The 111729-nt window shown below is 73.8% G+C and carries 111 protein-coding genes and 2 pseudogenes (2 of these 113 cut by a window edge); 47 read left to right on the plus strand and 66 right to left on the minus strand.

Features of this window, described 5'->3' with window-relative positions; genetic code table 11:
- From CFP65_RS30895 to CFP65_RS30905, 3 genes are all read right to left on the minus strand, one after another.
- On the minus strand, positions 1-1309 hold the 5' portion of the coding sequence (locus CFP65_RS30895; protein ID WP_104819268.1) for a DUF4190 domain-containing protein. It extends 83 nt beyond the left edge of the window; only the first 1309 of its 1392 coding nucleotides appear in the window; it begins with the start codon at positions 1307-1309; its stop codon lies off the left edge, out of view.
- Between the two features lie 121 nt (positions 1310-1430).
- On the minus strand, positions 1431-1796 hold the full coding sequence (locus CFP65_RS30900) for a YrdB family protein (protein WP_254552653.1): 366 nt from the start codon (positions 1794-1796) through the stop codon (positions 1431-1433).
- Between the two features lie 107 nt (positions 1797-1903).
- Positions 1904-2608 carry a carbon-nitrogen hydrolase family protein gene (locus CFP65_RS30905; RefSeq protein WP_104819270.1) on the minus strand — a complete coding sequence of 235 codons (705 nt, stop codon included), beginning with the start codon at positions 2606-2608 and terminating at the stop codon, positions 1904-1906.
- Positions 2609-2795: 187 nt separating this feature from the next.
- Between CFP65_RS30905 and CFP65_RS30910 the strand changes: the two genes are divergently transcribed.
- Positions 2796-3119: a hypothetical protein gene (locus tag CFP65_RS30910; RefSeq protein WP_104819271.1), complete on the plus strand. Its 324-nt coding sequence runs from the start codon at positions 2796-2798 to the stop codon at positions 3117-3119.
- A gap of 19 nt (positions 3120-3138) precedes the next feature.
- Here the strand turns inward: CFP65_RS30910 and CFP65_RS30915 are convergent, their stop codons facing one another.
- Together CFP65_RS30915 and CFP65_RS41385 are read right to left on the minus strand one after the other, a co-directional pair.
- Positions 3139-3960, minus strand: a complete 822-nt coding sequence (locus CFP65_RS30915) for a chitinase (RefSeq protein ID WP_254552654.1) — start codon at positions 3958-3960, stop codon at positions 3139-3141.
- Between the two features lie 36 nt (positions 3961-3996).
- The gene (locus CFP65_RS41385; RefSeq protein ID WP_254552655.1) at positions 3997-4134 is read right to left on the minus strand and encodes a hypothetical protein; all 138 of its coding nucleotides are present in this window, start codon (positions 4132-4134) and stop codon (positions 3997-3999) included.
- Between the two features lie 233 nt (positions 4135-4367).
- Here CFP65_RS41385 and CFP65_RS30920 point away from each other — a divergent pair, with 233 nt between their 5' ends.
- Together CFP65_RS30920 and CFP65_RS30925 are read left to right on the plus strand one after the other, a co-directional pair.
- Positions 4368-5549 carry an acyl-CoA dehydrogenase family protein gene (locus CFP65_RS30920; protein ID WP_104819272.1) on the plus strand — a complete coding sequence of 394 codons (1182 nt, stop codon included), beginning with the start codon at positions 4368-4370 and terminating at the stop codon, positions 5547-5549.
- A gap of 68 nt (positions 5550-5617) precedes the next feature.
- Positions 5618-5935: a hypothetical protein gene (locus tag CFP65_RS30925; protein WP_104819273.1), complete on the plus strand. Its 318-nt coding sequence runs from the start codon at positions 5618-5620 to the stop codon at positions 5933-5935.
- Here the strand turns inward: CFP65_RS30925 and CFP65_RS30930 are convergent.
- Positions 5898-6392, minus strand: coding sequence for a GNAT family N-acetyltransferase (locus CFP65_RS30930; RefSeq protein ID WP_104819274.1), 495 nt, complete (start codon positions 6390-6392; stop codon positions 5898-5900). The two genes, CFP65_RS30925 and CFP65_RS30930, sit on opposite strands and share 38 nt — an antisense overlap.
- Positions 6393-6605: 213 nt before the next feature.
- Between CFP65_RS30930 and CFP65_RS30935 the strand changes: the two genes are divergently transcribed.
- Positions 6606-7058 (plus strand): hypothetical protein, encoded by a 453-nt coding sequence (locus CFP65_RS30935; protein ID WP_104819275.1) that lies wholly within the window; start codon positions 6606-6608, stop codon positions 7056-7058.
- A gap of 56 nt (positions 7059-7114) precedes the next feature.
- Here the strand turns inward: CFP65_RS30935 and CFP65_RS30940 are convergent, their stop codons facing one another.
- Together CFP65_RS30940 and CFP65_RS30945 are read right to left on the minus strand one after the other, a co-directional pair.
- A complete protein-coding gene (locus tag CFP65_RS30940) occupies positions 7115-7624 on the minus strand; it encodes a DinB family protein (protein ID WP_104819276.1) in 510 nt (169 codons plus the stop codon).
- Between the two features lie 136 nt (positions 7625-7760).
- Entirely contained in the window at positions 7761-8345 is a 585-nt protein-coding gene (locus CFP65_RS30945; protein ID WP_104819277.1) for an NADPH-dependent FMN reductase, read from the minus strand.
- Between the two features lie 256 nt (positions 8346-8601).
- Between CFP65_RS30945 and CFP65_RS30950 the strand changes: the two genes are divergently transcribed.
- Together CFP65_RS30950 and CFP65_RS30955 are read left to right on the plus strand one after the other, a co-directional pair.
- Positions 8602-9846 (plus strand): multidrug effflux MFS transporter, encoded by a 1245-nt coding sequence (locus tag CFP65_RS30950; protein WP_104819278.1) that lies wholly within the window; start codon positions 8602-8604, stop codon positions 9844-9846.
- Between the two features lie 69 nt (positions 9847-9915).
- Entirely contained in the window at positions 9916-10335 is a 420-nt protein-coding gene (locus CFP65_RS30955; protein ID WP_104819279.1) for a hypothetical protein, read from the plus strand.
- Positions 10336-10407: 72 nt separating this feature from the next.
- Here CFP65_RS30955 and CFP65_RS30960 read toward each other — a convergent pair whose 3' ends face one another.
- From CFP65_RS30960 to CFP65_RS30970, 3 genes are all read right to left on the minus strand, one after another.
- The gene (locus CFP65_RS30960; RefSeq protein WP_104819280.1) at positions 10408-11313 is read right to left on the minus strand and encodes a hypothetical protein; all 906 of its coding nucleotides are present in this window, start codon (positions 11311-11313) and stop codon (positions 10408-10410) included.
- Positions 11314-11398: 85 nt separating this feature from the next.
- Positions 11399-13450, minus strand: a complete 2052-nt coding sequence (locus CFP65_RS30965; RefSeq protein ID WP_104819281.1) for a glycosyl hydrolase family 18 protein — start codon at positions 13448-13450, stop codon at positions 11399-11401.
- 412 nt (positions 13451-13862) lie between these two features.
- A complete protein-coding gene (locus CFP65_RS30970; RefSeq protein WP_104819282.1) occupies positions 13863-14660 on the minus strand; it encodes a hypothetical protein in 798 nt (265 codons plus the stop codon).
- 581 nt (positions 14661-15241) lie between these two features.
- On the opposite strand from CFP65_RS30970, the gene CFP65_RS40040 reads away from it, so the two are divergent.
- Entirely contained in the window at positions 15242-15856 is a 615-nt protein-coding gene (locus tag CFP65_RS40040; protein ID WP_104819283.1) for a transglycosylase SLT domain-containing protein, read from the plus strand.
- A gap of 84 nt (positions 15857-15940) precedes the next feature.
- Here CFP65_RS40040 and CFP65_RS30980 read toward each other — a convergent pair whose 3' ends face one another.
- The 10 genes from CFP65_RS30980 to CFP65_RS31025 all read right to left on the minus strand — a co-directional run bounded on the left by CFP65_RS30980 (position 15941) and on the right by CFP65_RS31025 (position 23767).
- The gene (locus tag CFP65_RS30980; protein ID WP_104819284.1) at positions 15941-16858 is read right to left on the minus strand and encodes an ABC transporter substrate-binding protein; all 918 of its coding nucleotides are present in this window, start codon (positions 16856-16858) and stop codon (positions 15941-15943) included.
- A 42-nt stretch (positions 16859-16900) separates the two neighbouring features.
- Positions 16901-17587 (minus strand): ABC transporter permease, encoded by a 687-nt coding sequence (locus CFP65_RS30985; protein WP_104819285.1) that lies wholly within the window; start codon positions 17585-17587, stop codon positions 16901-16903.
- Positions 17584-18252, minus strand: a complete 669-nt coding sequence (locus CFP65_RS30990) for an ABC transporter permease (protein ID WP_104819286.1) — start codon at positions 18250-18252, stop codon at positions 17584-17586. The genes CFP65_RS30985 and CFP65_RS30990 overlap by 4 nt, the downstream gene beginning before the upstream one ends.
- A complete protein-coding gene (locus CFP65_RS30995) occupies positions 18242-19387 on the minus strand; it encodes an ABC transporter ATP-binding protein (protein ID WP_104819287.1) in 1146 nt (381 codons plus the stop codon). The genes CFP65_RS30990 and CFP65_RS30995 overlap by 11 nt, the downstream gene beginning before the upstream one ends.
- Positions 19388-19521: 134 nt before the next feature.
- Positions 19522-19899, minus strand: coding sequence for a rhodanese-like domain-containing protein (locus CFP65_RS31000; protein ID WP_104819288.1), 378 nt, complete (start codon positions 19897-19899; stop codon positions 19522-19524).
- Positions 19893-20411, minus strand: a complete 519-nt coding sequence (locus tag CFP65_RS31005) for a cysteine dioxygenase family protein (protein ID WP_104819289.1) — start codon at positions 20409-20411, stop codon at positions 19893-19895. Before CFP65_RS31005 ends, CFP65_RS31000 begins: the two co-directional genes overlap by 7 nt.
- Positions 20412-20840: 429 nt before the next feature.
- Positions 20841-21092, minus strand: a complete 252-nt coding sequence (locus CFP65_RS31010) for a hypothetical protein (protein ID WP_104819290.1) — start codon at positions 21090-21092, stop codon at positions 20841-20843.
- Positions 21089-21487, minus strand: a complete 399-nt coding sequence (locus CFP65_RS31015) for a hypothetical protein (RefSeq protein WP_174805582.1) — start codon at positions 21485-21487, stop codon at positions 21089-21091. Before CFP65_RS31015 ends, CFP65_RS31010 begins: the two co-directional genes overlap by 4 nt.
- A 106-nt stretch (positions 21488-21593) precedes the next feature.
- A complete protein-coding gene (locus CFP65_RS31020) occupies positions 21594-23048 on the minus strand; it encodes a sensor histidine kinase KdpD (protein WP_104819291.1) in 1455 nt (484 codons plus the stop codon).
- Positions 23045-23767: a response regulator transcription factor gene (locus CFP65_RS31025; protein WP_104819292.1), complete on the minus strand. Its 723-nt coding sequence runs from the start codon at positions 23765-23767 to the stop codon at positions 23045-23047. The genes CFP65_RS31020 and CFP65_RS31025 overlap by 4 nt, the downstream gene beginning before the upstream one ends.
- Positions 23768-24020: 253 nt before the next feature.
- On the opposite strand from CFP65_RS31025, the gene CFP65_RS31030 reads away from it, so the two are divergent.
- Entirely contained in the window at positions 24021-24287 is a 267-nt protein-coding gene (locus CFP65_RS31030) for a GlsB/YeaQ/YmgE family stress response membrane protein (RefSeq protein WP_104819293.1), read from the plus strand.
- Positions 24288-24371: 84 nt separating this feature from the next.
- On the opposite strand, the gene CFP65_RS31035 is transcribed toward CFP65_RS31030, so the two are convergent.
- From CFP65_RS31035 to CFP65_RS31060, 6 genes are all read right to left on the minus strand, one after another.
- A complete protein-coding gene (locus CFP65_RS31035; RefSeq protein WP_174805668.1) occupies positions 24372-26294 on the minus strand; it encodes a putative Ig domain-containing protein in 1923 nt (640 codons plus the stop codon).
- A gap of 555 nt (positions 26295-26849) precedes the next feature.
- Positions 26850-27752, minus strand: coding sequence for a hypothetical protein (locus tag CFP65_RS31040; protein ID WP_104819294.1), 903 nt, complete (start codon positions 27750-27752; stop codon positions 26850-26852).
- A 114-nt stretch (positions 27753-27866) separates the two neighbouring features.
- Positions 27867-28454: a TetR family transcriptional regulator gene (locus CFP65_RS31045; protein ID WP_104819295.1), complete on the minus strand. Its 588-nt coding sequence runs from the start codon at positions 28452-28454 to the stop codon at positions 27867-27869.
- Positions 28455-28690: 236 nt separating this feature from the next.
- Entirely contained in the window at positions 28691-29707 is a 1017-nt protein-coding gene (locus tag CFP65_RS31050) for an aldo/keto reductase (protein ID WP_104819296.1), read from the minus strand.
- 264 nt (positions 29708-29971) lie between these two features.
- Positions 29972-30412 (minus strand): (4Fe-4S)-binding protein, encoded by a 441-nt coding sequence (locus CFP65_RS31055; RefSeq protein WP_104819297.1) that lies wholly within the window; start codon positions 30410-30412, stop codon positions 29972-29974.
- Between the two features lie 82 nt (positions 30413-30494).
- Entirely contained in the window at positions 30495-30800 is a 306-nt protein-coding gene (locus tag CFP65_RS31060) for a GNAT family N-acetyltransferase (protein WP_104819298.1), read from the minus strand.
- Between the two features lie 611 nt (positions 30801-31411).
- On the opposite strand from CFP65_RS31060, the gene CFP65_RS31065 reads away from it, so the two are divergent.
- Positions 31412-32764, plus strand: a complete 1353-nt coding sequence (locus CFP65_RS31065; protein WP_217368204.1) for a M20/M25/M40 family metallo-hydrolase — start codon at positions 31412-31414, stop codon at positions 32762-32764.
- A gap of 102 nt (positions 32765-32866) precedes the next feature.
- Here the strand turns inward: CFP65_RS31065 and CFP65_RS31070 are convergent, their stop codons facing one another.
- On the minus strand, positions 32867-33460 hold the full coding sequence (locus CFP65_RS31070; RefSeq protein WP_158702445.1) for a DUF4328 domain-containing protein: 594 nt from the start codon (positions 33458-33460) through the stop codon (positions 32867-32869).
- Between the two features lie 94 nt (positions 33461-33554).
- A complete protein-coding gene (locus CFP65_RS31075; protein WP_104819300.1) occupies positions 33555-34103 on the minus strand; it encodes a phosphoribosyltransferase in 549 nt (182 codons plus the stop codon).
- Positions 34104-34592: 489 nt separating this feature from the next.
- Here CFP65_RS31075 and paaA point away from each other — a divergent pair, with 489 nt between their 5' ends.
- From paaA to paaE, 5 genes are all read left to right on the plus strand, one after another.
- Positions 34593-35561, plus strand: coding sequence for a 1,2-phenylacetyl-CoA epoxidase subunit PaaA (gene paaA, locus CFP65_RS31080; RefSeq protein WP_254553165.1), 969 nt, complete (start codon positions 34593-34595; stop codon positions 35559-35561).
- Complete coding sequence (paaB, locus tag CFP65_RS31085) at positions 35558-35863, plus strand: 1,2-phenylacetyl-CoA epoxidase subunit PaaB (RefSeq protein WP_104819301.1); 306 nt, start codon at positions 35558-35560, stop codon at positions 35861-35863. Before paaA ends, paaB begins: the two co-directional genes overlap by 4 nt.
- 37 nt (positions 35864-35900) lie before the next feature.
- Entirely contained in the window at positions 35901-36782 is an 882-nt protein-coding gene (gene paaC / locus CFP65_RS40295; protein WP_104819302.1) for a 1,2-phenylacetyl-CoA epoxidase subunit PaaC, read from the plus strand.
- Between the two features lie 116 nt (positions 36783-36898).
- Positions 36899-37360 carry a 1,2-phenylacetyl-CoA epoxidase subunit PaaD gene (gene paaD, locus CFP65_RS40300; RefSeq protein WP_254553167.1) on the plus strand — a complete coding sequence of 154 codons (462 nt, stop codon included), beginning with the start codon at positions 36899-36901 and terminating at the stop codon, positions 37358-37360.
- Entirely contained in the window at positions 37361-38434 is a 1074-nt protein-coding gene (paaE, locus tag CFP65_RS31100; RefSeq protein ID WP_104819303.1) for a 1,2-phenylacetyl-CoA epoxidase subunit PaaE, read from the plus strand. It begins immediately after the preceding gene.
- A 24-nt stretch (positions 38435-38458) separates the two neighbouring features.
- Here the strand turns inward: paaE and CFP65_RS31105 are convergent, their stop codons facing one another.
- Positions 38459-39172, minus strand: coding sequence for a TetR/AcrR family transcriptional regulator C-terminal domain-containing protein (locus tag CFP65_RS31105; RefSeq protein ID WP_104821251.1), 714 nt, complete (start codon positions 39170-39172; stop codon positions 38459-38461).
- 185 nt (positions 39173-39357) lie between these two features.
- Between CFP65_RS31105 and CFP65_RS31110 the strand changes: the two genes are divergently transcribed.
- Positions 39358-40953: a CocE/NonD family hydrolase gene (locus tag CFP65_RS31110; RefSeq protein ID WP_104819304.1), complete on the plus strand. Its 1596-nt coding sequence runs from the start codon at positions 39358-39360 to the stop codon at positions 40951-40953.
- 1 nt (position 40954) lies between these two features.
- Here the strand turns inward: CFP65_RS31110 and CFP65_RS31115 are convergent, their stop codons facing one another.
- From CFP65_RS31115 to CFP65_RS41390, 3 genes are all read right to left on the minus strand, one after another.
- Complete coding sequence (locus CFP65_RS31115) at positions 40955-41866, minus strand: hypothetical protein (RefSeq protein WP_104819305.1); 912 nt, start codon at positions 41864-41866, stop codon at positions 40955-40957.
- Positions 41863-42156 (minus strand): hypothetical protein, encoded by a 294-nt coding sequence (locus CFP65_RS31120; protein WP_104819306.1) that lies wholly within the window; start codon positions 42154-42156, stop codon positions 41863-41865. The genes CFP65_RS31115 and CFP65_RS31120 overlap by 4 nt, the downstream gene beginning before the upstream one ends.
- A gap of 136 nt (positions 42157-42292) precedes the next feature.
- Complete coding sequence (locus CFP65_RS41390) at positions 42293-43159, minus strand: GNAT family N-acetyltransferase (RefSeq protein ID WP_254552656.1); 867 nt, start codon at positions 43157-43159, stop codon at positions 42293-42295.
- A 118-nt stretch (positions 43160-43277) separates the two neighbouring features.
- On the opposite strand from CFP65_RS41390, the gene CFP65_RS31130 reads away from it, so the two are divergent.
- The gene (locus CFP65_RS31130) at positions 43278-43664 is read left to right on the plus strand and encodes a VOC family protein (protein WP_104819307.1); all 387 of its coding nucleotides are present in this window, start codon (positions 43278-43280) and stop codon (positions 43662-43664) included.
- Positions 43665-43694: 30 nt separating this feature from the next.
- Here CFP65_RS31130 and CFP65_RS31135 read toward each other — a convergent pair whose 3' ends face one another.
- Complete coding sequence (locus CFP65_RS31135; protein ID WP_104819308.1) at positions 43695-44612, minus strand: alpha/beta fold hydrolase; 918 nt, start codon at positions 44610-44612, stop codon at positions 43695-43697.
- A 175-nt stretch (positions 44613-44787) separates the two neighbouring features.
- On the opposite strand from CFP65_RS31135, the gene CFP65_RS31140 reads away from it, so the two are divergent.
- Positions 44788-45243, plus strand: coding sequence for a MarR family winged helix-turn-helix transcriptional regulator (locus CFP65_RS31140; RefSeq protein ID WP_104819309.1), 456 nt, complete (start codon positions 44788-44790; stop codon positions 45241-45243).
- A 21-nt stretch (positions 45244-45264) separates the two neighbouring features.
- Here CFP65_RS31140 and CFP65_RS31145 read toward each other — a convergent pair whose 3' ends face one another.
- Together CFP65_RS31145 and CFP65_RS31150 are read right to left on the minus strand one after the other, a co-directional pair.
- Positions 45265-46362 (minus strand): FAD-dependent oxidoreductase, encoded by a 1098-nt coding sequence (locus CFP65_RS31145; RefSeq protein ID WP_104819310.1) that lies wholly within the window; start codon positions 46360-46362, stop codon positions 45265-45267.
- A gap of 53 nt (positions 46363-46415) precedes the next feature.
- Complete coding sequence (locus tag CFP65_RS31150) at positions 46416-46790, minus strand: YbjQ family protein (protein ID WP_104819311.1); 375 nt, start codon at positions 46788-46790, stop codon at positions 46416-46418.
- A gap of 113 nt (positions 46791-46903) precedes the next feature.
- On the opposite strand from CFP65_RS31150, the gene CFP65_RS31155 reads away from it, so the two are divergent.
- From CFP65_RS31155 to CFP65_RS41885, 3 genes are all read left to right on the plus strand, one after another.
- Complete coding sequence (locus CFP65_RS31155; protein WP_104819312.1) at positions 46904-47833, plus strand: hypothetical protein; 930 nt, start codon at positions 46904-46906, stop codon at positions 47831-47833.
- Positions 47834-48015: 182 nt separating this feature from the next.
- The gene (locus CFP65_RS31160) at positions 48016-48774 is read left to right on the plus strand and encodes a peptidyl-tRNA hydrolase (protein WP_104819313.1); all 759 of its coding nucleotides are present in this window, start codon (positions 48016-48018) and stop codon (positions 48772-48774) included.
- A gap of 309 nt (positions 48775-49083) precedes the next feature.
- Positions 49084-51402, plus strand: coding sequence for a hypothetical protein (locus CFP65_RS41885; RefSeq protein ID WP_158702446.1), 2319 nt, complete (start codon positions 49084-49086; stop codon positions 51400-51402).
- Positions 51403-51703: 301 nt separating this feature from the next.
- On the opposite strand, the gene CFP65_RS31175 is transcribed toward CFP65_RS41885, so the two are convergent.
- Complete coding sequence (locus tag CFP65_RS31175) at positions 51704-52057, minus strand: hypothetical protein (RefSeq protein WP_104819316.1); 354 nt, start codon at positions 52055-52057, stop codon at positions 51704-51706.
- Positions 52047-52658 (minus strand): hypothetical protein, encoded by a 612-nt coding sequence (locus CFP65_RS31180; RefSeq protein ID WP_158702447.1) that lies wholly within the window; start codon positions 52656-52658, stop codon positions 52047-52049. The genes CFP65_RS31175 and CFP65_RS31180 overlap by 11 nt, the downstream gene beginning before the upstream one ends.
- Positions 52659-53049: 391 nt before the next feature.
- Between CFP65_RS31180 and CFP65_RS41890 the strand changes: the two genes are divergently transcribed.
- Positions 53050-53178 carry a hypothetical protein gene (locus CFP65_RS41890; protein WP_256387287.1) on the plus strand — a complete coding sequence of 43 codons (129 nt, stop codon included), beginning with the start codon at positions 53050-53052 and terminating at the stop codon, positions 53176-53178.
- Positions 53175-53297 (plus strand): hypothetical protein, encoded by a 123-nt coding sequence (locus CFP65_RS41895; RefSeq protein ID WP_256387288.1) that lies wholly within the window; start codon positions 53175-53177, stop codon positions 53295-53297. Before CFP65_RS41890 ends, CFP65_RS41895 begins: the two co-directional genes overlap by 4 nt.
- 63 nt (positions 53298-53360) lie before the next feature.
- On the opposite strand, the gene CFP65_RS31185 is transcribed toward CFP65_RS41895, so the two are convergent.
- The 8 genes from CFP65_RS31185 to CFP65_RS31220 form a co-directional block, all read right to left on the minus strand.
- Entirely contained in the window at positions 53361-53888 is a 528-nt protein-coding gene (locus CFP65_RS31185) for a barstar family protein (RefSeq protein ID WP_104819318.1), read from the minus strand.
- A gap of 27 nt (positions 53889-53915) precedes the next feature.
- Complete coding sequence (locus tag CFP65_RS31190) at positions 53916-55013, minus strand: ABC transporter ATP-binding protein (RefSeq protein ID WP_104819319.1); 1098 nt, start codon at positions 55011-55013, stop codon at positions 53916-53918.
- Positions 55014-55051: 38 nt separating this feature from the next.
- Positions 55052-55912, minus strand: coding sequence for an ABC transporter permease (locus CFP65_RS31195; protein WP_104819320.1), 861 nt, complete (start codon positions 55910-55912; stop codon positions 55052-55054).
- On the minus strand, positions 55909-56739 hold the full coding sequence (modA, locus tag CFP65_RS31200; protein WP_104819321.1) for a molybdate ABC transporter substrate-binding protein: 831 nt from the start codon (positions 56737-56739) through the stop codon (positions 55909-55911). Before modA ends, CFP65_RS31195 begins: the two co-directional genes overlap by 4 nt.
- 181 nt (positions 56740-56920) lie before the next feature.
- On the minus strand, positions 56921-57295 hold the full coding sequence (locus CFP65_RS31205; RefSeq protein ID WP_104819322.1) for a hypothetical protein: 375 nt from the start codon (positions 57293-57295) through the stop codon (positions 56921-56923).
- 116 nt (positions 57296-57411) lie between these two features.
- Positions 57412-57888, minus strand: a complete 477-nt coding sequence (locus CFP65_RS31210; RefSeq protein ID WP_104821253.1) for a roadblock/LC7 domain-containing protein — start codon at positions 57886-57888, stop codon at positions 57412-57414.
- A gap of 34 nt (positions 57889-57922) precedes the next feature.
- On the minus strand, positions 57923-59101 hold the full coding sequence (locus CFP65_RS40050; protein ID WP_174805583.1) for a hypothetical protein: 1179 nt from the start codon (positions 59099-59101) through the stop codon (positions 57923-57925).
- Positions 59102-59199: 98 nt separating this feature from the next.
- On the minus strand, positions 59200-59583 hold the full coding sequence (locus CFP65_RS31220) for a hypothetical protein (protein WP_104819323.1): 384 nt from the start codon (positions 59581-59583) through the stop codon (positions 59200-59202).
- A gap of 360 nt (positions 59584-59943) precedes the next feature.
- On the opposite strand from CFP65_RS31220, the pseudogene CFP65_RS31225 reads away from it, so the two are divergent.
- A pseudogene (locus tag CFP65_RS31225) lies at positions 59944-60654 on the plus strand (cytochrome P450); the annotation flags it as partial.
- A gap of 130 nt (positions 60655-60784) precedes the next feature.
- Here CFP65_RS31225 and CFP65_RS42640 read toward each other — a convergent pair.
- Positions 60785-60941: pseudogene (locus CFP65_RS42640) on the minus strand (transposase); the annotation flags it as partial.
- Between the two features lie 378 nt (positions 60942-61319).
- Between CFP65_RS42640 and CFP65_RS31235 the strand changes: the two are divergent.
- From CFP65_RS31235 to CFP65_RS31265, 7 genes are all read left to right on the plus strand, one after another.
- A complete protein-coding gene (locus tag CFP65_RS31235; RefSeq protein WP_104819324.1) occupies positions 61320-62102 on the plus strand; it encodes an MHYT domain-containing protein in 783 nt (260 codons plus the stop codon).
- Positions 62103-62157: 55 nt separating this feature from the next.
- Positions 62158-64785, plus strand: a complete 2628-nt coding sequence (locus tag CFP65_RS31240) for a nitrate- and nitrite sensing domain-containing protein (protein WP_104819325.1) — start codon at positions 62158-62160, stop codon at positions 64783-64785.
- Positions 64782-65273, plus strand: coding sequence for a roadblock/LC7 domain-containing protein (locus tag CFP65_RS31245; protein ID WP_104819326.1), 492 nt, complete (start codon positions 64782-64784; stop codon positions 65271-65273). Before CFP65_RS31240 ends, CFP65_RS31245 begins: the two co-directional genes overlap by 4 nt.
- Before the next feature lie 5 nt (positions 65274-65278).
- Positions 65279-65707 carry a DUF742 domain-containing protein gene (locus CFP65_RS31250; RefSeq protein WP_104821254.1) on the plus strand — a complete coding sequence of 143 codons (429 nt, stop codon included), beginning with the start codon at positions 65279-65281 and terminating at the stop codon, positions 65705-65707.
- On the plus strand, positions 65688-66290 hold the full coding sequence (locus tag CFP65_RS31255; RefSeq protein WP_104819327.1) for an ATP/GTP-binding protein: 603 nt from the start codon (positions 65688-65690) through the stop codon (positions 66288-66290). The genes CFP65_RS31250 and CFP65_RS31255 overlap by 20 nt, the downstream gene beginning before the upstream one ends.
- A gap of 216 nt (positions 66291-66506) precedes the next feature.
- Complete coding sequence (locus tag CFP65_RS31260; protein ID WP_158702448.1) at positions 66507-67802, plus strand: ABC transporter substrate-binding protein; 1296 nt, start codon at positions 66507-66509, stop codon at positions 67800-67802.
- 137 nt (positions 67803-67939) lie between these two features.
- Positions 67940-68884: a hypothetical protein gene (locus CFP65_RS31265; protein WP_158702449.1), complete on the plus strand. Its 945-nt coding sequence runs from the start codon at positions 67940-67942 to the stop codon at positions 68882-68884.
- 58 nt (positions 68885-68942) lie between these two features.
- On the opposite strand, the gene CFP65_RS31270 is transcribed toward CFP65_RS31265, so the two are convergent.
- Complete coding sequence (locus tag CFP65_RS31270) at positions 68943-71201, minus strand: ATP-binding domain-containing protein (RefSeq protein ID WP_104819330.1); 2259 nt, start codon at positions 71199-71201, stop codon at positions 68943-68945.
- 118 nt (positions 71202-71319) lie between these two features.
- Complete coding sequence (locus tag CFP65_RS31275; protein WP_104819331.1) at positions 71320-71973, minus strand: class I SAM-dependent methyltransferase; 654 nt, start codon at positions 71971-71973, stop codon at positions 71320-71322.
- Between the two features lie 169 nt (positions 71974-72142).
- Between CFP65_RS31275 and CFP65_RS31280 the strand changes: the two genes are divergently transcribed.
- The 4 genes from CFP65_RS31280 (at position 72143) to CFP65_RS31295 (ending at position 77583) form a co-directional block, all read left to right on the plus strand.
- Positions 72143-73534, plus strand: coding sequence for a diaminobutyrate--2-oxoglutarate transaminase family protein (locus CFP65_RS31280; RefSeq protein ID WP_174805584.1), 1392 nt, complete (start codon positions 72143-72145; stop codon positions 73532-73534).
- Positions 73531-75114 carry a pyridoxal-dependent decarboxylase gene (locus CFP65_RS31285; protein ID WP_104819332.1) on the plus strand — a complete coding sequence of 528 codons (1584 nt, stop codon included), beginning with the start codon at positions 73531-73533 and terminating at the stop codon, positions 75112-75114. Before CFP65_RS31280 ends, CFP65_RS31285 begins: the two co-directional genes overlap by 4 nt.
- 489 nt (positions 75115-75603) lie before the next feature.
- Positions 75604-76350, plus strand: coding sequence for a tRNA-dependent cyclodipeptide synthase (locus CFP65_RS31290; RefSeq protein ID WP_104819333.1), 747 nt, complete (start codon positions 75604-75606; stop codon positions 76348-76350).
- A gap of 39 nt (positions 76351-76389) precedes the next feature.
- On the plus strand, positions 76390-77583 hold the full coding sequence (locus CFP65_RS31295; protein WP_104819334.1) for a cytochrome P450: 1194 nt from the start codon (positions 76390-76392) through the stop codon (positions 77581-77583).
- Between the two features lie 133 nt (positions 77584-77716).
- Here CFP65_RS31295 and CFP65_RS31300 read toward each other — a convergent pair whose 3' ends face one another.
- The 10 genes from CFP65_RS31300 to CFP65_RS31345 all read right to left on the minus strand — a co-directional run bounded on the left by CFP65_RS31300 (position 77717) and on the right by CFP65_RS31345 (position 89857).
- Complete coding sequence (locus CFP65_RS31300; protein WP_104819335.1) at positions 77717-78517, minus strand: inositol monophosphatase; 801 nt, start codon at positions 78515-78517, stop codon at positions 77717-77719.
- Between the two features lie 88 nt (positions 78518-78605).
- Complete coding sequence (locus tag CFP65_RS31305) at positions 78606-79796, minus strand: type III PLP-dependent enzyme (protein WP_104819336.1); 1191 nt, start codon at positions 79794-79796, stop codon at positions 78606-78608.
- Positions 79793-81520 carry an IucA/IucC family siderophore biosynthesis protein gene (locus CFP65_RS31310; RefSeq protein ID WP_104819337.1) on the minus strand — a complete coding sequence of 576 codons (1728 nt, stop codon included), beginning with the start codon at positions 81518-81520 and terminating at the stop codon, positions 79793-79795. The genes CFP65_RS31305 and CFP65_RS31310 overlap by 4 nt, the downstream gene beginning before the upstream one ends.
- On the minus strand, positions 81520-82758 hold the full coding sequence (locus CFP65_RS31315; protein ID WP_371682483.1) for an MFS transporter: 1239 nt from the start codon (positions 82756-82758) through the stop codon (positions 81520-81522). Before CFP65_RS31315 ends, CFP65_RS31310 begins: the two co-directional genes overlap by 1 nt.
- Positions 82752-84554, minus strand: a complete 1803-nt coding sequence (locus CFP65_RS31320) for an IucA/IucC family protein (RefSeq protein WP_254552658.1) — start codon at positions 84552-84554, stop codon at positions 82752-82754. The genes CFP65_RS31315 and CFP65_RS31320 overlap by 7 nt, the downstream gene beginning before the upstream one ends.
- Positions 84551-85750 (minus strand): acetyl-CoA carboxylase biotin carboxylase subunit family protein, encoded by a 1200-nt coding sequence (locus CFP65_RS31325; protein WP_104819338.1) that lies wholly within the window; start codon positions 85748-85750, stop codon positions 84551-84553. The genes CFP65_RS31320 and CFP65_RS31325 overlap by 4 nt, the downstream gene beginning before the upstream one ends.
- Positions 85751-85822: 72 nt before the next feature.
- Positions 85823-86824 carry an ABC transporter substrate-binding protein gene (locus tag CFP65_RS31330; RefSeq protein ID WP_104819339.1) on the minus strand — a complete coding sequence of 334 codons (1002 nt, stop codon included), beginning with the start codon at positions 86822-86824 and terminating at the stop codon, positions 85823-85825.
- Positions 86825-86916: 92 nt separating this feature from the next.
- The gene (locus tag CFP65_RS31335; RefSeq protein WP_254553176.1) at positions 86917-87681 is read right to left on the minus strand and encodes an ABC transporter ATP-binding protein; all 765 of its coding nucleotides are present in this window, start codon (positions 87679-87681) and stop codon (positions 86917-86919) included.
- Positions 87682-87818: 137 nt separating this feature from the next.
- Positions 87819-88883, minus strand: a complete 1065-nt coding sequence (locus CFP65_RS31340) for an iron chelate uptake ABC transporter family permease subunit (RefSeq protein WP_104819340.1) — start codon at positions 88881-88883, stop codon at positions 87819-87821.
- Entirely contained in the window at positions 88880-89857 is a 978-nt protein-coding gene (locus CFP65_RS31345; protein ID WP_254552659.1) for an iron ABC transporter permease, read from the minus strand. The genes CFP65_RS31340 and CFP65_RS31345 overlap by 4 nt, the downstream gene beginning before the upstream one ends.
- 175 nt (positions 89858-90032) lie before the next feature.
- Between CFP65_RS31345 and CFP65_RS31350 the strand changes: the two genes are divergently transcribed.
- The 3 genes from CFP65_RS31350 to CFP65_RS31360 all read left to right on the plus strand — a co-directional run bounded on the left by CFP65_RS31350 (position 90033) and on the right by CFP65_RS31360 (position 92421).
- Complete coding sequence (locus CFP65_RS31350) at positions 90033-90815, plus strand: (2Fe-2S)-binding protein (protein WP_104819342.1); 783 nt, start codon at positions 90033-90035, stop codon at positions 90813-90815.
- 43 nt (positions 90816-90858) lie between these two features.
- Positions 90859-91695, plus strand: a complete 837-nt coding sequence (locus CFP65_RS31355) for a DUF2278 family protein (protein ID WP_104819343.1) — start codon at positions 90859-90861, stop codon at positions 91693-91695.
- A 117-nt stretch (positions 91696-91812) separates the two neighbouring features.
- Positions 91813-92421, plus strand: a complete 609-nt coding sequence (locus CFP65_RS31360; RefSeq protein ID WP_104819344.1) for a GNAT family N-acetyltransferase — start codon at positions 91813-91815, stop codon at positions 92419-92421.
- Between the two features lie 48 nt (positions 92422-92469).
- On the opposite strand, the gene CFP65_RS31365 is transcribed toward CFP65_RS31360, so the two are convergent.
- The 3 genes from CFP65_RS31365 to CFP65_RS31375 all read right to left on the minus strand — a co-directional run bounded on the left by CFP65_RS31365 (position 92470) and on the right by CFP65_RS31375 (position 95027).
- Positions 92470-93342, minus strand: a complete 873-nt coding sequence (locus tag CFP65_RS31365) for an MFS transporter (protein ID WP_104819345.1) — start codon at positions 93340-93342, stop codon at positions 92470-92472.
- A gap of 471 nt (positions 93343-93813) precedes the next feature.
- Entirely contained in the window at positions 93814-94275 is a 462-nt protein-coding gene (locus CFP65_RS31370; RefSeq protein WP_104819346.1) for a hypothetical protein, read from the minus strand.
- Entirely contained in the window at positions 94272-95027 is a 756-nt protein-coding gene (locus tag CFP65_RS31375; protein WP_254552660.1) for a MerR family transcriptional regulator, read from the minus strand. The genes CFP65_RS31370 and CFP65_RS31375 overlap by 4 nt, the downstream gene beginning before the upstream one ends.
- Before the next feature lie 183 nt (positions 95028-95210).
- Here CFP65_RS31375 and CFP65_RS31380 point away from each other — a divergent pair, with 183 nt between their 5' ends.
- The 3 genes from CFP65_RS31380 to CFP65_RS31390 are packed head-to-tail and all read left to right on the plus strand — an operon-like array spanning position 95211 to position 98631.
- Complete coding sequence (locus CFP65_RS31380; RefSeq protein WP_104819348.1) at positions 95211-96758, plus strand: NAD(P)/FAD-dependent oxidoreductase; 1548 nt, start codon at positions 95211-95213, stop codon at positions 96756-96758.
- A complete protein-coding gene (locus CFP65_RS31385) occupies positions 96755-97744 on the plus strand; it encodes an alpha/beta fold hydrolase (protein ID WP_174805585.1) in 990 nt (329 codons plus the stop codon). The genes CFP65_RS31380 and CFP65_RS31385 overlap by 4 nt, the downstream gene beginning before the upstream one ends.
- The gene (locus CFP65_RS31390; RefSeq protein WP_104819349.1) at positions 97741-98631 is read left to right on the plus strand and encodes an SDR family oxidoreductase; all 891 of its coding nucleotides are present in this window, start codon (positions 97741-97743) and stop codon (positions 98629-98631) included. The genes CFP65_RS31385 and CFP65_RS31390 overlap by 4 nt, the downstream gene beginning before the upstream one ends.
- Positions 98632-98690: 59 nt before the next feature.
- Here CFP65_RS31390 and CFP65_RS31395 read toward each other — a convergent pair whose 3' ends face one another.
- The gene (locus CFP65_RS31395; protein ID WP_104819350.1) at positions 98691-99314 is read right to left on the minus strand and encodes a hypothetical protein; all 624 of its coding nucleotides are present in this window, start codon (positions 99312-99314) and stop codon (positions 98691-98693) included.
- Between the two features lie 88 nt (positions 99315-99402).
- Complete coding sequence (locus CFP65_RS31400; RefSeq protein ID WP_104819351.1) at positions 99403-100629, minus strand: nitrate/nitrite transporter; 1227 nt, start codon at positions 100627-100629, stop codon at positions 99403-99405.
- 231 nt (positions 100630-100860) lie between these two features.
- Between CFP65_RS31400 and CFP65_RS31405 the strand changes: the two genes are divergently transcribed.
- Both CFP65_RS31405 and CFP65_RS31410 read left to right on the plus strand, forming a co-directional pair.
- Positions 100861-101631, plus strand: coding sequence for an SDR family oxidoreductase (locus CFP65_RS31405; protein WP_104819352.1), 771 nt, complete (start codon positions 100861-100863; stop codon positions 101629-101631).
- Positions 101632-101880: 249 nt separating this feature from the next.
- Positions 101881-103725 carry an ABC transporter ATP-binding protein gene (locus CFP65_RS31410; protein ID WP_104819353.1) on the plus strand — a complete coding sequence of 615 codons (1845 nt, stop codon included), beginning with the start codon at positions 101881-101883 and terminating at the stop codon, positions 103723-103725.
- Here the strand turns inward: CFP65_RS31410 and CFP65_RS31415 are convergent.
- Positions 103698-104366: a 1-acyl-sn-glycerol-3-phosphate acyltransferase gene (locus CFP65_RS31415; protein ID WP_104819354.1), complete on the minus strand. Its 669-nt coding sequence runs from the start codon at positions 104364-104366 to the stop codon at positions 103698-103700. The genes CFP65_RS31410 and CFP65_RS31415 overlap by 28 nt on opposite strands.
- 238 nt (positions 104367-104604) lie before the next feature.
- On the opposite strand from CFP65_RS31415, the gene CFP65_RS31420 reads away from it, so the two are divergent.
- On the plus strand, positions 104605-105138 hold the full coding sequence (locus CFP65_RS31420) for a SigE family RNA polymerase sigma factor (RefSeq protein WP_104819355.1): 534 nt from the start codon (positions 104605-104607) through the stop codon (positions 105136-105138).
- Positions 105139-105176: 38 nt separating this feature from the next.
- Positions 105177-106397, plus strand: coding sequence for a hypothetical protein (locus tag CFP65_RS31425; RefSeq protein ID WP_104819356.1), 1221 nt, complete (start codon positions 105177-105179; stop codon positions 106395-106397).
- Here the strand turns inward: CFP65_RS31425 and CFP65_RS31430 are convergent.
- On the minus strand, positions 106366-108600 hold the full coding sequence (locus CFP65_RS31430) for a bifunctional glycosyltransferase family 2 protein/CDP-glycerol:glycerophosphate glycerophosphotransferase (protein ID WP_217368205.1): 2235 nt from the start codon (positions 108598-108600) through the stop codon (positions 106366-106368). The two genes, CFP65_RS31425 and CFP65_RS31430, sit on opposite strands and share 32 nt — an antisense overlap.
- 677 nt (positions 108601-109277) lie before the next feature.
- Between CFP65_RS31430 and CFP65_RS31435 the strand changes: the two genes are divergently transcribed.
- The 3 genes from CFP65_RS31435 to CFP65_RS31445 all read left to right on the plus strand — a co-directional run.
- Positions 109278-109544, plus strand: a complete 267-nt coding sequence (locus tag CFP65_RS31435) for a hypothetical protein (protein ID WP_104819358.1) — start codon at positions 109278-109280, stop codon at positions 109542-109544.
- A 165-nt stretch (positions 109545-109709) separates the two neighbouring features.
- Positions 109710-110132: a YjbQ family protein gene (locus CFP65_RS31440; RefSeq protein WP_104819359.1), complete on the plus strand. Its 423-nt coding sequence runs from the start codon at positions 109710-109712 to the stop codon at positions 110130-110132.
- A 148-nt stretch (positions 110133-110280) separates the two neighbouring features.
- Positions 110281-111729, plus strand: partial view of a LodA/GoxA family CTQ-dependent oxidase gene (locus tag CFP65_RS31445; RefSeq protein WP_104819360.1) — the 5' portion only. Its footprint extends 477 nt past the window's final position; only the first 1449 of its 1926 coding nucleotides appear in the window; its start codon is at positions 110281-110283; the stop codon falls past the right edge of the window.

The following is a 111729-nucleotide window of genomic DNA, read 5'->3' on the forward strand; positions in this document are numbered from 1 at the left end:
CGGTGCGGAGCTTGTCGGTGAGGGCGTCGTCCGGGTAGGCGTAGCCCTTGTGGATCTCGGCGGCCAGCACGGCGGTGTCGGTGGAGCGGGCCGCGGCCTGCCAGTGCGCCTGGCCGCGCTTGAGGTCGGCGATCAGGGCGGCCACGGCCGGGGCGGCCTCGCTGCTCCAGGTGGTGCCGTTGAGCGCGGTGACCTCCTGGTCGACGGCCTGGTCCATCTGGCCGGCCCAGACCCGGTAGTCCGCCGGGTGGTCGGTCGCCTTGCCGGCGGGCGCGGCGTCGTAGGCCACGTTCAGCGCCTGGGCCGCGTTGAGGTAGACGATCTGCGGGCTGGTGTACTCGCTGCTGTTCTTGCGCACGGAACCGGAGCTCGGGTGGTCGCCGGTGACGAAGAAGCAGGTGGCCAGGTGCGAGGAGGAGGACCGCCAGGCCGCCGTGTCCGGGTAGAAGAAGTGCACCTTGACCTCGGCGGGCAGGGCGTCCCGGTCCAGCACGTACGTGGAGGAGTCGCTCAGGCAGGCCCGCTCGGCGCCCTTGACGATCTCGTCCTTGGCGGGGGAGGCGCCGAGGCCGGTGATGGCGGGCCGGCCGAAGACCTCGGCGTCGTGCATCTCCTCGCAGGGCACCACGGTGACGGTGTGCTGGTCCGCGCGGTCCTCGGAGTCGCGGTTGAAGCAGCTGCCGGTGGATACGTCGAAGACGCTCACGTGGCCGTCGGTCGGCCGGTACGAGTCGAAGGAGCCGGCCGGGTGCCGGGAGCCGACCGTGAGGCCGAAGATGACGGCGGCCACCAGGACGACCGGCCAGAGCGAGCCCGCCACGATGCCGGTGATGGCCATGCCCCGGCCCTTCTGGTTGCGGGCCTTGATCTGGCGCAGGGCGACCGCGCCCAGGATGATCCCGAGCAGCCAGAGGAAGCAGAACGCGCCCAGGACGCCGGTGATCGCCGCGGCGACGGCCAGGCCGTTGGTCTCGGTGGGCGGACCGGGCGGCGGCCCCCAGCCGGCCGGGCCCTGCGGCCAGCCGGCCGGCGGCGGCCCCCACGGCCCGACCGGCTGCCCGCCCTGCGGCGGGTAGGGCTGGTACGGCGGCGGGACGGCGTCGTAGGGCGAGGCGGGAGTGGGGGGAGCGGCCGGAGCCGGCGGTGTGTCGCTGGGAGCGGCCCAGGGATCGGCGGGGGCCGCAGCCGCGGCGGGCTTCTCGAAGGAGACCTGGGGAGCGGGCTTTTCGAAGGAGACCGGCGCCGGGGGGACGATCGGCCCCGACGATATGGGCTCGTCCGGCTGGCTCGGCTCGTCGACCGGTGACATGTGAGTTCCCCTCCAGGGTGCCTGCCCCACCTCACACGGCTGTTCGGTGGCCGCGCGACTCTAACCGAAAGCGGCCGGAGCGCGCCTCACCGTTTCGTCGTCGTCCCGCCCGCCCGTGCGGTCAGAACCGCTGGTTGACCAGGGCCTGCCGGTCCTTGGTGGCCACGGTGGTGTTGACCAGGGCGACGATGCCGAAGACGATCGCCAGGGTGTGCCGGTCGATCGCCCAGAGCGCGACGGTGGCGGCGGCGAAGACCAGGAACTTCACCAGCAGGACGTAGGGCAGCGAGACCTGGATCCGGGCCTTGGGTGCCGCGAAGGTGCCCCAGAGCACGGCCGCCAGCAGGGGCGCGCCCAGCCCTAGCAGGAGGTGGACGCCGATGTTGCTGCCGGTGCTGAAGCCCCACCAGCAGAGCGCGGCCAGGGCGGCCACTTCGATGATGAAGGCGAGGCCCTCGTTGAAGACGTGCAGCGGCTGTGGGAGCACGGGGCACCTTCCGGCGGGTACGAGTCCAGCTGTCAGACCCATGGTTCCCGTCGGGGGCCCCGTGACACCACTGATTTGTGCGGGGTTGACGGACCGTCAGGTACGGGTCAGATGGTGTGCCGCAGGATCGCGCCGGTCTCTGGGCCGGCCTGGGTGACCAGCGCGCCGCCGGGGGCCCAGAAGCCGGAGCCGCCGCTGGTGGCCGGGTACTCGCCGCTGGGGCCGGCGGTGTTGACCATCAGCCCCCACACGCCGTGCTCGGCGGCTGCCGAGGCCACGTGGCTGTCGCGGCGCTGGACGGCCACCTCGTCGTCCCCGTACAGCGTGCTGCCGAGGTAGGCGTCGATGCCGAGGGCGGCGGTCTTGGCGGCGTGCTCGGGGAAGGAGACGTCGGCGCAGATGGCCAGGCCGATCCGGCGGCCGTCCAGCTCCAGCACGTTGGGCTGCGCGCCCGGGACGAAGCGGTCGTTCTCCAGGCCGTGCAGGTGCATCTTGCGGTGCACGACGGAGACCTCCGAGCCGTCGAAGGCGAGCAGCGCGAGCGCCTCGGTGCCGTCCGGCTCGGCCAGGGCCACGCAGACCAGCGCCACGCTGCCGGTCTCGCGGCAGGCCTCGGTGATCGGCGCCAGCCGCTCGTCGTCCAGGGCGACGGCCGGGGCGGTGAGGTCGTAGCCGGTCAGCGACAGCTCGGGGAAGACCACCAGCCGGGCCTCGGCCGCGCGGATCAGCCGGGCGTGCTCGGCGACGTTGGCGGGGAGGTCGAGGTCGACGCAGGCGGGCTGGGCGAGGGCGACGGTCAGCTGTCCGGGCACGGGGGCGACTCCATGGCTGAGCACCGGGGGTCGTCAGGGGCTGGGTGAGAGCCCGGTCGCGGCCACCGGCGGGGACGGTCTGGATTGATCACCAACCTATCCGGCGCCGTTCGGGCGGGGCAAGGGGATTCGGACGGGGTGAGCGGGCACCATGGACGGGCGGGGCCCGAGGAGGACGGAGAGTGGGATGACGGAACCGGTCGACGCGGCGGGCCGCTACGAGGAGATCGCCGAGGAGTTGGCCCCGCGCGGGGCGCGGCGCTCGCAGATGTTCGGGATGCCCTGTCTGAAGGACCAGGCGGGCAAGGCCTTCGCCGGGCTGCACCAGGGCGAGCTGGTCTGCCGGTTGGGGCGCGACACCCCGGCCTTCGCCGAGGCGATGCGGCTGCCGGGGGCGCACCTCTTCGACCCGGCCGGCGGACGCCCGATGAAGGACTGGGTCTGCGTGCCGGCGGCCTCCGCGGGCCACTGGGACAACCTGGCGGAGGCCGCACTGCTGGCCAAACGGTGAGCCGGACCGAACCGGCCGGTCAGCCGTGGTACTTGGCGATGATCTTCGAGAAGGCGTAGGGGGACTGGGCGATCCCGCTGCAGGTGTCCCCGGCGCTCTCGCCGCTGCCGCACTGCCGGTCCCGATTGACGGCCCAGAAGGTGAACCGGGCCAGGTGGTGCGCGGTGGCGTAGTTGAACATCGTGGTGAAGTCGCCGGTGGAGACGGATTCGTCGCTCTCGTCGGTGTGCCCGTTCATCGAGGAGATGCCGATGTGCTTGTAGGCGGTGGCCGAGTCGTAGCCGTAGGCGCCCGCCACCACGGACTTCAGGCCGTCGGCCGCCTTGGTGGTCACCGAGCCCATCGAGCCGCTGTGCGAGCCGAAGTCGAACGGCATGATCGTCCAGCCGTCCACGGCGGTGCCGGTGGCCGCGCCCTTCTTCACCAGGTCGGCGCCGTCCGCGTCCGGCCCGGTCGGGGTGGTGCCGAAGGTGACGTACACCTTGATGCCCGGGTTGTTCGTCTTGACGGTCTTGAGCGCGCTGACCACCCGCTGGCGCACCGTGGCGCTGGCCACCTCGGTGTTCTCGATGTCGATGTCGATCGCCTTGAGCCTGTAGGCGTCGATCACCTTCTGGTAGGCCCCGGCCAGCGCGGTGGCCGAGGAACACTTCTCGCCCAGCTTGTTGCCGCTCCAGCCGCCGAAGGAGACCACCACGTCGCCGCCGGCCGCCCGGATCGAGTTGATCGCGCTCTGGTCGCTGCCGCCGGCCAGTGCCCGGGTGCCGTCCCACTTCGGGTTGCAGGTGCCGTCGCTGAGCATGAAGGCCAGGGTGAGCTGCTTGACCCCGCTGGCCGCCATCACGTCGGTGGGCTTCTGCGGGCTGCCCCAACCCAGTTACTCGTACGGGGCGTTGAGGCCCACCGGGTCACTGGTGAGCGCGGTGGCGGGGGTGGCGCACTGGGCGACCCCGAGGGTGGTGGCGAGGGCGAGCAGCAGGGCGCCGGAGGAGCGCAGCAGGGTACGAGCGGTCATGGTTCACCTGTCCGTGGGCAGTTGGGGTGTACGGAGGTGGTGCGCATGGCGTCGAGTTAGGAAAGTTTCCTAACGGGGTGAGGCATGCCGGAAGGGAACCAGTTCACCGTGCTCGCGTCAAGAGGTTGCGCAGCACCCGGACACGGCCGGGCGTGTGGGCTGCGTCGTACCCGTGGTACTCGCCGGTAGGCGATACTCGCGGCACCACAGCACACCCACTGAGGAGCATCCAGATGGCGTCCACCCCCTCCCGCCTCGACCCGGCCGACCTGCTGGCCGTCGGCGACCTGCTGACCGACGAGGAGCGGCTGATCCGCGACACCGTGCGGAAGTTCGCCGACGAGAAGATCCGGCCGTACGTCGGCGAGTGGTTCGAGCAGGGCGTCTTCCCGGCGCGCGAACTCGCGCCCGAGTTGGGCGCGTTGGGCGTGCTCGGGATGCACCTGGAGGGCTACGGCTGCACCGGATCCACCGCCGTGGAGTACGGGGTGGCCTGCATGGAGCTGGAGGCTGCCGACTCCGGGCTGCGCAGCTTCGTCTCGGTGCAGGGCTCGCTGGCCATGCGGTCGATCCACGCCTACGGCTCCGAGGAGCAGAAGCAGCGCTGGCTCCCGGAGTTGGCGGCCGGCCGGGCGATCGGCTGCTTCGCGCTCACCGAGCCGGACTTCGGCTCCGACCCGGCCAACATGCTGACCCGGGCCCGCCGCAAGGGCACCGACTGGGTGCTCTCCGGCACCAAGATGTGGATCACCAACGGCTCGATCTCCGACGTGGCGGTGGTCTGGGCGCAGACCGAGACCGGCGTGCGCGGCTTCGTGGTGCCCACCGACATCCCCGGGCTGACCGCCCGGGACGTGCACGGCAAGCTCTCGCTGCGAGCCTCGGTGACCAGCGAACTCTCCTTCGACGAGGTGCTGTTGCCCGCCGACGCGGTGCTCCCCGGGGTGGAGGGCCTGCGCGGCCCGCTGGCCTCGCTCGGCGAGGCCCGGTACGGCATCCTCTGGGGCACCGTCGGTGCGGCCCGCGAGTGCTACACCACGGCCCTGGAGTACGCCAAGACCCGGATCCAGTTCGAGCGTCCGATCGCCGGATTCCAGCTCACCCAGGCCAAGTTGGTGGAGATGATGCTGGAGGTGGAGAAGGCCTACCTGGTCGCCGAGCGGATCGGCCGGCTCAAGGACGCCGGGCGGTGCCGCCCGGCCCACATCAGCTTCGGCAAGCTCAACAACGTCCGCGCGGCCCTGGAGATCGCCCGCTCCGCCCGCACCGTCCTGGGCGCCAACGGCATCACCACCGAGTACCCGGTGCTGCGCCACGCCAACAACCTGGAGTCCGTCCTCACCTACGAGGGCACCTCCGAGATCCACACCCTGGTGCTCGGCGAGGCCATCACGGGCGAGTCCGCCTACCGCTGAGCAGCGGGGCCCGGGCCCGGGGTCTACCGTGAAAGTGTCGGCCCCGCAACGGAGGTCTGGGGGACGCCATGGACAGGGACCAGTCGCATACGGCAGAGACGCTGGTCGAGCGGACGCGGGCCCGGGCCGGCTTCCTCGTCGTGTTCTGCAGCGATCTGGCGATCTTCGGCGCGGCGCTCGCCGGGGTGCTCTGGCTCCGGCACGGGACGGGCTCCAACGCCACCGAGGTCGCCGCGATCCTGACCAGTGCCTTCACCACCATCGGCACGATGACCACGGCGTACTTCGGCATCAAGTCGATGTCGAACACCGCGGTCTCGCTGCGTCAGCACGAACCGAAGGACCCGCCTACCGATCCGGAAGAGCCAGCCACTCGGCCCAGGTGATCTCCGGGCCGATCAGGGCGACCTTGGCGAAGGGCCACTCCTCCGCAAGCCAGCGGGGGACGGTGGCGTCCAGGGCCTGCTCCAGCTCGGTGCCGACCTGGGAGTCGACCACCCACCAGGAGACCTCGGCCTCGTAGTCGGCCTTGCGGGCGGGGTCGATGTAGACACAGCCGAGCAGGGCCGTCTCGGCCTCGTCGAAGAGGGCGTAGTTGAAGGACTCGTGGGCCTCGATCTCCACCGCGTGGCGGACGAGGTCCTCGTAGTCCTGCTGGTAGGTCATGGTGGCCGGCGGCCAGCTCCAGGCCTCGCCGTAGATCGACCAGAGGCGGTCCCGGGAGCCCATCACGGCCGGGTAGTCGAGCTCGGTGTCCTCGCCGGAGATCGGGCGGAGGTGGTAGCCGTCGAGCACGGGGACGCGGACGGGGTGGACGAAGTCTGCGGGGAGCCAGGGGTTCATCCGGCGGAGGCTAGCCCAGGCCGGGCGGGCCCCGCACCTGGTTATCCCCGCCCTCCCTGCCACCGCCGGCGCTGCGGCGGGGGCCGATCGGAGGGGGTCTCGGGGTCCGTGTACGCCGCAAGGTGGAGACGCCTCGCGACCTCGTGCTGATTCGAGGGGCGGGCGGCCCGGACAGGATGGATCCCGAGAGCAGGCACGGGAGGAGTCGTGGACATGGGTGCTGCACGGAAGGCCGTGGTGGCGGTGGCGGCGAGCGCGGTGGGGCTGGCGGCGGCAATCGGGTTCGCGCTGCCCAAGGCCTCGGACTGGTTCTCCGAGCGCCACCGGGAGCAGGCCACCTACGCCTCGGGCGAGGCGGCCAAGGCGGCCCGGGCCTCGGTGCCGCGCTGGCTGCCGGATTCGGCCACCCACGTCTCGTACCTGATGTCCACCACCGGCGGCGACCGCCTGCTCCGGGCCACCCTGCCCGGCGGCAAGCTGCCGGCGAGCTGCGCCAAGGGCGTCCCGGCCGGTCAGGTCAACCTCAAGGCCGACTGGTTCCCGCAGGACGTGCTGGGCAGGTCGACCGTGCGGTGCGGCGCGTACAACGTCGCCCTGGTCGGCGAGCAGCTCTTCGCCTGGCAGGACGACGCGGTGGCCCGGATGGCCTCGGCCGCCAACGGCTGAGACCGCCCGGGCAGCGCCGACCGAGCCGTCCGGGCAGCGCCGCCCGGGCCGTCCGGTCAGGCGCCGGTGGTGCCGTCGATCGCCTCGCGGAGGAAGTCGGCGTGCCCGTTGTGGCGGGCGTAGTCGAGCAGCACGTGGTTCAGCACCAGCCGCAGCGAGACGTCCTCGCCCCAGCGCGGCTGGTGGCCGACCAGGTCGAGGGAGTCGGCGGCCCGCTCGATCCGGCGGGAGTGCTCGACCTCGGCCTCCCAGGCCGCGAAAGCCTCGGCGCGGGTCGAGGCGCTCGCGTCGTAGGCGGCCTGGAAGTCGATCTCCTCCGACCAGACCATCGGGATCCCGTGGTCCTCGAAGGTGCGGCGGAACCAGGCCCGCTCGACCTCGGCCATGTGCCGGACCAGCCCGAGCAGGGTGAGCGTGGAGGGCGGCATCGACCGCTCGCGCAGCTGCTCGTCGGTGAGGCCCGCGCACTTCATCGCCAGGGTGGCCCGGTGGTAGTCGAGCAGGGCCCGCAGGGTCTCGCGCTCCCCGCCGAGCAGGGGCGGGCCGGTGCGGTCGTCGGTGGTCAAGGAGGGCTCCTGTCGGTACGGACGGCGGCCGGCCGGGGGCCGGGGCCCCGAGCCGGTGATCGCCGACGAACCTACTACCGCAGGCAAGCGGTTTAGACCGCCCCCAATTGCCGGTCGGTCTTATCCGGCCACCGGTTCACTCGGCGTTCCAGCCGGCCGAGTCGGCGGCCAGCCGGGCGGCCTGCTCCTCGGCGGCCTTGCCGAGCGCGGCCAGCACGGCGGCGAGCGCGGTGCGGGTGGGCGGGTCGGTCAGGCGGCCCCCGGTGACCTTGCCGGTGGCGAAGGGGATCGGGAGGGATTCGGGCAGCACCCGGGCGCCCATCATCTCCAGCGTCTCGCGCAGCCAGGCCTGGGCCCGGTCGCCGCCGGCCGGGCCGGGGGAGGCGGTGACCACGGCCACCGGCTTGTCGGTGAACTCGCCGCCGCCGACCACCCACTCCAGCGCGTTCTTCAGCACGCCCGAGGTACCGTGCGCGTACTCGGGGCTGACCAGCACCACCCCGTCCGCCGCCGCGACCAGCCGCCGCAGTTCGAGCACCGACCCGGGCGGCCCGGCCAGCTCCACGTCCTGGTCGAAGAAGGGCAGCAGACCGATGCTCCGGTAGTCGGTGACCTCGGCGCCCGGCTCGCAGAGCTCCGGCAGGGTGTCGGTGACCGCCCGGTTGAGCGAACGGCCGCCGCGCAGGCTGCCGCAGACGGTGAGGAGACGGTGGGCGGGCATCGGACCTCCGGGGAGACGGGTACGGGATGCACCGGCTGTGCCCCCGGAGCTGCGAACGGCCGCCCACCGGGCCGGAATTCCCGCCGCTCAGGCTGGTGGCTGGGCAGTGTCAGGGCGGTGGCGGAGCTGACGGAGCTGCGGGCGACCGGTTACGGCGGTACGCGGAGCACGTGGAGTAGGGCAGTCTGTTCGAATGCCGCCCGCCGGTGGCTGCCCGACCAGCACGCAGCAACGTCCCGCAAGGAGCCGCCGCCCCATGTCCGCCCCCGCCCTCGGCACCCAAGCCACCGACGACACCGGGATACGGCCCGAGGCGAAGCCCACCCGGGTCATCGTCACGCTGCTCGGCGGCCTGGTCGCGCTCGGTCCGCTGACCACCGACCTCTACCTGCCCGCGCTGCCCGCGCTGACCCGCGACCTGGGCTCCACCGCGCCGGCCGTGCAGCTCACCCTCACCTCCTCGCTGATCGGCCTGGCCCTCGGCCAGCTCTTCTTCGGCCCGCTCAGCGACCGGCTGGGCCGGCGGCGGCCGCTGGTGATCGGGATGGCGGTCTACACCCTGGCCACCGTGCTCTGCGCGCTCGCCCCCTCGGTGCCGGTGCTGGTGGCCGGCCGGGCGCTGCAGGGCGCCGCCGGGGCCTCCGGTCTGGTGATCGGGCGGGCCATCGCCCGGGACCGGTACGAGGGCCCGGCGATGATCCGCTTCCTGGCCACCCTCGGGGTGGTCTCCGGCCTGGCGCCGATCTTCGCCCCGCTGGTCGGCGCCCAGCTGCTGCGGGCCACCTCCTGGCGCGGCACCTTCGCCGTGCTGGCCGTGCTCGGCGCGCTGCTCACCCTCGGCGCCCTGCTCCGGCTGCCCGAGTCGCTGCCGCCGGAGCGTCGCCAGGGCGACGGCCTGGGCACCACCGTCCGGGCGATCGGCGGCCTGCTGCGCGACCGGGTCTTCCTCGGGTACGTGCTGACCAGCACCTTCGCCTTCGGCGCGCTCTTCGCCTACGTGGGCGGCTCCTCAGTGGTGCTGCAGACGGTGTACGGCATCTCCCCGCAGACCTTCAGCCTGCTCTTCGCCACCAACTCGGTCGCCCTGGTGGGCTTCACCCAGCTCAACGGCCGGGTGCTGGCGCAGCGGCTGGACGGCGTGCTGCTGATGCGGACCGGCCTCGCCTGCGTGGTGGTGGCGGGCACCGCGCTGGTGCTCTGCACGGCGGTCTGGGACACCGGCCTGGCGGGGGTCTGGCCCGCGCTCTTCCTGATGATGGCCGGCATGGGCGTGGTGCTGCCCAACTCCGCCGGCGCGGCCCTCACCATGGCGCCGCACGCGGCCGGTTCGGCCTCGGCGCTGCTCGGTCTGGGCACGTACCTGTGCGGCGCGCTGGTCGCTCCGCTGAGCAGCGCCGGCGGTCACCCCTCGGCCGTGCTGCTGGGCGTGGTGGTGCTGGGCAGCGCGGCCCTGGCCGGAGCCTCCTTCCTGACGCTCTGCGGGCGGAAGCCCACGGTCTGACAAGCCTGGTCAGCGCGGCGGGAGTTGTGCGATGATCCGCCCTGCTCCCGCCGTGAAAGGGCCCTGACCATGGCTTCTCGCCTGCTCGCCGTCGCTCTGCTGCCCGTGCTGCTGGGCGCGAGCGGCTGCGCCTACCTCACCGGCGGCCTGGGGCCCTACGGCAAGCCGGTGACGGCCGGGCAGCTGATCGGCACCTGGACCGGCGACTGCGCCTCCACCCTGGTGCTGCGCCCCGACCTGACGCTCACCGCCACCGGCTTCCCGCTCGAGTTCGACGAGCACGACCAGATCTCCACCCGCACCTCGGGCGCCGGCCAGTGGACCGTGCCGACCGGGGACACCGCCCATCCGCCGGAGCGGCTGCCCGTCAGCATCGGGCAGCACGGCTACGAGGTGGACCTCGCGATGGGCGCGCACGGCGCCCTCGTACTGGCCGTCACCGTGGGCGATCCGGACGAGGGCGTGGGCTGCCGCTACACCCGGCGCTGAGCGGGCAGTCCGGGAGGTTCAGCCCGTCCGCGATCCGGCAGCCGACTATCAGCTCTGCGAGCGCCGGTGCGGTCAGTGGCCCCGGGCCAGCAGGCGGTCCTGGGTCAGGGTGGCGAAGGACGGGGCGGCCGCGGTGGCGGTGGGGTCCTGGGTGGCTCCGCCGGGCTTGAGGGCGCCGGCCACGGTGTAGTAGGCGTAGCGGCCGATCGCGCCGTGGGTGGTGGCGCAGCCGGGGCCGGTGCAGAAGGAGATCGAGCCGGGGGTGACCAGGCCCTGGAGCTGGCCCTGGTAGCCGGCCTGGGCGGCGTCGGCCTGGCTGCGGTGGTCGAAGACGGCGATGCCGACCGTGACGGCGGCGGTGCCGGAGGCGTAGGTGGCGCGAAGGATGCTCTGGCAGCCTTGTGGGGCCAGCACGTTGCCCAGGCCGCCGGTGGTGGCCTTCCAGCACGGGGTGGTGGTCGCGGTGGTGACCCTCGTCCAGGTGTGGCCGCCGATGCCCGGGGCCTGCGCGGGGAAGAGCGCGGCCGGGTCGAGCGGGGCGGTGTCGGTGCCGGCCGTGGAGATCACGGCGAGCGGATCGGGCCTAGGGGCGGGGGTAGGCGAACTACTGTGTGCAGTGGGCGACTTCGAGGCCGTGGCGGAGATGCTGGTGCTCGGCTCCGGTGTGGTGGTGAAGCCGCGGGAGAGGTCGGGGTCGCCGCTCGCGGCCGGGCCCGGGGCGGCCGGGGTGGGGAAGGGGCTGTCGCTGGGGGTGGCGGCGGCCGCGGTGGGGGAGCCGCCCTTGCCCGTGAGGTTAACCGCCGTCGCGGTGATGCCGCCGATCACCAGGGTGGCGCCGATCACCGCGCCGATCACCTGGCGCTGCTTGCGGCGCCGGTGGTCCTGCTCGTTCCGGTCGGCCAGGGCGGCCCAGTCGGGCTCGGGGGTGCGCCCCGCCGTGCCGGCCCACCCGTGTCCGCCCTGCTGCCCCTCGTCCATGGCAGCAGATCATAGGAGCTGATCGTCGGAGCGGCGCAACGGCCCCCGCCCGGGCGGGCGGGGGCCGTCAGGGTGTGTGCCGGGGCTAGCTGAGGGCGAAGTCGTCGGCGTAAACGTTGCCCTGGCTGTACCAGCCGTGCAGGTAGACCGTCACGGTGCCGTTGGCGCCGGTGGTGAAGGGGACGGAGAGCTGGGTCCAGCCGGTGGAGGAGGTCCAGCTGGAGGCGGTGGCGCCGCCGCTGACGCCGAGGAAGGCGTAGCTGCCCTGGACCCAGGCGGTCAGCGTGTACTTGGTGTTGGGGGCCAGCGTCACGGTCTGGTCGCACTCACCGGTCTGCCCGGCCGTGGCGGCCGCCTGGAGCGCGTGGGTGCCGCCGTGGGCGGGGCTGGTGACCACCGCGCCGCCGCTCTGGCAGGTCCACGGGGCCAGACTGCCGGATTCCAGGCCGCCGTTGACCAGGCCGCCGCTCGTGGCGGCGGTGACGGTCAGGGTGTAGGTGGCGGTGTGGGTGCCGGAGGGCGCGGTGCCGGTGACGGTCAGCGGGTAGCTGCCGGGGGCGGTCGAGCCGGTGGTGGCGAGGGTGAGGGTGGCGCTCGAACCGGCCTGCACGCTGCCGGGGTTGACGGTGGCGGTCACGCCGGCCGGGGCGCCGGAGACGGAGAGTGCGACGGTCTGCGCGTTGCCCGAGGTCACGGCGGTGGCCAGGTTCGCGGTGGTGGAGCCGCCGGCGGTCACGGAGCCTGCGGCGGGCGAGGCGGCGAGTGAGAAGTCGTTGGCGCCCATCGCGGAGACGTTCAGCGTGTAGGTGGCGGTGTGGCTGCCGGAGGCGGCGGTGCCGGTGACGGTCAGCGGGTAGCTGCCGGGGGCGGTCGAGCCGGTGGTGGCCAGGGTGAGGGTGGCGCTCGAACCGGCCTGCACGCTACCGGGGTTGACGGTGGCGGTCACACCGGCCGGGGCGCCGGAGACGGAGAGCGCGACCGACTGGGCGGCGCCCGAGGTCACGGCGGTGTTCAGCGTGGTGCTGACGGTGTTGCCCGCGACCACCGAGCCGGCCACCGGGGAGGCGGTCAGCGAGAAGTCGTTCTGCACCGGGCCGCTGCCCGTGGTGAACGGCTCGAAGGTGTGGCTGAAGTCCCAGGTGCCCTGGGCGATGCCGGAGCAGGTGTCGCTGCCCGCCGTGCCCACGCAGCCGCCGTTGTCGCGCTGCAGTGCCCAGAACGACAGGGTGTTGACGCCCTTGCTGGTGGCCCAGTTGTAGACCGTGGTGGCGTCGGCGGCGGTGAAGGTCTCGCCCGCGCCGAAGTCGTCGATGCCGATCATCTCGGTGATGCCGATCGAACCCCACAGCTGCGCCGGGGTCTTGCCCGGGTAGAGCTTGGCCAGCTGGTTGTAGAGCCCGGTGGTGGCGTTCTCGGTGTCGGTCGCCATCTCGTGGCTGGCGCCGTCGTAGTAGTCGAAGGTCATCTGGTTGACCACGTCGATCCGCGCGCCGTTGGAGACGGCGTTCTTCAGCACGGCGAGCCCGCTCGTGGCCAGGCCGCTGGTGGTGGTCGGCAGCGTGTAGGAGAACTGCACGGTACGGCCGTTGGCGGTGGCCCAGTCCTCGACCAGCTTGATCGCCTTGTTGCGGCGGTCGATCCCGGCCGTGTTGGTCAGCGAGTTGTCCTCGGTGTCGAGGTCGATCCGGCTGATGCCGTAGGTGGTGATGACGTTCTCGTACACCGCCGCGATCGCGTTGACGTCGGTGCAGCTGTCGGCGATCTCGGTGCCGGTGTTGTCGGCGGTGTAGCCGCCGAAGGACGGGATCACGTCTCCGCCGTTGGCGCGGATGGTGGCGATGTCGGAGCCGAAGCTGCTCTGGCTGATCGGCAGGCCGGTGTCACCGTTCCAGTACGCCGTGCAGGAGCCCTTGGTGGCGGCCTGGATGAACGCCATGGTCAGGTACTTGGCGCCGGACTGCTGGGCCAGAGCGGCCGGGCTCGCGCCCGTCCATGGCTCGAAGTACGGGGCGAAGACGTGCTGCGGCAGTGGGGTCGCGGCCTGGGCCGAGCCGCCGCCGACGACGGCGAGGCCGACGGCGGCAGCGAGGGTGGCACCGCTGGTCAGCAGTGCCTGGATGGATCTGTGCAGGCGCATGAGTGCTCCAACAGACGTGATTGCGAAGGCCGTTCGCCCGGATTTGGGCATGACGGGGCCGGACTCGGGTGGCGCTGGGGTGGTACGGCGGTGCACAGGCACAGCCGGCCGGTGGTCACACCCCCACGATGCATCCCGGTCGGAACAACACCGCCTATGGTTGGTCTGGACCACTCGTCTGTCAAGAGTCCTAACAGTTCGTCAACGCCCTTGTTTGTCGCGGAGTGTGGCGGATGTGGCGGCCTCGGGGGCGGGGCGTGGAGGCCGTCATCTCAGTTGCTGGCGGTGGGGCGATCCGGAATGATCGGCCGGGTGTACGAACGCGGCGGGGGCCCAGCGCAACGCCGCCGACCGGCCGGGGCGCCGGGGGGCGTCCCGGCCGGACCCGCACCCTGCGGCGTGGCTGCCCAGGTCAGGGCTGCTGTGCCGCGGCGATGAAGTCGAGGACCTCGCTGGTGTCGGCGACCTGGTCGGCGGGTGGGGCGGTGACCTCCTTCGGCACGCCGAACCGGCTGAAGCTGGTGGTCGTGGTGACCTGGCCGAGGGTGGAGTCCTCCGTCTCGACGCGGCGGAGCAGCCGACCGTCCCGGTCGAGCCAGAAGTCGGCGGTGACCTCGGTGGTGCCCAGCTTTTTCAGGAGGGCCCGGAGCTCGTCACGTCGGCTGCCCGCAGCCTCGGTGGGGTCCGTGTAGTAGTCGGCGGCCGCGAGCTGGGCGTGCAGGTGGGTGGTCGGGGTGCCCTGGATCTCCTCCTGGCCCACCACGGACGGGGAGCCGGCGGCCGCACGGGCCAGTCCCTTGGCCGGGTCGATCCGCTGGTAGACCTTGAGCAGGGCGGTGGGCAGCGCGTCCGGCCCACGGGCGTGGCCGTTGGAGGCGAGGCCGGCCGGCCCGTCGGCCCGGGTCCAGGTCTTCCCGGCCACCCGGTTCGCCTGGAAGGCGGCGCCGTTCACCAGGCGCAGGTTGTCCCCGTCGAACACGGCTTGGAGGCTCGGGTGCCACCGCACCGTAGCGACCTGCTGAACAGCGTCTCCGGGCCAGGTCTGGTCGATCCGCAGTTGTGCACCGCCTGCCAGCTCCATGGCCTTGGCCGCCGCCTGCAACTGCTCGCGCGCGGTCGGGGTGGATGCGGGCGTGCCCGGCGAGCTGCAGGCGGTGGCGGTGCCGAGCAGGGCGGTGAGGAAGGTGACGGTGGCGGTCGTGCGACGCATGGGGCGGGGCTCCGGCTGAGGTGGGACGAGTCGGCAGATCGTATACGGCCCATCCGGGGTGGTGATGGTCGACCCCTCCGCGGTCGCTCGTTGTGGCGGCGGTCACCCCCTCGGTCGGGCGCACCGCAGCGGAGGCGTCACGGCGGGTGAGCTCTGGGCCCCCGGGGCGGTGACACCAGCCACAGGGCAATCCAAGCAACGACGGTCGGTAGTAGGTCGGGGCGGGCGGCGGGAGGGGCGTGGCGGGGGCGCCCGGGGCGGGGGTATGGAAGCCAAGGCTGCGCGGTGGCTACGACGGGGGGTCGTAGTGGGGGGTGGTTGATCCCGGTCGGGGGGTTCGGCATGGTGGGTGGAGTCGCAAGGCGCTCCGCCCAGTCGATGCCGGTCAACGAGCCGGGTCGGCCCCGGGGGAGCGCGAACCGTACGGCACCCGTAAGCGGCCCGAATGCGGGCCGGTGCCCTGGGTGCCCCCGGTCGTCGGCACACTCCCGCAGCGAGCGGCGCCAAGCCGCTCTGCTGTCGTGTGCCCACGGCCCGACCAACCGACCGAGCCCCGGCCCGGTCCAGGAAGGCCACACTCCATGCGTAGCTCCCTCACCGCCGCCGTCCGCCGCCGTTCCACCCTCGTGGTGGCCGCCGGTCTGGCGACCGCCTGTGCCGCCACCGTCGCGGTGGCACTGCCCGAGGACCACGCCGCTGCCGCCGTGACCACCACCCCCGTCGCAGCCCAGGCCCCGGCCGCTCCGGCCGCCCCCGCTGCCCCCGCCGCGCCGGCCCCGGCCCAGGCCCCGGCCGCGCAGGCCCCCGCCGCGCCGGCTCAGGCGCCGGCCGAGCAGCCGAAGCCCGCCGAGGAGCAGAAGGCCTCGCGCTCCGAGGACCGCCCGGCCCTCGACGCCACCGACACCAGCCCGAGCGGCGTCAAGGCGCTGGCCAAGAGCATCGTGCCGGCCGACCAGTACGCCGCCTTCAGCAACATCATCAGCCACGAGAGCAGCTGGAACATCCAGGCCACCAACGCCTCCTCCGGCGCCTACGGCCTGGCCCAGGCGCTGCCGGGCTCCAAGATGGCCTCGGCCGGCAGTGACTGGCGCACCAACCCGGAGACCCAGATCCGCTGGGCCCTGGACTACATGAACGGCCGCTACGGCTCCCCGAACGCCGCCTGGTCCTTCTGGCAGAACCACCACTGGTACTGAGCCGGCTCGGACGACGAAACCCCGAGGGGCGCGAGCACCGCACACCGCTGCGGTCGCTCGCGCCCCTCGGGGTTTCGGCGTGGCTCAGCCCAGGTTGTTGGTCTTCAGCCAGTCCTTGGCCACCGTGGCCGGGTCCTCCTTGTCCACCGCGACGCGCTTCATCAGCGCGGTCAGCCCGGCGGTGTCGAGCTTGCCGGAGATCGCGTTGAGAGTGGCGGTGGTGGTCGCGTCCACGGCGGACTTGTTGACCAGCGGGGTGACGTTCTGCGAGCTGAAGACGTTCTTCGGGTCCTCCAGGGTGACCAGCTTCAGCTGGACGATCTTCGGGTCGGTGGTGAAGACGTTGCCCACGTCCACCGTGCCGTCCTTGATCGCGTTGGCGGTGGTGTCGCCGGTGGGCTTCCACTCCTTGAAGGTCAGGCCGTAGGCGTCCTTGAACTGCTGCTCCTTGCGGGACTTGAACTCCGGCGGGCCGCCCACGGTGAGCGGGCCGGCGGCGGCCAGGTCGGCGATGGACTTCAGGTGCTTGGCGTCGGCGGTGGCCTGCGAGACGGTCAGCGAGTCCTTGTCCTCGGCGGCGGCCGAGTCGAGGATGGCCAGCGTCGCGGGCAGCTTCTGGAGCAGCGCGGCGTTGACGGCCTGGGTGCCGGCGGCCGTGGTCTTCGGGTCGAGGTAGCCGAGCAGCGCGCCGTTGTACTCGGGCAGCACGCTCAGCGCGCCGCTCTCCAGCTGGCCGTAGAGCACCTCGCGGCTGCCGATGTTGAACTTCTCGGTCACCTTGACGCCCTTGGCCTTGAGCGCCTGCGAGTAGATCGAGGCCAGCAGCACGTTCTCGGGGAAGTTGGCCGAGCCGACCACCACGGTCTTGCCGGAGGCGGAGCCGGCACCGGCCGAGGCGGAGCTCCCGCCGAGCGGGTCGCTGCCGCCCGAGGACGAGGAGCAGGCCGCCGCGCCCGCCAGCAGGGCGAGGGCGGTGGCGGTACGGAGCACACGGGAGATCATCGGGCGTCCTTCTGGGTCGGGTCGGGCGGAGCGGGGAGCGTCTCAGCCCCGGCGGGCGGCCGCGCGCTGGGCGCGCAGGCCGGCCGGGAGGCCGTAGCGGAGCAGGGCCGCGAAGAACAGCTGGGCGGCGACGGCGAGCAGCACCACGAGCAGGGCGCCGCCGACCGTCGCGGGGAAGTCCTTGGTGGCCAACCCGTCGATCACGTACCGGCCGAGGCCGCCGAGGCCCACGTAGGCGGCCACCGTGGCGGTGGCGATCACCTGGACGGTGGCGGTGCGCAGGCCCGCGATCAGGGTGGGCAGGGCGGCCGGGAGGCAGACCCCGAACAGGACCTGACGGTGCGTCAGGCCGATGCCCCGGGCCGCGTCGCGCAGCTCGGGGTCGGTGCCCCGGATGCCCTCCACGGTGGCCACCAGCAGCGGCGGGGCGGCCAGCGCCACCAGCGGCACGAGCACCGCCGTGGAGCCGACCCCGGCCAGCAGCACGGTGAGCGTGACCAGGCCCAGGGTGGGCAGCGCGCGGGCCACCCCGGTCAGCGTGGTCACCGCGACGGCGCCGCGCCCGGTGTAGCCGATCAAGAGCCCGAGCGGCACGGCGAGCAGCACCGACCAGAGCAGCGCCTCGCCGCTGAAGGCCAGGTGCTCGGCGATCCGGTGGGTGATCGCGTCCGGGCCGCTCTGCCGGGCCGGGGCGGTGAAGAAGGTGTTCAGCCAGTCGAGCCAGTTCACCGCGCGGCCCCCTTCGGACGGACGGCCCAGGGGGCGAGCAGCCGGCGGGCCAGCACCAGGAGCAGGTCGGTGACCAGCGCCAGCAGGGCCACCAGCACGATGCCGGCCAGGATCGGGGTGGTGAAGGTGCGCTGGAAGCCGTCGGTGAAGAGGTAGCCGAGGCCGCCCTGGCCGACCAGCGCGCCGACGGCCGCCAGCGAGATGCTGGAGACGGCCGCCACCCGCAGGCCGGAGAACAGGTACGGCACGGCGGCGGGCAGCTCCACGGCGGCGAGGCGCCGCCAGGGGCCGTACCCCATCGCGGTGGCCGCCTGCCGCACCGGCTCCGGCACCGACCGCAGGCCGTCCACCACGGTGGGCAGCAGCACGGCCAGCGCGTACCCGGTCAGCGGCACCATCACGGTGGCCTGGGTGGCCAGCCCGGTGTACGGGATCAGGATCACGAACAGCGCCAGCGAGGGCAGCGCGTACACCACGTTGAAGACCGCCGAGACCGGCTGGTAGAGCCGGGGCAGCCGGGCGCAGAGCAGCCCCAGGGGCAGGGCGATCAGCAGGGCGATCAGCACCGGCACCAGGGCGAGTCGGGCATGGGTGAGGGTGAGCGAGAGCAGGTACGAGAGGTGGTCGCCGATCCAGTACCAGCGGACCAGCGGTTCACCGTCCATCGGCGCTCTCCGGCTCCTCGACGGGCCCGGTCGTGCTCTCGGCCCCGGTCTTGCCCGTGGGCCCGCCTGTGCCCGTCGGCCGGCCCGTGCCCGTGGGCCCGCCCGTGCTCGCGGGCTCCGCGAGGGCGGCCAGCACGGCGGCCCGGTCGGCCGCGCCGACGGCGCGGCCGGTGGCGTCCACCGCCACCGCGAGGGCGGTGGGGGAGAGCACGGCGGCGTCCAGGGCGGAGCGCAGGGTATCGGTGGCGGGGTGGAAGACGGGCACGTCCTGGCGGCGGCCGTCGGTGTGCCGCCACTCGGTGGGGCGGCCCTCGGCGTCCGTGGTCAGCTGCCAACCACCGTGCCGCAGTGGGCCGTTGATCGGCTGCACGGTGACGGAGGCGGCCGGGCGCAGGCCGAGGCCGCGCAGGCCGCGGTCACGGCCGAGGAAGGCGGCCACGCCCTCGTCCGCCGGGGCGGTCAACAGGGTGTGCGGGTCGGCGAGTTGGGCGATCCGGCCGTGCTCGCGCAGCACCACGATCTGGTCGCCGAGCCGCACCGCCTCCTCGATGTCGTGCGTGACGAACAGCACGGTCTTGTTCAACTCGTTCTGCAGTCGCAGCAGTTCCTCCTGGAGCCCGGCCCGCACCACCGGGTCGACGGCGCTGAACGGCTCGTCCATCAGCAGCACCGGCGGATCGGCCGCCAGCGCCCGGGCCACCCCGACGCGCTGCTGCTGGCCGCCGGAGAGCTGGAAGGGGTACCGCCGCGCCGTCTCGGGCGGCAGACCGACCAGCTCCAGCAGCTCGGCGGCCCGGGCCCGGGCCCGCTTGCGGTCCCAGCCGAGCAGCCGCGGCACGGTCGCCACGTTGTCGATCACCCGGCGGTGCGGGAAGAGCCCGGCCTGCTGGATGACGTACCCGATGCCGCGCCGCAGCTTGGCGGCGGGCAGCCCGGCCACGTCGGCGCCGTCGAGCAGCACCCGGCCCGCCGTCGGCTCGACCATCCGGTTGACCATCCGCAGCAGGGTGGTCTTCCCGCAGCCGGAGGGGCCCACGAGTACGGTTATTCGCCCGGCGGGCACGTCCAGGTCTAGCCCCTCGACGGCGATGGTGCCGTCGGGGTGGCGCTTGGCCGCGCCGTCGAATCTGATCACGAACCGATCCTAAACTTCGGCGCGGTGCGCCGTACGGAGCTTCTGGTCTGACAGTGTGTCGGGACCGGTGTCGCCTGCCCGGAGCCCGGGCGGGCGAAACCTTGAGCCACGTCACACCATCAGGTCGTACCCGGTCAGGCGGTGGGCAGTCCGGCTGCGGCCCAGGCCACGAAGCCGCCCGCCAGGTCGGTGGCCCGGGTCAGCCCGAGCTCGCGGAGCGAGGCCGCGGCCAGGCTGGAGGCGTACCCCTCGGAGCAGACCACGATCACTTCCAGCTCGTAGCCGGTGGCCTCCGGGATGCGGTGGCTGCCCACCGGGTCGAGCCGCCACTCCAGCACGTTCCGCTCGATCACCAGCGCCCCGGGGATCGACCCCTCCCGGGCCCGCTGCGCCTCCGGCCGGATGTCCACCAGCAGCGCACCCCGGCCGGCCGCCTCGTGCGCCTCGCGCGGCTCCGGCCGGTGCACCCCGGCCCTGGACCGCTCCACCAACTGCTCCACCGTCGTCACCACTGCTCAGGCCCTTCGGTCGCGGTGCGGACCAGCCCGGCGGCCCGCAGTTCGTAACGGGTCATCTCGTTCAGCGGCGGCGAGTACGCGTGCAGCGTGACGGCCGGGCCGGCGGAGGTGTTGCGGATGTCGTGCAGGTACTCCGGCCCGAAGGCCCGCGCGGTCCCCGAGCCCACCCGGCGGGTGGTGAGCGCCCCCTGGGCGCCGAACGAGTACTCCTCCAGCTCGCCGAGCGCCACCGTGAACGCCCCGCGCGAGCCGCCGTGGTCGTGGAAGCCGGTGGACTGCCCCGGCAGCCAGCTGATCAGCCAGACCTCGTGGTCCTCGGTCAGCACGACCCGTTCGTACCAGCGCTCGCCGGCCGAGAGTCGCACCCGGTGCAGCCACTCCGCGGGCCGCTCGGCCAGCTCGGTGACGATCCGGCGCAGCGCGGCGGGCGAGAGCGGGGCCGGCGCGGCGGTGGTGGCGGTCGGGGCGGCGGTGGCGCTCGGGGCGATGGCGAGTTCGACGGTCATGGGTCACCTCGGACAGGGGTGGGCGACGGATACGCGGGGGTGCCGGCTGCGCGGGGGTACGGCGGTATGGCGGTACGCGGGTACGGGGTGCGCGGCGGTGCGGGTCAGGCCCCGGAGCAGATCTCACGGGGTGGAGCGGGACGAACCGTCAGCAGGCACACATGTCGCTCGCCTGGCGTCGCAGATCGACGTGCAGGCGGCAGACCAGATGGGTGCCGGTGTCCATGCGCTGATCGTGACCGAGGCCGTCGGGCAGGTCAAGCACCGTCCGAGGTGTGGACCAGTGTGTCCACGGAGCAGGACGGCCCGCCCCGTGGGAGAAGGGGCGGGCCGTCCTGGTGAGGCGCAGCTGACGCTGTCGGTCACCGGCGCGGTCGGGTGCGCGGGCGGTCGGAGCGTCGGTGTGGGTGTCCGTCAGCTGGGCCGGGCTCAGTTGTTCTGGCCGGCGTCGGATTCGGCCTGGGCGGCGGCGCTCTCGGCGCCGTCCACCTTCTGCTGCATCTCCTGGAGCTGCTGGGAGTCGGCCTGCCCGGCGCCGGCCGAGGAGGTGCTCGCGGGCTGCTGCTCGGCCTGGCCGCCGCCCTGGTGGGTCGGGCCGCAGGCGGTGAGCAGCAGGCCGGTGCCGAGCAGCAGGGCGGCGAGGGCGGCCCCGGTGCTGCGGCGGGTGCGGTGGGTCCTCACTTGGCGGCCGCCGAGTAGCCCTGGGCGGAGCACCAGCCGGCCACCGACTTGAGGTCGGCCTGGCGGGTCTCCAGGGTGGGCACCAGGCTCTTGCGGAAGGTCAGCCGGTCGTTGAGGTAGGTGTAGACCTCGGTGTGGCCGGCGGCCTTGGCGTCGGCCACCCGCTGGGTGAGGCGGGCCACCGAGCCGGCCACGGTGGCGTCGCCGTTGAGCCGCTTGAGCGAGGCGTCCACCCGGGCCTCGGTCTTCGGCAGGCGCTTGCAGATGCCCTTGGCCCCGTCGCCGGTCGGCGCCTTGGCTGCGGGCGAGGCGGTGTCGGCCTGGGCGGGGGCGGTGGCGAGCAGCGCCCCGGCCAGGGTGAGGGCGGCGGTCACGGCGGCGGTGCGTCGGTTCACGGCGGTGTCTCCTTCGATCCCAACTCGGTTGGTCGGTCCAACGGAGCAGGACGGTAGACCCCGTTCTTGTGGATTCCTTGTGGGTCTCCGGGGGCGCGGTCGGGCCTCACAGCCAGCCGTGGACGGCGGGGAGTCGGAGGGTGGGGGCGTCGGCCCGGAGCAGCGGGAGGCGGAGCTCGAAGCGGGTGCCGGGGCCCTCGGCCGGGGTGGTGACGGTGACGGTGCCGCGGTGCAGGGCGGCCTGCTGGGCCACCAGGGTGAGGCCCAGGCCCGAGCCGGGGCTGCCGGGGCGGTGGTGGAAGCGGTGGAAGACGGCCTCGCGCTCGGCGGGCGGGATGCCGGGGCCCCGGTCCTCCACGGTGAGCAGGGCCCGGGCGGTGCCGTCCCGGCCGGTGCCGGCCTGGAGGCGGACGCGGATCCGGGCCGGTTCGCCGGGCTGGTGGCCGTGCACCACGGCGTTGGTCAGCAGATTGGCCACCAGGATCCGCAGGCCCGCCTCCCAGCCGAACACCCGCACCTCGCCGGGCAGTTCGGCGTGCAGCTCGGCCTCCGGGTGGCTGCGCCGGGCGGCGGTGACGGCGGAGTCGACCAACTCGGCCAGCTCCACCGGTCCGAAGGCGGAGACCTCCACCAACTCGCCCTGGGCGAGCATCCGCAGAGCGGTGAGCAGCTCCAGCATCCGGGCGTGGTCGCGCTGCAGGTCGGCCAGGATCTCGGCCCGCTCGGCGGCCGGCAGATCGGGGTGGGCGGCCAGCACGTCCAGATCGGTGCGCATGCTCATCAGCGGGGTGCGCAGCTCGTGCGAGGCGGTCGCGGAGAAGGAGCGGGCGGTGTCCAGCGCCTGGCTGGTACGGGCCGCCTGCTCCTCGTACCGGGTGAGCAACCCGGCGATGGAGCCGGAGAGTTCGTCCACCTCGGCGATGTTGACCGGGGTGGCGGTGAAGGCGGCCGGCCCGGCGCCCGGGTCGAGCTCGGCGGCCCGGCGGCTGAGCCGCCGCACCGAGGCGGTGGCCCGCCCGGCCAGCCCGTACGCGAGCAGGCCGGAGACCGGTGCGGCGACCAGCGCCACGAACAGCACCCGGCCGCGGACGGCCGACAGCTGCGGGTCGGTGGCGGTGGCGGGGACGAACAGCCGCAGGGTGCCCGGCGCCGCGCCGTTCACCGGCACCGACTCCGCGAGCATGCGCCAACTGTGGCCCTTGGCACGGACGGTGACCGGACCGCCCGGGGTGTCGGCGGCGAGCTGCAGGGAGTCCGGCGGCTGCGGACCGGCCGTGAGCAGCACCGTGCCGTCGGCGCTGGTCACCCGGATGCCCGCGTCCAGCGCGTCGTCCAGCACCTTGCGGTGCTGGTTCTGCTCCACCTTCTGCCGGTCGTCGCGCTCGGCGATCAGCAGGGCCCGGATGTCGGGCAGCACGGCGGCGGCGCGGCTCTGGAGGCGGGTGTCCTGCTGGTGGTGCAGGTCGCGGTTGACCAGGCCGAGCACGGTCAGGCCGGCGGCCAGCACCAGGAGCGGCACGACCACGGTCACCGAGAGCGCGATCCGGGTGGCGAGTCTCATGGCCGGCCTCCGTTCGCGGGCTCCGGCAGGCGGAGCACGAAGCCCACGCCCCGGACGGTGTGGATCAGCCGGGGGTGGCCGCCCGCCTCCAGCTTGCGGCGCAGGTAGCTGACGAAGGTGTCCACGGCGTCGGTGCGCACGTCGAAGTCGTAGCCCCAGACCCGGTCCAGCAGCTGGTCGCGGGTGAGCACGATCCCGGCGTTCCGCACCAGCTGCTCCAGCAGCTCGAACTCGCGTCTCGTGAGCCGGAGTTCGACGCCCTCGCGGCGGGCCTGCCGGGTGGCCGGATCGATCTCCAGCGGTCCGGCCCGGAGCACCCCCGAGGGGGCCTGGGCCGGACGGCGGCGGAGCAGGGCGTGCAGCCGGAGCACCAGCTCCTCCAGTGCGAAGGGCTTGACCAGGTAGTCGTCGGCCCCCGCCTGGAGCCCGGCCACCCGGTCGGTCACCTCGTCGAGGGCGGAGAGCATCAGCACCGGGGTCTCGTCGCCCCGGGCGCGCAGCGTGCGGCAGACCTCGGTGCCGGTCAGCCCGGGCATCGTCACGTCCAGCACCACCACGTCCGGCGCGGCCGGCCCGGTCAGCGCGGCGAGGGCGGCCGGGCCGTCGGCCGCCAGCTGCACGGCGAATCCGCTGAGGCGCAGCCCGCGCTCCAGCGAGCGGCGGATGGCCGCGTCGTCGTCGGCCACCAGCACCCGCCCGGCGTTCGGTGGGCTCGTCATCCCGCTCTCCTCGCTGCTCCCGCGCTCCACTGCGGGGGCCGACCCTCTCATGCCCATCTTCCGCCCCCGGCCCCGGGGGCGCCGGAGCTCCGTCCCGGGGCGCCGGAACCCACAGGAGCCGGTACCCGCTGCTTGTCGGAACCGGCGAGGGAAGGATCGCGTCTTGCTGGGTACAAGCCGGAAGGGGCCGCCACAGCAGGCTCCGGGACGGGCGCACGCGACGGGGCGGCGCGGCGATGGCAGGAGAGACGTCATGGGTATTGTCAGTTGGATCATCCTCGGCCTGATCGCCGGGGCGATCGCGAAGATCCTGCTGCCGGGGCGCGACCCGGGCGGCTTCGTGGTGACCACGCTGATCGGTATCGCGGGGTCGTTCGTCGGCGGCTGGCTCTCCAGCACCTTCCTGCACCACTCGGTGGCCAAGCACTTCTGGGACCCGGCCACCTGGGGCTCGGCCATCGTCGGTGCCTTCGTGCTGCTCGTGCTCTACCGGATCTTCTTCGGCAACTCCCGCAACTGAACGGTCGGTTGACGAGGAGTTCTTCTGACGTACGACTGAGGGGCCGCGACGTCCGTCGCGGCCCCTCAGTCGTTCACTGCGTGGTCAGGACACGTTGAGCGCGGTGTCGTCGATCACGAAGCTGGTCTGGAGCGAGGAGTCCTCGACCCCGGTGAACTTGACGGTCACGGTCTGCCCGGCGAGCGAGGACAGGTCGTAGGTCCGCAGGGTGTAGCCGTTGGCCGCGTTGACGTTGGTGAAGGTGGCCAGGGTGGTGGAGTTGGCTGCCACGGTCAGCTTGTCGTAGGCCGTGGTGCCGGTCTCCGCGGTGTCGATGTGGAGGTAGAAGCTCAGGCTGGCGTGGCAGCCGGCCGGGATCTTCACGCTCTGGCTGATCGAGTCGGTGTGCGAGGTGCCGTAGCCGTCCAGCCAGGCCTTCCAGCTGCCGGAGTGGGCGGCCTCGCTGCTGCTGCTGTCGATGACGCCGGCGGTGGCCGTCCAGGGCGAGGCGCTGCCGGTCTCGAAGCCGGGGTTGCCGAGCAGTTGGGCGCCGGTGCAGCCGCCGCCGGCGCCGATGACGGTCCAGGTGAAGGAGGCCGAGCCGGAGGCGCCGGTGGTGTCGGAGGCGGTCACGGTGACGCTGAAGGTGCCGGCGGTGGAGGCGGTGCCGGTGATCAGGCCGGTGGCGGAGTTGATCGACAGGCCGGTGGGCAGACCGCTCGCGCCGTAGCTGAGGGTCTGGCCGGCGGCCGAGTCGCTCGCGCTGATCTGGAGGCTGGCCGAACCGCCCTGCGCCGTCGACTGGTTGCCGGGGCTGGTGACGGTCACCGTGTTGCCGCCGGTGGTGCCACCGGTGAAGGCGGCGGTGCCGTTCGGGGTGCCGAGGCCGGTCGGGCCGTCGTAGCCGGTGCCCGCCGTGCAGAGGTAGGTCGGGGAGCAGGAGCCGTTGGAGCCGCTGGTCACGTCGAACAGCGAGGAGGTGTGGGCGTACGGGAAGGAGGCCGGGCTGCTGCCCGCGGCCGGGGCGCCGGCCAGGGCGTAGACGCCGGCGATGATCGGGGAGGAGGCGGAGGTGCCGCCGTACACGGCCCAGCCGGAGCCGCCGTAGGTCTGGTAGACCGCGAGCCCGGTGGCCGGGTCGGCCACGGCGGAGACGTCGGCGACGGTGCGGTTGGTGCAGCCGGTGTCCTTCTGCCAGCTCGGCTTGGCGTCGTACGTGGAGCAGCCGGAGCCCGCGCCGTTGCCGCCGGCGCTGGAGCCCCAGACCGACTCGGACCAGCCGCGGCTGTTGGAGGCCCGGCTCAGGCTGGTGCCGCCGACGGCCGTCACGTACTTGGAGGCGGCCGGGTACTCGACGCCGTAGCCGGAGTCGCCGGAGGAGACGGTGATCGCCACGCCCGGGTGGTTGAAGTACGAGCTGTCGGAGGTGGGGTCGGTGGAGTCCTCCGAACCGCCGTAGCTGTTGGAGACGTACTTCGCCCCGAGCGAGACGGCGGTGTTGACCGCTGCGCCGAGGTTGTCCATGGTCGCGCTGTCGGCCTCGACCAGCAGGATGTGGCAGGCCGGGCAGACGGCGCTCACCATGTCGACGTCCAGCGAGATCTCACCGGCCCAGCCGGTGTCCCCGGCGGGGTAGCTGGTGCCGCCGCGCTGGTCCACCTTCTTGAAGCAGCCGTTCGCCGTGGTGCAGGCGGGCAGGCCGTAGGTGGACCGGTAGGTCGCCAGGTCGGATTCGGCGTTCGGGTCGTCGTTGGAGTCGACGATCGCCACGGTCTGGCCGGAGCCGCCGGCGGGCAGCTTGTACGCGCCGGTCAGATCGCTCGGGCCGTAGCCGGAGGGGGTGGCGTTCGGGGCCAGCGAGTGCTGCGGGGCGAGGTCGGTGCGGGCCAGCGCCAGACAGGCCATCTGGCCGGGGTGCGTGGGCGCCGCGCAGACCCGCTTGGTGGTCACGGGGTGGCCGGCCGCGGGGCCGGTGGCGGGGGTAGGGGCGGCGAAGGCCGTGGTGGCCATCAGCCCGGTGGCCGCCATCGCCAGGGCGGGCAGCGTCGCGAGGGTGCGGCGCAGACGGGTGGAGCGACGCGGCGTCGGTGCGCCGGGGGCAGGGGTGCGGGTGCGCAAGGGTCAACCTCCGTGGGGGTGTTGGGGGCTGTCGCTCGGGTGCACGGGCTCTCGCCGGCGGGGGGTTCGGGTCAGGGGTGCCGGTGGTGCGGCCTGCTGGGGCCGGTGCGGTGGCCAGGGGTGCGGCCCATCGGTACGGCTTTCGGCAGGACTGGCTGGTACGGCTGTTGGTACGGCTCTCGGTAACAGCCGTTGGTACAGCCGTCGGTACGGCTGTTGTTACAGCTGTCGGTACAGCCGTCGGTACGGATATCGGTGTGGGCATGACAGAACCGCCCGCAGGACCGTCCGCTGCTGGGGCGGCCGGGGTGCGGGCATGACGCTACTGGCGGGTTCGGGCGGGCGACAAGGGTGTCCTCGGTAGGCTTTGCCAGCCCTTGCCCGTCCAACTCCATTGACTTGACTGTGAGTTGTGGCTGGTGCGGCTGCTGTGGCGCGGGGGGTGCGGACGACCCGGCGGCCCGGTCAGGTGCGGCGCCGCTGCCACCAACGCCGGGGTGTGGCAGGGGTGGTGGCCGCTGCCGCCTTCCCAGCTGGTTCGGTACCGGCTGGTTCGGTCTTCACTGCTTCGATGCCCACTGCTTCGATGCCTGCTGCTTGGGCTGCCCCGCTGTGCGCTTCGGCTGCGAGAGCTTCGGCGACGGCGGTGCGGATGCGGTCGAAGGTGGCGATCTCGGCCGGGCCCTCGCCGGGCAGTACGAGGCCGACGCAGATCAGTTGGAACCGGCCGCCGCCGAGCGGGCGTGCGATGAACACCGGCGCTCCGGCGCAGCCCTCGGGCAGTGGGGCGCTCCAGCGGACTACGCCGTCCGAGGTCCGGGCGACCGCGCCGACCAGGACGGCCTGCAGTCGCTCGTCCCGTCCCCTGCCCACCCCGCCGGGGTGGTCGACCTCGCCGACGTCATGGCCCAGGACGTAGGCGGATATCGGCTCGGGCCCGATGGCGGCGATGTCCTCCGCCGTGGCCGCGAGGCCGTCGGTGATCTCGTCGGTGGTCCACCGCCAGCCCTTGCGCTCGGCGTGGGCGTCGAGGACGGCGGTCGGCAGCACCGCCACCCCGAGCCCGTCGAAGCGGGTCCAACCGGCGGCGAACTCGGTCATCAGGAGCAGCTCGGCGCTCATCGCCGGCTCGCAGAGCGCGGTGCGCAGCGTCCACTGGGCGAGGTCGTACCTCGTGAGCGCCTCGGCGGTCACCAGGTACTGCCGGACGATGTCCTCGTCCGGGGTGCTCTCGACGAGGTGGTTGTACCAGAACGCCGTCCCGCGGTGCCGGTCCGTGTGCGCCTGCTGGAAGGGCAGGGTCGCGCGGGCGGCGCTGGCGAGGACGGCGTTCACGACGTCGTTCTGGGGTGCGGAGTTCTCGGACACGGGACGGGACCCTACCGAGGAGGTGCTCGGCGGTCACGAGCTTTTCGGCCGCCCCGCTGGCGCCCGCTGGTGCGTGGTGGTGTCGCGCGCGATGCGGGCCGGCCTGGGCGGGGGTCAGTGCGTGCGCAGGCCGGTGAGCAGCAGGGACCAGACGGCCTCGAAGTCGGCCTCGGCGGTGGGGGAGGACCACTCGGAGGAGTGCACCGGGTCGTGGAAGTGCGCCGTCGCCTGGAAGACGGCCCGGGCGGTGGTCCGGGCGTGGGTGGGGCGGAACTCGCCCTGGTGGATGCCGGCCTGGATGATCTCGGCGATCTGGTCGATCAGGGTCTCGATGTGCTGCTCGACGGTGCTGCTCAGTTCGTCCACCAGGGTCAGGTAGGTGGCGAACAGCTCGGGATCCTCGAGCGCCTTGCGCCGCTTGGCGGCGAACAGCGTGGCCAGCCAGCGGTGCAGGCGCTCGACGGCGGGGCCCCGGTCGGCGGTGATGTCGTTCAGCTGGTGGTGGGCCTGGTCCAGCCACCGCTGGGTGACGGCCGCGCGCAGGGCGGCCTTGCTGGGGAAGTGGCGGTACACGCTGCCGTGGCTCACGCCGAGGGTGCGCGCGATGTCTACGACGGTGGCCTTGGCGGGGCCGAACCGCCGCAGGACGTCCTCGGCCGCGCCGAGGATCTGCTCGGGGGTGAGGCTGCTCTCCGTGGTCACGGTGCGGTACGTCCTTAGGTGCGGCGGCTCGGTGGGACCGGGGCTGGTGCCGGGGTTGCCGGGCCTGGGGCGGTGCGGGCGGACGGTCACCTCGGGTGCCGGTGGCCGCCGACGGCGTCGGCGGTCCGACGTTGCCGGTGGTCACCGGGCTGCGCCGGGGGGCCGACGTGGCCGGTGGCCGCCGACGGTGCGGGTGGCGGCGGTCGCCGGCCGGCGGGTGGGGGTGCCCGCTGGGGTTACGCGCCGTGCTCGCTGTCGAGGTGGGCCATCTGAGCAGCAGCGTAGCGGTCTCCGGCGGCCGCTCCGGCCGGGACGGCCTGCTCGATCGCGGCCAGGTCGGCCGGGGTGAGGGTCACCTCGAGCGCGCCGAGCGCCTCGGCCAGACGGTCGCGGCGGCGGGCACCGACCAGCGGCACGATGTCCTCACCGCGCGAGGCCACCCAGGCGATGGCCACCTGGGCCACGCTCACGCCCTTCGCCTCGGCGATGGCGCGGAGCGCCTCGACCAGGCTCAGGTTGTGGGTGAGGTTGTCGCCCTGGAAGCGCGGGCTGAAGCCGCGGAAGTCGGTGGCGGCCATCTCGCGGTCGTTGGACCAGTGGCCGCTCAGCAGGCCGCGGGAGAGCACGCCGTACGCGGTGATGCCGATGCCCAGCTCGCGGGCGGCGGGCAGCACGGCGGCCTCCAGGGTGCGCGAGATCAACGAGTACTCGATCTGGAGGTCGCTGATCGGGTGCACGGCGGCGGCGCGGCGCAGCGTGTCGGCGCCGACCTCGGAGAGCCCGATGTGCCGCACGTAACCGGCCTTGACCAGGTCGGCGATGGCGCCGACGGTCTCCTCGATCGGGACGTTCGGGTCGAGGCGGGCCGGGCGGTACACGTCGATGTAGTCGGTGCGCAGGCGGCGCAGGGTGTAGGCGAGGGCCGACTTGGTGGCGGCGGGGCTGGCGTCGTAGCCGAGCCAGGAGTTGTCCGGGCCGCGCTGGGCGCCGAACTTGACGCTGATCTGGACGGACTCGCGGTCGCGGCCGCGCAGTGCCTCGTGGATCAGCAGCTCGTTGTGGCCCATGCCGTAGAAGTCGCCGGTGTCGAGCAGGGTGACGCCCGCGTCTAGGGCGGCGTGGATGGTGGCGATGCTCTCGGTCTCGTCGGCGGGGCCGTAGAGGTCTGACATGCCCATGCAGCCTAGGCCGAGGGCGGAGGTGGGGAGGCCGTTGCGGCCGAGGGTGGTGCGGGCGGGGCGGGTGCTGCTCATGGCGGGGTGCTCCTGGGGAGGGTGCGGCGGTGCGATGGCGACTTCGCGTCGACGGATGTGTGCCGACGGGTGTGCATCGACGGACGTGTGTTGACAGAGGGGTGTCGACAGGGACGCGTCGACAGAGTCGCACTGACAGGTATTGACTATGGCATGTCGGATGACAGATTTCAATATCTGTCATCCCATACCCGTCAGTCGTCACCTGCTACCCGTCGCCTGTCGCCCGTCACCCGTTACGTGCCATCTGCCCTCTGCCATCTGTCACCCGCAGGTGCCGCTCCGGTCGCAGTACGGCGGCTCCGCCGTGGCCCCGCAGCCGCAGAGCATCGCCCGGTTCGTCTCCCGCGCCGCCTCCCCGACCCCGATCCGCAGCTCACCCCGCACCAGAAGCCGCCCGTCGGGCTCCGCCACCACGCTCGTCGGCCGCTCCGGCTCCTCGCCCCGCCCGTCCGAGAAGCGGTAGGTCAACGCCCCGGTCGGACACCGCCGCACCACCTCCGCCACCCGCTCCGGGTCCGCCGCCCCCGGGGTGATCCACGGCCGCCGCCCGGTGTCGAACACCTCCGGCAACCCCCGCACGCACTCCGCCGCGTGCCGGCAGACCGCCGAGTCGAAGCTGACCGCCACCCCGACCCCGCCGTCCTCGGCCGCCCCCGACTCGTACGTCTTCACCGTCGTCTTCACCGTCGACTTCTCGCTCATCTGCGTCGCTCCTCCTCCTGCGCCTGTCCTGATCGCCGACCCCTCCCGCCCCGGGAGGGCGGTCGGGGGATCGGTCGGGGGATCAGTCGGTCACCTGGCTGCGGTTCTCGTACGCGAGGTCCGCGTACTCGGGGTGGCGGATCATCCAGGCCTTGATGAACGGGCAGGTGGCCAGGACGGGAAGGCCGCGCCGACGGGCGTCGTCGAGGGCGGTGCGGGCGAGGGCGGCGCCGATGCCCTGGCCCTCGTAGGCACGTTCGACGATGGTGTGCGGGTAGACGACCAGGGCGGCGCTGCGGATGTACTCGGCGAAACCGGCGAGTTCGCCGTCGGCGCTGCGGGCCTCGAAGCGGTTCTGCGCCGGCACGTCCGCGATGGTGACCGTCATGTCGATCTCCGAATCTCTCGTCGGGCGTCCGTCAGGTGACCCGAGCAGGTCGTACCCGGTCGGACCGGGGCGAATCGGGATGGATCGCCGCCCGGGCTCATCATCGGGGGAGGGGGCTCCGCGGCCGGTCCGCGCCACGCCAGCCGGGCCGCCCGGTTGAGGGTGTGTCACCTGAGGGAGGCAGTTCGGCGGGGTATTGCCGGTTCATGGTGCCGATGCTGGGACGCGGGTTCATGGTGGGAGGAAGCGCACCCTCAGCCGGGCCGCCGCCACGGACGATGCCCGGGTGGACAGCCGACCCGGCTGTTCGCCAAGGCGACGTAGTATCGGGCCACCTCGCAGGGGAACGAACGAATCTTCTAGGCTCGCCTCGGCTTCCCTGCACCCGTGCCCCCCAGCATCGACGCACCGAGGCCACCGTCCCGGAGCCCCCGGGACGAAGCCGGGGTCACCGGACCGAGCGAGGAGGACGCAGTGTTTCTCAGCCCGAGGTACCCCAGCCCGGGGATTCCCGGTACGAGGTCGTACGGCAGTGCAGGGTCGGCCGGAGTACCCGCCCCCGAAACCCGGGGAGGTGCGCGTTGAGCTCTCATACAGCGGGTTCCCGTCCGGTGGAGTCCCATCCGGCTGCTGCCGAAGCCGCGGACCAGCAGCCCGCACCCCGATCGGCCCCCGGTGCGGCCGGTGCGGCCGGTGCGGCCGGTGGGGAGCAGGGCAGTGCGGAACGGGGCGGTGCGGAGCAGGGCGGTGGGCCGGCCCCCGAGGCCAAGGCGACGGTGGCGCCCGAGACCGCCGCGCTGCCGGGTGTCCCGGCCGCGATGACCAGCCGGGCGCGGGCGTTGGCGGCGGCCGTGCGGAGCCGGTGCACCGATCTGGTGGCGCTGGAGTCGCCCACCGGGGACGTCGAACGGTTGAACGCGCTGGCCGAGGAGCTGTCGGCCGGGTTCCGGGCCACCGGGGCCACCGCTCGGCGGGAGCCCGGTCCGGCCGGTGACCACCTGGTGCTGGAGTGGGCCGGGCAGGAGGAGCACCTGCCGCACCTGCTGATGGTCGGCCACCACGACACCGTCTGGCCCGCCGGCACGCTGACCGACTGGCCGGTGGAGGAGCAGGCCGGGCTGCTGAGCGGGCCCGGGGTGCTCGATATGAAGGCGGGGCTGGCCCTGCTGGAGGGCGCGATGGCGCTGCTCGCCGATCTCGGGCAGCGGCCGCACCGCTCGGTGCGCCTGGTGGTCGTCGCGGACGAGGAGGTCGGCAGCCCGGACGGCCGTCGGCTGGTCGAGCGCCAACTCCCGGGCGCCGCAGCGGTGATCGGCCTGGAGCCGCCGCACCCCGACGGCCGGGTGAAGACCGCCCGCCGGGGCAGCACCCGGGTCAGGCTGACCGTCACCGGACGCGAGGCGCACTCCGGCAACGCGGCCGGTCAGGGCATCTCCGCCGTGGACGAGCTGGTCGACCAGCTGGTCGCCGTCCGGGGCCTGGCCGGGGTGCCCGGCACCGAGCTGAACGCCGGCTGCATCACCGGTGGCAGCCGGGCGAACGTGGTCGCAGGCCGTGCGGAGGCGGAGCTGGGGCTGCGGTTCGCGACCGCCGAGGCGCAACGCCGCACCCTCGACAACCTCGCGCACCTGACCGCGCTGCGGCCGGGGGCGCGGGTGCGGACCGAGGTGCTCTCCAGCCGTCCCGCCTGGCCCGAGCGTTCGGGCAACCCGCTGCTGCGGCACGTCCGTTCGCTCGCGGCGGTGCTCGGTCAGCAGCTGGACGGTGCCCCGGCCGGCGGCGCGGGTGACACCAACCTGGCCGGCGCCCGCGGCCTCCCCACCCTCGACGGCCTCGGCGCCGTCGGCTCCGGCGCCCACGCCCGCACCGAGCACATCGACACCACCCAGCTGGCCCCGCGGATCGCCCTGCTGGCCACCCTGCTCGCCGTCCCGCTGCCGCGCCTGCGCGGCACCGGCAGCTGAGCGCAGTACGGACGGCTGAGGGCACGACCGGCAGCTGAGTGCAAGCACCGGCCCGCCCGCGGGGAGCGCCCCTGCGGGCGGGCCGCGGTCATGACCGCACGCTCACCGCGCCGTGAGGCGGGTGCGCTGCGCCGTGGTGAGCCGCTGGATCACCAGGACGGCCAGGACTGCCGCGAGGCCGTTGGCAAGGGAGAAGGGCAGGGCGTTGGGGTTGCCGAGCGGGTCGAGCAGCACGTAGACCCCGAACGCGAACTGCTTGCCGATCCAGGCCAGCCACCAGGCGTTGACCAGCTGCGCCCCGCCGGGCCAGTCGGTCGCCCGGCGGATGTCCTGGACGACCCGGTACGGCCGCCACCACATGATCACCGGTATCAGCCAGACCCAGACCGCCTGGCCGACGCCGTACTTGTGCGTTCCCGGCGCGAAGGTCTCGGCGTTGACGCGGCAGCACTGCACCCAGCAGAGGAAGAGCACCGCCGCGCCCAGGAACACCGGCAGCGTGACCAGGGTGAGCGGCCGGACCAGCCCCGAGCCGGTCCAGGAGGCCACGCCCAAGGCGATCTGCAGCGCCGCCTGTAGGGCCACCCCGATCTGGGCGGCGACGGCCAGCGGCCGGGGGTCGTCCAGCCTCCCCTGGCGGGCGGCGGCGCGCAGCAGCGGCGAGAGCCGGGCTTCGCGGGCGGGTACGGACTCCACCGGACGGTTCCTCCTCGGATGGGGCTCGCGGCGCTGGGCGCCGCAGAAGATCGTCCGGATTGTAGAGATCGTGTGAACAGATGTCCATGGGAGTTCAGATGGTGGCCGGTGCGGCCTCCCAAGCGGGGAGGTCTGCCATGGTGACCAGGCCGTGCACGTTCAGCGCCCGGCGGTGTGCTTCGTCCGTCTGGTCGACGATCACGCTGCTGCCGGCCCAGTTGCTGCCGCCGGCCTCGACGAGGGAGCGGACGGCGGTGGCCTGGCTGCCGGTCTCGATCCAGTCGTCGACCAGGAGGACGCGGTCGGCCGGAGTGAGGGCGGCGCGCTGGAGCCGGAGCTCGTGGCGCAGGCCCCGGTAGTCGGGCGCGGCGCGGTGGGTGAGCTTCTCGCCGGGGAAGAGGCCACCCGGCTTGCGGACGGGGACGAAGCCGACGCCGAGCTGGATCGCGGTGGCAGCGCCGAGCAGGAAGCCCCGGGATTCGACACCGCAGACGGCGGTGACCCCGAGGCCCGCGAAGGGTGCGGCCAGGCCGGCCACCACAGCGGCCAAGGCGGTCGGGTCGCGGAAGATTCGCCAGACGTCGGCGTGGCCGTCGATCCAGCGGAAGTGTTCGAGGACGAGGGTGCGGGCGTCACGGGGCACGGCTACGAGTCTTCTCGGCGCCGGGTCGCGGGGCAACGCGATTTCGGGGTGCTGCCCGCTGGGGCAGAGCCGCGACGGGGCCGCGACGGTGGCCGCGGGCCGAGGTGGGCGAATCCGGTGGGCGGGGCCGAGTGGTCCCGCAGCCGACCCGACGGGCAGCTGCCGGTCACCGGCGGTGCCCCCGAGCGGGTCTCCTGCGACCGGGGCGCCAGGTACGCGGCGGTGGCCGACGCCGGCCGCCCGGTGGTCTGGCTGGACGCCACCGCCGGGCAGGTGGGACCTGGTGGCCCGGGACGAGCCGACCGGTCGCCGCTGGGTGGCGACCGGCCACTGCTGAGCCGCGACCTGCCGTGCCCCGGGCGGGGCCCCTTGTCATCGGGGCCCCGCTCTGCACACAATGGACCCGACCGAACGGTCAGTCGGGAGGCGGGTGTGGTGGAGACAGTGGCGGCGGCGGAGTCGACGGAGTTCGATCCCGAGTCCTATTTCGTGAGCGTCGTCGAGGCCGAGCAGCGCATCGAGCCGCGCGACTGGATGCCCGACGCCTACCGGGCGACCCTCGTGCGCCAGATCGCCCAGCACGCGCACTCCGAGATCATCGGCATGCAGCCCGAGGGCAACTGGCTCACCCGGGCCCCCTCGCTGCGCCGCAAGGCGATCCTGCTGGCCAAGGCCCAGGACGAGGCCGGCCACGGCCTCTACCTGTACGCCGCCGCCGAGACGCTGGGCGTCGACCGGGCCGAGCTCACCGAGAAGCTGATCTCCGGCCGGCAGAAGTACTCCTCGATCTTCAACTACCCCACGCTGACCTTCGCCGACGTGGGCGTGATCGGCTGGCTGGTGGACGGCGCGGCGATCTGCAACCAGGTGCCGCTCTGCCGGTGCAGCTACGGGCCGTACGCCCGCGCCATGGTGCGGATCTGCAAGGAGGAGTCCTTCCACCAGCGCCAGGGCTACGAGCTGCTGATGACGCTGATGCGCGGCACCGAGGCCCAGCGCCGGATGGTGCAGGACGCGGTGGACCGCTGGTGGTGGCCCTCGCTGATGATGTTCGGCCCCTCCGACGAGCACTCGCCGAACACCGCGCAGTCGATGGCCTGGCGGATCAAGCGCCACACCAACGACGAGCTGCGCCAGCGCTTCGTCGACATGACGGTGCCGCAGGCCGAGCACCTGGGCGTCACTCTCCCCGACCCGGCGCTGAGCTGGAACGAGGAGCGCGGCAGCTGGGACTTCGGCGAGCCCGACTGGTCGGAGCTCCAGCAGGTGATCAAGGGTCAGGGCCCGTGCAACGCCCAGCGGATCGACCGCCGCAAGGCCGCCCACGAGGAGGGCGCGTGGGTCCGCGAAGCGGCCCTCGCCTACGCGGCCAAGCACAGCGGGCAGCACGGCTACGACCGGCAGCGGGCGCACGACCGGCAGCACGCGCACGACCAGCAGCAGGGGAGCGACCAGTGAACGAGACCGAGCAGACCCGCAAGGCCGACTGGCCGCTGTACGAGGTGTTCGTCCGCCCCCGGCGCGGGCTGAACCACGTGCACGTCGGCTCGCTGCACGCCGCCGACGACCGGATGGCGCTGCTCGCCGCGCGCGACCTCTACACCCGCCGCAACGAGGGCGTCAGCCTCTGGGTGGTGCCCTCCGCCGCGATCACCGCCTCGGCCCCCGACGAGCGCGACGCGTTCTTCGAGCCCAGCGGCGACAAGGTCTACCGGCACCCGACCTTCTACGACATCCCCGAGAGCGTCCCGCACATCTGACCACCCTCCCGCCGCCACTCCGCTTTTGGGGAACCGCATGTCCGACGATCACGTGTACCTGACCCTCGCCGAGGCCGGCCACGGCCCCGAGGGCGAGGACCGCTGGGCCTACGGCACCGGCTTCGCCGACCCGCTGCTCGGCGTGGACACCGCCGTGCCCGCCGGGCTCGACGGCGCCGACCTCGCCGCGTACTGCCAGATGCTCGGCGACGACGCCCTGGTGCTCTCCCAGCGCCTGATCGAGTGGTGCACCCGGGCCCCCGAGCTGGAGGAGGAGGTCGCGCTCAGCAACATCGGCCTCGACCTGCTCGGCCAGGCCCGCCAGCTGCTCACCCGGGCCGGTCAGGCCGACGGCAGCGGGCGTGGCGAGGACGAGTTCGCGTACTGGCGCGAGGAGCACGACTTCCGCAATGTCCGCCTGGTCGAGACCCCGAACGGGGACTTCGCGTACTCGATCGCCCGGCTGCTGCTCTTCGGCACGGCCCGGCACGCGCTGTACGAGCGACTGGCCGGCTTCGCCGACCCGGTGGTGGCGGCCGTGGCCGCGCGCGGGGTCAAGGAGCTGGCCTACCACCGCGAGTACGCCACCGCCTGGCTGCTGCGGCTCGGCGACGGCACGGCGTACTCCTCGGCGCGGATGCAGGCCGGTCTGGTGGCGGTCTGGCCGCTGCTGGAGGAGCTGTTCACCGCGCACGCCGTGGAGCTGCGGCTGGGCGTCGACCCGGGCGAGCTGCGCGAGCCGGTGCTGCGCGAGCTGGCCGCCGTGATCGGCGAGGCCGGGTTGACCGTCCCCGAGCTGCCGGGCCTGGCCCGGATCGGCGGCCGGGCCGGCCGGGACGGCGTGCACACCGAGCACCTGGGCCCGCTGCTGGCCGAGTTCCAGGTGGTGGCCCGCGCCCACCCGGGGGCGACGTGGTGACCGCCGTCCGTGACGCGTCCGCCCTGGTCGGCTCGCCCGCCCTGGCTGGCTCACCCGCCCCGGTCGGCGGGGCCGCCGGGGCGGTCCGGGCAGCGGCCTGGGAGGTCGCGGCCGCCGTGCCCGACCCCGAGCTGCCGATGCTGACCCTGGCCGAGCTGGGCGTGCTGGCGGAGGTGGCCGAGGAGGAGGGACTGGTCACCGCCTGGCTGACCCCGACCTACTCCGGCTGCCCCGCGATCGCCGAGATGGCCGCCGACGTGGACCGCCGGCTGCGCGCCGCCGGCTACCCGGACGTGCGGGTGCGGCTGCGGCTCGATCCGCCGTGGAGCACCGACCTGATCAGCGCGGAGGGCCGCCGCAAGCTGGCCGAGGCGGGCATCGCGCCCCCGCACCCGGGCGGCGCCCGCCCGGCGGGCCCGACCCGGCTCTCGCTCGGCCCCACCCGGCACGCGGTCGACTGCCCGCAGTGCGGCAGCCAGGACACCGAGGAGCTCTCCCGGTTCGGCTCCACCGCCTGCAAGGCGCTCTGGCGCTGCCGCGCCTGCCGGGAACCCTTCGAACGGATCAAGGAGATCTGAGTGAGCGCCACCGCCGTCCGCCGGCCGACCTTCCACGCGCTGCCGATCGCGGGCATCGAGCCGCTCTGCGAGGACGCCGTGGCCGTCACCTTCGAGGTGCCGCCCGCGCTCGCGGCCGAGTTCGCCTTCCGCCCCGGCCAGACGCTGACCCTGCGCAAGGTGGTCGACGGAGTCGACGAACGGCGCTCGTACTCGATCTGCTCGGCGGTCGGCGAGCCGCTGCGGATCGGCGTCCGCGAGGTGCCGGGCGGGCTCTTCTCGCGCTGGCTGGTCCGGGACGCCCGGGTCGGCGAGACGGTCGAAGTCCTGCCCCCCACCGGCCTGTTCAGCCCGCCGCTGGGCGACGGCGCCGAGCACGTGCTGGTCGCGGCCGGCTCCGGCATCACCCCGATGCTCTCCATCGCCGGCTCGGTGCTGGCCGCCGACCGCAGCTCCAAGGTCACCCTGGTCTACGGCAACCGCCGCAGCGACACCGTGATGTTCGCCGACGAGCTGGCCGACCTCAAGGACCGCTTCCTCGGCCGCTTCCAGCTGCTGCACGTGCTCTCCCGGGAGACCAGGGACGCCGAGCTGCTCTCCGGCCGGCTCGACCCCGAGCGGGTCCGCGCGCTGCTAGGCGCGCTGGTGGACGTGACCGCCGTCGACCACTGGTGGCTCTGCGGCCCGTACGGCATGGTGCTCGGCACCAAGGAGCTGCTGGCCGAGCTCGGCGTGCCCGGCGAGCGGGTGCACCAGGAGCTGTTCCACGCCGAGGACGAGCCGGTCGCCGAGCGCGCCGAGCAGCCGCTCAGCGGCGAGCTCAGCGAGGTCACCGTGGTGCTGGACGGCCGCTCGGCCACCCTCCCGCTCCCGCGCGACCGCTCGATCCTGGACGGCGCCCAGCGCGCCCGCCCCGACCTGCCGTTCGCCTGCAAGGGCGGCGTCTGCGGCACCTGCCGCGCGCTGGTCACCTGTGGCGAGGTGGAGATGCGGCGCAACTTCGCCCTGGAGGAGAAGGAACTGGCCGCCGGCTACGTCCTCACCTGCCAGGCCCGCCCGGTGACGGACCAGGTCACGGTCGACTTCGACCGGTAGGCGGATGGACCGGTGGGCCGGGGCTCAGTCGGCCGCCGACATCAGGCCGGTGACCATTCGGTCGAGCAGGCGGTCGAAGGTCTCCTCCGGTGAGGCGGGCGCCGGGTGCGCGGCCGATTCGGCCGCCGCCCGGGCGAACAGCGGGTACCGGCCGCCCGCGAGCACGCCGGTGAGGTAGCGCGCGTGGGCCGCGGCCACTTCGTCCGCCGTCCGGCCGCCGGCCTCGGTCGCCCGCTCCTGGGCCAGCTCGTACGAGGTGTAGCTGGCCACGAAGCCGGTCAGCAGCGAGAAGGCCTCCAGCTTCGCCCTGCCGTCCAGCCCGGTCGGCTCCAGCGCGGCCAGCACGTGCTCGGTGACCGCCAGCGCGTTGGGGCCGATGGTCTGGCGCGCGGGCAGCGCCACCGGCAGCCAGGGGTGACGGCGCATCAGCGCGCGCTGCACCCGGGCCAGCGCCTTGAGGTCGGCCCGCCAGTCGCCGCTGGCCTCCGGCAGTGGCAGGTGGTCGCCGCTGACCGTGTCGATCATCAGCTCCACCAGCGTCTCCTTGTTGGGCACGTAGGTGTAGAGCGACATCACCCCCGCCCCGATCCGCTGCGCCACCGCCCGCATGGTGACGGCCGCCAGCCCCTCGCTGTCGGCGATCGCCACAGCCGCGGCGGCCACCTCCGCCCTGCTGTGCGCCGGGGGCCGCCCCAGCCTCGGCCGCTCGGGGGGCGACCAGAGCTGCTCGGGATCCACACCGGCCGGACGGTCGGCCGCGCCTGTACGAACCACTTCCACTCCCATCGAGGTGCTGCCGTCCATCCAACCATCCGCTATTCTCGTACAACATACGAGAAGTAAGCGGGACTGAGAATCGAGGCATCGTGTCGACTGCGACCCTTCCCCGATCCGTGCAACGGCCGCCCCTGGGGTTGCGGTTGATGCGCAGCACGCTGCGCGGTCTGCCGGCCCCGCGCCACGCGGTCGGTTTCGAACCGGACCTGGCGGTGCCGGCCGCCGACGGCAGCCTGCTGGTGACCGACCGTTACTTCCCGATCGGCGCCGGAGAGTTCCCGGCCGTGCTGATCCGCTCCCCGTACGGGCGCGGCTTCCCATGGGCCTCGATGTACGGCCTGCCGCTGGCCGAGCAGGGCTTCCACGTGGTGATCCAGAGCTGCCGGGGCACCGGCGGCTCCGAGGGCGAGTTCCACCTCTGGCGGCACGAGACCGTCGACGGCCGGGCCACCGTCGAGTGGCTGCGCGAACAGTCATGGTTCACCGGGGTGTTGGGCATGGTCGGCCCGAGCTACCTGTCCTACGTGCAGTGGGCGCTGGCGCTCGACCCGCCGCCGGAGCTGCGCGCGATGGTGACCCAGGTGCCGCTGCACGATCCGCACGGCTTCTATCACTCGGGCGGGGCCTTCCACCTCGAGGCCGCCCTGATCGGGGCCGTCGGCATGCTGCACCAGGCCAAGGGCTTCGGCGCCTTCCTCCGCGGCAGCGCCCGGCTCCAGCGCCACTTCAAGCGGGCCGCCCGCACACTGCCGCTCGCCGACTCCTACCTCCCCGCCCTCGGCGGCCGGGTGCCCTTCCTGGACGGCGCCCTGGCTCACCCCGAGGCCGACGACCCGTACTGGGTCGGCGCCGATCTCGGTGCGGCGGCCGACAGTGCCCGCGTCCCGGTCGCGCTGGTCTCCGGCTGGTACGACGTGACCCTGGACCAGACCCTGGCGCAGTACCACCGGTTGCGGCGCGCGGGTGTGCAGACCTCGCTGCTGCTCGGCCCCTGGACGCACAACTCCGCACTCCAGCAAGGCTGGCCGGAGGTCTTCCGGGAGACGCTGGCCTGGCTGCGGGCCCATCTCTGTGAGGACGGTGCCGGGCTGCGCGCCGATCCTGTCCGGGCCTGGATGGGCGGCAGTGAGGAGTGGTGCGAGCTGGCCGAGTGGCCGGAGGGCGCTCGCGATACGGGTGGCGCGCGGTGGTTTCCGGGGCCGGACGGCAGCCTCGGCGCCTCGCCCGAGACGGGTGCGGTCTCCTTCCGCTACGACCCGGCCGACCCCACACCCTCCGTCGGCGGCCAGCTGCTCTCGCCCAGGGGTGGCCGACGCGACAACGCCGAGCTGGAGGCCCGGCCGGACGTGCTGGTCTTCACCTCCGAGCCGCTCGGCTCCCCGCTCACCGTGCTTGGGTCGGTCGCGGCCGAAGTCTCGGTCAGTACAAGGGGGTTGAGCGCCGACCTGTTCGTCCGGCTCTGTGACGTGGACCCCAAGGGCCGCTCCACCAACGTCTGCGACGGCCTGCTACGGCTGTCACCGGACGGCCGGGAGCCGGCCTCGGTCACCGTCCCGATGAGCGCGGTGGCGCACTGCTTCGGCCTCGGGCACCGGCTCCGCCTCCAGATCAGCGGCGGCGCGCACCCCCGGTACGCCCGCAACACCGGCACCGGCGAGCCGGAGGCTTCCGTCGTCCGGGCCGTACCGGTGGAGGTGACGGTGCACCTGCCGTCCGCGTTGGTGCTGCCGGTGACGGGTTGATTCACTCGGTCGGTGTGCGCACCCGCCTTAGCAGGGGAAGGAGTTCGAGCGGCGTGCCCGGGTAGCGGATGGCCGCGAGGTCGGCGTAGACGGTCAGGCGGCCGTCGGTGATCCGGGCCAACAGCTCGGCGTAGGGGTCGCCTTGGGCCTCGGTCAGCTGCTGCACCAGCCGGTTGTACCGGATCAGGGCGGACCGGCGGGCGCTCGCGTAGGGCTCGGCCCCGGCCAACAGGGTGTTGCCGGAGGCATGTTGCGGCCCGGCGTGCTGTTCGGCGGGGGTCGAGAGCAGGTCGTCGGCCAGGTAGGCCGCCTCCACCGCCAGATCGGTGAGCCGCCCGGCGGGCGTGCCCGGGTCGGCCGGAGGCAGGCCGCGCAGCAGGCGCCAGCACTCGACGTACGGGTAGGTGCCGATGGTGGCCATCCGGCGCAGGTGCAGGTGTTCGGGCGAGGCGGGTGGGGCGGTGGGGTCGGTGGCCGCCTCGGCGGCGATGGCGGAGCAGAGTTCGGCGAGGAGGGCGCACAGCCGCCCGGTGGGTAGCCCGCGATCGGTGAAGTCAGCGAGCAGGGAGTGGAGTTGGGCCGCTCCCTCGCCGTCGGCGGAGGTGGCGGGGGTGATCGGCCCGCGGAGCAGTTCGGCAAGGGTGCGGGCCTGCTCGGCGGGGGAGTCCTCGACCAAGAGGAACAGCATGGCGTACCGGCCGGCTGTCAGCAGTTCAGCCGGGGTGGCCCTTGCTGGTGCGCACGGCTCGGTGAAGGCGGCAGCGTAGACCGACTCCCTGGCGTGCCAGGCTGCGCCCCGGCGGCAGGTGCAGATGCCGAGTGCCTCATCGAGCAACTGTCGTGCGAGCGAACGGCGTCGGGGGTCGGCGAGGGTGCTCTCGTACGGGGCGAGCAGGTCGGTGGTGACGGTCATCGGCCGCGCTCCTGCTCGGGCACCTGGGGTGGTTCGGGGTGCCGGGCGCGCAGGGCGAAGAGGGTGGTCGGATGCGGGGAGCCGAAGTGGAGCGGGGCGCGGCCGGTGCGGCAGTAGGTGCGGGCGGGCCGGGAGCCGTCCGGGAGTTGGGCCTCGATGGGCAGCCGTCGGCGCTCCGGCAGTTCCCGGCTGAGGGAGGCGAGTGCGCGGTGGACGGCCGCCCCGGTGGCGGTCTCGACGGTCTCGGCGGTGCGGCAGGGTGGAGCTATGGGCAGCTCGGCGGTGGGCATCCGGCCCCCTCTGGTTCGGCTACGGAGCAAGGCTAGGGCGGGGCCCGTCGGCCGGGGTAGGGGGAGCGGAGGCACAGCGCCGAGCAGGGGCGCGGCCCGCCGACCGCACGCCGGGCTGCCGTGGTGTGGCGCGGCCTCAGGCGGTGGTGATCGCGGCTGCGGCGACGGCGCGATGGCGCATGCCCAGGCTCCGGTAGAGCTGCCGGGCGGTGTGGTTCTCGCCGCCCACCATCAGGGCCGCCGTGCCGTGCCCGGCCAGGGCCTCGCCGAGCAGGAAGGAGCAGATCGCCCGCCCCAGCCCCCGCCCGCGCGCCGCCGGGTCGACGGCCACGCCGGAGATCAGCCCGACCGTCGGCGCGGACCAGGCGAGGGCCGCCACCGCGAGGAGCCGCCCGTCCTCGCCCCGCACCCCGGCCCACCGTTCGACCCCCTCGGCGCCCGGCTTCGCGTGTGAGCTGGGGAAGGCGTGCGCCATGAGCACGGCGACCTCGGGCAGCGCGGCCGCCCCGAGCCACCCGGGCCCGGGGCGGCCCAGGTCGGTGGCCCCGGGGTGCCAGGATGCGGCGGGCTGACCGGGCATGGCGGGCTGACCGGATGTGGTGGCCTTATCGGGCGTGGCGGGCCGACCGGGAATCGTGGCCGGCCCGCTCGCCGCAGGCTGCTCGGGATTCGCCTGACAGTCCATCCAGCCGAAGGCGCCCACCGCTGCCAGCTCGGGGATCCCGTCCACCAGGGCCTCGATCAGGGCCCGGTCGCCCAACGGGCGGAAGGTCGGCCCGACTTCGGCCAGCACGGCGCGGACCAAGGGCACGGCGGCCTCGGGCGGGCCGCTGACCGCGAGGCGGTCGCGGCGGGAGAGGGCCGGGCGGGCGACGGCGACGGCGCGGCCGTCGGGGCTGTGCCAGGCCCGGCCGCGGCCGTCCGGGGCCTGGGCGACCCAGCGGCAGAGGGTGTCCTCGCCGTACCGGGCCAGCAGCTCCGCGTGGTCGGCGATCTCCCTCATGACGCCCCCTCGGCCGCCTTGACTTCCGGTCTTCGCAGAAGAATACGGTAGTCAGTATGAATATGCGCAATTGTGCGGCGGGTGGCGGTCGACCGGGCGATCGGCCAGGGTGGGGCCCATGGTCTCAGTGGTGCAGAACGTGGCGATCGACTGTGCGGATGCCTACGGGCTGGCCCGGTTCTGGAGCGAGGTGACCGGTCGGCCGCTGCACCCGGAGGACGCGCCGGGCGATTCGGAAGTCCAGGTGCTGCTCGCCGAGGGGCCGGTGCTCCACTTCAACCAGGTGCCCGAGCCCAAGACCGTCAAGAACCGTCTCCACCTCTGCCTCCGCCCCGAGACCTCCCGCGACGAGGAGGTGGCCCGCCTGCTGGCCCTCGGCGCCACCCTGGTCGCCGACCGCCGCAACCCCGACGGCACCGGCTGGGTCGTCCTGGCGGACCCTGAGCTCAACGAGTTCTGTGTCCTGCGCAGCGCGGCGGAGCGGGCTGCCGCTCCGCCCTCCTGACTCGGCGCCCTCACGGCCGGCTCAGTTGCTCTACTGCTCGGCCTGACCGGCCTGTTCCGTCTGCTCCGCCTGCTCCGTCAGGAAGGTGACGATCCGGCGGTTGAGCTCGGGGGTGCCGGTGAACGGCAGGGCGTGGTGGGAGAGGCCCGGGAGCAGTTCGGCCCGGAGGGTGGGGTGGGCCTGGAGTCGGGCGACGAGGCGTGGGCTGTGGTGGGTGCGGCTGCGTTCGGCGAACAGGGCGAGGGTCGGGGTGCGGAGCCGGTCGGTGCGCGGGCGCGGGCCGGTGACGATCCGACGGCCGGGCTGGACGGCGGCGAGGCCTTGGAGGGTGCGCCAGGCCGGGGTGCCGAGGCGAGCGCCGGTCTCCCAGTCGGCGAGGGCCAGGGCGCGCGCGGCGGTCGGGCGGGCCAGCAGGGGGAGGGCGCGCAGGAGGTAGCCCGGGCGGAAGCCGGCGAAGCACTGGGTCGGATCGAGGAGCACCAGCCGGCCGACGCGCTCCGGGTGCCGGACGGCGTAGCCGAGGGCGATCCAGCCGCCGTAGGAGTGTCCCAGCAGTGCCGGCCGGTCGAGCCCGAGGCCGTCGAGCACCTCGGTCAGCCAGCCGTGCAACTCGGCGGTGGTGCGGGGTGGTTGGTCGCCTACCGTGCTGCGGCCGGCCTCGCCGAAGCGGTCGACGGCGTACAGCCGGTGGGTGCGGCCGAGGTCGGCCACGTTGGCGTACCAGGCGGCGGCCGTGGCCTGGCCGCCGTGCAGCAGGACGAGCGGCGGTCCCTCGGGCGCGCCGGTGACGTTGACGTGGGTGCGGCCGAAGGCGGTGGGCAGCTCGCGGGTCTCCACCGGGGTGGGCCACTCGGCGAGGACGGCGTCGTACGCGGCGAGGAACGCCGAGGCGGCGGGGGTGACGGGGGTGGCGGGGGCGCTGCGGGGAGTGCTGCCGCTGCTGGTCATCCGAGGCTCCGATCGGTGCTGCGCCGGGGTGGTGGCCCCCGGGCGGTGGTCGGCGGGCGAGGGTGGCCCGGCGTTGGCGATCGGGCGCCGCGTGGTGACTCGCTCGAGGGGCATCCTGCCTCGGAAATACCTTGCTCGGCAAGTGTCTCGCTCGGCGAGAGAATATACTGGCACCATGGATGCACCCGACCCGATGCTGCTGGTCCACCGCCTCCGGGGCGTCACCGTCGAACTGGACGCCCTGGCGGGCCGGTTCGCGCAGGCGAACGGGCTGCACCCGACCGATCTGCGGGCGCTGATCTGTCTGCTGGACGCCGATCGGGCGGGTACGGCGGCCACTCCGGGCTACCTCGGCGGGCAGCTCGGCCTCAACTCGGCCGGCACCACGGCCCTGGTGGACCGGTTGGAGCGGCTCGGTCACGTCCGCCGCGAGCGGGACACCGCCGACCGGCGGCGGGTGCTGCTCTCCGTGACGCCGGAGGCGGTGGCCCTCGGCGAGTCCTTCTTCGGCCCGGTGATCCGGGGCCTGATCGACCAGGCCGCCGCCTACTCGCCAGCCGAACTCGCCGTTGTACACCGGTTCTTGACGGAGACTCAGAAACTCCTGTCCGACCCGCCGACGGCGGGCTGAACAGGAGCGCCGGGGGTGCGGCTACGCGGTGACGGGCAGGCCGTCCGTCGCCTCGGCCGTGCTGGTGCCGGGGCCGCCGAGGAGGGCGAGGATCTCGTTGACCGCGGCGCGGCCGGCCCGGTTGGCGCCGATGGTGGAGGCGGAGGGGCCGTAGCCGACCAGGTGGATCCGGGGGTCGGCGGCGGCGCGGGTGCCGTCCATCCGGATGCCGCCGCCGGGCTCGCGCAGGCCCAGCGGGGCGAGGTGGCCGACCTCGGGACGGAAGCCGGTGGCCCAGGTGACGGCGTCGACCGGGAGCTCCTCCTCGCCCCAGGCGATGCCGTGCTCGGTGAGGCGGTCGAACATCGGGCGGCGCTCCAGCGCGCCCAGCTCCCGGGCGCGGCGCAAGGCCACCGAGGGCCCGAGTCCGGTCACGCTCACCACGCTGCGCACCGGCAGCCCCTGCCGGACCCGCTCCTCGACCATCGCCACCGCCTCCCGCCCGGCCTCCGGGCTGAACGGCCCCTCGCGGAAGATCGGCGGCTTGCGGGTGACCCAGACCGTCTCGGCCAGGGCCGCGACCTCCGAGAGCACCTGGATCGCCGAGGCCCCGCCGCCCACCACGACCACCCGCAGGCCCGCGAACTCCTCGGGCCCCCGGTAGTCGGCGTAGTGCAGCTGCCGCCCGGCGAAGTGCCCGGGGTAGTGGGGGAGGAAGGGCCTGGTCCAGGTGCCGGTGGCGTTGATCAGCGCGCGGGCGATCCAGCTGTCGCCGTCCGTCTCGACCAGCAGCCGCCCGTCCGGGTGCGGGCTCACCGCGTGGACGTGGACCGGTCGCACCACCGGAAGCGCGTGCTTGGCCTCGTACGCGGCGAAGTACTCCGGCACCACCTCGCGCGCCGGGGCCTCCGGGCGCGGCGGCGGCAGCTCGAAGTCCGGCAGGTCGTGGAACCCGTGCACGGTGGCCATCCGCAGCGAGGGCGAGCGGTGCGCCCAGGCGCCGCCGGGCGTGGCGTCCGCGTCCAGGACCACGAAGCCCGCATGGGGCGCGAAACCGCGCCTGCGGAGGTGGTAGGCGGCGGAGAGGCCCGCCTGCCCGGCGCCCACCACGACGACATCTGTTTCACGCTCAACAGTCACGCCCGTGAAACATCGCGGGCGCGACGCGTTGTTCCCCCGGCCGTGCGGCTGTGTCAGCTCGGGTTGGGGGAGATCACGGCGGCGGTGCCGTAGGCGCAGATCTCGGTGCCGAGGTCGGCCGCCTCGGTGACGTCGAAGCGCATCATCAGCACGGCGTTGCCGCCCCGGGCGACGGTCTGCTCGATCAGGCGTTCCATCGCCTGGTTGCGGCTCTCGACCAGGGTCTTGGTGAGGCCGCGGAGCTCGCCGCCGAGCATCGACTTCAGGGAGGCGCCGATCTGGGTGCCGATGTGGCGGCTGCGGACGGTCAGCCCGAACACCTCGCCGATGATCCGCTCCACCCGGTAACCGGGCACGTCGTTGGTGGTGACCACCAGAACCTGCGCGTTGGGGCCCGGGCCGCCGCCGTACTCATCCAAGTTGCTCATATCACCATCTTGTGCGGCGCCGGGTCCGCCCACGCGTGCGACGCGCCGGACCGGCCGCAACAACTCGGCCCGCACCGGTGCTGACGAGCCCCGAAAGGCCGTACCGTAGCCCCATGGGCGAGCGAAGTGATCATCCGCAGGGGCCGGGCGCGGCGGAGGACTCCGGTGCGCAGGAGATCGAGGCGACGGTGGTGCTCGGCATTCGGATCACCGACTGGCCGGCCCTGCGGGCCGCCGCGCGGGCGGTCGTGGAGGAGCTCGACTTCGTCGGGATCGACGCCGCGGGCCAGCGCGAGGCGCTGCTGCGCGAGGTGGAGGAGGACCCGAACGCCGCGCTCGGCGCGCTGCTCCACCCGGACCGGCTGACCGCCGCCATCCCCGGCATCGAGGCCCTCGGCGGCACGCTGGAGATCAGCGTCACCGACGACTTCGCCCCGGACTTCGCCGAGCTCTTCCCGCTCGACGCCGAGCTGGAGGACGGCGGTGGGGTCGGCGACTGGATGCTCACCCCGCGCACCGCCTGCCTGCTGCACACCCAGCTGATCACCCTGGCCGACTCCGCCTACGACGACCTGGAGGAGCACGAGGGCGATCCGGTCACCGACGAGGACGAGCCCGAGTGGGCGGTCTTCGCCCGGCTGCCGCGCCGCACCTGGGGCATGCACCGGGCCTGGCGCCGCGCCCTGGCCCGCACCTTCGACGACCTCGCCGACGACCTCGCCCTCGGCGAGTGGCCGCTGCCGCGCTGCCTGGCCGAGGAGGTCGCCCTGCGGCTCGCCCTGGCCGACGCCCGCCAACTGCTGGTCGCCCAGCCCCAGGCGGTGGCCGACATGATGGGCGAACTGCCCGTCGACCTCTACGACTACGACTGGGACGGCTGCGCCGACGAGCTGTTCGGCGTCTTCGGCCCCGACGACGGCGACCCGGAGAACGACGCGGCCGGCCGCACCGAGGACCTGCTCGGCGCCACGCACCCCGAGGGGTGGTTCCTGACGTACGAGGACGCGGAGGAACGGGACGCCGGGCGCGGCTACCGCCGCTGACGGCGGCTCGCCGCCGGGGCATCCGCTGCGGTCCGGGCCGCCGGGGCCGCCGGGGCCATCGGGGGCCGGGCCCGGCGGAGGCCGGGGCTGGGCCGGGTGGATCGGGTGGGCCGGCCGCTGTCGGGGCTGGATCGGGTGGGCCGGGTGATCGTCGGGGGCGGTCCGGCTGGCATCCTGGTGGGGTGACTTCTCCGAGCCCTGCCGCCACCCCCGCCTCCGCTGCTCCCGCCTCCGCCGCTCCCTTCGGGGCGCCGAGCGGTGAGACCGTCGTGAACGAGCGGGACGCGAACCCGCAGTACGTGCTGCCGCTGGTGGTGCGGCTGGAGCGGGCGACGCCGCCCGCGCGGACGGACGCGCTGGAGACCTCGGCGCGGGCGGTGCTCACGCTGCTGGCCGACGCCCGGGTGACCGAGCCCGAGGGCGAGTGGGCGGAGCGGGTCGCGGCCTGGGAGGACGCGCGGATCCGCAAGGTGGTGCGGCGGGCCCGGGGCGGCGAGTGGCGGAAGACCGAGGAGCTGCCGGGCATCACCGTGCGGGGGCGCGAGGCGGAGGTGCGGGTCTTCCCGCCCGTCCCGCTGGACGGCTGGCCCAAGGAGCTCGCCAAGCTCCAGGTCTCCGGCACCGACCTGGACGACCCCGAGCCCCCGGCCGACCCCGAGCCCGGCACCCCCGTGCTCTGGCTCAACCCCGAGCTGGAGATGAGCGCGGGCAAGACCATGGCCCAGACCGGCCACGCGGCCCAGCTCGCCTGGTGGCGCCTGGACGACACCGCCCGCAAGACCTGGTCCGAGGCCGGCTTCCCCCTCGCCGTCCGCACCGCCACCCCCGCCGCCTGGGCCGAACTCACTACCTCCGGCCTCCCCTTGGTCCGCGACGCCGGCTTCACCGAGATCGCCCCCGGCAGCTGCACCGTGATCGCCGACCACCCGGCCCTGCGCTGACGGCGCCCGTGAGCGCAACTGGCTCTGTCGCCCGCCTGGCCCTCGGAGAAGCGGGAGACGACGGCGGCACGGAACCGCCCGGGACGCTTCCGGCCGGATACCGCGCGATCCTGACCACCATCGAGACAGCGGGAGAGGGACTCTGCGTCAAGGACGTCCGTCGGGCCCTCGGCCTCGGCACGGACCCACGGCAGATGGTCTGAACCGGTCTGTTGTCGTCGGCATGGGTGATCCGGCGATGTGCCGTGGATATGGCTTCCGGGAGTTCCGGTCCTGAGCGCTGTCCCTGCGTGCCGTCTAGGAGTGCCGATGTCCTTGTCCCGTCCCCCCGCCCGGATGGTGGCGGTGGCCACTGTCGCCGTGCTCAGTGCCGGAATGACCATCGGGGTGGGGGTCCCCGCGGTGGCCGACCCGGTCGGCTGCACGTCTGCCGCCGACACCGTCTTCCCCGTGCCGTTGCCCGACGGCAGTACTCCCACCGGCACGGTGTGGACCTGCACGCAGGGGGTGAACGCGCCGCTGGCGGTCGGTGACGGTACCACTCCCACGCAGGTCAACGTCACCAACAGCGCCCAGGGCGGTGCCGGCATCGGTGTGAACGGTTCGGTGAGCTACACGGGCACCGGCATCGTGAGCATCAACGTCACGGGCGCAGCCGGAGCGGCCGGCGTTCGCGGTGGTGGTGGCAGCCTCGGCAGCATCACCGTCAATGGACCGGCCGCCCCCGCCACCGGCAAGCCCACCTCCACCGGCGCGCCCGCCTACGTCGCCGTCACCGCCGGCGCGGGATCGGGGGCCCTGAGTGCCGGCGGGGACGGCTGCGCCTCCGCCGCGATCACCATGAACGCGGGCGAGGACAGCACCGTGGCCGTCACCGGCGGGAGCGGCGGGACGGGTGCAGCGGGAAGCGACGGCGCACCGGGCAGCAATGCTTACGGGACAGGCAACGGTGGGAACGGGAGCGTTGGAGGGGCGGGCCAGACGGGCGGAGGCGGCGGGACCGGCTCCGCCAACTGCGTGATCAACGCCCCGACCTCGTCGGTCACCCTCGCCGGGGGCAGCGGTGGCAGTGGCGGGGCGGGTGGCACGGGCGGATCCGGCGGGTCGTCCAGCTCCAACCAGGGCGGCAACGGCGCAGACGGCGGCGTCGGCGGCGCGGGCGGAAACGGTGGAGCCGCGGTGAGCACCGGCACCGTCACCGGCGCCACCGTGACCGCCAATGCGGGCCCCGCGGGCAATGCCGGCGACGGTGGTCGCGGCGGCGCCGGCGGGGACGGCTCCGCCAAGACCGCGAACGGGAGGAGCGGTGCAGGGGGGAACGGCGGCAACGCCGGGACTGGTGGGACGGGGAGCCAGGACGCCGACCTGACCGCGAAGAGCGGCACCCTCACCGCCACCGGCGGGGCAGGCGGGAGCGGCGGACAAGGCGGTTTCAGCTACGCGCAAGGCCGGAACGGCAGCGGCGGAAACAGCGGGGCCGGTGGGGACGGATTCCACCAGGGTGCGGCTACCGCCGCCGACACCGTCTCCGCCACCGGCGGGAGCGGCGGGGGCGGTGTGGTCGGAGGCGCCGGCAGTAGCGGCACCGTCACGGCCGCCGCCACCGCCTTCACCGCCACCGGCGGCGCGGGCGGGGACGGTGCGGAGGGCGGTGCCGGCAACACCGGCACGATCACCGCCGTCGCCGCCACCCCGGTCACCGTCCAGGGAGGAGCCGGTGGCACCGGCGGCGACGGCAAGGCCGGTGGTACCGGCGGGGCCGGCAACACCGGCAGCATCTCCGCCGCCACCGCCACCGCGACCGCCGTCGGCGGTACGGGTGGGACCAGCAGTACGGGTGGTACCGGTAACACGGGCAGCATCGTCGCCGCCACCGCCACCGTTACCGGCGGTACTGGTGGTGACGGCACCACCTTCACCACCACTGGCGGAACCGGCGGCACCGGCAACACCGGTACCGTTGCCGCCACCACCGCCGCCACCGTCACGGGCGGCACCGGCGGTACCGGAGGTGACAGCGCCTTCGCCGGCGGGAACGGTGGTGCCGGCGGCGACGGCAACAGCCACGCCGGCACGATCACCGGGGCGCGGACCGATGTCTCCGGCGGCACCGGCGGGGCCGCCGGCGCCGGAGGCCGCTACGCGAGCGCCGGGCTGGCCGGCCGTGGCGGCAACGGCAACAGCGGCAGTATCAACGGCTCGGCCAGGACCGATGTCCGGGGCGGAAACGGCGGTTCCGGCGACCTGCTCTACCCGAACAGCTGGGGGTACGGCGGCAACGGCAACCAGGGGGGCTCCATTTACGGCCCGCGAGCCGGCTACTGGTCCGTAGCGAGCCGCGGCGGCAGGGGCGGAGGCCCGCTTCCGGAGTACGGCGGCGTCGGCAACGCCGGTGGCGGCATCATCGGCTTCTACGGCACCGCCAACTTGGTGGATGTCGATCGGAACGGCGCCGCCCTCGGTGACGGTTCCCGCCTCGACGGCGGCACGAGCAGCGGCAACACGGTCAACGTCGGGACCAACGACGGGTACATCGAGGCCGGTCAAGGCGGCGGTGACCACTGCTCGATCCTGATCAACCACGACAGGGCTGACACCCACGACTGCTCCTGGAGCCCGGTCGGCTGAACCGAGGCCGGCCCCGGTCGGGCCTGGTGATCGCGAGGTCCTTGATCTGTTGAGCGATCGGCTCGGCCCGGGGCCGCGACCGGTGCGGTTCGGATGCAGAACCCGGGCGCAGGGAGATCCCCCCGGCAGCTTCACCGTGATCGCCGACCACCCGGCCCTGCGCTGACGGCGCCCGTGAGTGCACCGTGCTGCCCCGAACCGGCAGTGCAGCGGGTGAGGATCGCGCTGTCGGCAGCTGCGTGCCTCCAGCAGGTCCTCTCCCGGCGAGGGCGAGGGAGGGCGGGGCCCGTCAGCTGACTTCTCAGGGTGAATCCTGACCCTGGGCCCAGTCCTCCGGCGGCGTGAGCCGGATCTCCTCACCCCAATGGAGCCGAGACTCCGGAAGCCATTCCTCCAGGAGAGCCAACAGACTCCGGCGCATCCCCGCGACCGTCGACAGCGATTCGACCCCCGGCTGCCACACGGGCATGGTCTGCACGTCGCCCGCCGACGTCTCCAGCCGCACCTCGACGCCGTCGGCCCGGACAGTGGTGAAGCCTCGCAGCTCGCCGGGCCGGAAGGCGACCGCCAAGCACGGCCGGACGACCTCCGTGTCGATGATCGACAGGAGGTCGCCCGATGCGTTCACCGCGTTGGCGAAGCGGTCAGATGCCACAGGTCTTCCCGTTGGTGCAGCCGGCCGAGGTGAACGAGCCCTGGATGGTCAGGGTCGCGCTACCGGTCTGGCCACCGACGTTGACCCGGAAGGTCAGGACGTCGTTGTAGGTGATCCAGTCATAGTCGTTGTCCGGGTTGTAGGTCCCGTGGAAGGTGTAGCCACAGCCCTCGACGTGCGGGGCCTGCCGCGACATGTTGGAGCCGTTGCGGGTCCAGGTCATCCCGGCCTCGCTCACGCTGCCGGTGACGATCGAGCACAGGGCACCGCTCTGTTGGAAGCCCCACGGGCCGGTGGACCCGCCGCACGCGTGCTGGAAGGAGTAGGTGCCGTCGCCGTCCGAGAACGAGTAGTAGTGGTCGCAGTAGAGGTAAGCCCCCTGCGGCCCGGTCACCTGGGGGTGCACGCCGACGGTCGCCGCCTTGTCCGCCAGCGTGTTCTTCACCTTGGTCAGCTCCGTGGCATTCAGCGTGTGGTCAAAGGCGACCGAGAGCGTCGATTTGGCCGCATTGTATCCGGAGGTGCTGCCGATGGTGACCACGGAGCCGGCGGTGGGCGCCGCGGCGTGCGCCGGGGTGACGGCGGCTAACAGGCCTGCCACGGCGCCGATCATGGCGCCTGCGATCCTGCGATTGAGCATGAGTGATCCTCTTCCCCGTGAGGGCGCCCTTTTCCCAGGGCGCCGTTCCACAATAATCTGCACGCATTGTGGGCATGTCAATAGTTGAATAGCGGAGGCGGATTGTGTGGTGGCCGGTGGATCCAAGCTGAATGCATGGTGAATAGTGAGTGGCGACAATTCGTCGACAGTCGGTCGGTGGTGAATGTGAAAACATAGTTCTCCGAAATGCTCATGTTTCGGTATTCCGAGGACGTACCGGACGCGCGGAGGCTCGAGGTCCTGTCGCAAGCGCCGGTAGCGCGCGCTCACGCGCTGGCGCGGTGCCGCCCTTCGGTCTCATGCGGTCCGTCGGCAGGCATACGAGGCGGCCATGTGCTACCCGGAGGACTGCTCCTGCGCGGACTCCCACCCCTCGTTCCCGCCCGGCACCATCGTCGTGGGCGCGCCGGTCGTGGTCGGCGACGCGCTCACCGGCTGCGCCGCACGCTCACCGCAGTGACCACGGCAGGCCGCTGGCAGGATTTGCCGGCCTCCGCCCTGTGGCGGGCCGGCTGTGCGGCGGTCGTGTCGCAGCTGACCTGGTGGACCTCGATGCTGATCGGTGTCCTGACGGACTGAGGCCCTGTCGCCTCTCTCGTGGCCGGTGTCGCCGCTGCCCGCCCGGGCTCCGCCGTGGGCCGGTCAGTCGCCTCGGCGGGCGGCGTCGAGCCATTCGGTGTCGTTCCACTGGGGCTGGACGGCGCCGAGTGGGGGGAGGGGGAGGTCGGGGGCGTCGCTCTGGGTCAGGGTGAGGAGGCGGTGGCCGGTGAGGGCGGCGGTGCGGGAGTGGGCCGTGAGGAGGTCGAGGAGGGTGTGGGCTGCCGCTGGGCTGGTGGTGGTGAAGTGGTCGTAGCCGTGGAAGGCGAAGACCAGGCCGGTGGCCTCGGGGGAGGCGCCGTAGTCGAAGGCGAGTACGTCGCGCAGGCAGTCGTTGAGGGCGTCGAGGTTGCGGCCGTAGTAGGCGGGGAAGTCGAGGGCGGCGGCGAACTCGCGGTGCAGATCGGCCTCGGACTGCCAGGCGGCGGCTTGGAGTTCGACCACCTGGTAGCCGTCGGCGCGTAGCTGGGCGATCGCTGCGGCGAAGAGGTCGGGGCGATGGTAGAGGGTGACCGGGCTGGTGCGGAGCAGGCGGTAGGCGAGGTCCGGTGCGGTGGGGTCGAAGGCGGCCATGCTCCGGACTCTAACGGGGTGGACGGCTCAGGCCGGGTAGGCGTGGGTCTGGGTGGCCTTGACGGAGGCCCAGACGGGGGTGCCGGGGGCGAGGTCGAGTTCGGAGGCGGCGGCCGGGGTGAGGTCGGCGGCGAGGGGGAGGGGGCCGGCGAGGTCGACCCGGACCTGGTCGCCGTGGAGGTCGAGGCCGGCGACCTCCAGTTGCCAGAGGTTGCGGGCGCTGGAGCTGGGGCGGTCGCGGTGGAGGACGACGGCCGCGGGCGGGAAGGCGACGAAGGCCGGGCCGTGCAGGTCCTCGGCCGTGATCAGGGTCGGGCCGTCCGGGAGGGTGACGGTGTGGCCCTCGGCGGTGCCCTGGTAGAGGTTGAGGCCGACCAGGCGGGCGATGTAGTCGGTGCGCGGGTGGCGGGCGATCTCGGCGGGCGGGCCGGACTGCACCTCGGCACCGTCCTCGATCACCACCAGCCGGTCGGCCAGCACCATCGCGTCCAGCGGATCGTGCGTGACGAGCACCGCGACGGCATCGAACTCGGCTAGGTGCCGCCGGAGTTGGGCTCGTACGTCGAGCCGGGTGCGGGCGTCGAGGGCGGCCAATGGCTCGTCGAGCAGGAGTAGCCGGGGACGGACGGCCAGCGCCCTGGCCAGCGCGATCCGCTGGGCCTGGCCGCCGGAGAGGGCGCCGGGGCGCTTGTCGGCGTGCTCGGCCAGGCCCATTCGCTTCAGCCAGGGCAGTGCGGCGGCCCGGGCGGGCTTGCGGCGCAGTCCCTGGCAGCGCAGGCCGAAGGCGATGTTGTCGAGCGCGCTGAGGTGGGGGAAGAGCAGGTAGTCCTGGAAGACCACGCCGACCGGGCGGTGCTCGGCGGCCGTGTGCAGACCGGTGGCTGGGTCCTCCAGCGGCGTGCCGTCCAGCCGGAGGTGACCGCCGGTGAGCGGGAGCAGCCCGGCGAGGGCGCGCAGCGCGGTGGACTTGCCGGCGCCGTTCGGCCCGAGCAGGGCGATCACCTCGCCGGGGGCGGCGGTGAGGGCGAGGTCGAGGTGGAAGGCGGCGCGGGTGATCTGGAGGTGGGCGTCCAGGCCGGCTGCGGGCCCGGGAGCGAGGTCGGAGCGTTCGTGAGAGGGTGTCACGGAAGCGCTGGACGGGGTCTCGGGACTGTTAGAGGGTGTCACGGTGTCGACATCCAGCGGTCGCGGAGCCCGGCCAGGACGGCGATCGAGACCGTGAGCAGCACCAGGCTGAGCGCGATCGCGGCCTCCGGGTCGGACTCCATGGCGAGGTAGACGGCCAGCGGCATGGTCTGGGTCTGGCCTGGGAAGTTGCCGGCGAAGGTGATGGTGGCGCCGAACTCGCCCAGCGCCCGTGCCCAGGCCAGCACCGCGCCCGCCCCGATGCCCGGCGCGATCAGCGGCAGGGTGATCCGGCGGAAGGCGGTCAGCCGGGAGGCGCCCAGGGTGGCGGCGGCCTCCTCGTACCGGGGGTCGGCCGCCCGCAGCGCGCCCTCCACGCTGATCACCAGGAACGGCATCGCCACGAACGCCTCGGCGATCACCACCCCGGAGGTGTGGAACGGCAGCGTCACGCCGAAGGCCGAGTCCAGCCAGCGCCCCACGATCCCGTTGCGCCCGAGGACCAGCAGGAGTGCGACACCCCCGACCACGGGGGGCAGTACCAGGGGCAGCGTCACCAGGGCCCGGACGAACCGGCGGCCGGGGAAGTCGGTGCGGGCCAGCAGCCAGGCCAGCGGTACCCCGAGCAGCAGGGAGAGCGCGGTCGCGGCCGTCGCGCAGAGCAGCGAGAGCCGCAGCGCCTGCCAGACCTCGGCGCTGCCGAGCTGCTCGGAGAGCGAACTCCATGGCGCCCGCACCAGCAAGCCGACCAGCGGCAGCACCAGGAAGGCCAGCCCGAGCAGGGCGGGCAGCAGCAGGGCGTACGGGATCCGGGCGCGGGCGGCCCGCCGGGTACGCCGCCGGGCCCCGGCGTCCTGGTGGACGCCGGGCCCGGCGTGGGCGGGCTGGTGGTGCGTCACGGGGCCTGGAAACCCGCCGTGGTGAGCACCTGCTGCGCCTCGGCCGAGAGGATGTACGCGGCGAAGGCGGCCGCGCCGGCGGCGTTGGGGGCCTTCGCCAGCGGGGCGATCGGGTAGTCGTTCACGGCCTTGGCGGCCTCGGGGAAGTCCACGCCGTCGATCTTCGCAGCATCGGACTTCACATCGGTCCTGTACACGAGCGAGGCATCCACCTCGCCGAGCTCGACCTTGGTGAGCGCGCCCTTGACGTCCTGCTCCAGGGTGACCGGGGTGAGGTTGACCCCGCCCGCCTTGAGCGCGGTCAGCGCGGCGGCGCCGCAGGGCACCTCCTTCGCGCAGAGGGCGACCTTGAGGCCGGAGCCGGCCAAGTCCTTGAGCGCGGCGATGTGCTTGGGGTTGCCCTTGGGCACCGCGATCTCGAGCGTGTTGCGGACGAAGACCTTGGGGTCGCTCGCGCCCTTGGCGTCGGTGACGGTCTTCATGGTGGCCGGGCTGGCGGCGGCGAACACGTCGGCCGGAGCGCCGGAGTTGATGCTCTGGGCCAGCGCGGAGCTGCCGCCGAAGTTGAAGGTGACCTTCACCCCGGGGTGGGCGGCCTCGAACTTCTTGCCGAGCGCCGTGAAGCTCTCCTTGAGCGAGGCGGCGGCGAAAACGGTCACGGTGCCGGACACCTTGGCCTCGGCCGAGCCGCCGACGGCGGTCGAAGGGGACTGGCTGCTGCCGCCCGCCGTGGACTTGTCGCCGCTGCTGCCGCAGGCGGAGAGCCCGCCGGCCAGCGCGAGGACGGCGACGGCGGCGACGGCGGTGCGACGCGTGGAGCTGGTCATGAGGTGTTCCCCTCCTGCCGCGCCGGATGGCGCGGGGGCTGCGGTCGTAACGCCGATCATAATGCCGCAGATTCGGTCGGAAAATCCGTTGTTACATCGCACAGGCCAAGGAGGGGAGGCCTGGATGCCCGCATGTGCGATGTGTTGAAGCAGGTCGGACGGGGTGTGGCGCGGCGGAGGGTCAGACCTCCAGATCGGCCTCGACCCGGGCCAGCTGGTGGCGGGCCATCGCAAGGTTGGCCCGGTTCTTGTCCAGGGCGAGGTAGAGGAAGAGGCCCTTGCCGCCGCGGCCGGTGATCGGGCGGATCAGGTGGTACTGGCTGGTCAGGGTGATCAGGATGTCCTCGATGCCGTCCTTGAGGCCGAGCATGTCCATGGTGCGCATCTTGGCCCGCACCACGTCGGTGTTGCCGGCGGCGGCCACCGTGAGGTCGAGGCCGCTGGCACTGTCGAGGGTGCCGAGGGCCATGCCGCTGTTGTAGTCGACCAGCGCGGCGCCGATCGCGCCTTCGATGCTGCTGATCGCCATGCGGAGGGTCGCGTCCACGTCTGCCATGTCTGGTGCTCCTTCTGAGTGGGGGTCGGAACCGGAGTCCGGTTCGGGTTCGGTTTCGAGGTCGGTTGCTGGTTCTTCGAGGTCGGGCTTGGGGGTTCGGGGGGCTCGGCGTCTGGTCATTCGACGGCGGGGGAGTCGGGGCTCTCGCGGGAGGGCGCGGGCTCGCGGGCGTTGGGGTTGAGGGAGCGGTCGAGCAGCTGCCCGATCCGGGCGGCGGAGCGTCGGCCCTCCAGGTGGAGGCGGCCCACGTTCACGTCCGGGAAGGAGAGCAGGGTGAGCGCGCAGACGGTGCCGGCCGCGTAGGTGGCGACGTAGCCGTGCTCGCCCCGGACCAGCGACTCGCGGAACTCGCCCTGGCCGGTGGCGTCCGCCAACCGCTGGGCCAACGAGAGGGAGGCGGCGGTCAGGGTGGCGAGGCTGCCGGGCTCGGTGTCATGGGAGTCGTGGGCGAGCAGCATGCCGTCCACGCTGGCGACCAGGCCCCCGGCCAGGTGCGGCACCCGGTGCCGCAGGGCGCGCAGCTCGGCCATCAACTCGGCTTCCAGGGTGACCAGTTGCCTGCGTCCGACGCGCTGCTTGAGCGCCCGCCTCATGGCCACGCGGGTGGAGTGGCAGCGGGTGGTGCGGTCACAGTCGGGCCTCCAGTGCGGTGAGGACTCGGGTCAGCAGGGCGATGTCCGGGTCGCGGTCGGACGGCGGCGGGGGAGCCGCCGGGCTGTTGCGGGGTCGGGTCGCGCCGGGGGAGCGCCTGGGGAGCGGGACCACCGGGTGAGCGGCGGCCCAGGTGTCCGGGGTGAGCCGGGCCTCGGGGGAGGGGTGGTACTGGGGAGAGGGAAGGAACTCGGGGGAGGGGTGGGACTCGGGGTCCGGCCGACCGCTCCGGGCGGGCGGCGGGTCAGGGGCGGATCGTGGCTCGGGGAGGGAACGGGGATCCGGCGTGGGTCGGGGGTCGAGGACGGGTCGGGTGGTGCCGGTGAACGGGGTCTCGAGGTAGCCGGCGGCGGCCAGGCGGCGGACCTCGGCGGTGGTGGCGAAGGCGGAGCGGCCGAGCAGCAGGGCGAGGTCCGCCGGAGTCCGGCGGCAGTCGGCCAGGGCGAGCAACTCCCGGCCGTGCGGGCCGAGTCGGGGTCGGGCCCGGCGTTCGCAGCGGCCCGGCGGGGTGGCGGCGGGCACCAGTGGGGCGTTGTCCACCTGCGGCCAGGGCCAGATCCGGGCCAGCAGGCGCCGGCGGCGGAGCGTCTCGTGGTGCAGCGCGTGGGCGCCGACCCGGCGGACCGGGCCGAGCCAGTGGCGTACCCCCGGCTCGAAGTACGCGCCGTCCGCCCGGGCCGAGAGTACGAAGTACCCGGCGTCGTACAGCGCGGAGAGGTGGCAGAGCTCCAACTCGCCCTGGGACAAGTGCCCTTGCTCGACCAGCTGCCGGCCGACCCGGCGGGCCGGGCCGTGTGCGAGCAGCGTCTGCTGCCAGACGGCGGGCGGGAGCCGGCCGCCGGTGGTGAGCAGGACGGCGAGGCCGGGGGCGTGCGGGCTCTCGGCGTGCGTCACGGCGCCGTCGACCAGGTAGACCGAGCCGTGCTCGCCGTGCAGCACGCCGGTCGCGCCGGCGCCGGCGAGCTGCTCCACCAGGGCTCCGCAGTCGGGGAGTTCGGGTCGGTCGACGGCGGTGGCGAGGGCGGCTCGGAAGGAGTGGGCGGTCGCCAACGGGCGGTCGGGGAGCGGGGCTTCGGGGAGCGGGGCAGGGCCAGGTGGCTGGGGGCGCTCGGTGCGGGCCGGGCGGCCCAGGATCGGCGGGCGCAGTGCGGGCACCGGCCGGAGGTCCGGGCGGAGATCAGGATGCAGATCAGGATGGAGATCGGGGCGGGTGTCAGGGCGGAGATCGGGGGTCGGTGGCCGTTCGGTCCGGGTCACAGAAGAACCAACTCCTCGGCCAGGGACTGGAGTCGGATCCGGGCCACGGCGAGGTTGCCCTGCCGGCGGTCGAGCCAGAGGTGGAGGAGGAGCCTGCTGTCGAAGGTGGTGTCGACGAAGCGGATCAGGTGGTAGCTGCTGCCGGTGGTGAGGATCAGGTCCTGGAGTGGCATCCTGGGGTCCTCCTGGTCGGCGAAGGTGGGGCACTCGGCGGCGGCGCGGGCCAGGTCGGTGGCCTCGGCCGCGGTGGTCTCGTGGTCGCCGCTCGGGCTCTCCCCCTGGTGGCCGAGGGCCAGGCCGCTGCCCCAGTCGGTGAGGCTGACTCCTCGGGCACCGGCGATCGTCATCGCCTGGGCCAGGCAGTCGTCGATTCCGGGCACACGGGCTCCTTCGGGCGGGCGGGGGCCGCTACGGCGGGTGGCCCCTCCGGCACGGAAGGCTACTGGGGGTGACGGTGTGATGAAAATGTCGTCGTCATATTCCGCTGGCCTTCGCCGGTTTCCGGCCACGCGTCCGAGGCCCGCCGACCCTGGCCCGAGCTGGTGGATTCCCGGCTGTCGAGGCCGATCGGGCCGCCGTCAGGTTGGCTTGAATGCGTCCGTGCTCCGGTGAATGATCGGCGCTCGAAGGGGCGTGCGAACCTCAACTGCTCGCACGCTGATACAAACTGACTGATCCTCAGTTATTTTCCCGCATCCGCCCGGTCACCCCGTCGGGTGGGCTGCGCAGGAGGTGGCGTGATGTCGACCACGCGGATCCCGGGGCCGCCCGGCCTGCCCCTGATCGGCTCGGCGTTCGAGCTGGCTCGTCGGCCGCTCCAGGCCATGCTGGCCGCCCGGCGTGACCGCGGCGACGTGGTGCGGTTCAGCGTCGGCCCGCCCGGGCTGCGGCGCGAGCTGTACGCGGTGTTCTCCCCCGAGGGGGTGCAGCAGGTGCTGGCCGGGGAGGCCGCCAACTTCCGCAAGGAGAGCGAGCTCTACGAGGAGGTGCGGGAGAGCTTCGGCAACGGCCTGCTCACCGCGCAGGACACGGACTACCAGCGTCAACGCCGCCTGGTCCAGCCGCTGTTCACCAAGCGCCGGGTGGACGGCTATGCCGAGGCGGTGGGGGTGGAGGCGGCCGCGCTGGTCGATCGCTGGGCGGCGGTGCCGGACGGGGTGGTGGACACCGTCGGCGAGATGTCCCGGTTCGCCCTGCGGACGGTGGCCCGGATCCTGTTCGGCACCGACGTGGAGGCGGCGGCGGAGGTCGGTGGTGACCTGCTCGGGCTGCTCGCGGCGGCACGGACCGAGGACGGGGAGCGGCTGGACGCGGGCGAGCTGCGCGACCAGGTGCTGATCTTCCTGCTGGCCGGGCACGAGACCACGGCTACCTCGCTGACCTTCGCGCTGCACCTGCTGGGCCGGCACCCGCAGGAGCGACGACGGGCCCGCGAGCAGGTCGAGCGGGTGCTCGGCAGGCGGCCGAGGGAGCGAACTCGACCCGCCGGACGTTACGGAAGAAGCCCTGCCTGTGCACCACCAGGCGGGGGTGGACCCCCGGGGTCGTCTCCCGGCTTGGCCGCCGGGGTGGGCTGGTTTCGACGGCCAGGTCCACCAAGGTCCTCACCGGTCCGGGGGTGCACAGCACCGCGTCAGTCAGCTCGAACAGTGCATCGCGTCGTCCGGTCGCGCAGTCCTGGAAGGCCTCGGAAGCGTGACGGCTCCGCGAACGGCTCGCCCTGAACACCCTGTTCCACCGCAGTCGCCGGCACGGCCCTCGCGTCAAGTCCTGTATTCCTTGGTCAAGTTCAGGATCACGCGAGGGCCGTAGCCACGTCCCGGAGGCGCCCGAACGAGTGATCGCCGGGCCCGCCTGTTCGAGGCCGGGCGTCAAACGGCAAGCTGAGGCGACCTAGCACATCAACTTCCCTCTGTGGGTAGCTTTTCAGATCTTCGGTCAGCCGTATCGGTGGGCTGGATAGCGTCCTGGCATCCGAGACCGAAGCGTTCCTCCGGCGGGCATCCAGCTGCTGGCATATGCCAGTGGCGGATGACCCGAGCCGGGTCGCCCGGTCGAAGACAGCTCGGGCGGCGGTGCCTCTCGGGCCCGACCGGTGACCTGGAGGCCACACACCATGGGAACCCTGAACCACTTCAGCTTCGGCCTGATCACGCCCGCGATCTCGTACCTGATGGCCTGCGTCGGCGCCGCGCTCGGCCTGCGCTGCACCCTGCGGGCGCTCGCCGCGACCGGCGCCTCGCGCCGCAACTGGCTGTTCACGGCGGCGGCCGCGATCGGCTCCGGCATCTGGACGATGCACTTCATCGCGATGTTCGGCTTCACGGTGGACGGCACCGAGGTGCGCTACGACGTGCCGATCACCCTGCTCAGCCTGGTGATGGCGATCGCCGTGGTCGGGGTCGGGGTGTTCCTGGTCGGCTACGGGCGCAACCGCAACCGGGCGCTGCTGCTCGGCGGGCTGGCCACCGGGATCGGGGTGGCCGCGATGCACTACACCGGGATGGCGGCCGTCCGGCTGCACGGTGAAGTCCACTACGAGGTGGGCGCGGTGGTGCTCTCGGTGCTGATCGCGGTGGCCGCCGCCACCGCCGCGCTCTGGGCCGCCGTGACCATCCGCAACGTCTGGGCGGCGGGCGCCGCCGCACTGCTGATGGGCGTCGCGGTGAGCAGCATGCACTACACCGGGATGGCCGCCGTTCAGGTGCACATGCACCCCGGCCGGGCCGAGCTCGGCGGCGCGACCCCGATGCAGTTCGTCTTCCCGCTCGCCGTGGCGCTCGGCTCCTTCCTCTTCCTGGCCTCCGCCTTCGTCGCACTCTCGCCCACCGCGCAGGAGAACGCCGCCTACCGCCAGGCGGGCGAGCTCACGGTCGAGGAATTCGACCGCGCGGCCTGAGGGGCCCCGGGCCGGTCCACACGTCAACTCCGTTCCACCGAAAGGGCAAGCACCCATGCGAGTACGCCGCGGTACCTCCCGCAGCGCACCGACGGCGGCACCGAGCGCCGGACGCGGCCCCGTCCGCCCCGGCGGCACCGGGCAGCGGCGGGGCGCGCACGCCGGGCCGCCGGCCCGGGAGAGCGTGGCCGAGCTGACCGGCGAGGTCAACCAGGCTGCCGGGCAAACCGGTTGGCAGCGGTTGCGGCCCCGGACGGTGCGGGCCAGGATCATCGCGCTGCTGATGGTGCCGGTGGTCTCGGTGCTCGCGCTCTGGGCCTTCGCCACCGTCACCACCGCGCAGGACGTGTGGAGCCTGATCCACCTCCAGGACACCGACCGCACCGTGCTCGCCCCGGTCCGGGCCACCCTGGCCGGCCTCCAGGAGGAACGGACTGCTGCCGGGCAGCTGTTGGCCGGCTCCGGCGCGGGCCGGGAGAGCGCGCTGCGCGAGGCGGGCACCGCCACCGACCGGGCGTTCGCCCCGCTCGCGCTGGCCGACCGGTACAACCGGGCCGACGCCGAGGGGTTGGGCCCGGAGACCGCCGCCCGGGTGGACGCGCTGGGCACCGCAGTCGCGGCGCTGCCCGCGCTGCGGGCCCGGCTGCTGGCCCGGACCGTCGGCTGGGACGAGGCGTACGCCGCGTACGCGGCCGCCACCGATCGGGCCTTCGAAGTGCTCGGCTCCACCACGCAGTTGCAGGACCACCGGGCCGCCTCGGACGCCCGGGTGCTGCTCGAACTCTCCCGCTCGCACGAGCAACTGGCCCGGGAGGACGCCCTGCTGCGGGCCGGGCAGGCGGTCGGCTCACTCACCACGCCCCAACTGCGCTCCTTCGCCGATGCGGTGGCCGCCCGGCGGCTGTTCGAGCAGACCGCCGCTCCCGATCTGCGGCCGGCCGACCGCACCGCGCTGGCCGTGCTCACCACCGGCACCGACCACCGTGACCTGACCCGGGCCGAGGACGCCGTGGCCGGCGCGAACGACGGCGGCGCGGCGGTGGCCGCCATCGGCCCGGACCAGTGGCAGACCGCCGCCGACGCGGTCGGCCGGGGCCTGACCTCGGTGGAGGACCAGGCGGGCAGCGCCGCCGTCCAGCGGGTGCGGCCGTACGCCCTGGGCCTGTTCACCCCGGCGGGCACCGCCGTGCTGCTGGGGCTGATCGCGGTGCTCGCCTCGCTGCTGATCTCGGTGCAGATCGGCCGCGGGCTGGTCACCGAGCTGATCGCCCTGCGCAACAGCGCACTCGAGCTCGCGCTGCGCAAACTCCCCTCCACCATCCGGCGGTTGCGCGCGGGCGAGGAGATCGACGTGGCGGCGGAGGCGCCGTTGCGCGGCTACGGCGAGGACGAGATCGGGCAGGTGCACGGCGCGCTGGACACCGTGCAGCGGGCCGCCGTCACCGCCGCCGTGGAGCGGGCCGAGGTGCTCTCCGGGGTCTCCGGGGTGTTCGTCAACCTGGCCCGGCGCAGCCAGGTGCTGGTGCACCGCCAACTCACCCTGCTGGACGCGATGGAGCGGCGCACCGAGGACCCGGCCGAGCTGGAGGACCTGTTCCGGCTGGACCACCTGACCACCCGGATGCGGCGGCACGCGGAGGGCCTGATCATCCTCTCCGGCGCGGTGCCCGGCCGGGCCTGGCGGCGGCCGGTGCCGCTGATGGACGTGGTGCGGGCGGCCGTGGCCGAGGTGGAGGAGTACGCCCGGGTCGAGGTGCACCGGCTGCCGTTCGCGGCGGTGGCCGGCCCGGCGGTGGCCGACCTCACCCACCTGGTGGCCGAACTGGTCGAGAACGCCACGGGGTTCTCGCCCCCGCACACCAAGGTGCACATCCGGGGCGAGCAGGTGGGCAACGGCTACGCGCTGGAGATCGAGGACCGCGGGCTCGGCATGGGCCCCGAGGCGCTCTCCGACGCCAACCGCCGGATCGGCGCCACTGACCAGGTGGACCTCTTCGACAGCGACCGGCTCGGCCTCTTCGTGGTCAGCCGGCTGGCCCGCCGCCACGAGGTCAAGGTGGCCCTGCGGCCCTCCGCGTACGGCGGCACCACCGCCGTGGTCCTGCTGCCGACCACCCTGCTGGACGGCAGCGAGACGGAGCCGCCCGCCGCCCCCCGCTCCCTGCCGGCGGCCGCGCCGCAGCCCGCACCGCCGGTGCCACAGCTCGCCCCTCCGGCGCCCGAGCCCGCACCGGCGTCCGAGCCCGCGTCCGCACCGGCGTCCGCGGCCGACACTCCCGATGTGCCCGAGGCGGCCACCCCGCCGTCACCGTCACCGGCCCAACCACCCGCCACGGTGAACCCGTTCGGGATGCGGGACGGCAGCCCCGGGGTGCTCCGGCCGACTCCGTTCGGCGGGCCGCGGACTCCGGCCCGGCCGGATCTGGTGCCGCAGGCCTTGGTGCCAGGGCCAACGGCCGGTGCGAGCGGGCCCGCCGAGGGTGAACTGCCGCGCCGGGTACGGCAGGCGAGTCTGGCGCCGCAGCTGCGGGAGGCACCGCTGCTCGGCGGGAGTGGCACCGACCAGGGCCGACGGGATCCGGATCAGGCGCGGGCGGCGATGTCCGCGTATCAGCAGGGTTGGGCGCGCGGCAAGGGCCGCCGCGCCGGGCAGAGCGACTCCGAGGAGGGCAAGAACCGATGATCGGTACCACGCACCACGCAGGTGAGCTCAACTGGCTGCTGGACGAACTCGTTTCACGGGTGGCCCAGGTCAGGTTCGCGGTGATGCTCTCGGCCGACGGCCTGGCGATGGGCACCTCGGCCGGGATCGGCCGGGAGGACGGCGAACACCTGGCGGCCGTGGCCTCCGGCTTCCACAGCCTGGCCAAGGGCGCCGGGCGGCACTTCGACGCCGGTGAAGTCCGCCAGACCATGGTGGAGTTGGAGCACGGATTCCTGTTCGTGGCGGCGGCCGGCGAGGGCACCTGCCTGGCGGTCTTCGCGGGGGCGGACGCCGATCTCGGGTTGATCGCCTACGAGATGGCCCGGTTGGTCCGCCGGGTCGGCGAGCACCTGCACACCGCGCCGCGCCAGGCGGACGACCTCCTCGCGCCGCGCCGGGACGGCCACCCCGCACCGGGCGGGGCGGACGGCCTGCGGACCGCGCCGCGCGGCGCGGTCGGGGGGTGAGCCCGGTGCCGTACCCGCCGCGCCACTACCTGCCGGGCTCCGACTTCGGCTACCCGCCGCCGCCCGAGCAGCCCACCCGCTGGTACGACGACGCCGCCGGGCCGCTGGTCCGCCCCTACGCGATGACCAAGGGCCGGACCAGGCCCGCCGGGCAGGAGTTCGACCTGATCGCGCTGGTGGTGAGCGACTTCGCGGATGGCAGCGAGCCGGGGGTGGGCCCGGAGCAGGGCCTGATCCTGGACCTGTGCCGCAACAACGCGCTCTCGGTGGCCGAGATCGCCGCCGAGACCGACCTACCGCTGGGCGTGGTGCGGGTGCTGCTCGGCGATCTGCTGGCCGCCGAGCACATCCGGGTCTCCCGCCCGGTGCCGCCCGCCCAGCTGCCCGACGAACACATCCTCCGTGAGGTGATCAATGGTCTCCGTGCGCTCTGAGGCGCCCGCCGACACCCCCGTGCTCGCCCTGAAGATCCTGGTGGCCGGCGGCTTCGGAGTCGGCAAGACCACCCTGGTCGGCTCGGTCAGCGAGATCCGGCCGCTGCGGACGGAGGAGCAACTCTCCGCCGCCGGACAGTCGGTGGACGATCTGGACGGGGTCGAACAGAAGACCACCACCACGGTGGCGATGGACTTCGGTCGGATCACCATCCGGGACGGGCTCTCGGTCTACCTGTTCGGGACACCGGGCCAGGACCGGTTCTGGTTCCTCTGGGACGAGTTGGCCCAGGGCGCGCTGGGCGCGGTGGTGCTGGCCGACACCCGGCGGCTGACCGACTGCTTCCCCGCCGTGGACTTCTTCGAGCACCGGGGGATCCCGTTCGTGGTCGCCGTGAACCACTTCCCCGGCTCGAAGGAGTACCGGCCCCAGGAGGTGTCCGCCGCGCTGGACCTCGACCCGCAGACTCCGGTGGTGGTCTGCGACGCCCGCAGCCGGGCCTCGGGCAAGGACGTGCTGGTCACGCTGGTCGAACATGCCGGCCGGGTGCACTCCGCGCGGCTGTTGGCGGAGGTCTCGTAGCAGTCGAGCTGACGAGCCGTCATCTCACGGACCGTCACAGTTGAGTTGCGGGACGCCTGCGATCCACCGGAGTGACCCCCTGCTGTTACCTGTCCGTCCGCCTGACGTTCGCATCGCGTCCCTCTGGCCTTGTGCTGAACCGGATTTGCTGTCCGCCGCATGATCGCGCCGGGGGCGACCGACCCGCGGCGGCACAGGTACGGGAGGGCACAGGACATGACCGTTAGGGGTAGGGCGGCGGAGCCGTCGAGACGGGGCGGGCGGCGGCGCGCGGTCAAGGGGGCCGCGCTGCTGCTGCCCGCGCTGCTGGCGCTCACCGCCTGCGACGGCGCCTCGGCCGGGGCGGCCGGCGGCGGTGCGGACACGAAGGACGCCTCGGGTGACGTGGTCGTGATGACCTGGGCCCCGGCCGGGACGGGCAGCGACGACCGGCCCGGCGTCACCGCGCTCGCCGCCGCGATCGGCACCGAGGTGAACGGCAAGGGCGGCCTGTACGGCCGCAAGCTGCGGGTGCTCACCTGCAACGAGCACGGCACCGCGGACGGTGCGGCCGCCTGCGCCCACCAGGCCGTGGACGCCAAGGCGGTGGCCGTGGTCGGCGCCTACAGCCAGTACGGCGACACCTTCATGCCGCTGCTCGAGGCCGCCGGCATCCCCTACCTGGGCGGATACGGCCTCTCCGCACCGGAGTTCAGCAGCCCGTACTCCTACCCGGTCGGCGGCGGCACCCCCAGCCTGATCGCGGGCAGCGGGCGCCAGCTGGTCGCGGCCGGCTGCCGGAGCGTGGCGGTGCTGCGACCGGACAGCGGCGCGGGCGACACCCTGACCCGCTACCTCTCGGCCGCGCTCGCCCCCGACGGCGTGGCGCTCACCGACATCAAGGTGGGTGAGAAGAACGCCGACTACGCCGACGCCGTGCACCGCGCCGTCAACGGCGACAGGTCGGGCAACTGCGTGACCGACGCGCTCGGCCCGGAGCAGACCCTCAAGGTGCTCGACGCCTGGCGCAAGGCCGCCCCGCACCACACCCAGTTCGCCTCGGTGATCGGCTCGATCCAGCAGTCCGTGGTGGACGCGACCGGCGGCGCCAACGGCCCGCTGGACGGAGCCTTCGCCACCGGCTGGTACCCGCCGGAGAGCTCCCCGGTCTGGGACGGCCTGCGCTCCACGGCCGGCCCCGACAAGACGATCACCACCGCCGACCTGGCCGTGCAGACCACCTGGGTGGCCTACCAGGTGCTGCTGCAGGCCGCCGACCGGCTGAGCTCGGCGGGCACCCCGTTCACCACCCGCACCCTGCGGGCCGAGCTGGACGGCGACGACACGCTCGCCGACGGCGGGGTGACGCCGCCGCTCACCTGGGGCCTCACCGACCTGCTGCCCAGCGCCGAGACGCCCCGGCTCACCGACACCTGGGTCACCTTCCAGCAGGTCAAGGACGGCAAGCTGACGCAGCAGCAGAGCGGGTTCGTGGACGTGCGGTGGGCGCTCACCGGGGGCAAGCCCTCCTGAGGCCGGGGCCGCCCGACGGCCACCGAGGCCGCCGGCCCGGCCGGTGCGGCGGGCTCCGCTGGAGCGTCCGGCTGAGCGGCCCCTGGGTTCGGGTGTGCCGCGCTCTGCTGCGGCACCCCTCGCCGTACGCTGAAAATGTGATCACTTATGAGGACCGCAGGCTGCGGACATTGGCCGACCAGGGGCGTTGGACGGAGCTGCTGGGGCGGCACCGGCAGGCCAGGGCCGCCGGGCGGCTGCGGGAGGCCGGGCAGCTCGGCCACCTGATCGCCTTCGGCGCGCCGCCCGAGCTGGCCGCCCGGCTGTTCGACGCCGAGGGCGGGCCGGGCAGCACGGCGGACGCCGGCGACCACGACGCCGGCCCGCTCTGGGAGGTCCTGGCCACCCGGCACTCCTGGCGGCGGCTGGCGCTGCTGCTGGGGCCGACGGAGGTGCGGCGGCTGGTGCTGCACACCCGGGCGCTGCTCGGCGAGGACCTCCGGGAGGGGGCCGAGCCGGATCCGGAGGGCGTGCCGCTGGCCCTGGAGCCCTGGGAGCTCGCGGGCTGGGAGGAGCGCAACCGGGTCCGCGAGTACCTGCGGACCGGCGGTGCCCGCCGGGCGCTGTTCGCGCTCCCCGGCAGCCTGGAGGGCCTCGGGCCGGTGGACCTGCCCGGCCGCGGCGAGACCGTCCCCGGCCTGGCCGCCACCCGGCTGCTCTCCGGGTACGCCCCCTGGCTGGACGCGGTCTGCGTCCGGGGCACCGCCCCCGACGCCATCGCCCACCTGACGACGGCGCGCCGGATCACCGGCGGCTACCTCCCGCTCGGCCACGCCTACCCGACCCTGGTCCTCGCCGCCTCCGACACCCCCGCCCACGGCACCGCCCAGGGCCGGCTCGCCCTCTGGCGCGTCCTCACCGCGATGACCGGCGCCGCCGCCACCACCCTGCCCGAGATTCGCGGCCTCGCCGCCCGCCTCCGCTGCTTCACCTGGAGCGAGCCGGACGACGAACTCCGCTACCTCCACCTCGCCCTGGAGGACCCGGCCACCGGCCTCACCTGGGCCCTCAGCGGCGCCCTCCCCGAACCGGCGTACGTCTAGGGCCGCTCCGGCCTGTCACACCGGGCGCTCGCCGTCGGGCCCGCAGCGGGCCCGACGGTCAGCGAGGGGTGAGGGTGGTGAGGGTGGGCGGGAGGTCCTCGGTGTGCAGGACGCCGAGGTGTTTGGTGGCGCGGGTGAGGGCGACGTAGAGGTCGTTGTGGCCGCGGGGGTGGGCGGTGGTGATGGCGGTGGGGTCGAGGACGAGGACGGTGTCGAATTCGAGGCCCTTGGACTGGGCCGGGGTGAGCAGGAGGGCGGGGGAGTCGAGGGCGGTGGGGGAGTCGGGGGTGGTCATGCCGGGCAACTCGGCCAGGGCGGCGAGGAGTTCGGCGGGGTAGGTCGGGGGGTGGATGACGGCCAGGCGGCCCTCGGTGCGGGCGGCGAGCTGCTCGGTGACGGCGGCGAGCAGGGCGGGCAGCGGGTTGTCGGCGGGCAGGCGGCGGCTCCACGGGTGGGTGCCGCCGGTGCGGACCGCACGCGGGGCGGTGAGGGCGGGGTCGAGCCGGTGCAGGGTGGCCTCGGCGACCTGCATGATCTCGGCCGGGGTGCGGTAGTTGACGGAGAGCTCGACCGAGCGCCAGCGGCCGGCGGTGTAGGCGTCCAGCGCCTCGCCCCAGGAGTCGAGCCCGCCCGGGGTGCCGGTCTGGGCCAGGTCGCCCACGATGGTCATCGAGCGGCCCGGGCAGCGGCGGGCCAGCATCCGCCAGGCCATCGGCGAGAGGTCCTGGGCCTCGTCCACGATGACGTGTCCGTAGGCCCAGAGCCAGTCCTCGGCCGCCCGTTCGGCCAGCGGCCGGAGCGCGGACTCGCCCTGGTACTGCTGCATCAGCTTCTGCGCGTCGATCTCCGCCAGTCCCTCGCCGAAGTCCGAGAGCACCCGCTCGGCCAGCGCCAACTCCTCGGCGTCGAAGGCCGGTTGCTTCGGCCGCGGGCGGGTGGACGGGGTGCCGAGCAGCTCGGCCGCCTCGTCGAGCAGCGGGATGTCCGCCTCCGTCCAGGCCAGGTTGTCGGCCCGCAGCAGGGCCGCGCGCTCGGCGGGGGCGAGCTCGGGGGCGGCCTCGGCGAGCAGTTCGGGGGAGGTGTAGAGGGCGGTGAGCAGCTGCTCCGGGGTGAGGCGGGGCCACAACAGCTCGGCCACGCGCTGGACTTCGGGGTCCTCGACCAGCTCGTCGGCCAGGTCGGCGACCGCGTCCAGGTCGAGCTCCTCGGCCCGGTCGCGGGCGATCCGCAGGGCGAGCTCGGAGGTGAGCCGCTCGACCAGGGCGGGCCGGGCCCGCAGGTGCGGCTCGTTGGTACGGCGGGCGGCGGCCTGGGCCCGCTCGCCGAGCGCCCGGGACACGGCCATCTCCTCGCGGTGGGCGGAGCCCCGGCCGAGGGTGACCGTCCAGTGGTCGTCGGGGAGTCGGCAGAGCCCGGCGAGGGCGGCGGCGAGCACCCCGGCCATCCGGGCGCCGCCCTTGACGGCCGCGGCCTCGGGGGTGTCGGCGCCGGCGGCGGTGTGGCCGGGGTAGAGGGTGCCGATGCTGCTCAGCACCACCTCGCTCTCGCCGAGCGAGGGCAGCACCTGGTCGATGTAGCGCAGGAAGGTGGTGTTCGGCCCGATCACCAGGACCCCGCGCTTGGCCAGCCGGTCGCGGTGGGTGTAGAGCAGGTACGCGGCGCGGTGCAGCGCGACCACCGTCTTCCCGGTGCCCGGGCCGCCCTGGACGACCAGCACGCCGCCGAGTTCGGACCGGATCACCCGGTCCTGCTCGGCCTGGATGGTGGAGACGATGTCGCCCATCCGGCCGGTGCGGGCCGCCGTCAGCGAGGCGAGCAGGGCGCCCTCGCCGCTCAGCGCGGCGCCGCTGCGGTGGTCGAGGTCGAAGGCGTCGTCGTCGAAGTCGACCACCGTGCGGCCCTTGCAGCGCAGGTGGCGGCGGGCGGCCACCGGGCCGGGGGCCGCCGGGGTGGCCCGGTAGAACGGCTCGGCGGCCGGGGCCCGCCAGTCGGTGAGCAGCGGCTCGTGGTCCTCGTCGGCGAGCGCGATGCGCCCGATGTACTGCCGCGCGCCGTCGGTGCGGTCGATCCGGCCGAAGCAGAGCCCGTACTCGGCGGCGTGCAGCTCGGCCAGCCGGCGGGTGTGGTGGATCTCCAGGGTGTCGCGCTCGAGCCGGGACTGGAGGGTGCCGCCCTCGCTCTGCCGGTGGATCGCGCGCAGCCGGTCGGTGGCCAGTTCGCGCTCCGCCTCCAGGCGGTCGTAGAGCTCGCCGACGTACGCGTTCTCGGCGAGCAGTTCGCGCTCGTGCCGATCGGTGGACGGGGTGGTGCGGACCAAAAGGAGCTCCTGGTGAATTGCGGCGGCCGAATGCGGAATTCCGTGGATATCCGGTTCAGGTCGGCAATTCTGCGGCACCCGGGGGGCCTTGCCGCAAGGCCCCCCGTACGGTATAGATTTATAGTGCGGGAGGGTGTGATGACACCCTGCGCGAGGACATCCTGCGGGCCACGGCGAGGAAGCGATCCGCCTGGTCGTCGTAACCGGTGAGTTCCCATCCCGCGGTGGCCAGGGCGGCTCGGAGATTCGGTTCGGTGCGTACGTCCTCCGGGGTGAGGGTGCGGCCGTGCTTGGCGGCCAGCGCCGCGCGGCCGATCGGGTAGAAGAGGGCCAGCAGCCCGCCGGGGCGGGTGACGCGGGCCAGTTCGCGGAAGCCGGCCACCGGGTCGGTGAGGTGGGAGACCAGGCCCGAGCCGAAGACGGCGTCCACGGTGGCCTCCGCCAGCGGCAGCCGGAGCACGTCGGCGGCGGCCAGCTCGGCGAAATCGGCCTGCGCGGCGGCCTCCTGGAGCATCTCGGGGGTCAGGTCCACCCCGAGCACCCGACCCGTCGGCCCGACGGCCGCCCGGAGCAGCGGCAGGGCGCGGCCGGTGCCGCAGCCCGCGTCCAGCACGAACTGGCCCGGCCGGAGACCGAGTTCGGCGATGGCGGCGGCGAAGCGCGGGCCGTCCTCGGGGAAGCGCTCGTTCCAGGTGGCCGCGCGGGCGGCGAAGAAGGCGCGGACGCCGGCCGGGTCGTCCCGGTAGCCCGGGCGAGGATTCTGGTAGGTCATGCGCGGAGCGTACGTGACCTTTTGCGGGCCCGGTCGTTGGAAGCCGAGAGCGCGGTTCTTCGAGGTCTTTTCCGAGGGGTCGTCACCCGGTCGGGTGAGGTTCGGTCCCAGAGGTGGGGCCACTCTGACCAGGCACTAAGGTTAGGTTTACCTAACTACGGGAGCCGTTGTGACCCTCACTGCCGAGCCTGCCGCCGAGCCGGTCAACGCCGCCGAAGCCACCCCGGGCGGGGCCATCCTGCGCCGCCAGCGCGTCCGCGAGTCCGCCGCGCGGACGTACGCGCGGTCCTTCCCGATCGTGCCGGTGCGGGCCCACGGCATGACGGTGGAGGGCGCCGACGGCCGGCGGTACCTGGACTGCCTCTCCGGCGCCGGCACGCTGGCCCTCGGCCACAACCACCCCGAGGTGCTCGCCGCCATCCGGCGCACCCTGGACAGCGGCGCCCCGCTGCACCTGCTCGACCTCGCCACCGCCGAGAAGGACGACTTCACCAGCGCCCTCTTCGCCTCCCTGCCAGCGGAGTTCGCCACCGGCGCCAAGGTGCACTTCTGCGGCCCGGCCGGCACCGACGCGGTCGAGGCCGCGCTCAAGCTGATGCAGACCGCCACCGGCCGCCGGGGCGCGCTCGCCTTCACCGGGGCCTACCACGGCATGACCGCCGGAGCCCTCGCCGTCACCGCCAACGTGGCCGTCAAGGCCCCCCTGCCCAGCGGTGGCGAGACCACCCGGCTGCCCTACCCCTACGCCTACCGCTGCCCGTTCGGGGTCGGCGGCGAGCGCGGCACCGAGCTGGCCGCGACCTACGTGCAGCGGCTGCTCGACGACCCTTCCGGCGGGGTGCTGCCGCCCGCCGCGATGATCCTGGAGGCGGTGCAGGGCGAGGGTGGGGTGGTGCCCGCGCCGGACGGCTGGCTGCGGGAGATGCGGCGGATCACGGCCGAGCGGGGGATCCCGCTGATCGTGGACGAGGTGCAGACCGGCGTGGGCCGGACCGGGGCGATGTGGGCCGTCGAGCACAGCGGGGTGGTGCCCGACGCGATGGTGCTCTCCAAGGCGATCGGCGGCAGCCTGCCGCTGGCCGTGGTGGTCTACCGCGAGGAGTACGACGGCTGGCTGCCCGGCGCGCACACCGGCACCTTCCGGGGCAACACCCTGGCGATGGCGGCCGGCGCCGCCACCCTGCGGTACGTGGCCGCCCACGGCCTGGCCGAGCGGGCCGCCCGGCTCGGCGAGCGGATCACCGCCCGGCTCCGGGAGGCGCAGCACCGCCTCCCGGTGATCGGCGAGGTCCGCGGCCGGGGCCTGATGCTCGGCATCGAGCTGGTCGACCCGACCGGCGAGCCCGACAGCTGCGGTGCCCACCCGGTCGACCCGGCCCTGGCCGTCCGGGTCCGCGCGGCCTGCCTGAGCCGCGGCCTGATCGTGGAGCTCGGCGGGCGGCACGACGCCGTGCTGCGGCTGCTGCCGCCGCTGACCATCACGGACGAGCAGGTGGAGGCGGTGCTCGACCGCCTGACGGACGCGATCGAGGCGGCGAGCGCGGGCGAGGGTGCCCGGTGAGCAGGCGTTCGACGGGAGGTCTCGGGGCGGGGACGGCGCTCTCGGGCGGGGTCGGTGGGGCGGCCGCGCTCGAGCCGCTGGTCGAGCAGGTGCTGGCCGGGCTGGCGGCCGGGGCGGCGCGCCGCGGCGGGCCGGTGCCGGCCGCCGACCCGGCGGAGCTCGCCGAGGTGGCGGCGGCGGTGTTCGGCCACCGGGCCGACCTCCGGGCTGACCGGGGCGACCACCGGACTGATCACCAGGCCGACCTCCGGGCTGACCACCGGGTCGGCTACGAGGCTGTCGACCAGGCCGCCGGCGGTGAGCCGGACGCGTTACTGCGGCTGACCGAGTTCCTGGCCTACGGGAGCGCCGATCCGGCGGAGCCGGCCTGTGCGGCGCACCTGCACTGCCCGCCGCTGGCGGTCGCGGTGGCGGCGGATCTGGCGGTGAACGCGCTCAACCCCTCGCTCGACTCCTGGGACCAGGCGCCGGTGGCCACCACGCTGGAGACCACGCTGGTGGGGGAGTTGGCCGCGCTGGTCGGGTTCCCGGCGGAGCAGGCGGCCGGGGTGCTGACCTCCGGGGGCACGGAGTCGAACCTGATGGGGCTGATGCTGGCCCGGGACCAGATCCTGCCCACCGACGTGGAGTTGGACGGGCTGCCGAGCGGGCTGCGGCCGGTGATCGTGGCCTCGGAGGCGGCCCACTTCTCGGTGCAGCGGGCCGCTGCGCTGCTCGGGCTCGGCGAGCGAGCGGTGCGGCCGGTGCCGGTGGACCGGGAGCTGCGGATGGACCCGGCGGCGCTGGCGGAGGTCCTGGCCGAGACCACGGAGGAGGGCGGCACGCCGATCGCGGTGGTGGCCACGGCCGGGACGACCGACACCGGGGCCGTCGACCCGCTGCACCGGGCCGCCGATCTGGCCGCCGAGTACGGGACCTGGCTGCACGTGGACGCGGCGTACGGCGGCGGGGCGCTGCTCTCGCCCAAGCTCGCCCCGCTGCTGGCCGGGATCGACCGGGCCGACTCGGTCTCGCTGGACTTCCACAAGCTGGGCTGGCAGCCCACCGCCGCCGGGGTGTTCCTGGTGCGGCGGGCCGCCTCGTACGCCTCGCTGACCCGCCGCGCGGTCTACCTCAACCCCGAGGACGACGAACTCGCCGGCTACCCGAGCCTGCTCGGCCGCTCGCTGCGCACTACCCGCCGGGCCGACGCCTTCAAACTCGCCGTCACCCTGCGGACCTTGGGCCACTCCGGCCTCGGCGAGCTGGTGGACACCTGCCACGGCCTGGCCCTGGCCGCCGCCGAGGCGGTGGCCGCCGAGCCCGCGCTGGAGCTGCACTGCCCGCCGATCCTCACCACCGTGGTGTTCCGCTACCGGCCCATGGGCGGCGACCCGGCCGAGGCCGACCGGTGCAACGCCGAACTGCGCCGGGTGCTGCTGCGCACCGGCCAGGCGGTGGTCGGCCGCACCGAGCTGCCCGGCCGGGGGCCGGGCCGGGTGCGGCTGAAGCTCACCCTGCTCAATCCGCACACCTCGCCCGCCGCCCTCGCCGGGCTGCTCGCGGCGGTGGTGGCGGCCGGCCGCGCGGTCGAGGCCTGACGGGGCCGAAGACGTGGTCTCCAACCCGGGTGGCCGGAAAGGCGCCCGGGTCTGGAGGAAAGCACAGTGGCAGTCGACGGTGCCGCATGACTGGTCAACACCATGACTGACCAGGGAAGTTGAGAGTCAGTGGACATACCGTCGGAGCTCTGTCCAGCCCCTTTCGGCCGACCTGACGAAGGTTTTCGGCCAACCGGAAGCAGGGGCTTGCGGATGTGGTGAACCCCGGCGGTAACTTCGGGTAGTCGCCGCCACACCAGGAGCACACGGCTCCTCGGGACTAGCGGCGCAAGGGAGACTTCGCCCGGGCGCGACCGCCGTCGCGCGGCGCCCGTGGCATCTCGTGTCACCTTCCGAGTCTCGAACACCACCGGCCCGACATCGGCGGCCCGACCGGCGCGGCACCCTGCCCCGGTCGCGCCGACGGCGGCGTGTGCGCGCGGCTCGGCCCCGTCCTGTGCTCGCCCTGCCCCGTGGAAGGCCCGCACCATGAGTGACCTGCTCCTGAGCACCACCGCCCTCGACGTCACCGCCCCTCGCCCCGACCGCCTCGCCTTCGAGGCGCTGCCCTACTCCGGCGACTGCCGGCGGATCTGGCAGCGTGGTGACCACCTCCTGATCGGCGTCAGCCCCGGCAACAGCTACTTCAGCCACCAGCGCATAGCCGAACTTCTCCTCTGGGCAGGCGAGTTGTTCGAGTCCATCGACATCGTCTACGCCGATCTCCAGGTGGAGGCCCAGTACGTCGCCGCCGGCTACGGCCCCGAGCACGCCCGGCGGCGGGCCGCCAAGGAGATCAAGACCACCCACCGCCGGATCCAGCGCGGGGTCGAGGCGGCCGGGCTGCCCGGGGTGGGGGTGCACGGGCTCTCCGCCTTCACCGGCGACCCGGCCTACCAGCGGCTGCACCGCAGCGTGCTGACCGCGCTGGAGGCCGACCGGGAGTTCCGCGAGGCCACCGAGGGGATGGCCCGGGCCTTCCTGGCCGCCCGGCTCGGCGCCGAGGTGACCCCGGCCGAACTCGCCGCCGGGGTCGCCTACATCGCCGCCGAGCTGCCGTTCTTCCTGGACACTCCGAGCCTGCTCGGCAAGCCCAGCTCCGTGGCCTGCTACCACGTCCAACTCCCGCTCACTCCCGTCCTGTTCGGACGGGAAGAGGGCCTGCGGGCCGCCCCCGGCCAGGCGTACGCCGTGATCCGGCCGAAGGCGCACCGGCCCCAGCCCGTAGCGGCCTGAACCACCGAACGACCACCCCGATCAGGAGACGAACTCCCCATGACCCAGGCCGAATTCACCTTCCCGCTGGACCGACGCGGCGACGTGCTGCCGGCGGAGGCCGAACTGCTCCGCAGCAAGCACCCGGTGGCCAAGGTGACCACCCTGACCGGCGACCAAGCCTGGCTGGTCAGCAGCTACGCACTGGCCAAGCAGGTGCTGGAGGACGAGCGGTTCAGCCTCAAGGACACCGCCAACCCCGGCGTGCCGCGCCAGTACGCGCTGACCATCCCGCCCGAGGTGGTCAACAACATGGGCAACATCAACAGCGCCGGGCTGCGCGAGGCGGTGATGAAGACCCTCTCGCCGCGCGCCGACAAGGAGTTGGGCGGCTGGCTGGAGGCCGAGGCGCACCGACTGCTGGACGTGCTGGTGCGGCAGGGCCCGCCGGCCGACCTGCGGGACGGGTTCACCGAGCCGTACTCCGCCGCGCTGCACTGCCGGCTGCTCGGCATCCCCACCGACGACTGGCGCCGGCTGATGTCCGGCATCGACCTGGCCTTCATCACCAGCCCGGCCGTGTTCGAGGGCTCGACGCCCAACTGGTACCGCGATCTCGGCTACATGATGCGGCAGTTGAACGCCGACCCGGAGCCCACCGAGGGGCTGCTCGGGCGGTTCGCCGCGCTGCGCCGCTCGCCGGAGGCGGCCGACCGGGTGAGCGACGAGCTGCTCGCCACCGTGGCCCTGTCGCTGTTCGGCGCGGGCGCCGTCTCCACCTCCTCCTTCCTGCTGCACGCGATCATCCACCTGGCCCAGCGGCCCGAGCTGGCCGAGCGGCTGCGCCGGGAGCCCGCCGTGATCGGGCGCGCGGTGGACGAGCTGCTGCGCTACAACCTCTCGATCGGTGACGCGCTGCCCCGGCTGGCGATGGCCGACGTGCAGGTGGGGGAGGTGCTGGTGCGGGCGGGCGAGCTGGTGCTGGTGCTGATCGAGGGGGCCAACTACGACCCCGAGGTCTTCCCCGAGCCGGAGACGATCGACTTCGACCGGGCGAGCAACCCGCACCTGGCCTTCGGCGCGGGGCGCCACTTCTGCCCGGCCTCGGCGCTGGGCCGCACCCACGCCGAGATCGCCCTGGCCGCCCTGGTCGAGCGGCTGCCCGAGCTGCGGCTGGCCCTGCCGGTGGAGCAGCTGGCCTGGCGCCCCGGCTTCATCAAGCGCCTGCCGGAGCGGCTGCCCGTGCTCTGGTGAGACGTCGCTGCGCGGCAGACCGGGGCCGGGTCGGCGCTCCGGCGCTGCCGCGGGTCCGTGTCGGACGAGGGCGAGGGTCGGCTGGGCGTACCCGGTCCGGCCGGGCGGGTCCGGTCGGTGCGACCGGACACGCTCAGCGGGCCAGGACGGCGCGGACGTGCTCCCAGGTGGCCTGGTCGGCGGCCACCAGCAGGCCGTCCGTGCCGCCCGGGGGCTCCGGCTGGTACGGCTCGCCGTCCAATCGGGCGCAGACCCCGCCGGCCTCGGTGACCAGCAGGGTGCCGGGGGAGTGGTCCCAGGGCAGGGTGCGCCAGTAGAAGATGAAGTCCAGCTCGTCCGTGGCGATCAGCGGGTACTCGATGCCGGCGGCGCTGCGACCGCCGCAGATGTCGCCGAAGCTGCGGGCGTTGGTCTGGAACCGGTGGTGGGTGGCCGGGTCGAGGTAGCGGCTCTTCAGGATGCCGCGCCACTTCTCGGGCTGGTCGCCCGCCGCCGGGCGGGTGAGCCGGTGGCCGTCCCGCCAGGCGCCGGAGCCGAGCTCCGCCGCGTAGGCGACGCCGTGCGCGGGCTGCCAGATCCAGCTGGCCACGGTGCGGCCGGCGCGGACCAGGGAGGCCATCACGGCGTAGTCCGCCAGGCCGGCGACGAAGTTCGTGGTGCCGTCCACCGGGTCGACCAGCCAGGCGGCCTCCTCGGTCAGCAGCGCCCGGGCCAGCTCCGGATCGGCCGACACGGCTTCCTCGCCGACCACCGGCACCGGCAGCAGCTCGCGCAGCCGCCGGGAGATGATCGCTTCGGCCTCCCGGTCGGCGACGGTCACCACCTCACCGGGCGCCTTCTCCAGCACCTCCCCCGCCGCCAGGGCGCGGAACCGCGGCTCCACCGCCTCCGCCGACGCCTCGCGCAGGATCTGCGCGACCTTCTCCATCAGCATCTGCCCGCTCCCTTCGGTCACCCCCACTCTCCCACGGCGACCCGGCGCGGACCTGCACCGGGCCTGTACGGGTGCCGAAGGCGTCAGCTCACCCCAAGAAGTGGAAGTCCGGGCGCGGATGCATCAGGAATTCGTGGTGCGAGATGTTCCAGGCGTACGCCCCGGCCATCGCGAACAGCACCCGGTCACCCGCTCGGAGGGCGGTCACCGGGGCGTCCTGGGCCAGGACGTCCTTCGGGGTGCAGAGCTGACCCGAGAGGGTGACCCGGCCGGTGCCGACGGCCGGCCGGGGCCAGGGGTGCGGCCAGCTCTCGACCGGGGTGACGGTGAAGGGCTGGGAGTGGCCCCGGGTGGCGGGGGTGCGCAGGTGGTGGGTGCCGCCGCGCACCACGGCGAAGTCCTCGCCGTGGCTGCGCTTCACGTCCAGCACCTCGGTCGCGTACCAGCCGCAGTACGCGGTGAGCGCCCGGCCCGGCTCGATCCGCAGGGTCAGTCCGGGGTGGGCGGCCAGCAGCTCGGCCAGGCCCGCGCCGAACGCCTTCCAGTCGAACCGGGCGGTGGGGTCGGCGTAGTCCACCGCCATGCCGCCGCCGACGTTGACCTCGGCGAGCTCGAAGCCGTGCCGCTCGGCGAGCGCCGCCGACCAGCCGACGATCCGCCTGGCCAGGGCCAGCTGCTCGGCCGCGTCCAGGCCGCTGGCCAGGTGGGCGTGCACCCCGCGCAGCCGCAGCCGCTCGAAGCCTGGCCCGGCGAGCAGCCGGACGCACCCCTCCACCTGCTCCGGGTCGAGCCCGAACGGGGTGGGCCGGCCGCCCATGGCCAGCGCCACCGAGCTGAGCTGGCCGGAGCCGACCGGCAGGTTGGCCCGCAGCAGCACGTCCACCGGCTCGGTGGCCAGCTGGGCCAGCAGCCGCAGCTCCTGCTCGCTCTCCACGTGCCAGCGGCGCACCCCGAGGGCGAGCGCGGCGGCGATCTCGGCCGGGGTCTTGCCCGGCCCGCCGAAGGCCAGCGGCGCCTGCGGCACGGTGGCCCGGACATGCGCCAACTCGCCGCCGGAGGAGACCTCGTAGCCGTCCACCAGCCCACTGAGCGCGGCCAGGATCGGCGCCTCGGGGTTGGCCTTGGCCGCGTAGTACAGCTCCACTCGCTCGGGCAGCGCGGCCCGGACGGCGCCGACGTGCTCCCGCAGATCGGCCAAGTCGTAGACGTAGCTGGGGAGTTGCTCGGAGCCAAGGGTGTCGAGCAGGGCGCGGACAGCGGGGGTGGCGGGGGCGCTCATCGGCCACCGCCCAGCGCGGCCTGGGCCAGCACCTCGGCGGCGAGCGGCGAGGGCAGCGGGACGTACCCGGCCTCCCGGTCGGCCTTGCGCTCCCAGCGGGTCATCAGATTGGCCTTCGCGGGCAGCGGCACCCCGGCCAGCAGCGCGCTCAGCCGTGGCGGGCAGCCGTGCTGCTGCGCGTACTCCTCCAGCACGGCCCGCACGGCCGCCCAGAACTCCGGCTCCAGCTCCGGGTGCCGGTCGCTCAGCGCGGAGACCAGCTCGGAGAGGTGGTTGACCAGCAGGCAGTAGACCACCCGGTCCCAGCCGCGCTGCGCGTCGTAGCTCATCGGGGCGGCCACCTCCGGCGGCAGCGCGGCCAGGGTGGCCGCGTTCTGCTCCGGCAGCAGCTTGGTGCCCTCCAGGTCGCGGAAGAGCACCTGGGCCGGGCGGCCCTCGGCGTCCACCCCCAGCACCACGTTCTGCAGGTGCGGCTCCAGCACCACGCCGTGGTCGAAGTAGGCCGCCAGCACCGGCGGCACCACCAGCTTCAGGTACGCCGCCCACCACTCGCCCGCCTGCTCGGGGCCGGCGTCGGCGAGCAGCACCGACAGGTGCGCCGAGCTGGTCGGGTACTCGTCGGCCACGGCCGCCGCCAGCAGCGGGGTGACGCCCGGGCGAAGCCGCCCGGCCAGGCCCTCGCGGACGATCAGGCCGAAGCCCTCGAACAGCGCCTGGTCCACCCGCCCGTCCGGGCCCGGCAGGGCCAGGGTGCGGAAGGCCGGCTCGCGCAGCATCGCCGCGTCGGGGAAGCGCTGCTCCAGGTCGGCCAGCGGCCCGGCCAGCACCCGGTCCAGTTCCACCGCGCCGGTCAGCTCGTACGCGGCGTTCTTGCGCAGACAGTTGGTGATCCGCACGTTCAGGCTGAACTTGAGGAAGGCGCCCGCACCGGCCAGGGTGCGCACCGAGGCGGTCGGGGTGAACGGCTCGCCGGCCTCGCCCAGGTCGAGCACGTCACCGCGCTCGATCGCGGCCAGCAGCAGCGGGTGGTCGCCGATCAGCTCGTACTGCCAGGGGTGGGCGGGCAGCAGCCGGTAGCCCGCCGGCACGGTGGCCAGACCGTCCAGCAGGGCCAGCGCGGCCGGGTCGGTGGCCCGCTCGGCGATCAGCTCGCTGCGCACCGCCAGGTGGCGCAGCCGGAACGAGGCGCGGGCCTCCGGCGCGTACGCCGACCAGGAACCGCGCTCGGCGGAGCGGGACTTGGGGGCCGGGTGGAAGCGGTGGCCGTAGAGCAGGGCCTGCTCCGACTCCAGGTACCGGTCCGGTCCGGGGGCCGGGCGGTCGGCCAGGGCGGCGGTGATCCCGGCGTGGCTGGAGGTGAGTTGGGGGAGGAACTCCTCGTTGCTGACGCCGCTGCGCAGGGTCAGCTCGGCCTGGACGTGCTCGGCCAGCTCGCGCCAGCTGAGCTCGCGCGGGCCCTGGGCGGTCTGCTCCTGCACCGGGCCGGTGAAGCGGTGGGCGCCGGAGAGCGAGGTGCGGCGCAGCCGGACGCGCAGCTCGACGCCGCGGCGGGGCAGCCGCAGGCGGAGCCGGCCGTCGGCGACGGCGGTCTGGTGCTCGGGGGCGGAGACCTCGCGGAGCAGGCAGTTGAGCAGGGTGTGGGCCACGGCCTCGTCGGCGCCGGGGAGTTCGGGGGCGCCATGGAGAGCGGTGGCGGTGCGGTTCGCGGTGGCGGTGGTGGGCATCAGGCGCTCCGTCGGGTGAGGCGGGCAGGCCGGGGGAGGAGGGTGAGGGCGAGGGCGGCGAGCGCGGTGGCGGCACCGGCCAGCACGGGAGCGGTCGGGCCGTAGCCGCTGTTGACCAGCGCGGCGACCACTCCGGCGGCCACGGCGCCGCCCTTGGAGACGAGTTCGAGGGTGCCGAACATCCGGCCGGGCGGGCGTCCGGCGGCGGCGGTGGCCGCGAGCACCGAGAGGCAGACCAGGCCGAGGGTCATCCCGGCGCCGAGCACCAGCCGGGCCAGCACGAAGGCGGGCAGCGAGTGGGCGTACCAGTGGCCGGCCAGGCCCGCGGTGACCAGGGCGAAGCCGAAGGCCATGCCGGCCGTCGGACGGTGCAGGAAGAGGGTGTGCACCCGCCCGGCGAAGGCCAGGTAGCACAGGTGCGGCAGCGCGAAGAGCAGGCCGGAGAGGGTGCCGGAGACCCCGGGCAGCCGCTGTTCGACCAGGGCGATCAGGTACGGGTAGGAGACGATCGTCGAGAAGACGAAGGCGAACTCCAGGGTGTACAGCAGCCGGAGCGGTCCGGGCTGCCGGGGCGCGGCGGTGGCGGCACCGGAGTCGGCCGGGCGGGCCGGCTCGGGCAGCCGGGCCAGCAGCAGGGCGGCGGCCAGCGGCAGCACCGCCATCACCAGGTACTGCCGGTGCGGGGAGATCCACGGCGAGAGCGCGCCGACCAGGATCGGTGCGGCCACCAGCGCGGCCCGGGCGCTGCCCTGCATCAGGGTGAGCGCCTTGGAGAGCTGCGGGCCCTCCAGGGCGGCGGCCAGGTAGCCGTTGGTGGCGGCGAAGGTGCCGCCGAGGAAGCCCTGGAGCACCAGGGCCACCGTGAAGGCGCGCAGGCTGTCGGCCGCCCCGGCGAGCAGGAAGGAGACGGCGAGCCCGAGTTGGGCCCGCAGCAGCAGCCGTTTGCGGCCGAACCGGTCGGCCAGATGGCCCCAGAGCGGGGCGCCGAGCGCGCTGAAGACGGTCGGCACGATGTACAGCACCCCGGCCCAGCTGCCGCTCGGGTCACCGAGCTTGGGGAGGATCGCGGTCAGGTAGGGCGGCAGGCCGAGGGCGGCGAAGGAGGCGACGAAGTAGCAGGCGGCCACGGCGTGCACCTGGCGGCGGCCGAGCCCGGCCGGGGCGGGCGGCGCGGCGGGTGCGGCGGCCGCACCGGGTTCGGTGGGCTCGGCGGGCCGCGCCGCCGGGGCGCTCAGCACTCCACCTGCTCGGTCGGAAGCTGCTCGGCCTGCTCGGCCTGCCCGGTCGGAGTGGCCTGCCCGTCCTGCCTGGCCTGCCCTTCCTGCTCGGTCGGGACCTGCTTGGTGGGTACCGCCAGGTAGTTGGGGCCGGTGGTGTAGTGCTTGTTGATGTCGGCGGCGCCGGAGCGCTCCTTGCTGAGCAGGCTGCCGGCCGTGACCATGGCCTTCACCGGGAGCTCCGCCGCGTCCAGCAGGGCGGTGCGCAGCGGCTGCCCGGCCGGGCCGAGCCGGTCCACGGCCTCGGTGAGGTGGGATCGGAGCAGGCCTAGGGTGCGGCCGAGCGGGGCGTGGCCGTGGGCGGCCAGGCCGAAGGCGAGTGAGGCCGCGCAGAGGTGGCCGGTGATGGTGGTGAACAGGTCGGTGAGCGGGCGGTCGCTCGGCGCGGCCACTCGGTGGTCGTCGAACTCGGCTGCGAAGTGGGCCAGTTCGCCCATCCGTTCGGGGTTGACCCGAGGGCCGTCGTTGTCCTTGTAGAGCAGCCGCAGCCGGGTGCGGCCCTCGTGGTGGTCGAGCACCAGCGAGGTGTTCTGCTGGTGGCTCTCCAGCGCGATGCCGTGGCCGAAGAGGGTGGTCTGCCAGTCGAGCAGCAGGGCCAGGAAGGCCTCGTACAGCGCGAGCGGCGAGCCGGCGTAGTACCGGTCGGCCAGGTGCTCGACCACCGGGCGCCCGTCGGGGGCGGTGGCGAGCAGCGCGGCCAGCGGCACGGTGACGGCCTGCTCCAGGCCGGCCGGGTAGCGGCGGGCCAGCACGGCGATCAGCTCGTGGTCGGCGTGGGCGTAGCACTGCTCGTCGGCCAGCAGGATCCGCCCGGCCAGCCGGGGCTCGCGGGCCAGCACGGCCTCCAGCATGCGCTGGCCCACCGCGCCGTCCACCAGTGTGCCGGGCTTGACGGTGCGTCGGTTGCGCAGGCCCAAGGTGGCGGTGGTGAGCGGCAGTTTGAGGTGGAGCGCCGGGTCCTGGACGACGGCGACGGTGCGCATCGACAGGGTGGGCAGCACCTCCAGATACGGCCGGTCGGCCAGTACGGCCCCGGGCAGGGCGGCCGGCGCCGCCTCGGCGGTGAGCGGGTGCACCGGCACGGTCAGGTGCGGGCCGGTCAGCCCGGTGAGGCCCAGCTGCTCGGGGGAGGGCCACCAGCCGGGCAGCGGGGCGCGGCCCTCGACGGTGAGCTCGGCGGCCGGCACGGCCAGCCAACGGAGCAGGAAGGAGGAGTGGAACTCCGGCGCGTACGACGCCAGTTGCTCCTCGTCCAGGCCGGATCGGCCGCGCGCGGTCGGGTAGACCGGGTGGTCGAGGTAGGCCGCCAGGGTGTCGAAGGCCAGGCTCGGGCCCAGGCCGCGCCAGTCGGCCGGGTCGGCGCCGTACCGCTCGGCCAGGCCGGCCAGCACCTCGGGCTGCACCCGCTCGTGCAGCCGCATGGTGGCCAGGGTCTGCCCGCACTCCTCGGCGAAGGCCGCGTACCCGGGCCGGTCGCCGGGCTCGGCCAGCTCGGCCAACGCGGCGATCAGGGAGTCGAGTTCGCGGTGGGTGACGCCGTCCACCAGCAGCAGGGGCAGCCGGGCGGTGTACGTGCTCTGGAAGCCGTCCGCGGTGACCGGCAGGGCCAGCCGCTCGCCGGCCAGCCAGGGGCCGTCCGGGCGCTGCTCCAGGGTGGTGGCCGAGCGCAGGCCGGCCACGTCCTCGCGGAGCAGGGCGCCGAGCACGCGCAGGGTCAGCAGCTCCTCGACGGCGGTCGTGGTGGTCGGGGTGGTCACGGGGTGATCTCCCAGGTGTTGGCGGCGATGAACTCGGCGACGGTGCGGTCGACTTCGCCCTGGTCCGGGCCGATGGCCCAGATCACGCCGAGGTAGTCGCGGTTGGTGCGGTAGTGCTCGTGGTGCTCGCCGATCGGGCGCAGCGGGCGGTAGGCCAGCCGGACGCCGTCGCGGACCAGGTCGGTCGGGCCGGGGGCGGCGGTGAGGGTGCCGGCGCGGTCGGCGCAGACCACCTCGTTGCGGGCCCGCTGGTCGGTGCGGGCACCCAGGTCGGCCGGGAGCGGGCGGCCCAGGTGGGCGCCGAGCACCAGCTCGAAGTACGGGACGGCCAGGATCTGCGCGAGCATCAGGTCGCACTGGTCGCCGATGGCCCGGTAGTTGACCTCGATCAGTCGTACCCGGCCGTCCGGCTGCACCACGAACTCGGTGTGGCAGGCGCCGAACGACACGCCCAGGGCGTCGAGTTGGTCGAGCACCTGGTCGGTGACCGGCTGCGGGTGGGCGGGCACGAAGGTGAGCACCTCCTCGACGAACTGCGGCGGCGGGGAGAGCCGGGTGTGGAAGCCGCCGAGTACGTGCCGGCGGCCGTGGCCGTCGCCCAGGGTCTCCAGGGTGTGCAGCTCGCCGTGCAGGAACTCCTCCACCACCAGCACCGCTCCGGGCCGGCGGTGCCGGATCGCCTTGCAGTGCAGGGCCAGCTCCTCGGCGTCGGCCGCCAGCGCCACGTCCTCGCTGGCCACGCCCTCGCGGGGCTTGACCACGCAGGGGAACGGCGGGTCGAGCTCGGCGCTCTCCCGGCCCGGGGGCAGCTCGGCCGACCAGACCTCGTCCAGCCCGGCCAGCGCGAGGTGGCGGCGCAGCTCGGCCTTGTTCTTGGCCCGCAGGGTGGCCTGCCAGCTCTTGCCCGGCAGCCCGAAGTACTCGGCGGCCAGCGCGGTCTGGGTCTGCAGGTGGTCGCTGTTGCTGAACACTGCGGCCGGGGCGTCCAGCCGGGAGATCAGGCTGATCACCTCCCAGTGGTCGCGCACCGGGCACTCCACCACCTCGGGGGCGAACTCCAGCCCTTGGTAGGCACGTTGGTGCTCGGCGACGGAGTCGGTGAGCACCGTGACGGAGAGGCCGAGTCTCGCGGCGGCGGGCAGGAAGCCCTGGGTGACGGAGTCGGTGGGGTTCAGGGCCAGCAGGTACAGCCGCACGACGAAGAGTCCTCTCGGTGGTTCGGGGGAGCGGGGGCGGGCGGGTTTCGCCCACCCCCGAGGGGCAGCGGCCTACTTGGGGGCGTCGACGCCCGCGGCCTTGGCGATGTCGCCGAGCATCGCGTCGGCGGCCTGCACGCCGATGCCCGACATCCAGGTCTCGTCCGGCACGGTGAAGACCTTGTTGTTCTGGACGGCCTTGAGGCCCTTCCAGACCGGGGTGCCCTGGATCTCGCTCTCCTTGGTCTTGGTCGGGTCGTCGGCGGTGGTGACGAAGACCAGGTCGGCGTCGGCCTGGTTGATCTGCTCGGCGCTGACCTCGCTCATCGCCTTCTCCAGGTCCGGGTTGGCCGGGCGGTTCAGGCCCACGTCGGTGAGCACGGTGCCGCTGAAGGAGGCCTTCTGGTAGAGCCGGGTCGGGCCGGCGACGAAGCGCACCACCGAGGCGGTCGGCATGGTGCCGTTGTACTTGGCCTTGATCTCGGCGCCCAGCTTGGCGGCCCGGGCCTGGTAGTCGGCCAGCGCCTGCTTGGCCTCGGCCTCCTTGCCCAGGGCCTTGGCGTAGAGGGCCAGGTTCTCCTTCCAGGGCTGGCCGGTGGTCTCGGCGAGCACGGTGGGCGCGATCGCGTTGAGCTTGGCGTAGACCTTCTCGTGGCGCACCTTGGAGGAGAGGATCAGGTCGGGCTTGAGCGAGGCGATCAGCTCCAGGTTGGGCTCGGCCATCGGGCCGACGTCCTTGGTGCCGGAGATCTTCGACTTGAGGTAGTTGGGGAAGCCGCCCTCGGTCTTCATGTGCGGGGAGACGGCGCCCAGCGGGGTGATGCCCAGCAGGGTCACGTCGTCCAGCTCGCCGCTGTCGAGCACGACCACCCGCTTGGGCTGGGCCTTGAGCTCGGCGGTGCCCATCGCGTGCTTGACGCTGCGCGGGAAGGCGGCGGCGGCGTCGCCGGCCGGCTTGTCGGTGGCGGGGACGGACTCCTTGTCCACGGTGTTGCCGCTGCTGCCGCAGGCGGTGAGCAGACCGGCGGAGACCGCGACGGAGAGGACGGCGAGCGGCAGACGGCGCTGGAGCATGGTGGACTTCCTTGGTACGGGGGTGATTTCGGGCATGACGGGGGTGAGGCACGGCGAACGGCCGTGCCTGGAGCCTCGGTTGGTTCAGACGGTTACGCGGTGCGGGCGCGCCGCGCGAAGGGGACGACCAGCGGGGTGCCGGTCTCGGGGTCGGGGATGATCCGGCAGGGCACCTGGAAGACCCGCTCGACCAGCTCGGCCGTGAGCACCTCGGCGGGCGGCCCGGCGGCGGCCAGCCGGCCGCCGTCGAGCACTACCAGGTGGTCGGCGTAGCGGGCCGCCTGGCCGAGGTCGTGCAGCACCATGACCACGGTGCGGCCGGCCTCGGCGTGCAGCTCGGAGACCAGGTCGAGCACCTCCAGTTGGTGGCGCAGGTCGAGGAAGGTGGTCGGCTCGTCCAGCAGCAGCAGCTCGGTCTCCTGGGCCAGGGCCAGGGCCAGCCAGGCGCGTTGACGCTGGCCGCCGGAGAGCTGGTCGACCTGGCGGTCGCGCAGCTCGGCGGTGCCGGTGCGCTCCAGCGCCCGCTCCACGGCGGCCTGGTCGGCGGCCGACCAGGGGCTGAGCATCCGCTGGTGCGGGTAGCGGCCCAGCCGCACCAGCGCCTCGACGGTGATCGCCTCCGGGGTGACCGGCTGCTGCGGCAGCAGGCCGAGTCGCTTGGCCAGCGCCCGGGCGGGCAGTCGGTGGATGTCCGCTCCGTCCAGGGTGACCTGGCCGGCGCTGGGGGCCAGCAGGCGGACCAGGCCGCGCAGCAGGGTGGACTTGCCGCAGGCGTTCGGGCCGACGATCGCGGTGACGGCGCCGCCGGGCAGCTCCAGGTCCAGGCCCTGGACGATCGCGCGGTCGCCGTAGCGCAGGTCGAGCCGGTGCGCGGCGAGTCGGTTGCCGGTCGGCCGGTCGCCGGTGCTCGTCCGGTCGGCGGCCTCGGTGGCAGCGGTGTCCGTACCGGCCAGGATGGTGGGGCTCACGGCGGGCTGGTTCCTCTCGGTGCGGTTCACGAGGCGCTCCGGTGGGCCGGGCGGCGGATCATCAGGGCGAGCAGCCAGGGCGCGCCCAGGGTCGCGGTGACGGCACCGACCGGGAGGCCGCTGACCGGCAGCACGTGCAGGGCGAGGTGGTCGGCCGCGAGCAGCAGCAGGGCGCCGGTGAGGGCGGTGAGCGCCAGGGTGGCCGGGGTCGGCGGGCCGGCCAGCAGGCGGACCAGGTGCGGCACGGCCAGCGCGACGAAGGCGACCGGGCCGGTCAGCCCGGCGGCGAGCGAGGCGATCACCACGGCGAGCAGCAGCAGGCCGAGCCGGGCCCGGTCGGCGGTCAGGCCGAGGCCGCCGGCCGAGTCGTCGCCGAGGTCGAGCACGGCGAGCCGACGCTGGGCCAGGAAGGCGGCCAGGCAGGTGAGCAGGATCGCCACCCCGCCGACCGAGACCTCCGTCCAGGTGCGGCCGTAGAGCGAGCCGGTGGTCCACTGCAGCGCGGAGGCGGCCAGTTCGGCCGGGAAGCGGACGATCATCAGGTTGACCGCCGCCGCCAGCCCGGCCTGCACCGCGAGCCCGACCAGCACCAGCCGGGAGACGGCGACCTTGGCCCGCCAGGCGAAGCCGCCGAGCAGCACCGCGGCGAGCAGGCCGCCGCCGACCGCGCCCAGCGGGATGAGCGCCTGGCTGGCGCCGGTGGCCAGCAGCAGCACGGCGCCGAAGGAGGCGCCGCCGGTCACGCCCACCACGTCCGGGGAGGCCAGCGGGTTGCGGAACAGCCGCTGGAGCAGCGAACCGGAGACGGCCAGTCCGGCACCCGCGATCAGCGCCGAGACCACCCGGGGCGCGCGGAACTGCTGGACCACCAGCACGTCGCCGCCGTCGCCGGACCCGAACAGGGCGCGCAGCGCGGTGGCGAACGGGAGCTTCACCTGACCGGTGCTCAGCGCGAGGCCGGTGAGCAGGACGAGCAGGGTGGCGGCCAGCGCGCAGAGCAGCAGGCTGCGGCGGCGGGCCCGCGCCAGGGCGGAGGGCTTGGTGGCGGCGGAGGCGTTCGGGGCGGCCGAGGTGTTCGGGGGAGGGTTCATCGGGCGGCCTTCTTCGCCAGCAGGGCGAGCAGCGGGGCGCCGAGGAAGGCGGTCACGATGCCGACCTCGATCTCGCTGGGGCGGGCCACCACCCGGCCGAGCACGTCGGCGCCGAGCAGCAGGACGGCGCCGGCCAGCAGGCAGCCGGGCACCAGCCAGCGGTGGTCGGCGCCGAGCAGCGGGCGGACCAGGTGCGGGGCGGCCAGGCCGATGAAGACGACCGGCCCGGCCACGGCCACCGCGCCCGCGGCGAGCAGCACCACGGCCAGCCCGCCGATCAGCCGCACCCGGGTGACCGGCACGCCGAGCGCCTGGGCGGTCTCGTCGCCGAGGGCGAGCGCGTTGAGCGCCGGGGAGACGGCCAGTGCGAGCACCAGGCCGACCAGGATCAACGGCAGTACGGGCCAGAGCACCTGGAGCCCGCGCCCGCTCAGCGAGCCGGCCAGCCAGAACCGGGCCTCGTCGAGGGTGCGGTGGCTGGCGAGCATCAGCGCGGAGGTCCAGGAGGCGAGCACCGCGGTGAGCACGGTGCCGCCGAGTGCGAGCCGCACCGGGTCGAGGTCGCCGGAGCGGCGGGCCATCGCGTAGGCCAGCACGGCCGCCGCTCCGGCGCCGGTGACGGCGAACCAGACGTACTGGAGCGGGTGGCCCAGGTGGAAGAGGAAGATCGCGGTGACCACGGCGAAGCTCGCCCCGGCGTTGATGCCGAGCGTGGTGGGGGAGGCCAGCGGGTTGCGGGTGACGCCCTGGGCCACCGCCCCGGCCGCGCCGAGCGCGGCGCCGACCACCAGCCCGATCAGGGTGCGCGGCACTCGAAGCCCCGTCACCACGTCGGCGTCGCCGCCGTGGGCGGAGCCGGTGAGGGCGTCGAGCACGGTGCCGAGCGGGATCGGCCGGGAGCCGAGGGCAAGGCTGAGCGCGGCGCAGAGGCCGAGCACGGCGAGGCCGAGCAGCAGCACGACGGGTCGGCGCACCGTACGGGTGGTCGGGGCCGGCACTGGGGGAGCCGGTGTGGCAGTGGTAGGCACGAGATGAGATATTAGGTGAGGCTTACCTAACTAAGTCAAGCTCGCCCCGATGGACGGTCAAGGGATCGTCAGGTATCTATGTAGGCGAGCCTAACCTAAACCTGATCTTCGGGGGGTTGCGTTGCCCAAGTTGCTCCGTCCGCTGCTCGCCGAGCCGCCGGCCGACGGGCCGGCGCCGGCCACCACGTACCGTCAGCTGCTGGCCGACTGCCCGGCCCTGGAGGTCTCCCTGCTGGGCGACCCGGCGGCCGAACCCGGCTCCGACTGGGTCTCCGCTGCCGAACTCCCCTTCCGGGTGGCCGAACTGATCGAGGCCGAGGCCGGCCGGATCGAAGCCCGGCACGGCGCCCGGCCCCGGCCGCACGTGGCCGCCTCCCGTCTGCTGCACCACTACCTCTGGTCGGTCTGCCTGCTCCACAGCGGGCCCTGGTACCTGGGCGGAGTCGTGCCGCAGGGGGTGCAGCCCTGGCTGGAGGCCCGGACCGGACGGTTCGCCCTCGCGCTCCCCGAATCCGCGCCGACGGGCGACGGGTCCGAGCTGCGCGAGGTGCTGGCGGCCCGGCTCGGGCCGGTGCTCGCCGCGTTCCAGCCGTACGTCAAGCGCGGGCCGCGCGCGCTCTGGGGCATGGCCGCCGACGACCTGGCCTCCGGGCTCTGGTACCTCGGCCGGATGCGGGACGAGGAGGAGCGGGCCGTCGCCCTGGCCGAAGCCCTGCTGCCCGGCGACACCCCGCCCTTCCCCGGCGCCGCCGACTTCCGCCGCCTCCCCGGCACGGCCGGCCGCAGCCACCTGACCCGCACCCGCCTCGGCTGCTGCCTCTACTACGCCATCGCCCCGGCCGAGGCCTGCCTCACCTGCCCGCGCACCTCCGACGCCGAGCGGGTCCGCCGGCTGGAGCTCTGAGCCTGCCCGCTCCGAGTCGTGGGGCGGTGCCGGAAGGCGGAGAGTGGAGGTGGAGCCGGGCGGCGGCCCGCCGCTCGCCGTGCCGCACTGCGGCTGTGAGGACACCATGCCCCTGCCCGCCTACGGTGTCGCGATCGGCACCTACCAGGACTTCACCCGAGACCCGTCCCACGACTTCGGCCAGTGGTACCACGGTCACCTCTCGCTCTCGACGCCCGACGGCATCTACCAGGCCGCGCTGGACGTGGACGCCCCCGCCAGCGTCGGGGTCAGCTACCGGGTGGTGGACGATCTCAGGACCGCCGACATCGCGACCGTGCACGCGCTGCCCGAAGGCTTCCACCCGCTGCTCGCGGCGGCCTCCTCGGGGGCGCTGGACTACGCCCGCAGCCCGATGCTCCAGAACCGGATCTGGTGGCGCTGGATCAGCCAACTGGTCGGCAAACTGCACGAATTGGTCGGCCGGCACCAGCCGGGCGCGCCGAACCACGGCCCGGACGCGGCCGACTCGCTGGCCGAGCTGGTGCAGCAGGTGCGCGGGGAGCTGGCCCGCAAGGACCTGCTCACCTGGCTGCTGCCCCAACTGCGGTACTTCCCCTGGGTCTCCAGCGACGGCGACAACGCGCTGGACGTCCTGGTGCCCTACCTGGCGCCGGCCGCCCGGATCTACTGCTTCGGCCAGCGGTTCACCACCGGCCTCGGCGTGCACGACGTGCACTGCAACCAGGGCGACCCGGCCGGCAGCCAGTGGTACGCCACGGACGGGATCTGGCAGGACGGCGCGGTGGTCTGCGAGCAGCCGGACGGCGGGGTGATCGTCTGGCAGATCAAGTTCAACACCCAGACGCTGAACACCGACGGGAACGGCCACCCGCACTGAGCCCGCAAGCGAGGCCCTAGGGCCCGTCTTCAAACCCCCGCCGCCGGGGCACGCAGACGGGGGTTTGAAGACGGGCCCTAGGGTGGGCGTGATCATCGAACCCACCGAGGAGCCGAGTTGAGCACGATCGCCCGCCCGATGTTCACCTACCCGCTCGGGGAGGACGCCGTCCTGATCCCCCGGACGCCCGAGGTGGCCGAGCCCTACCACGCCGCGCTCACCGCCAACTTGGACCGGCTGGCGCGGTGGGAGCCCTGGGCGCTCGGCGAGAACAGCCTGGCGGACACCACGGGGTACATCCGGATGATGGCGCAGGAGTGGCTGGACGGCGGGATCCTGCCGGTGATCATCGGGGTGCGGGCCGAGGGCGGCTGGCAGCTGGTCGGCAGCTCCGGGCTGAAGATCGACAAGGCGGCCCGCAGCGGGGTGATCGGGTACTGGATCGACGGGGAGTTCGAGGGGCGGGGCCTGGTCAGCCGGACCGTCGCGGCGCTGCTGGACCGGGCCTTCGGCGAGCTCGGGCTGGTCCGGGTGGCGCTCTACACCGAGACCGCCAACACCCGCAGCCGCGCGCTGGCCACCCGACTGGGCTTCACCGAGGAGGGCGTGCTGCGCCGGGCCATCGCCTTCCCCGACGAGCACCGTGACCAGGTGGCCTACGGGATGCTCGCCGAGGAGTGGCTGAACCGCCCCGCCGCAGCTTCAACCGCGCCCGCCGCAGGCTGAACCGCGCCCGCCGCAGGCCGGACCGCGCCCGCCGCGCGCTGAACCGGCCTACGAGGCGGTGACCTTGACCGGCGCCGGGGTGAACTCCCGTCGCCGGTAGCGCCGTTCGGTGGCCGTCAGGGCGGTGAGCAGCAGGGCGGCCAGTGCGGCCACCGTGGTGACGCGGAACGGGGCGGTCGGGCCGTACCGGTCGGCGAAGGCGCCGGCCGCCAGGGTGCCGAGGGCCTGGGCGAGGGTGAGCGAGCTGACCAGGGCGGCCATCGCCTCGCTCAACCGGCCACCGGGGACGGTCCGTTCGACCAGGCCGAACATGGTGATCAGCTGCGGCGCGACGGCCAGGCCCAGGCAGCCGACCGCGATGGTGAGCCCGCCGACGCTGCCGACCACCAGCATCGGCAGTGAGGCGGCGAGCAGCAGACCGGTGCCGACCCGCAGCCGCAGCGGCAGGTCCCAGCGGGTGGGCAGGGCGGCGGTGGCGATCCCGGCCAGCGCGCTGGTGCAGCCGAGGAAGCCGTAGATCAGCCCGGCCGCGCCCGGGTGGCCGAGGGCGGCGGTGGTCGCCGTGACGCCGACCTGGACGGAGCCGAAGCAGACGCCGAGCAGTGCGGTGCCGGCCAGCAGCAGTGCGTACGGGCTGCTCAACAGCGGCTCGGTGGAGCGTGGTTGAGTCGACTCCCGGGCCGGCGGTGCGGTCGGGTGCAGGGCGAACAGGGCGCCGCAGACCCCGACCAGCGCGGCGGCCGGCAGCAGTGCGACGGCCGGGCCGAGCAGGGCGACCAGCAGGCCGACCACGGCGGGGCCGGCGGTGAAGCTGAGTTCGTCGAGCAGGCCGTCCAGGGCGAGGGCGGCCGAGGTGGCCGGGCCGTCCCCGGCGGCCAGGCGGACCCAGCGGCTGCGCGCCAGCGGGCCGATCGCCGGCACCGAGGCGCCGATCAGCGCGGCCGGCCAGCTGGACGGGCAGGGGAAGGCCGGCCTGTGAGGCGGCGATCAGGGCCAGGATGGCCAGCGCGTTCACGGCCGCCGCGACCAGACCGATCCGGCGCTGCCCGCGCCGGTCCGCGAGCCGCCCGACCACCGGTCCGCCGGCCGCCTGGGCCAGCGCGAGCGCGCCGGTGGCGGCCGAACCCTGCCAGACGCTACCGGAGTTGTGGGTGACCAGCAGCAGACTGCCGATCGGGCACATCGCATTGGGCAGCCGCCCCAGCAGCGACCAGAGCAGCACGGGCCCGCCGGTCACCCCCACGGCGGTACGGAATGTCGACACCACAGCCATCAGCCAAGCCCCCGGAACGGACCGGCCTCGGGGCGCCCGCCTCCCGTCCGCCGGCCCAGCAGCAAGGTGGTCGGCACTGCGGGTGGATGGTAGGAACCTACCATCCACCCGGGCCGCGCTCAGGCCGGATGGTCGAGCCGGTCGGGGAGCCGGGCCTCCGCGGCCGAGACGAGCAGGAAGTCGGGCGTGTTCACGGAGAGGCTGAGGTGGCCGGAGAGAGACTGGATCACGCCGAAGTGGTAGCCGTCCGGGGTGCGGGCGTAGGCGGAGCGGGGAAGGTCCTCGTGCTCCTCGACCGGCCAGCCGAGCCCCTGCCAGGCGGCCTTGAACAGGTCGACGTACGGGTCGGTGTCGGTCGGGTCCATGCCGAGCACCCAGTACCTCGCCGACAGGGCGGCGAACACCGGCCCCGGCTCCTCGCCAGGCGGATCGTCCCAGTCGGAACGGGAGAGGTTGGAGCCGAGCGTGGCGGTCGGCAGGCGCGGGTCGCGGATGTCCAGGGCGGTGCCGGGCGGCAGGGAGGCGAGCTGCGCGGTCAGGTGCTCGACCGCCGTGGCCACGGTGATCGCCTGGGTCTTCACGGGCAGTCCTCCGAGAGTCGGCCGTACTCGGTGCTGACGCGGCGGTCCATCGCCAGTGCGAACTGGGCGTCGGCCACGGTGCGGGCCAGCGGGCGGACGCGCTGGATGAGCGCGGTGAGCCGGGCCGCCTCGGCGGCGGGGAGGTCGGGGCGCAGGGTGCCGAGCAGTTCGTCGCGGATCAGCGCGGTGAAGACCTCGGCGACGGCGTCCGCGTGCTCCTGGGCCTTGCGGCTGGCGGCGAGTACGGCGGCGAGCGGCACGCCCTCGGCGATCAGCGAGGTGGTGGCGTCCATCAGCCGGCGGCTGACGTGGGTGATGCCGTCCGGCTCGACGCTGATGTAGCCCTGGGCCACGGACTCGGCGGTGTTGGACTCGGTCAGCTGGTCGCCGAAGGCGGCGGTGAGCTCGGCCCAGGTGAGGTGCACCGGGGTCTCGTCCGACCAGGGCGCGGTGATGGCGGCCTGCAGGCCGATCAGCTCGGCGACGTCCTGCCCGCTCTCGCCGGCGCCGATCAGCTCGGCGATCCCGCCCAGGGTGTGGCCGCGCTCCAGCAGCTCCGAGATCACCCGCAGCCGCTCCAGGTGCTCCGCGCCGTACCAGGCGATCCGGCCCTCCTTGCGGGGCGGTTGGAGCAGTTTGCGCTCCCGGTAGAACCGCAGGGTGCGGGTGGTGATCCCGGCCGCCCGGGCCAGGTCCGCCACCCGGTACTCACGGGCCGGGGCGGTCTCGGCCGCCGTGCTGATCGTCTCCACGCCGCTCAGCATAGGGCCGCCCGGCGGCGGGGGAGGAGGGGTGGGAGGGCGCCCCGGAATCTTCGGTCCGCCTCCTTCCGCCCGGGGCGGGCAGCCGCTACTCTGCCAACCGTGCCAGTGATTACTGGCGCGATCAGACTCTCCGACTGGCGGACAGTCTCGCGGACCCAGGAGGCCGACCCGATGGCATCCAGCTCCAAGCGCAGCAGGCCGGCCCCGGCGGAAGCACCGGCGGTGGAGACCCCGCACGTGCGGGTGGCCGTGATCGGCTCCGGCTTCGGCGGGATCGGCGCCGGCGTCCGGCTGCGCCGCGCCGGGATCACCGACTTCGTCATCCTGGAGCGCGCCGCGGCCGTCGGCGGCACCTGGCGCGACAACAGCTACCCGGGCTGCGCCTGCGACGTGCCCTCGCACCTGTACTCCTTCTCCTTCGCGCCCAACCCCGAGTGGCCGCGCGCCTTCTCCTACCAGCCCGACATCCGGGCCTACCTGGAGAAGGTCACCGACACCTTCGGAGTGCGTCCGCACCTGCGCTTCAATGCCGAGGTGCTGGAGGCCCGTTGGGAGGACGAGCACAGCCGCTGGCGGCTCACCACGGCGGCCGGCGAGTGGACCGCCGACGCCGTGGTCTCGGCCGCCGGACCGCTGGCCGACCCGCAGATCCCGAACATCCCGGGCCTGGCCGACTTCCCCGGTCGGGTCTTCCACTCCTCCCGCTGGGACCACGACTACGACCTGCGCGGCAAGCGGGTCGCGGTGGTCGGCACCGGCGCCTCGGCCGCCCAGATCATCCCCGCGATCCAGCCCCAGGTGGGGCAGTTGACGGTCTTCCAGCGCACCCCCGCCTGGGTGCTGCCGCGCGCCGACCGCGAGATCAGCGGCCTGGAGAAGTGGCTGCACAGCGCCGTCCCGCCCACCGGCAAGCTCCGCCGGGGCGCCCTCTTCGCACTGCGCGAGCTCCAGGTGGACGCCTTCGTCCGCCGCCCCGGCGCGCTCAAGCTGGTGCAGCAGCTGGCCGTGCGCAACATCGAACGCGGCGTCCGTGACCCGCAGTTGCGCGCCAAGCTGACCCCGGACTACCGGATCGGCTGCAAGCGCATCCTGCTCAGCAACACCTACTACCCGGCGCTCGCCGCACCCAACACCGAGGTGGTGGCGGCCGGCCTCTCCGAGGTGCGCGGCTCGACCCTGGTGGACGCGCAGGGCGGTGAGCACGAGGTGGACGCGATCGTCTTCGGCACCGGCTTCCACGTCACCGACATGCCCATCGGGGAGCGGGTGTTCGGGATCGGCGGGCGCAGCCTGCGCGAGGACTGGAAGGGCGGCATGGAGGCGCTGCGCGGCTCCACCGTGCACGGCTTCCCGAACCTGTTCTTCGTGATCGGCCCGAACACCGGGCTGGGCAACAGCTCGATGATCCTGATGATCGAATCCCAACTGAACTACCTGATAGACGCGTTGACCGCCCTCCCGGCCACCGGCGCGGTGGCCATGCACCCCACCGAGCGGGCCCAGCGCCGCTGGAACCTCGAACTCCAGCACAAGATGGAGCGCACCGTCTGGACCACCGGCGGCTGCCGCAGCTGGTACCTGGACGAGGGCGGCAAGAACACCGTGCTCTGGCCCGGCTCCACCAGCGGCTTCCGCCGCGCCACCCGCAAGGTCGACCTGGCCGAGTACGAGCTCATCCGGCACACCGCACCCAAGCCCGCCCTGGAGGTCTCCGCGTGAAGCCCGCCGTCACCCCGTACGACCCGGCCGCCGACTGCATACCGCCGGCCCCGGACGAGACCCTGCGGATCCGCTCCGCCGACGGCCACTGGATCCACGCCGAGGCCTTCGGCCCGGCCGGGGCCCCGCTGGTGGTGCTGGCCCACGGCTGGACCTGCTCGATCAGGTTCTGGGCCCCGGTGATCCGCCAACTCACCCCCGACTACCGGGTGGTGGCCTACGACCAGCGCGGCCACGGCGGCAGCGACCGGCCGCCCACCCAGGCCGGGTACTCCACCACCAAGCTGGCCGACGACCTGGAGGCGGTGCTGCGCCGGGTCGTCCCCGAGGGCGGGCGGGCGGTGCTGGCCGGGCACAGCATGGGCGGCATGACCATCATGGCCGCCGCCGACCGCACCGCCGTGGCCGACCGGACGGCCGCCGCCGTGCTGGTCTCCACCGGCGCGGGCGACCTGCTGGCCGAGCTCGCCGTGCTGCCGCCGTTCGTCCGCAGCGCGGGCGCCCGCCGCCTGGTGCACAAGCTGCTGCTCGAATCGCGGATGCCGCTCGGGAAGGTCAACGGGGTCAGCTCCGCCGCCCTCAAGTACGCCACCATGGGCCCGGCCAGCTCCCCGGCCCGGGTCCGCGCCACCGCCGAGGTGGTGCACGCCTGCCCGACCAGCACCCGCCACCGCTGGTCGCAGGTGCTCGGCGGCCTGGACGAGTACCACCAACTGCCCAAGCTCACCGCCCCCACCGCCGTGATCGTCGGCAGCCACGACCGGCTCACCCCGCCGGTGCACGCCCGCCGGATCGAGGCCCTGCTGCCCGACTCGCACGGCCTGCTCGAACTGCCCGGGGTCGGCCACATGTCCCCGGTGGAGCGCCCGGCCGAGGTGGCCGGCGAGATCCGCCGCCTGGCCGGGATCGGCTTCGCGGCCACCCGGGTCACCGAGAAGTCCAGCGCCACGAAGTCCGCCACGACCCAAGGGAGTGTCAGCCAGTGAGTGCCGTCCCACCCCTCTCCGCCCAGGTCGTCGTGGTCACCGGTGCCGCCCGCGGTGTCGGCGCCCTGACCGCCCGCAAGCTCGCCCAGGCCGGGGCCAAGGTCGCCCTGGTCGGCCTCGAACCCGAGGAGCTCAAGGCCGCCGCCGCGCTCTGCGGCCCGTCCGCCTCCTGGTGGGAGGCCGACGTCACCGACCTGGACGGGCTGACCGCCACCGCCCGGGCCATCCAGGACAAGTACGGCCGGATCGACACCGTGGTGGCCAACGCCGGGATCGCCATCGGCGGCCCGCTGGAGGACAGCGACCCCCGGGCGTACAACCGCGTCATCGAGGTCAACCTGCTCGGTTCGGTGACCACCGCCCGCGCCTTCCTCCCGGCCCTGGTCGAGAGCGGCGGCTACTTCCTGCAGATCGCCTCGCTCGCGGCGATCACCCCGGCCCCGCTGATGTCCGCCTACTGCGCGAGCAAGGCCGGTGTCGAGGCATTCGCCCACTCGCTGCGCGCCGAGGTCGCCTACCAGGGCGTCAAGGTCGGTGTGGGGTACCTGAGTTGGACCGACACCGACATGGTGCGCGGGGCCGACCAGGACGAGGTGCTGCGTCGGATGCGGGCCCAGCTGCCCTGGCCGGCCAACAAGACCTACCCGCTGCCCCCGGCCGTGGACCGCCTGGTGGCCGGCATCGCCCGCCGCTCCGCCCACGTCTACGCCCAGGCCTGGCTGCGCGGCATGCAGCCGATCCGCCACCTGCTGCCCAGCCTGATCGCCGCCGTCGGCAGCCGCGACATCGCCAAGCTCGCCCCCGACCTCAAGGCCACCGCCGCCAGTCGGCTCCGCGCGGTCGGCGCCGGCGGCGCCGCCGACTCGGCTGCCCGGCAAGAGGTCTGATGCACCGTCAGGTCGCTCGTCCTGCCGAAGCGGCGGGGAGGGCGACCTGACGGGCCCGGCTACTTGATGTTGACGTGGATGTTGAACTTCATCGACACCACGCCGATGAACAGGTTGCCCTGCACCTTCCGGGTGTCCAGGGTGTCGCCCACCTGGCCCTTGCCCTTGGCCTCCTTGTCCTCGGGCTTCAGGGAGGTGAGGTTGAAGAACAGGTTCGGCGCGAGTTCGGCCGCGATCTTGCCGATCTCCGTCCAGGACTTGCGGACGCTCGCGTAGTCCGCGGCGGTGAGGTCCGTGCCGTAGGTGAAGTTCAGTTGGCCCCCGCCGATGTACTGGTTGGTGGCCTGCCGGAAGAGCTGGACGGCGTCCTCGTCGAACTGCAGGTCGGTGTTGTCGAAGGCCTCGATCTCCGCCAGGATCTCGTCTCGCTTGGCGCTGATCTTGAGCTTGCGCGCCTCCTTGGCGGCCTTGGCCGTCTTCTCGTTCTTGTCGGCCACGATGGCCTTCTCGGCCGAGTCGAGGCCGGTCTTCTTGCTGCAGGCCACGTCGAGCGTGGTCGACCAGACGGCGTCGGTGATCCAGGCGCGGTCGAACTGGATCCGCTCGCAGAAGGCGAGCAGCAGCTGCTCGGCCTCCTCCCTGCTGGTGGCGTACGTGATCCCGTCGCTGGTGGTTGCCGGCATGGCGGTCCCCTCCCGATATCCCCCCGTGCCCCCCGGGGTGCTGGGCCCCGGCTCAACTCAGCACTCTGCCACGGAGGGTGACGGTAGGCTAGCTGTCGGTGTGGACCTGTCGCATCCGGACCGCCGCGTACACGCACCCCGCCAGGGCCAGGTCGGAGAGCAGCATGAAGCCGATCGAGTAGCTGCCCTTGGCGCTGTAGATCGCGCCCATCACCAGCGGTGGCACGAAGCCGCCGAGCCCGCCGACGGCGCCCACGATGCCCGTCACGCTGCCGACCTGGGCCACCGGGGTGACCTGGGCGACCAGGGCGAAGACCGCCCCGCTGGAGGTGCCGAGGCCCGCCGCCATCAGCAGGAAGGCGATCGTGCCGACGGGGCTCAGCTCCGGGTCGAAGGCCTGGACGATCGCGAGCAGCGCGGTCAGCGCCAGCGACCAGGCCGTCACCCGGGCCGGGTGGACGCGGTCCGAGAGCCAGCCGCCGAGCGGGCGGAAGACCACCGTCACCAGCGCGAACCCGGCCGCCCGGGTGCCGGCGTCGGTGGCCGAGAGGTGGTACCAGGTCTTGAGGTAGGTGGGCAGGTAGACGCCGAAGGCCACGATGCCGCCGAACCCGATCGCGTACAGCCCCGACAGCTCCCAGGTGACCCGCAGCCGCCCGGCCGTGGCCAGCCGGCCGGCCAGCGGCGCGGTCGGCACCACCCGGTCCGGGCGGTCGCGGACGAACAGCAGGGCGAGCCCCACGTAGACCGCGAGCGCCACCGCCAGCACGGTGAACGGCAGGTCGTGCCCGTGCTTCCAGAGCCGCGGCGTGAAGTACCCGGACAGCGCCACCCCGCCCATGCCCATGCCGAACACGCCCACGCCCAGGCCGCGCTTGTGCGGCGGGAACCAGGAGTTGACCAGCGGCACGCCGATCGCGAAGGTCGTCCCGCCCAGGCCCAGCAGGAAGCCGACGCCCAGCAGCGCCCCGTACGAGCTCTTGGCCGGGATCAGCAGCAGCACCGGCAGGATGGTCAGCCCCGAGACCAGCGGGAACATCAGCCGCGCCCCGTACCGGTCGGTCAGCGCCCCGACCGGCACCCGCCCCAGCGAGCCCACCAGCACCGGCACCGCGACCAGCAGCGACTGGGCGAAGGAGGACATGTGCAGCGTCTTGTCGAACTCCCCGGCCAGCGGCGCGATCAGGTTCCAGGCCCAGAAGGTGAGGGTGAACCCGACCGTGGCCACCACCAGGTTCACGTACGCGGTCGGTGACACCCGTTCGCCAGCGGCAGCGTCCGGCCTCGGTGACGTCCGCTCCTCTGCAGCGCTCATCCCCTCATCACAGCAGCGCACCCCCACCCGCCCCGGGCAGCGCCGCACCCCGCCCCGGCGGTCTCCACCGAACGGAGCAGTTGCTTCCCGCACGCCGACGCCCGGTCGGGCCGCAGGCCCCACCGCTCCAGGAGTTCCGCCGCGAGCCCGGGCGGCCCGGGGCGGTGGCCTGCGTCACTCGGGGCCGGACCGGCCCACCTGACGTGGCCTCATCCCAGTACGGTCTAGCCCATGACGACAGCTCTCATCACCGGCGCCACGGCCGGAATCGGTGCCGCCTTCGCCCGCCGCCTCGCCAAGGACGGCCGCGACCTCGTGCTGGTCGCCCGCGACACCGCCCGCCTGGAGGCGGCCGCCACCGACCTCGGCGAGACCTACGGCGTCAAGGTCGAGACCCTGACCGCCGATCTGGCCACCGAGGCCGGCATCGCCGCCGTCGAGGAGCGGCTGGGTGAGGCCGAGCGGCCGGTGGACATCCTGGTCAACAACGCGGGGTTCGGGCACAAGGGTGCCTTCCTGGCCGTCCCGGTCGAGGAGGAGCTCACGATGGTCAAGGTGCACGTGGAGGCGGTGCTGCGGCTGACCACCGCCGCCATCCCGGGGATGAAGGCCCGGGGCTTCGGCGGGATCGTCAACGTGGCCTCCGTCGCGGCCTTCCTGCCGCGCGGCACCTACGGCGCCTCCAAGGCCTGGGTGGTCAGCTTCACCCAGGGCGCCGCCCGCGACCTGGCGGGCAGCGGCGTCCGCCTGCTCGCCCTCTGCCCGGGCTTCACCCGCACCGAGTTCCACGAGCGGGCCGGCATGGGCACCTCCAACATCCCGGCCTGGAGCTGGCTCTCGGCCGAGCGCGTGGTCGACGACGCCCTCCGCGACCTGGCCCGCAACCGCACCCTCTCCGTCCCCGGCAAGCGCTACCAGGCCCTGGTCACCCTCGCCCGCCTCCTCCCGCCCGGCCGCCTCGGCGGCGTCTCCTCCAAGGCGGCCCGCACCTACCGCGACTGACGGCGGGGAGACGTTGCTCGTCAGGTCGACCGCCAAGACAGCGAGGAGCGTCACCAGGCCAAGCACCGGACCGACGGCGAACGCCGAGCAGCCGCCGCCCGCCCGCTCGCCCCGGGGCTCGTTCGCGCCGTCCACAGCCGGCATTGGCCTCAAGCTCAATATTAGCTTGCCTAACAATGAGCCTTCCTCGGTATGCTGGGGAGGCGGGCGCAGCCGTGCCCGCGTTCCGTCCGGACCGGGAGGTCGCGCTTGAAGCCCGAAGGCATCGCATGGAGCCCGCCGCCGCGGGCGGCGGGGGAGCCGAAGCCGCCCGCGCAGGTGCGGCGGATCCTCGGGCTGTTCCGGCCGTACGCGGGGCGGCTCGCCGTGGTGGGGCTGTTGGTGGGGGCCTCGGCCGTGGTGTCGGTGACCACGCCGTTCCTGCTGCGGGCGGTGCTGGACACCGCGCTGCCGCAGGGGCGGACCGGTCTGCTCAGCCTGCTCGCGCTCGGGATGATCGCGGCGGCCGTGGTCAACAGCATCTTCAACGTGCTGCAGACGCTGATCTCCACCACGGTGGGCCAGCGGGTGATGCACGACCTGCGCACAGCGGTCTACAGCCACCTCCAGCGCCAGTCGCTGGCCTTCTTCACCCGCACCCGCACCGGCGAGGTGCAGTCGCGGATAGCCAACGACATCGGCGGCATGCAGTCCACCGTGACCTCCACCGCCACCTCCCTGGTCTCCAACCTGACCAGCGTGGTGGCCACCGTGGTGGCCATGGTCGCGCTCGACTGGCGCCTGACCATCGTCTCGCTGCTCCTGCTGCCGCTGTTCGTCTGGATCAGCCGCCGGGTCGGCAACGAGCGGAAGAAGATCACCACCGAGAAGCAGCGCCAGCTCGCCCTGATGAGCTCGGCGGTGCAGGAGTCGCTCTCGGTCAGCGGCATCCTGCTGGGCCGCACGATGGGCCGCTCCGACTCGCTCTCGCGGGACTTCACCCGCCAGTCCGACGAGCTGGCCGAGCTCCAGATCCGCTCCAGCATGGCCGGGCGCTGGCGGATGTCCACCATCGGCATCGTGATGGCCGCGATGCCCGCCGCGATCTACTGGGCGGCCGGCCTGACCGCCTCCGGCGGGGCGCCGTTGGTCTCGATCGGCACCCTGGTGGCCTTCGTCTCGCTCCAGCAGGGCCTGCTGCGCCCGACCGTCAGCCTGCTCTCCACCGGCGTGGACGTGCAGACCTCGCTCGCGCTGTTCACCCGGATCTTCGAGTACCTGGACCTCCCGGTGGAGATCGCCGAGAAGCCCGACGCGGTGCACCTCGGCCGGATCCGGGGCGACGTCACCTTCGAGGGCGTGGAGTTCCGCTACCAGCCGGACCAGGCCGAGCCCACGCTGACCGGCATCGACCTCAAGGTGCCCGCCGGCAGCAGCCTGGCCGTGGTCGGCGAGACCGGTTCCGGCAAGACCACGCTCAGCTACTTGGTGCCCCGGCTCTACGACGTGACGGCGGGCCGGGTGACGGTGGACGGCACGGACGTGCGCGACCTCTCCTTCGCCAGCCTGGCCGAGGCCACCGGCGTGGTCTCCCAGGAGACGTACCTCTTCCACGCCTCGGTGGCCGACAACCTGCGCTTCGCCAAGCCGGAGGCCACCGACGAGGAGCTGGTCGCGGCGGCGAAGGCGGCCCGGATCCACCAGCTGATCGCCGACCTGCCCGAGGGCTACGACACCGTGGTGGGCGAGCGCGGCTACCGCTTCTCCGGCGGGGAGAAGCAGCGGCTCGCGATCGCCCGGACCATCCTGCGCGACCCGCCGGTGCTGATCCTGGACGAGGCGACCAGCGCGCTGGACAACCGGACCGAGCTGGCCGTGCAGCAGGCCGTGGACAACCTCTCGGCCGGCCGCACCACGATCACCATCGCGCACCGGCTCTCCACCGTCCGGGGCGCCGACCAGATCGCCGTGCTCGACGCCGGCCGGATCGCCGAACTCGGCACCCACGAGGAGCTGCTGGCCCTGGGCGGCAAGTACGCGGCCCTGCTGCGCCGGGAGGCCCCGGCGCCGGACGGCGGGGTGCCCGCTCAGGCCGCCAGCGGACGCTCGTTGTAGGTCTCGGCCGTCTCCTGGCCGGAGAGCTTCTGGATGGCGGCCATCACCTCGTCGGTGACCTGGCGGCGGGCCCGGGCGTTGCGGGCCTGCCCGTGCAGCTCGGTGAAGTGCAGCGGCTCGCCGAACCGGACGGTGACCTTGCGCAGGCGCGGGATGCGCTTGCCCACCGGCAGGATCTGGTCGGGGCCCTCCAGGGCCACCGGCACCACCGGCACCCCGGCGGTCAGCGCCAGCCAGGCCACGCCGGTCTTGCCCCGGTAGAGCCGGCCGTCCAGCGAGCGGGTGCCCTCGGGGTAGATCCCGAACGCCTTGCCGTCCTGCAGGATCTCCAGCGCCGACTCCAGCGAGGCCTGCGCCGAGCGGTAGGTGCCGCGCTCGACCGGCACGGCGTTGATCGCCTCGAAGAAGGAGCGGGAGAGCGCGCCCTTGAGGCCGGTGCCGGTGAAGTACTCGGCCTTGGCGAGGAAGAACACCTGACGGGGGGCGGTCAGCGGGATGACCACGCTGTCCACGAAGGACAGGTGGTTGCTGGCCAGGATCACCCCGCCCCCGCGCGGCACGTTCTCCAGCCCCTCGATGACGGGCCGGTACACGGTCTTCGCCAGCGGCTTGAGCACGAGCTTCGTGATGAGGTTGATCATGGACCCTCCCTGGCCGGTGAATCCCCGGGCGCGAACCGGGGCCGAGGTCAGACCGCAGGTTACGTCATCCCCCTAGTGCCCCGCCCCCATGACGGTTGTGTGCGGACTGCGATCCTGGTCACGCCCCCTGCCCGGACTGAAGGCCCCTCAGGGGCTCGATTTCGTTCGCACACCCCTGTAACGTCTCGGCCCGCCACCGCGTCGGTGGGGTGTCAGCACAGCTAACGGGGGAGTGGACGTGTCGAGGAGCCATGCGGCGCGCGAGGCCGAGTACCTGGAGTTCGCCACCGCGCGCACCGGACAGCTCTACCGCTCGGCCTGCCTGCTCACCAGCGGGGACACCCACCTCGCCGAGGACCTGGTGCAGGAGACGCTCGGAAAGATGTACGTGCTCTGGCACCGCACCTCCTGGCTCTCCGCCGGCAGCCGGATCGACAACCCGGCCGCGTACGCGCACACCGTACTGGTCCGCGCCTTCCTCTCCCATCAGCGCCGCCGCAGCGCGGGCGAACGCCCGGCCGGCGAATTGCCGGACCTGGCCGGCCGTGAGACCGACCCCGCCCTGCGGGTGACCATGATCGACGCCCTGGCGCAGCTCTCGCCGCAGGACCGCGCGGTGCTGATCCTCCGTTACTGGGAGGACCGCAGCGTGGAGGAGACCGCCGAGGTGCTGGGGGCCAGGGTGGGCACCGTCCGCACCCGCAGCTTCCGCGCGCTGGCCCGACTGCGCGGCCTGCTGGGCGACTCCCTGCCCGACTTCGCCACCCGCTGACCCCCGACCGCAGAGCTCAGAGAGACGGTGCATCCGGTATGTCCGCAGCGACCGACGCCGCGTCGGGCCAGCCCTCCGACGCCTTCGAGGAGCAGCTCGTCCGCTCCCTCGCCCACACCGGCCACGGCTTCGAGACCGACCCGGCCCCGCTGATCGCCGCCGGTCTGAGCCGCGGCCGCCGCACCCGCTGGCGCCGCCGGGCCGCGCTCGGCGCGGCCACCGCGCTGGTCCTGGTCGGCGCCGCCACGGCCGTGACCCTCGACCTGCCGCACCGGGCCGCCGCGCCGCCCGCCGCCCCGGCGCCCAGCGCCAGTGCCACCGCCGACGGCGGCCCGCGGAGCCGGGCCTTCCTCGCCGACCAGCTGACCCGCCTGCTGCCCGGCGGCCGACTGACCGTCAGTGCCGGTGGGTCCACCGGCGCGGGAGCCTTCCTCAACGGCAGCTACTGGAGCGGCGGCACCACGGTGAGCTTCGTCCTGGAGGTGCTCCGGACCGATCCGGCCCGCCGGGGCCCCCTGCCGAGCTGCACCGGCGAGCAGGGGTGCGAGCAGCGCAACCTCCCCGACGGCTCCCAGGCGCTCCTCGTCAAGGGCGTGCCGGGCCAGTCCAAGCAGTGGGCCGCCCGGCTGGACGGCCCGGAGGGGCGCCAGGTGGTCTTCCGCGAGATCTTCGACCCGGGCCGGGGCCGCGGGCCGGTGGAGCCGGAATCGCCCCTGACGGCGGACCAGCTCGCCGGTGTGGTCGACGACCCGGCCTGGGGCGAGGTCGCGCTCGCCGTCCCGGCGGCCGAGGCCTACCGCCAGCCGGTGAGGATCGCCGGGGAGACGGTCATGGACACCGCCGTCGGGCTGCTCCCGGCCGGCCTGGCCCACCACCCGATCCAGGCCTCGGAGGGCTTCGCCACCTTCACGGTGGACGACGGCCACGGCGGAGGCCTGGTGGAGGTCACCGTGGAGGACTGGGTGAACCTGGCCACCGAGGAGCAGTTGGAGGAGCCCAAGGAGGTGGCCGGCTGGGACCGCCTCCCCGACGGCACCCGGCTGCACACCGCCGAGGGCCTCGACGACAGCGCGCTCGCCGGCCTGTCGCTGCGCGTGCGGACCGCCGAGGTCTTCCGCCCCGACAGCCTCTACGTCCGCGTCCGGACCCTCAACTCGCCCGGCCACGCCCAGCCCGCGACCCGTACCGACCCCGTCCTCACCGTCGACCAGCTCAAGGCGATCGTGCTCAGCCCGGAGTGGCACCGACCGGCGGGTTAGCGGCGGCGGGCGCCGGGACGGGGGCGGTGACGGGGAAGACCCGGCGCACCACGCGTTCGGCCGCGCCGCCGTCGTCCCAGGGGCAGAACCTGGCCCGGAAGGCGGCGCGGGCGGCCGGGGCCGGGTCGCCGGCCAGCAGGGCCTCGGTGAGCTGGTCCTGGTCGGTGGCCACGGCGCCCGGAGGGGTGGCGAGCAGGTCGAAGTAGACGCCGCGGACGCGGCGGTACTCCTCCCAGTCCGGGGCGAAGACCACGATCGGGCGGTCCAGGACGGCGTAGTCGAACATCATCGAGGAGTAGTCGGTGACCAGCACGTCGGCCGCGAGGTAGAGGTCCTCGACGGTCGGGTGGTCGGAGACGTCCCGGATCTCGGCCGCGCCCGCGCCGGTGCCGAGCTCGCCCGGGCCGCCGGTGTGGAAGTAGTGGGTGCGCACCAGCAGGGTGTGGTCGGAGCCGAGCCGCGCGGCCAGCTCCCGCAGGTCGGCCAGCGGCACGTACCCGCCCTGGCCCTCCCGGTGGGTGGGCGCGTAGAGGACGGTCCGCTGCCCGGCGGCCAGCCCCAGCCGCTCGCGGACGGCGGCCGTCTCGGCCGGGGTGGCCAGGGCCAGCCGGTCGTTGCGCGGGTAGCCCGTCTCGAGCAGCTCGTACCGGCCGGGGAAGGCCCGGCTGAAGTGCTCGCTGGTGTGCGGGTTGGGCGAGACCAGGTAGTCCCAGCGGCCGACCGCCTCGCGCAGCCGGTCGAAGTCCATCCCCTCGGCGGCGATCGGGTACTCCCGAAGGTCCATGCCCATGGTCTTGAGCGGGGTGCCGTGCTGGGTCTGCACGTGCACCGAGCCGGGCCGCTTCACCATCGTGTGCGGGAAGTTGACGTTGTTGACGAAGTACTTGGCGGTGGCCATCGCCCGCAGGTAGCCCGGCGAGTTCAGCAGCACGTACGGCACCCCGTCGGGCAGCGCCGCCGCCTGCGCCTTGGTCTCCACCACCCAGACCCCGCGCACCTGCGGGGCCAGCTCCCGGGCCTTCCGGTAGATCGCGGCCGGGTTGCAGGCGTACCCGCGGTGCCAGTACGCGGCGTAGACGGCCAGCTGCTCGTCCAGCGGCAGCCGCCGGAGGGCTGAGTACGCGGTGAACCGGGCCCCGCTGCGCACGCCCCGGCGCAGCACCGGGGCGATCGCCTTGGCCTGGCGGCGCAGCACCCGGGGCAGCCGGCCGGTGCGGCGCAGCTCGCCGTAGGCGCGGCGGGCGCCGGCCGCGGCCAGCCGGTACTGGATGCCGGCCAGCCCGGCCGGGTAGCGGTAGCCGGCCGGGCGGTGGCGGGCGGAGTGCTCGGCGATCCGGGCGAAGAAGTCCGGCCGCAGGCCGGTCGGGACGAGCCCGGGGGAGTCGTACACGGTGAGTGCCTGCTTGACGGTCCGCTCGTAGACCAGGGTGGTCAGGGCGGGGGAGACGGGGTGCCGGGTGAGGAAGTCGAAGATCGCGTCGTACTGGGCGAAGGCGTCGGCGTGCTTGGGCGAGGCGGTGGCGGTGATCGCCCCCGGCCGACCGCGGCGGTAGTGGTAGCAGGGGCGGTCGAGGTAGCGCAGCCGCCCGGCGGCGAGCAGCGCGGGGTAGGTGACCGAGATGTCCTCGTAGTAGCCCCGGCCGAAGGAGACCCCGAGGCCGAGCAGGTACTCGCGGCGGAAGACCTTGTTCCAGACCGCCATCACGGTGCGCAGCAGCTCGGGGTGGTCGGCGGCGGTGCAGCCGGCCACCAGCGGGGAGCCGCGCAGCAGGTGGCGCCAGGGGTTGGGCTCGCTGCTGCCGTCGGGGTACTGGTGGGTGAAGTCGGTGAGCAGCACGTCGGGCGGCTCGCCGGTGGCCTCGCCGGCCCGCAGCTCGGTGGTGAGCGCGCCGACGGTGTCCTCGGGCAGCCAGTCGTCGCTGTCCACGAACCAGACGTACCGCCCGGTGGCCTCGGCCAGCCCGGCCGTGCGGGCGCCGCCCAGGCCCTGGTTCTCGGCCAGGTGCAGGACGCGCAGCGCGGGGTTCACGGCGGCGTAGGCGTCCAGCAGCTCGCCGCAGCCGTCGGGGGAGCGGTCGTCGACGGCGATCACCTCGACCTCGCCGAGGGCGGGATCCGGTCTGCCGGGGCGCCCGGGGGCGCGGAGCCCGAGGGAGTCGAGGCAGCGCGGCAGGAAGCGCTCCACCCCGTGGACTGGCAGCACAATGCTGAGGAGAGGACTCACGCTCGTTTCACTCCGCGGAAGGTCCTGGGCGTCGGCAGGTCGCCCGGTGCGGCCCACTCTACCGATCGAGGGTGAACGGCCGGGCCGTCTCCGGGGATGCCGGAGTAAACGGTGGGGGTGCGAGGGGGCAGCGGGACGGCGGGTGACCGCCCGGAAACGCGACCGCCGGTGTCTCCGCCGTGCGAGCGGTGACACCGGCAGTCTGGTTGGCGACCGGACCGACCCTCAACGGCCGGCCGCCGTCCGCGCACCTGGGGAAGCCTGGCCGCCGCAGCGTCGAGACGGCCGGACAGTGGCTTGCCCTGGTGATCGGAAGTGCTGTTGTCCTCTTCAGTTGTCGAAGGCGGGAGCCCACCGTGCGGGGTGAACCTTGCCGCACTGGAGATATTGCTTGTAGGTTTCGGCCACGTCAATCCCTCTGGTGTGTTCAATTTCTGAACTTAACCCTTGAGGCGGGTCGAGGGGCGGGCCGCCGGACGCGCTCCGGGGGCGTGCGCCGTCGATGCGCAGTCGTGACCCAGCGCACGTCCTTCTGGTGAAGCGTCAGTTCGCTTCGCACGATACGGTGGCAAGCGACCAGGACGGTTGCGCGAAGGCCGTCCCTCACGGATAGTCTTCGCCTCACGGCCCTGGCGCCTCGTAGGGGTGGGAAATTGATGGAACAGATGCAAGTGCGGAGTCGGCCGCGGGTGCCGGCGATCCAGTGCGGCGTCGGCGCGACCGGCCGTCGGATCGACCGTCATCTGGCCGTGCTCGGCGCACCGGCCCTCTCGGTGGTCGACACCACCGAGGCCCTCGGGCTGATAAGGGAGCTGACGCCGCGTGGCGTGAGCACCCCGGCTGCTCCGCGCCGTACCGCGCGGGTGCTGCTGCTGGCGCCGCTCCGGCGGCTCAAGCGGAGCCTGTTCGGCGGGCGAGGCTAGGGCGCCTGGGCGGGTCCTCTCCGGAGGTCCGGCCGGCTCGACCCGATGGACCAGTGGTCCATCGGGTCCGTGGCGTGTCCGGGGTCACACCCCGGGTGCCCTCCGTTCACCTGTTGGCGGCGGGGGCGTGTGCGCCGGGTGGTCGGGTTGGGCCAGGATGGGGCCATGGCGGACTCCTTCCACACCCAGACGTTCGAGGTCACCACCGGCAGCGGGGAGGTGGCGCTGGACATCACCGACCGGTGCGGCGCCTTCCTCGACACGGCGGCCCTCGGACGTGACGGACTCCTGAACGTCTTCGTCCCGCACGCGACCGCCGGGATCGCCGTGATCGAGACCGGGGCGGGCAGTGACGACGACCTGCTCGCCGCCCTGCGCGACCTGCTCCCGGCCGACAGCCGCTGGCGGCACCGGCACGGCAGCCCCGGCCACGGCCGCGACCACGTGCTGCCCGGCCTGGTCGCTCCGCACGCCACCCTCCCGGTGATCGGCGGCCGGCTCGCGCTCGGCACCTGGCAGTCGGTGGTGCTGATCGACACCAACGGCGACAACCCGCGCCGCACCGTCCGGCTCTCCTTCCTGGGCTGAGGCCCGCCCGCGCCGGGCCCGACCCCGGTTTCACTCCTTCGAGTGGCCGGCCGTGTCGGACCGTTCGGCGCAGCGGCACCCCTCCTAACGTTCCGTTCACGAACGGATCGAACCGGGGCCGCCCCGGAGACCGGAGGCACCGTCAGCCATGCTCGAGGAGATCGTGCGCGCGGCCGTCCACCCCGCCATCGGCGTGGCCCGGATCGGCAACTCCCCGACCGAGTACTACCTCGCCCCCGAGGTGCCCGACCCGGCGCCCGAGCCGCCCGGCTTCTACAAGGACGCCACCGGGGCGATCAAGCGCGAGGCCGCCCGGTTCCGGATCTACGGCTACAACGCCCGCGGCGAGGCCGTCGCCGAGCTGACCGCCGACAACGCCGAGATCGGCTGGACGGTCCGGCTGGCCAACAAGAAGGCCGCCTGGTACCAGTTCCAGCTCGCCCTGGACATCCCGGACGCCGCCCAGGCCAAGCCCAGCGAGCTGCGCAACAAGGACTTCACCGGCGAGCGCCGCCGCGACCTGGCGATCACCCCCGACCCGGTCACCGTGAGCGGCCGGGACGTGCCCGGCACCCCCTTCCGCAACGGCTCCTTCGTCGGCCGGCAGGTCGACCTCGGCGAGCTGCGCACCGACGGGGCCGGCCGGCTCCTGGTGCTCGGCGGCCTCGGCGTCTCCGCCTCCTGGGACGGACGACCCGTCACCACCTTCGCCAACAACGACGGTTGGCACGACGACACCGGCGACGGCCCGGTCACCGCCACCGTCACCCTGGGCGGCTGGCGACTCCCGGTCGACCCGGCCTGGGTGGTGGTCGCCCCGCCCGACTACGCCCCCGCGCAGAAGGGGGTGCGCACCCTGTACGACCTGCTGTACGACGTGTTCGTCGGCACCGGCGCGCTGCCCTTCCCGGCCAAGGTCTCGTTCAGCCGCCACATCGCCCCCGTCCTGGAGCGCCTGCGCGACCACCAGTGGGTCAACCACGGCTTCGCCGGCTTCTACGGCCACCAGGGCCTGGCCCCCTTCGTCAACCCGGAGGCGATGCGCCGCCTGAGCAGCAACGCCCCCGGCCGCCGGGCGCTGCGCCGCCAGGTCTTCGACGCGCTGCGCCAGCACGACCGCGACCAGGGCTCCCCGGTGCCCTGGCCCTGGCTGTACGGGGACGGCATGGCCGTCCCGCCGCGCACCCCGCTGCAGCACCTGGAGCTCTCGCCCACCCAGTACCGGATGTTCCAGTACTGGGCCGACGGCGACTTCGAGGACGACTGGGGCACGGTGGAGCCGGTCCGCGAGCTCACCGCCGTCCCGGTCGCCGAGCAGCCCGCCACCCTCGACCGGGCCGCCCTGGACTTCTGCCTGGCCGACGCCTTCCACCCCGGCTGCGAGGTGACCTGGCCGATCCGCCACCCGTCCATGTACCAGGCCCCGTTCCGCCTCCGGCACCGCCCGGACGAGGATCCCGAGCCCCCGTACGGCACCGTGCTCACCCCCCAGACCGCGCTCTCCGTCAACGGCCCGCTCTACGCCCAGGCCGCCGGCGACCTGACCCGCTGGATGGCCGTCCCCTGGCAGACCGACACCGCCAGCTGCCGCTCCGGC

Source organism: Kitasatospora sp. MMS16-BH015, from assembly GCF_002943525.1.
GTDB lineage: Bacteria > Actinomycetota > Actinomycetes > Streptomycetales > Streptomycetaceae > Kitasatospora.

Bases quoted from the DNA above. Each gene is read 5' to 3' on its own strand.
- CFP65_RS31295 (WP_104819334.1), top strand. From the start codon at position 76,390: ATGACCCAGGCCGAATTCACCTTCCCGCTGGACCGACGCGGCGACGTG.
- CFP65_RS30925 (WP_104819273.1), top strand. From the start codon at position 5,618: ATGGACAGGGACCAGTCGCATACGGCAGAGACGCTGGTCGAGCGGACG.
- CFP65_RS31415 (WP_104819354.1), bottom strand. From the start codon at position 104,366: ATGATCAACCTCATCACGAAGCTCGTGCTCAAGCCGCTGGCGAAGACC.
- CFP65_RS31330 (WP_104819339.1), bottom strand. From the start codon at position 86,824: ATGCTCCAGCGCCGTCTGCCGCTCGCCGTCCTCTCCGTCGCGGTCTCC.
- CFP65_RS31380 (WP_104819348.1), top strand. From the start codon at position 95,211: ATGGCATCCAGCTCCAAGCGCAGCAGGCCGGCCCCGGCGGAAGCACCG.
- CFP65_RS31290 (WP_104819333.1), top strand. From the start codon at position 75,604: ATGAGTGACCTGCTCCTGAGCACCACCGCCCTCGACGTCACCGCCCCT.
- CFP65_RS31020 (WP_104819291.1), bottom strand. From the start codon at position 23,048: ATGAGACTCGCCACCCGGATCGCGCTCTCGGTGACCGTGGTCGTGCCG.
- CFP65_RS31050 (WP_104819296.1), bottom strand. From the start codon at position 29,707: ATGAGCAGCACCCGCCCCGCCCGCACCACCCTCGGCCGCAACGGCCTC.
- CFP65_RS31235 (WP_104819324.1), top strand. From the start codon at position 61,320: ATGGGAACCCTGAACCACTTCAGCTTCGGCCTGATCACGCCCGCGATC.
- CFP65_RS30965 (WP_104819281.1), bottom strand. From the start codon at position 13,450: ATGCGCCTGCACAGATCCATCCAGGCACTGCTGACCAGCGGTGCCACC.
- CFP65_RS31110 (WP_104819304.1), top strand. From the start codon at position 39,358: ATGCGCAGCACGCTGCGCGGTCTGCCGGCCCCGCGCCACGCGGTCGGT.
- CFP65_RS31025 (WP_104819292.1), bottom strand. From the start codon at position 23,767: ATGACGAGCCCACCGAACGCCGGGCGGGTGCTGGTGGCCGACGACGAC.
- CFP65_RS31400 (WP_104819351.1), bottom strand. From the start codon at position 100,629: ATGAGCGCTGCAGAGGAGCGGACGTCACCGAGGCCGGACGCTGCCGCT.
- CFP65_RS31395 (WP_104819350.1), bottom strand. From the start codon at position 99,314: ATGCCGGCAACCACCAGCGACGGGATCACGTACGCCACCAGCAGGGAG.
- CFP65_RS41385 (WP_254552655.1), bottom strand. From the start codon at position 4,134: ATGACCGCTCGTACCCTGCTGCGCTCCTCCGGCGCCCTGCTGCTCGCC.
- CFP65_RS31135 (WP_104819308.1), bottom strand. From the start codon at position 44,612: ATGACCAGCAGCGGCAGCACTCCCCGCAGCGCCCCCGCCACCCCCGTC.
- CFP65_RS30910 (WP_104819271.1), top strand. From the start codon at position 2,796: ATGACGGAACCGGTCGACGCGGCGGGCCGCTACGAGGAGATCGCCGAG.
- paaC (WP_104819302.1), top strand. From the start codon at position 35,901: ATGTCCGACGATCACGTGTACCTGACCCTCGCCGAGGCCGGCCACGGC.
- CFP65_RS31035 (WP_174805668.1), bottom strand. From the start codon at position 26,294: ATGGCGGCCACCGGGCTGATGGCCACCACGGCCTTCGCCGCCCCTACC.
- modA (WP_104819321.1), bottom strand. From the start codon at position 56,739: ATGACCAGCTCCACGCGTCGCACCGCCGTCGCCGCCGTCGCCGTCCTC.
- CFP65_RS30960 (WP_104819280.1), bottom strand. From the start codon at position 11,313: ATGGACGAGGGGCAGCAGGGCGGACACGGGTGGGCCGGCACGGCGGGG.
- CFP65_RS41885 (WP_158702446.1), top strand. From the start codon at position 49,084: ATGTCCTTGTCCCGTCCCCCCGCCCGGATGGTGGCGGTGGCCACTGTC.
- CFP65_RS30950 (WP_104819278.1), top strand. From the start codon at position 8,602: ATGTCCGCCCCCGCCCTCGGCACCCAAGCCACCGACGACACCGGGATA.
- CFP65_RS30955 (WP_104819279.1), top strand. From the start codon at position 9,916: ATGGCTTCTCGCCTGCTCGCCGTCGCTCTGCTGCCCGTGCTGCTGGGC.
- CFP65_RS31305 (WP_104819336.1), bottom strand. From the start codon at position 79,796: ATGAGCGCCCCCGCCACCCCCGCTGTCCGCGCCCTGCTCGACACCCTT.
- CFP65_RS30945 (WP_104819277.1), bottom strand. From the start codon at position 8,345: ATGCCCGCCCACCGTCTCCTCACCGTCTGCGGCAGCCTGCGCGGCGGC.
- CFP65_RS31310 (WP_104819337.1), bottom strand. From the start codon at position 81,520: ATGCCCACCACCGCCACCGCGAACCGCACCGCCACCGCTCTCCATGGC.
- CFP65_RS31115 (WP_104819305.1), bottom strand. From the start codon at position 41,866: ATGACCGTCACCACCGACCTGCTCGCCCCGTACGAGAGCACCCTCGCC.
- CFP65_RS31150 (WP_104819311.1), bottom strand. From the start codon at position 46,790: ATGAGCAACTTGGATGAGTACGGCGGCGGCCCGGGCCCCAACGCGCAG.
- CFP65_RS31275 (WP_104819331.1), bottom strand. From the start codon at position 71,973: ATGACCTACCAGAATCCTCGCCCGGGCTACCGGGACGACCCGGCCGGC.
- CFP65_RS31435 (WP_104819358.1), top strand. From the start codon at position 109,278: ATGGAACAGATGCAAGTGCGGAGTCGGCCGCGGGTGCCGGCGATCCAG.
- CFP65_RS31255 (WP_104819327.1), top strand. From the start codon at position 65,688: ATGGTCTCCGTGCGCTCTGAGGCGCCCGCCGACACCCCCGTGCTCGCC.
- CFP65_RS31155 (WP_104819312.1), top strand. From the start codon at position 46,904: ATGGGCGAGCGAAGTGATCATCCGCAGGGGCCGGGCGCGGCGGAGGAC.
- CFP65_RS31440 (WP_104819359.1), top strand. From the start codon at position 109,710: ATGGCGGACTCCTTCCACACCCAGACGTTCGAGGTCACCACCGGCAGC.
- CFP65_RS30990 (WP_104819286.1), bottom strand. From the start codon at position 18,252: ATGGACGGTGAACCGCTGGTCCGCTGGTACTGGATCGGCGACCACCTC.
- CFP65_RS31130 (WP_104819307.1), top strand. From the start codon at position 43,278: ATGGTCTCAGTGGTGCAGAACGTGGCGATCGACTGTGCGGATGCCTAC.
- CFP65_RS30970 (WP_104819282.1), bottom strand. From the start codon at position 14,660: ATGCGTCGCACGACCGCCACCGTCACCTTCCTCACCGCCCTGCTCGGC.
- CFP65_RS31055 (WP_104819297.1), bottom strand. From the start codon at position 30,412: ATGAGCGAGAAGTCGACGGTGAAGACGACGGTGAAGACGTACGAGTCG.
- CFP65_RS31205 (WP_104819322.1), bottom strand. From the start codon at position 57,295: ATGGCAGACGTGGACGCGACCCTCCGCATGGCGATCAGCAGCATCGAA.
- CFP65_RS31245 (WP_104819326.1), top strand. From the start codon at position 64,782: ATGATCGGTACCACGCACCACGCAGGTGAGCTCAACTGGCTGCTGGAC.
- CFP65_RS31300 (WP_104819335.1), bottom strand. From the start codon at position 78,517: ATGCTGATGGAGAAGGTCGCGCAGATCCTGCGCGAGGCGTCGGCGGAG.
- CFP65_RS31140 (WP_104819309.1), top strand. From the start codon at position 44,788: ATGGATGCACCCGACCCGATGCTGCTGGTCCACCGCCTCCGGGGCGTC.
- CFP65_RS31060 (WP_104819298.1), bottom strand. From the start codon at position 30,800: ATGACGGTCACCATCGCGGACGTGCCGGCGCAGAACCGCTTCGAGGCC.
- CFP65_RS31005 (WP_104819289.1), bottom strand. From the start codon at position 20,411: ATGACCGTCGAACTCGCCATCGCCCCGAGCGCCACCGCCGCCCCGACC.
- CFP65_RS30915 (WP_254552654.1), bottom strand. From the start codon at position 3,960: ATGGCGGCCAGCGGGGTCAAGCAGCTCACCCTGGCCTTCATGCTCAGC.
- CFP65_RS40040 (WP_104819283.1), top strand. From the start codon at position 15,242: ATGCGTAGCTCCCTCACCGCCGCCGTCCGCCGCCGTTCCACCCTCGTG.
- CFP65_RS30935 (WP_104819275.1), top strand. From the start codon at position 6,606: ATGGGTGCTGCACGGAAGGCCGTGGTGGCGGTGGCGGCGAGCGCGGTG.
- CFP65_RS30980 (WP_104819284.1), bottom strand. From the start codon at position 16,858: ATGATCTCCCGTGTGCTCCGTACCGCCACCGCCCTCGCCCTGCTGGCG.
- CFP65_RS31340 (WP_104819340.1), bottom strand. From the start codon at position 88,883: ATGAACCCTCCCCCGAACACCTCGGCCGCCCCGAACGCCTCCGCCGCC.
- CFP65_RS30930 (WP_104819274.1), bottom strand. From the start codon at position 6,392: ATGAACCCCTGGCTCCCCGCAGACTTCGTCCACCCCGTCCGCGTCCCC.
- CFP65_RS41390 (WP_254552656.1), bottom strand. From the start codon at position 43,159: ATGAGGGAGATCGCCGACCACGCGGAGCTGCTGGCCCGGTACGGCGAG.
- CFP65_RS30920 (WP_104819272.1), top strand. From the start codon at position 4,368: ATGGCGTCCACCCCCTCCCGCCTCGACCCGGCCGACCTGCTGGCCGTC.
- CFP65_RS31185 (WP_104819318.1), bottom strand. From the start codon at position 53,888: ATGGCCGCCTTCGACCCCACCGCACCGGACCTCGCCTACCGCCTGCTC.
- CFP65_RS31120 (WP_104819306.1), bottom strand. From the start codon at position 42,156: ATGCCCACCGCCGAGCTGCCCATAGCTCCACCCTGCCGCACCGCCGAG.
- CFP65_RS31425 (WP_104819356.1), top strand. From the start codon at position 105,177: ATGTCCGCAGCGACCGACGCCGCGTCGGGCCAGCCCTCCGACGCCTTC.
- CFP65_RS31030 (WP_104819293.1), top strand. From the start codon at position 24,021: ATGGGTATTGTCAGTTGGATCATCCTCGGCCTGATCGCCGGGGCGATC.
- CFP65_RS31405 (WP_104819352.1), top strand. From the start codon at position 100,861: ATGACGACAGCTCTCATCACCGGCGCCACGGCCGGAATCGGTGCCGCC.
- CFP65_RS31240 (WP_104819325.1), top strand. From the start codon at position 62,158: ATGCGAGTACGCCGCGGTACCTCCCGCAGCGCACCGACGGCGGCACCG.
- CFP65_RS41890 (WP_256387287.1), top strand. From the start codon at position 53,050: ATGTGCTACCCGGAGGACTGCTCCTGCGCGGACTCCCACCCCTCGTTC.
- CFP65_RS31260 (WP_158702448.1), top strand. From the start codon at position 66,507: ATGACCGTTAGGGGTAGGGCGGCGGAGCCGTCGAGACGGGGCGGGCGG.
- CFP65_RS31210 (WP_104821253.1), bottom strand. From the start codon at position 57,888: ATGAGGCGGGCGCTCAAGCAGCGCGTCGGACGCAGGCAACTGGTCACC.